General features: G+C 67.8%; 106 protein-coding genes (2 of these 106 running past the window's edge). 73 read left to right on the top strand and 33 right to left on the bottom strand.

All coding sequences use genetic code 11. The features are described 5' to 3' along the window. Window positions 1-279 carry the 5' end (the start) of an NAD-dependent epimerase/dehydratase family protein gene (locus tag DMO17_RS04540; RefSeq protein ID WP_110681118.1) on the bottom strand. Its footprint begins 711 nt before the window's first position, so 279 of the gene's 990 nt are visible here — the first part of the coding sequence; it begins with the start codon at window positions 277-279; its stop codon lies beyond the left edge, outside the window. Window positions 280-481: 202 nt separating this feature from the next. On the opposite strand from DMO17_RS04540, the gene DMO17_RS20180 reads away from it, so the two are divergent. Further along, on the top strand, window positions 482-2,437 hold the full coding sequence (locus DMO17_RS20180) for a methyl-accepting chemotaxis protein (protein ID WP_110681117.1): 1,956 nt from the start codon (window positions 482-484) through the stop codon (window positions 2,435-2,437). 121 nt (window positions 2,438-2,558) lie between these two features. Here DMO17_RS20180 and DMO17_RS04530 read toward each other — a convergent pair whose 3' ends face one another. Next, the gene (locus DMO17_RS04530; protein ID WP_110681116.1) at window positions 2,559-3,443 is read right to left on the bottom strand and encodes a LysR family transcriptional regulator ArgP; all 885 of its coding nucleotides are present in this window, start codon (window positions 3,441-3,443) and stop codon (window positions 2,559-2,561) included. Between the two features lie 95 nt (window positions 3,444-3,538). On the opposite strand from DMO17_RS04530, the gene DMO17_RS04525 reads away from it, so the two are divergent. The 4 genes from DMO17_RS04525 (at window position 3,539) to DMO17_RS04510 (ending at window position 6,212) form a co-directional block, all read left to right on the top strand. After that, window positions 3,539-3,940, top strand: coding sequence for an ACT domain-containing protein (locus DMO17_RS04525; protein ID WP_110681115.1), 402 nt, complete (start codon window positions 3,539-3,541; stop codon window positions 3,938-3,940). Window position 3,941: 1 nt separating this feature from the next. Then, complete coding sequence (locus DMO17_RS04520) at window positions 3,942-4,550, top strand: LysE/ArgO family amino acid transporter (RefSeq protein ID WP_110681114.1); 609 nt, start codon at window positions 3,942-3,944, stop codon at window positions 4,548-4,550. 58 nt (window positions 4,551-4,608) lie between these two features. Further along, window positions 4,609-5,451, top strand: coding sequence for an EamA family transporter (locus DMO17_RS04515; RefSeq protein WP_110681113.1), 843 nt, complete (start codon window positions 4,609-4,611; stop codon window positions 5,449-5,451). Between the two features lie 179 nt (window positions 5,452-5,630). Further along, window positions 5,631-6,212, top strand: coding sequence for a superoxide dismutase (locus DMO17_RS04510; RefSeq protein ID WP_110681112.1), 582 nt, complete (start codon window positions 5,631-5,633; stop codon window positions 6,210-6,212). A 63-nt stretch (window positions 6,213-6,275) separates the two neighbouring features. Here the strand turns inward: DMO17_RS04510 and DMO17_RS19690 are convergent, their stop codons facing one another. Together DMO17_RS19690 and DMO17_RS04495 are read right to left on the bottom strand one after the other, a co-directional pair. Next, window positions 6,276-6,920 (bottom strand): hypothetical protein, encoded by a 645-nt coding sequence (locus tag DMO17_RS19690; protein WP_181418732.1) that lies wholly within the window; start codon window positions 6,918-6,920, stop codon window positions 6,276-6,278. Window position 6,921: 1 nt separating this feature from the next. Continuing rightward, window positions 6,922-8,223, bottom strand: coding sequence for an ammonium transporter (locus DMO17_RS04495; protein ID WP_110681111.1), 1,302 nt, complete (start codon window positions 8,221-8,223; stop codon window positions 6,922-6,924). 246 nt (window positions 8,224-8,469) lie between these two features. On the opposite strand from DMO17_RS04495, the gene DMO17_RS04490 reads away from it, so the two are divergent. From DMO17_RS04490 to DMO17_RS04475, 4 genes are all read left to right on the top strand, one after another. Then, on the top strand, window positions 8,470-10,533 hold the full coding sequence (locus tag DMO17_RS04490) for a putative bifunctional diguanylate cyclase/phosphodiesterase (protein ID WP_110681110.1): 2,064 nt from the start codon (window positions 8,470-8,472) through the stop codon (window positions 10,531-10,533). Window positions 10,534-10,608: 75 nt separating this feature from the next. After that, window positions 10,609-11,085 carry an LEA/WHy family protein gene (locus DMO17_RS04485; protein WP_110681109.1) on the top strand — a complete coding sequence of 159 codons (477 nt, stop codon included), beginning with the start codon at window positions 10,609-10,611 and terminating at the stop codon, window positions 11,083-11,085. Window positions 11,086-11,130: 45 nt separating this feature from the next. Then, window positions 11,131-11,472: a zinc ribbon domain-containing protein YjdM gene (locus DMO17_RS04480; RefSeq protein WP_110681108.1), complete on the top strand. Its 342-nt coding sequence runs from the start codon at window positions 11,131-11,133 to the stop codon at window positions 11,470-11,472. 51 nt (window positions 11,473-11,523) lie between these two features. Further along, a complete protein-coding gene (locus tag DMO17_RS04475) occupies window positions 11,524-12,249 on the top strand; it encodes a substrate-binding periplasmic protein (RefSeq protein ID WP_110681107.1) in 726 nt (241 codons plus the stop codon). Between the two features lie 6 nt (window positions 12,250-12,255). Here DMO17_RS04475 and DMO17_RS04470 read toward each other — a convergent pair whose 3' ends face one another. Beyond that, window positions 12,256-12,969 (bottom strand): hypothetical protein, encoded by a 714-nt coding sequence (locus DMO17_RS04470; protein WP_110681106.1) that lies wholly within the window; start codon window positions 12,967-12,969, stop codon window positions 12,256-12,258. Window positions 12,970-13,093: 124 nt separating this feature from the next. On the opposite strand from DMO17_RS04470, the gene DMO17_RS04465 reads away from it, so the two are divergent. The 3 genes from DMO17_RS04465 to DMO17_RS04455 all read left to right on the top strand — a co-directional run bounded on the left by DMO17_RS04465 (window position 13,094) and on the right by DMO17_RS04455 (window position 15,201). Next, window positions 13,094-13,948, top strand: a complete 855-nt coding sequence (locus DMO17_RS04465) for an OmpA family protein (protein WP_110681105.1) — start codon at window positions 13,094-13,096, stop codon at window positions 13,946-13,948. Between the two features lie 104 nt (window positions 13,949-14,052). Then, entirely contained in the window at window positions 14,053-14,400 is a 348-nt protein-coding gene (locus DMO17_RS04460) for a virulence factor (protein WP_110681104.1), read from the top strand. Between the two features lie 216 nt (window positions 14,401-14,616). Then, window positions 14,617-15,201 (top strand): hypothetical protein, encoded by a 585-nt coding sequence (locus DMO17_RS04455; RefSeq protein WP_110681103.1) that lies wholly within the window; start codon window positions 14,617-14,619, stop codon window positions 15,199-15,201. Window positions 15,202-15,257: 56 nt separating this feature from the next. Here DMO17_RS04455 and DMO17_RS04450 read toward each other — a convergent pair whose 3' ends face one another. Then, on the bottom strand, window positions 15,258-15,695 hold the full coding sequence (locus tag DMO17_RS04450; RefSeq protein ID WP_181418731.1) for an abscisic acid-deficient protein Aba4 family protein: 438 nt from the start codon (window positions 15,693-15,695) through the stop codon (window positions 15,258-15,260). Between the two features lie 153 nt (window positions 15,696-15,848). Here DMO17_RS04450 and DMO17_RS04445 point away from each other — a divergent pair, with 153 nt between their 5' ends. Both DMO17_RS04445 and DMO17_RS19495 read left to right on the top strand, forming a co-directional pair. Further along, complete coding sequence (locus DMO17_RS04445) at window positions 15,849-16,673, top strand: NYN domain-containing protein (RefSeq protein ID WP_110681101.1); 825 nt, start codon at window positions 15,849-15,851, stop codon at window positions 16,671-16,673. A gap of 844 nt (window positions 16,674-17,517) precedes the next feature. After that, window positions 17,518-18,507 (top strand): hypothetical protein, encoded by a 990-nt coding sequence (locus DMO17_RS19495; RefSeq protein WP_220034064.1) that lies wholly within the window; start codon window positions 17,518-17,520, stop codon window positions 18,505-18,507. A gap of 350 nt (window positions 18,508-18,857) precedes the next feature. Here the strand turns inward: DMO17_RS19495 and DMO17_RS04430 are convergent, their stop codons facing one another. The 4 genes from DMO17_RS04430 to aptA form a co-directional block, all read right to left on the bottom strand. Further along, complete coding sequence (locus tag DMO17_RS04430; RefSeq protein WP_110681099.1) at window positions 18,858-19,316, bottom strand: GNAT family N-acetyltransferase; 459 nt, start codon at window positions 19,314-19,316, stop codon at window positions 18,858-18,860. Between the two features lie 133 nt (window positions 19,317-19,449). Beyond that, the gene (locus DMO17_RS04425) at window positions 19,450-20,220 is read right to left on the bottom strand and encodes a gamma-glutamyl-gamma-aminobutyrate hydrolase family protein (RefSeq protein ID WP_258371266.1); all 771 of its coding nucleotides are present in this window, start codon (window positions 20,218-20,220) and stop codon (window positions 19,450-19,452) included. 337 nt (window positions 20,221-20,557) lie between these two features. After that, a complete protein-coding gene (locus DMO17_RS04420; protein ID WP_110681097.1) occupies window positions 20,558-22,054 on the bottom strand; it encodes a CoA-acylating methylmalonate-semialdehyde dehydrogenase in 1,497 nt (498 codons plus the stop codon). A gap of 188 nt (window positions 22,055-22,242) precedes the next feature. Further along, on the bottom strand, window positions 22,243-23,589 hold the full coding sequence (gene aptA, locus DMO17_RS04415) for an omega-aminotransferase AptA (RefSeq protein ID WP_110681096.1): 1,347 nt from the start codon (window positions 23,587-23,589) through the stop codon (window positions 22,243-22,245). A gap of 109 nt (window positions 23,590-23,698) precedes the next feature. Here aptA and DMO17_RS04410 point away from each other — a divergent pair, with 109 nt between their 5' ends. From DMO17_RS04410 to DMO17_RS20175, 8 genes are all read left to right on the top strand, one after another. Then, a complete protein-coding gene (locus DMO17_RS04410) occupies window positions 23,699-24,619 on the top strand; it encodes a LysR family transcriptional regulator (protein WP_110681095.1) in 921 nt (306 codons plus the stop codon). Window positions 24,620-24,838: 219 nt separating this feature from the next. Beyond that, on the top strand, window positions 24,839-25,501 hold the full coding sequence (locus DMO17_RS04405; RefSeq protein WP_110681094.1) for a TetR/AcrR family transcriptional regulator: 663 nt from the start codon (window positions 24,839-24,841) through the stop codon (window positions 25,499-25,501). 103 nt (window positions 25,502-25,604) lie between these two features. Beyond that, window positions 25,605-26,198 (top strand): DUF4136 domain-containing protein, encoded by a 594-nt coding sequence (locus tag DMO17_RS04400; RefSeq protein ID WP_110681374.1) that lies wholly within the window; start codon window positions 25,605-25,607, stop codon window positions 26,196-26,198. A 63-nt stretch (window positions 26,199-26,261) separates the two neighbouring features. Next, window positions 26,262-26,810 (top strand): DUF4136 domain-containing protein, encoded by a 549-nt coding sequence (locus DMO17_RS04395; RefSeq protein ID WP_110681093.1) that lies wholly within the window; start codon window positions 26,262-26,264, stop codon window positions 26,808-26,810. Further along, a complete protein-coding gene (locus tag DMO17_RS04390; RefSeq protein ID WP_110681092.1) occupies window positions 26,807-27,295 on the top strand; it encodes a GNAT family N-acetyltransferase in 489 nt (162 codons plus the stop codon). The genes DMO17_RS04395 and DMO17_RS04390 overlap by 4 nt, the downstream gene beginning before the upstream one ends. A gap of 56 nt (window positions 27,296-27,351) precedes the next feature. After that, window positions 27,352-27,795 carry a DMT family transporter gene (locus DMO17_RS04385; RefSeq protein WP_110681091.1) on the top strand — a complete coding sequence of 148 codons (444 nt, stop codon included), beginning with the start codon at window positions 27,352-27,354 and terminating at the stop codon, window positions 27,793-27,795. An 84-nt stretch (window positions 27,796-27,879) separates the two neighbouring features. Continuing rightward, entirely contained in the window at window positions 27,880-29,004 is a 1,125-nt protein-coding gene (locus tag DMO17_RS04380; RefSeq protein WP_110681090.1) for a GGDEF domain-containing protein, read from the top strand. 110 nt (window positions 29,005-29,114) lie between these two features. After that, complete coding sequence (locus DMO17_RS20175) at window positions 29,115-31,073, top strand: HAMP domain-containing methyl-accepting chemotaxis protein (RefSeq protein WP_110681372.1); 1,959 nt, start codon at window positions 29,115-29,117, stop codon at window positions 31,071-31,073. 7 nt (window positions 31,074-31,080) lie between these two features. Here DMO17_RS20175 and pbpC read toward each other — a convergent pair whose 3' ends face one another. Then, window positions 31,081-33,402 (bottom strand): peptidoglycan glycosyltransferase PbpC, encoded by a 2,322-nt coding sequence (pbpC, locus tag DMO17_RS04370; protein WP_110681089.1) that lies wholly within the window; start codon window positions 33,400-33,402, stop codon window positions 31,081-31,083. Between the two features lie 80 nt (window positions 33,403-33,482). Between pbpC and DMO17_RS04365 the strand changes: the two genes are divergently transcribed. Continuing rightward, window positions 33,483-33,773, top strand: a complete 291-nt coding sequence (locus DMO17_RS04365) for a hypothetical protein (protein WP_375538001.1) — start codon at window positions 33,483-33,485, stop codon at window positions 33,771-33,773. Between the two features lie 102 nt (window positions 33,774-33,875). On the opposite strand, the gene DMO17_RS04360 is transcribed toward DMO17_RS04365, so the two are convergent. The 3 genes from DMO17_RS04360 to DMO17_RS04350 all read right to left on the bottom strand — a co-directional run bounded on the left by DMO17_RS04360 (window position 33,876) and on the right by DMO17_RS04350 (window position 39,972). Continuing rightward, a complete protein-coding gene (locus DMO17_RS04360) occupies window positions 33,876-34,403 on the bottom strand; it encodes an REP-associated tyrosine transposase (protein WP_110681087.1) in 528 nt (175 codons plus the stop codon). A 115-nt stretch (window positions 34,404-34,518) separates the two neighbouring features. Further along, complete coding sequence (locus DMO17_RS04355) at window positions 34,519-39,423, bottom strand: alpha-2-macroglobulin family protein (RefSeq protein ID WP_110681086.1); 4,905 nt, start codon at window positions 39,421-39,423, stop codon at window positions 34,519-34,521. A gap of 84 nt (window positions 39,424-39,507) precedes the next feature. Then, window positions 39,508-39,972 carry an aminoacyl-tRNA deacylase gene (locus DMO17_RS04350; RefSeq protein ID WP_110681085.1) on the bottom strand — a complete coding sequence of 155 codons (465 nt, stop codon included), beginning with the start codon at window positions 39,970-39,972 and terminating at the stop codon, window positions 39,508-39,510. 162 nt (window positions 39,973-40,134) lie between these two features. Here DMO17_RS04350 and DMO17_RS04345 point away from each other — a divergent pair, with 162 nt between their 5' ends. From DMO17_RS04345 to DMO17_RS04335, 3 genes are read left to right on the top strand one after another with little or no spacing between them, the layout of a single operon-like run. After that, window positions 40,135-41,481, top strand: a complete 1,347-nt coding sequence (locus DMO17_RS04345; protein WP_110681084.1) for an MATE family efflux transporter — start codon at window positions 40,135-40,137, stop codon at window positions 41,479-41,481. 12 nt (window positions 41,482-41,493) lie between these two features. After that, window positions 41,494-42,528: a GGDEF domain-containing protein gene (locus tag DMO17_RS04340; RefSeq protein ID WP_110681083.1), complete on the top strand. Its 1,035-nt coding sequence runs from the start codon at window positions 41,494-41,496 to the stop codon at window positions 42,526-42,528. Between the two features lie 9 nt (window positions 42,529-42,537). Continuing rightward, window positions 42,538-42,996 (top strand): DUF2214 family protein, encoded by a 459-nt coding sequence (locus DMO17_RS04335; protein WP_110681082.1) that lies wholly within the window; start codon window positions 42,538-42,540, stop codon window positions 42,994-42,996. A gap of 126 nt (window positions 42,997-43,122) precedes the next feature. Here the strand turns inward: DMO17_RS04335 and speA are convergent, their stop codons facing one another. From speA to DMO17_RS04315, 4 genes are all read right to left on the bottom strand, one after another. Next, entirely contained in the window at window positions 43,123-45,036 is a 1,914-nt protein-coding gene (speA, locus tag DMO17_RS04330) for an arginine decarboxylase (protein WP_110681081.1), read from the bottom strand. 120 nt (window positions 45,037-45,156) lie between these two features. Continuing rightward, window positions 45,157-45,528, bottom strand: a complete 372-nt coding sequence (locus DMO17_RS04325) for a translation initiation factor Sui1 (protein ID WP_110681080.1) — start codon at window positions 45,526-45,528, stop codon at window positions 45,157-45,159. Between the two features lie 252 nt (window positions 45,529-45,780). Next, window positions 45,781-46,317 carry an NUDIX hydrolase gene (locus DMO17_RS04320; RefSeq protein WP_110681079.1) on the bottom strand — a complete coding sequence of 179 codons (537 nt, stop codon included), beginning with the start codon at window positions 46,315-46,317 and terminating at the stop codon, window positions 45,781-45,783. Then, a complete protein-coding gene (locus DMO17_RS04315; RefSeq protein ID WP_110681078.1) occupies window positions 46,317-47,387 on the bottom strand; it encodes a DUF2333 family protein in 1,071 nt (356 codons plus the stop codon). The genes DMO17_RS04320 and DMO17_RS04315 overlap by 1 nt, the downstream gene beginning before the upstream one ends. 243 nt (window positions 47,388-47,630) lie before the next feature. On the opposite strand from DMO17_RS04315, the gene DMO17_RS04310 reads away from it, so the two are divergent. From DMO17_RS04310 to DMO17_RS04205, 22 genes are all read left to right on the top strand, one after another. Continuing rightward, on the top strand, window positions 47,631-49,268 hold the full coding sequence (locus tag DMO17_RS04310) for a response regulator (protein ID WP_110681077.1): 1,638 nt from the start codon (window positions 47,631-47,633) through the stop codon (window positions 49,266-49,268). 79 nt (window positions 49,269-49,347) lie between these two features. Further along, window positions 49,348-51,312 carry a methyl-accepting chemotaxis protein gene (locus tag DMO17_RS04305; protein ID WP_110681076.1) on the top strand — a complete coding sequence of 655 codons (1,965 nt, stop codon included), beginning with the start codon at window positions 49,348-49,350 and terminating at the stop codon, window positions 51,310-51,312. 107 nt (window positions 51,313-51,419) lie between these two features. Beyond that, the gene (gene dsbD / locus DMO17_RS04300) at window positions 51,420-53,219 is read left to right on the top strand and encodes a protein-disulfide reductase DsbD (RefSeq protein WP_110681075.1); all 1,800 of its coding nucleotides are present in this window, start codon (window positions 51,420-51,422) and stop codon (window positions 53,217-53,219) included. A 122-nt stretch (window positions 53,220-53,341) separates the two neighbouring features. Next, window positions 53,342-53,785, top strand: coding sequence for a type II 3-dehydroquinate dehydratase (gene aroQ / locus DMO17_RS04295; RefSeq protein ID WP_110681074.1), 444 nt, complete (start codon window positions 53,342-53,344; stop codon window positions 53,783-53,785). Window positions 53,786-53,810: 25 nt separating this feature from the next. After that, window positions 53,811-54,272 (top strand): acetyl-CoA carboxylase biotin carboxyl carrier protein, encoded by a 462-nt coding sequence (accB, locus tag DMO17_RS04290; protein ID WP_110681073.1) that lies wholly within the window; start codon window positions 53,811-53,813, stop codon window positions 54,270-54,272. Window positions 54,273-54,289: 17 nt separating this feature from the next. Next, window positions 54,290-55,645, top strand: coding sequence for an acetyl-CoA carboxylase biotin carboxylase subunit (gene accC / locus DMO17_RS04285; protein ID WP_110681072.1), 1,356 nt, complete (start codon window positions 54,290-54,292; stop codon window positions 55,643-55,645). Between the two features lie 122 nt (window positions 55,646-55,767). Next, window positions 55,768-56,649: a 50S ribosomal protein L11 methyltransferase gene (gene prmA / locus DMO17_RS04280; RefSeq protein WP_110681071.1), complete on the top strand. Its 882-nt coding sequence runs from the start codon at window positions 55,768-55,770 to the stop codon at window positions 56,647-56,649. Window positions 56,650-56,710: 61 nt separating this feature from the next. After that, window positions 56,711-58,087, top strand: coding sequence for a DUF3426 domain-containing protein (locus DMO17_RS04275; protein WP_110681070.1), 1,377 nt, complete (start codon window positions 56,711-56,713; stop codon window positions 58,085-58,087). 212 nt (window positions 58,088-58,299) lie between these two features. Then, window positions 58,300-59,298, top strand: a complete 999-nt coding sequence (gene dusB, locus DMO17_RS04270) for a tRNA dihydrouridine synthase DusB (protein ID WP_110681069.1) — start codon at window positions 58,300-58,302, stop codon at window positions 59,296-59,298. After that, window positions 59,295-59,630: a DNA-binding transcriptional regulator Fis gene (fis, locus tag DMO17_RS04265; RefSeq protein ID WP_110681068.1), complete on the top strand. Its 336-nt coding sequence runs from the start codon at window positions 59,295-59,297 to the stop codon at window positions 59,628-59,630. Before dusB ends, fis begins: the two co-directional genes overlap by 4 nt. An 83-nt stretch (window positions 59,631-59,713) precedes the next feature. Further along, entirely contained in the window at window positions 59,714-61,321 is a 1,608-nt protein-coding gene (gene purH / locus DMO17_RS04260) for a bifunctional phosphoribosylaminoimidazolecarboxamide formyltransferase/IMP cyclohydrolase (RefSeq protein WP_110681067.1), read from the top strand. 220 nt (window positions 61,322-61,541) lie between these two features. Beyond that, a complete protein-coding gene (purD, locus tag DMO17_RS04255) occupies window positions 61,542-62,831 on the top strand; it encodes a phosphoribosylamine--glycine ligase (RefSeq protein WP_110681066.1) in 1,290 nt (429 codons plus the stop codon). Window positions 62,832-62,973: 142 nt separating this feature from the next. Continuing rightward, window positions 62,974-65,739 carry a hybrid sensor histidine kinase/response regulator gene (locus DMO17_RS04250; RefSeq protein ID WP_110681065.1) on the top strand — a complete coding sequence of 922 codons (2,766 nt, stop codon included), beginning with the start codon at window positions 62,974-62,976 and terminating at the stop codon, window positions 65,737-65,739. Between the two features lie 67 nt (window positions 65,740-65,806). Beyond that, window positions 65,807-66,403: a MarC family protein gene (locus DMO17_RS04245; RefSeq protein WP_110681064.1), complete on the top strand. Its 597-nt coding sequence runs from the start codon at window positions 65,807-65,809 to the stop codon at window positions 66,401-66,403. Between the two features lie 166 nt (window positions 66,404-66,569). Then, complete coding sequence (gene atzF, locus DMO17_RS04240) at window positions 66,570-68,363, top strand: allophanate hydrolase (protein WP_110681063.1); 1,794 nt, start codon at window positions 66,570-66,572, stop codon at window positions 68,361-68,363. Window positions 68,364-68,367: 4 nt separating this feature from the next. Beyond that, on the top strand, window positions 68,368-69,138 hold the full coding sequence (locus DMO17_RS04235; RefSeq protein WP_110681062.1) for a GntR family transcriptional regulator: 771 nt from the start codon (window positions 68,368-68,370) through the stop codon (window positions 69,136-69,138). A gap of 14 nt (window positions 69,139-69,152) precedes the next feature. Next, window positions 69,153-70,418 (top strand): urea ABC transporter substrate-binding protein, encoded by a 1,266-nt coding sequence (urtA, locus tag DMO17_RS04230; protein WP_110681061.1) that lies wholly within the window; start codon window positions 69,153-69,155, stop codon window positions 70,416-70,418. A 176-nt stretch (window positions 70,419-70,594) separates the two neighbouring features. Beyond that, window positions 70,595-72,166, top strand: coding sequence for an urea ABC transporter permease subunit UrtB (gene urtB, locus DMO17_RS04225; RefSeq protein WP_110681060.1), 1,572 nt, complete (start codon window positions 70,595-70,597; stop codon window positions 72,164-72,166). After that, on the top strand, window positions 72,166-73,272 hold the full coding sequence (urtC, locus tag DMO17_RS04220) for an urea ABC transporter permease subunit UrtC (protein ID WP_110681059.1): 1,107 nt from the start codon (window positions 72,166-72,168) through the stop codon (window positions 73,270-73,272). The genes urtB and urtC overlap by 1 nt, the downstream gene beginning before the upstream one ends. After that, window positions 73,269-74,120, top strand: coding sequence for an urea ABC transporter ATP-binding protein UrtD (urtD, locus tag DMO17_RS04215; protein ID WP_110681058.1), 852 nt, complete (start codon window positions 73,269-73,271; stop codon window positions 74,118-74,120). Before urtC ends, urtD begins: the two co-directional genes overlap by 4 nt. A 152-nt stretch (window positions 74,121-74,272) precedes the next feature. Next, on the top strand, window positions 74,273-74,971 hold the full coding sequence (gene urtE, locus DMO17_RS04210) for an urea ABC transporter ATP-binding subunit UrtE (RefSeq protein WP_110681057.1): 699 nt from the start codon (window positions 74,273-74,275) through the stop codon (window positions 74,969-74,971). Window positions 74,972-75,034: 63 nt separating this feature from the next. Continuing rightward, window positions 75,035-75,454: a hypothetical protein gene (locus DMO17_RS04205; protein ID WP_110681056.1), complete on the top strand. Its 420-nt coding sequence runs from the start codon at window positions 75,035-75,037 to the stop codon at window positions 75,452-75,454. Between the two features lie 28 nt (window positions 75,455-75,482). Here DMO17_RS04205 and eutC read toward each other — a convergent pair whose 3' ends face one another. From eutC to eat, 3 genes are all read right to left on the bottom strand, one after another. Beyond that, window positions 75,483-76,307, bottom strand: coding sequence for an ethanolamine ammonia-lyase subunit EutC (eutC, locus tag DMO17_RS04200; protein WP_110681055.1), 825 nt, complete (start codon window positions 76,305-76,307; stop codon window positions 75,483-75,485). Between the two features lie 77 nt (window positions 76,308-76,384). Beyond that, window positions 76,385-77,779, bottom strand: a complete 1,395-nt coding sequence (locus DMO17_RS04195; protein ID WP_110681054.1) for an ethanolamine ammonia-lyase subunit EutB — start codon at window positions 77,777-77,779, stop codon at window positions 76,385-76,387. A gap of 49 nt (window positions 77,780-77,828) precedes the next feature. Further along, window positions 77,829-79,193, bottom strand: a complete 1,365-nt coding sequence (gene eat / locus DMO17_RS04190) for an ethanolamine permease (RefSeq protein ID WP_061903495.1) — start codon at window positions 79,191-79,193, stop codon at window positions 77,829-77,831. Window positions 79,194-79,483: 290 nt separating this feature from the next. Here eat and qhpR point away from each other — a divergent pair, with 290 nt between their 5' ends. From qhpR to ureC, 6 genes are all read left to right on the top strand, one after another. Continuing rightward, on the top strand, window positions 79,484-80,533 hold the full coding sequence (gene qhpR, locus DMO17_RS04185) for an AraC-like transcriptional regulator QhpR (protein WP_061903494.1): 1,050 nt from the start codon (window positions 79,484-79,486) through the stop codon (window positions 80,531-80,533). Between the two features lie 55 nt (window positions 80,534-80,588). Beyond that, a complete protein-coding gene (locus tag DMO17_RS04180; protein WP_110681053.1) occupies window positions 80,589-81,425 on the top strand; it encodes an urease accessory protein UreD in 837 nt (278 codons plus the stop codon). Next, entirely contained in the window at window positions 81,425-81,727 is a 303-nt protein-coding gene (gene ureA / locus DMO17_RS04175) for an urease subunit gamma (RefSeq protein WP_021701463.1), read from the top strand. Before DMO17_RS04180 ends, ureA begins: the two co-directional genes overlap by 1 nt. A gap of 69 nt (window positions 81,728-81,796) precedes the next feature. Further along, window positions 81,797-82,309, top strand: a complete 513-nt coding sequence (locus DMO17_RS04170; RefSeq protein ID WP_110681052.1) for a GNAT family N-acetyltransferase — start codon at window positions 81,797-81,799, stop codon at window positions 82,307-82,309. After that, entirely contained in the window at window positions 82,306-82,611 is a 306-nt protein-coding gene (locus tag DMO17_RS04165) for an urease subunit beta (protein WP_110681051.1), read from the top strand. The genes DMO17_RS04170 and DMO17_RS04165 overlap by 4 nt, the downstream gene beginning before the upstream one ends. A gap of 148 nt (window positions 82,612-82,759) precedes the next feature. Next, complete coding sequence (gene ureC, locus DMO17_RS04160; RefSeq protein ID WP_110681050.1) at window positions 82,760-84,460, top strand: urease subunit alpha; 1,701 nt, start codon at window positions 82,760-82,762, stop codon at window positions 84,458-84,460. Here the strand turns inward: ureC and DMO17_RS04155 are convergent. Next, window positions 84,445-85,305, bottom strand: coding sequence for a DMT family transporter (locus DMO17_RS04155; protein WP_110681049.1), 861 nt, complete (start codon window positions 85,303-85,305; stop codon window positions 84,445-84,447). The genes ureC and DMO17_RS04155 overlap by 16 nt on opposite strands. 140 nt (window positions 85,306-85,445) lie before the next feature. On the opposite strand from DMO17_RS04155, the gene DMO17_RS04150 reads away from it, so the two are divergent. Further along, window positions 85,446-85,913, top strand: coding sequence for a YMGG-like glycine zipper-containing protein (locus DMO17_RS04150; protein WP_110681048.1), 468 nt, complete (start codon window positions 85,446-85,448; stop codon window positions 85,911-85,913). Here the strand turns inward: DMO17_RS04150 and DMO17_RS04145 are convergent, their stop codons facing one another. After that, window positions 85,914-86,180 carry a DksA/TraR family C4-type zinc finger protein gene (locus DMO17_RS04145; protein WP_110681047.1) on the bottom strand — a complete coding sequence of 89 codons (267 nt, stop codon included), beginning with the start codon at window positions 86,178-86,180 and terminating at the stop codon, window positions 85,914-85,916. It abuts the gene before it with no gap. Window positions 86,181-86,284: 104 nt separating this feature from the next. Here DMO17_RS04145 and DMO17_RS04140 point away from each other — a divergent pair, with 104 nt between their 5' ends. Next, window positions 86,285-87,022, top strand: a complete 738-nt coding sequence (locus DMO17_RS04140; RefSeq protein ID WP_181418730.1) for a substrate-binding periplasmic protein — start codon at window positions 86,285-86,287, stop codon at window positions 87,020-87,022. Here DMO17_RS04140 and DMO17_RS04135 read toward each other — a convergent pair. The 4 genes from DMO17_RS04135 to DMO17_RS04125 all read right to left on the bottom strand — a co-directional run bounded on the left by DMO17_RS04135 (window position 87,012) and on the right by DMO17_RS04125 (window position 89,794). Next, the gene (locus DMO17_RS04135) at window positions 87,012-87,875 is read right to left on the bottom strand and encodes an isocitrate lyase/PEP mutase family protein (RefSeq protein WP_110681045.1); all 864 of its coding nucleotides are present in this window, start codon (window positions 87,873-87,875) and stop codon (window positions 87,012-87,014) included. The genes DMO17_RS04140 and DMO17_RS04135 overlap by 11 nt on opposite strands. A gap of 168 nt (window positions 87,876-88,043) precedes the next feature. Then, entirely contained in the window at window positions 88,044-88,190 is a 147-nt protein-coding gene (locus DMO17_RS19815; protein ID WP_258371258.1) for a hypothetical protein, read from the bottom strand. 72 nt (window positions 88,191-88,262) lie between these two features. Then, window positions 88,263-88,784, bottom strand: coding sequence for a substrate-binding periplasmic protein (locus DMO17_RS04130; protein ID WP_258371257.1), 522 nt, complete (start codon window positions 88,782-88,784; stop codon window positions 88,263-88,265). 83 nt (window positions 88,785-88,867) lie between these two features. Continuing rightward, complete coding sequence (locus DMO17_RS04125) at window positions 88,868-89,794, bottom strand: substrate-binding domain-containing protein (RefSeq protein WP_181418729.1); 927 nt, start codon at window positions 89,792-89,794, stop codon at window positions 88,868-88,870. 159 nt (window positions 89,795-89,953) lie between these two features. Here DMO17_RS04125 and DMO17_RS04120 point away from each other — a divergent pair, with 159 nt between their 5' ends. Beyond that, the gene (locus DMO17_RS04120; protein WP_110681043.1) at window positions 89,954-91,219 is read left to right on the top strand and encodes an Hsp70 family protein; all 1,266 of its coding nucleotides are present in this window, start codon (window positions 89,954-89,956) and stop codon (window positions 91,217-91,219) included. 51 nt (window positions 91,220-91,270) lie between these two features. Here the strand turns inward: DMO17_RS04120 and lptG are convergent, their stop codons facing one another. Both lptG and lptF read right to left on the bottom strand, forming a co-directional pair. Next, a complete protein-coding gene (gene lptG / locus DMO17_RS04115) occupies window positions 91,271-92,332 on the bottom strand; it encodes an LPS export ABC transporter permease LptG (protein WP_110681042.1) in 1,062 nt (353 codons plus the stop codon). Further along, on the bottom strand, window positions 92,319-93,461 hold the full coding sequence (gene lptF, locus DMO17_RS04110; RefSeq protein ID WP_110681041.1) for an LPS export ABC transporter permease LptF: 1,143 nt from the start codon (window positions 93,459-93,461) through the stop codon (window positions 92,319-92,321). Before lptF ends, lptG begins: the two co-directional genes overlap by 14 nt. Before the next feature lie 142 nt (window positions 93,462-93,603). Here lptF and DMO17_RS04105 point away from each other — a divergent pair, with 142 nt between their 5' ends. From DMO17_RS04105 to DMO17_RS04030, 16 genes are all read left to right on the top strand, one after another. Continuing rightward, the gene (locus DMO17_RS04105) at window positions 93,604-95,091 is read left to right on the top strand and encodes a leucyl aminopeptidase (protein ID WP_110681040.1); all 1,488 of its coding nucleotides are present in this window, start codon (window positions 93,604-93,606) and stop codon (window positions 95,089-95,091) included. Window positions 95,092-95,099: 8 nt separating this feature from the next. Beyond that, window positions 95,100-95,516 (top strand): DNA polymerase III subunit chi, encoded by a 417-nt coding sequence (locus tag DMO17_RS04100; protein WP_110681039.1) that lies wholly within the window; start codon window positions 95,100-95,102, stop codon window positions 95,514-95,516. A 79-nt stretch (window positions 95,517-95,595) separates the two neighbouring features. Further along, complete coding sequence (locus tag DMO17_RS04095) at window positions 95,596-96,054, top strand: DNA polymerase III subunit chi (protein ID WP_110681038.1); 459 nt, start codon at window positions 95,596-95,598, stop codon at window positions 96,052-96,054. Between the two features lie 149 nt (window positions 96,055-96,203). Continuing rightward, window positions 96,204-99,035, top strand: coding sequence for a valine--tRNA ligase (locus DMO17_RS04090; RefSeq protein ID WP_110681037.1), 2,832 nt, complete (start codon window positions 96,204-96,206; stop codon window positions 99,033-99,035). Between the two features lie 51 nt (window positions 99,036-99,086). Further along, entirely contained in the window at window positions 99,087-99,383 is a 297-nt protein-coding gene (locus DMO17_RS04085; protein WP_110681036.1) for a winged helix-turn-helix domain-containing protein, read from the top strand. Between the two features lie 166 nt (window positions 99,384-99,549). Continuing rightward, complete coding sequence (locus DMO17_RS04080; RefSeq protein WP_110681035.1) at window positions 99,550-100,500, top strand: YbgA family protein; 951 nt, start codon at window positions 99,550-99,552, stop codon at window positions 100,498-100,500. Further along, complete coding sequence (locus DMO17_RS04075; RefSeq protein ID WP_110681034.1) at window positions 100,497-101,414, top strand: MerR family transcriptional regulator; 918 nt, start codon at window positions 100,497-100,499, stop codon at window positions 101,412-101,414. Before DMO17_RS04080 ends, DMO17_RS04075 begins: the two co-directional genes overlap by 4 nt. Further along, entirely contained in the window at window positions 101,411-102,853 is a 1,443-nt protein-coding gene (phrB, locus tag DMO17_RS04070) for a deoxyribodipyrimidine photo-lyase (protein ID WP_110681033.1), read from the top strand. Before DMO17_RS04075 ends, phrB begins: the two co-directional genes overlap by 4 nt. Then, window positions 102,846-103,268: a nuclear transport factor 2 family protein gene (locus DMO17_RS04065; protein ID WP_110681032.1), complete on the top strand. Its 423-nt coding sequence runs from the start codon at window positions 102,846-102,848 to the stop codon at window positions 103,266-103,268. The genes phrB and DMO17_RS04065 overlap by 8 nt, the downstream gene beginning before the upstream one ends. Continuing rightward, window positions 103,265-104,023, top strand: coding sequence for an SDR family NAD(P)-dependent oxidoreductase (locus DMO17_RS04060; protein WP_110681031.1), 759 nt, complete (start codon window positions 103,265-103,267; stop codon window positions 104,021-104,023). Before DMO17_RS04065 ends, DMO17_RS04060 begins: the two co-directional genes overlap by 4 nt. Continuing rightward, entirely contained in the window at window positions 104,020-105,267 is a 1,248-nt protein-coding gene (locus tag DMO17_RS04055) for an NAD(P)/FAD-dependent oxidoreductase (RefSeq protein WP_110681030.1), read from the top strand. Before DMO17_RS04060 ends, DMO17_RS04055 begins: the two co-directional genes overlap by 4 nt. Further along, window positions 105,264-106,055, top strand: a complete 792-nt coding sequence (locus DMO17_RS04050; protein ID WP_110681029.1) for a DUF1365 domain-containing protein — start codon at window positions 105,264-105,266, stop codon at window positions 106,053-106,055. The genes DMO17_RS04055 and DMO17_RS04050 overlap by 4 nt, the downstream gene beginning before the upstream one ends. Beyond that, the gene (locus DMO17_RS04045; RefSeq protein ID WP_110681028.1) at window positions 106,042-107,316 is read left to right on the top strand and encodes an SAM-dependent methyltransferase; all 1,275 of its coding nucleotides are present in this window, start codon (window positions 106,042-106,044) and stop codon (window positions 107,314-107,316) included. The genes DMO17_RS04050 and DMO17_RS04045 overlap by 14 nt, the downstream gene beginning before the upstream one ends. Window positions 107,317-107,374: 58 nt before the next feature. Further along, window positions 107,375-107,902 (top strand): DUF2878 domain-containing protein, encoded by a 528-nt coding sequence (locus DMO17_RS04040; RefSeq protein ID WP_110681027.1) that lies wholly within the window; start codon window positions 107,375-107,377, stop codon window positions 107,900-107,902. A 108-nt stretch (window positions 107,903-108,010) separates the two neighbouring features. Further along, complete coding sequence (locus tag DMO17_RS04035; RefSeq protein WP_110681026.1) at window positions 108,011-108,478, top strand: outer membrane lipoprotein; 468 nt, start codon at window positions 108,011-108,013, stop codon at window positions 108,476-108,478. Window positions 108,479-108,536: 58 nt separating this feature from the next. Continuing rightward, window positions 108,537-108,842 carry a YkgJ family cysteine cluster protein gene (locus DMO17_RS04030; RefSeq protein WP_110681025.1) on the top strand — a complete coding sequence of 102 codons (306 nt, stop codon included), beginning with the start codon at window positions 108,537-108,539 and terminating at the stop codon, window positions 108,840-108,842. Between the two features lie 58 nt (window positions 108,843-108,900). Here the strand turns inward: DMO17_RS04030 and DMO17_RS04025 are convergent, their stop codons facing one another. The 4 genes from DMO17_RS04025 to DMO17_RS04010 form a co-directional block, all read right to left on the bottom strand. Continuing rightward, complete coding sequence (locus tag DMO17_RS04025) at window positions 108,901-109,662, bottom strand: amino acid ABC transporter ATP-binding protein (protein ID WP_110681024.1); 762 nt, start codon at window positions 109,660-109,662, stop codon at window positions 108,901-108,903. Window positions 109,663-109,672: 10 nt separating this feature from the next. After that, window positions 109,673-110,770, bottom strand: a complete 1,098-nt coding sequence (locus DMO17_RS04020; RefSeq protein WP_110681023.1) for an amino acid ABC transporter permease — start codon at window positions 110,768-110,770, stop codon at window positions 109,673-109,675. Between the two features lie 10 nt (window positions 110,771-110,780). Beyond that, window positions 110,781-111,965: an amino acid ABC transporter permease gene (locus DMO17_RS04015; protein WP_110681022.1), complete on the bottom strand. Its 1,185-nt coding sequence runs from the start codon at window positions 111,963-111,965 to the stop codon at window positions 110,781-110,783. A 98-nt stretch (window positions 111,966-112,063) separates the two neighbouring features. Then, a protein-coding gene (locus tag DMO17_RS04010; protein ID WP_110681021.1) for an amino acid ABC transporter substrate-binding protein crosses the window boundary here: on the bottom strand, window positions 112,064-112,889 show its 3' portion. The gene runs 203 nt beyond the window's last position; 826 of the gene's 1,029 nt are visible here — the last part of the coding sequence; its start codon lies beyond the right edge, outside the window — the gene reads right to left on this strand; its stop codon occupies window positions 112,064-112,066.

Raw genomic sequence — 112,889 nt, 5'->3', positions numbered from 1 at the left:
CTGGGTCAGCACCACGTTGCCCTGGTGGAAGTGCTGGTAGGTGCCCCAGGTACCGACCGAGCCGGCGCAGTGCACCACCATCTCCACGTCGCGGCACAGCTTGTGCGCCAGGTCCGGGTCGGCCAGGTCACCCTGGACGAACTCGGCGCCGCGCTTGGTCAGGTGCTGCACCGCCTCGGGGCGGCGCCCGTTGATGCGCACCGCCAGGCCCTGTTCCAGGGCAAAACGGGCGAAACGCCCACCGATGAAGCCGCTCGCCCCCGTTACCAGAATCTTCATTGCGCCACTCCCCCATGGTTCTTGTTGTGCTGCGACTTTAGCAGCCGGCGCGGGTTGCGCCGCTTGCCGAGGCGGCCAGAACAGCGGCCTTGCGGACCACTGCTCGATTTTTTTGACGCTTGTTAAGCAATTTGCACGCTTCTTGCAAAATTCTTGACGCTTGCAACCCTCTGTCACCCATCTACACGCGGAGTCCCGGGACATGCCGTTGCGTCTCAAGCTTGCCGTCAGTTTCCTGCTGATCGGTCTAATTCCAGTGTTGGCGATGGCCTTCACGGTCTATCGCCAGGCCAGCCAGGCCCTCCAGGAGCAGGCGCTGAACGCCCTGGAGGCCGTAGCGAATATCAAACAGCAGCAGCTGCAGGACAGCTGGCAGGCGCGCCACAACCAGCTCGGCACCCTGGCCAGCAACCTCGGCACCAGCTATGCCGGGCTGCAGGGCGCCGCCCTGGTCAGCACTGCCAACTACGACCGGCCGATCTTCGACAACTTCGCCAAGACCTACGGCTACCGCGAGCTCAAGCTGGTATCGCGCGACGGCCAGGTGCTGTTCAGCCTGCTGCGCGGCGCCGACTACCAGCAGAACCTCGGCGACCCGGCCTGGCGCGACACCCCGCTCGGCCGTGTGGTGCGCACCGGCCTGGACAGTGGCCAGGCGCATATCGGCGACCTGACGGTGAGCGCCCCCGGCGCCGAGCCCAGCCAGTTCCTCGTCGCGCCCATCCTCGACGAGGGCGAGCTGCAGCTGCTGCTGGTGCTGGAGCTGCCGCTGGCCGAGCTGAACCGGGTGATGCAGGCCCGCCAGGGCCTGGGCGAGGCCGGCGAGACCTACCTGGTCGGCGCCGACGGCCAGCTGCGCTCGGACTCCGTGCGCTTCGCCGCGCACCGGGTGGCGCGCGACGCCCAGCCCGGCACGGCCCTGCCCGGCGCCGCCATCGGCCGCGCACTGAACGGCGAGCAGGGCCGCCTGGCCGAGCCCGGCATCGACGGCCAGGCGGTGCTCAAGGCCTTCGTGCCGCTGCAACTGGACGGCCAGCGCTGGGCGCTGATCGCCGAGATGGACCAGGAGCAGGCCTTCGCCCCGGTGCGAGCACTGATGTGGCAGGTGCTCCTGCTGGTCGCCCTGACCATCGCCGGCGTGGCCGTCGCCACCTGGCTGGTCAGCCGCAGCGTGATGCGCCCGCTGGGCGGCGAGCCGCGCAGCATGGCCGAACTGGCGCGGCGCCTGGCCGCCGGCGAGCTGCGCCTGCACGGCGACGCCGCGCAGGGCGGCCTGATGCAGGCCCTGCACGAGATGGCACGGGCCTGGCGCGAGGTGGTCGAGCGCCTGCGCCAGGCCAGCCAGGCAGTGGACGCCGCCAGCGGCGACATCCTCGGCGCCGCCGGCCGCACCAGCAATAGCCTGGACCAGCAGCAGGAAGCGCTGGAGCTGGTGGTCAGCGCCGTCGACCAGATGGCCGCCACCGTGCAGGAGATCGCCAGCAGCGCCAGTCACAGCGCCGACGGCAGCGCCGCCGCGCGCGCGGCCTTCGCCACCGTGCAGGGCAGCCTGCAGCGCATGATCGGCCAACAGAACCAGCTGCTTGCCGGCCTGCGCGGCGCCGACCAGGTGGTGCAGACCCTGGCCGCCGACAGCCAGCAGATCGGCTCGGTGCTGGCGGTGATCCGCGCCATCGCCGAACAGACCAACCTGCTCGCCCTCAACGCCGCCATCGAGGCGGCGCGCGCCGGCGAGCAGGGGCGCGGCTTCGCCGTGGTCGCCGACGAGGTGCGCAACCTGGCGCAGAAGACCCGCCAGGCCACCGAGGAAATCGTCGCCATAGTCGAGGCCATCGGCCAGTCCTCCGGCGAGGCGCAGGCGCGCATGCAGGGCTCCAGCGAACAGGCGCGCGCCCTGGAGCTGGAGACCCAGGCCGTGCTCGGCAGCCTCGGCCAGCTCGACGACTCGCTGCAGGGCGTGCACGCCCTGGCCTTCCAGATCGCCGCGGCGGCCGAGCAGCAGGCGGCCACCACCCAGGAGGTCAACCAGCACATGCACCGCCTCAACGACATGACCGGCGAGAACCGCCGCACCGCCGCCCACACCCGCGACTGCGGCGAGCACCTGCGCAAGGTGGCCGGCAGCCAGGAGCAGCTGGTGGCGCAGTTCCAGCTGTAGGGCGGCAGCATGCCCTCCCCCACGTAGCCCGGATGCAATCCGGGGAATGCAGGAAGCTCCGCCCCCGGATTGCATCCGGGCTACGACCTGACCTCCCCTCTCCCCCTGGGAGAGGGGGCACCTACACCAGCCACTCGCCCACGCCACGCTCCAGATGGCGGGTCAGGCTGGCCAGCAGCTCGCCACCGTTGCGCCAGTGGTGCCAGTACAGCGGCACGTCCAGCGGCCGCTCCGGCAGCAGCTCGACCAGCTCGCCGCTGGCCAGCTGCTGGCGCACCTGCAGCTCCGGCACCATGCCCCAGCCGAGGCCGGCACAGGCCAGGCGTACGAAACCTTCCGAGGAGGGGCACAGGTGGTGGGCGAAGCCGCCGCCAACCCCGAGGCCGGCGAGGAAGCGGTGCTGCAGCTGGTCGTCGGCGCCGAACACGATGGACGGCACCCGCGCCAGCGCCGCGCCGTCGACACCCATGGCGAAATGCCGGGCAACGAAGGCCGGGCTGGCCAGCGCGCGATAGCGCATTGCCCCCAAAGGCAGGGCACGGGCACCGGCCACCGGGCGCTCGGCGGCGCACACGCAACCGGCCACCTCGCCGGCGCGCATGCGCTTGAGGCCAACGTCCTGGTCATCCACCACATGGTCCAGCAGCAGACGGTGTTCGGCGACGAATTCGCCCATCAGCGGCGCCCACCAGGTGGCCAGGCTGTCGGCATTCAGGGCGATGCGCAGGCGCTCGGCCGGCTGGTCCTCGGCCAGCGCCGGCACCTGGCCCTGCAGGTCGCGCTCCAGCAGGCGCACCTGCTGCACGTGGTTGAGCAGGCGCCGGCCGATCTCGGTGGGCGCCGGCGGCGCGGCGCGCAACAACACCGGCTGACCGACCCGCGCCTCGAGCAGCTTGATCCGCTGCGACACCGCCGACTGCGACAAACCAAGCAGCTGCGCCGCACGCTCGAAGCCACCCTGCTCCACCACCGCGGCCAGGGCGGCCAGCAACTTGTAGTCGAACATAAGATTTCCTAATGGGAGATCAGCATGATTTGTTTTTCTTATACACACGCAATCCCCAGACTGGCCAGCATCGCAACCCCAACAAGGACTCCGCCATGACCGGCGAAACCAATCTGAGCCGCCTGCTCGCCAGTCTCTCGCCACGCCTCAACCCGGGCCGCTTCGTCTTCTGCAGCGTGCCGCAGCCCACCGTGGTGCAGGTCGCCGCCGCCCTCGGCAGCTTCCGCGAGGCCGAGGGCACCACCCTGATCCTGGCCCGCGAGGAGGCCGAGCGCCTGGGCCTGACCTACGACTACCTGGCCGCCTGGATCACCCTCGAGGTGCATTCGTCGCTGGCCGCCGTCGGCCTCACCGCCGCCTTCGCCAAGGCCCTGGCCGACGAAGGCATCAGCTGCAACGTGATCGCCGGATTCCATCACGACCACCTGTTCGTCGCCGAGGCCGACGCCGAGCGCGCCCTGGCCAGGCTGCAGCGCCTGGCCGCGGAGGGCTGCTGAGATGTGGCAGAGCTACCTCAACGGCCTGCTGGTGGCCGCCGGCCTGATCATCGCCATCGGTGCGCAGAACGCCTTCGTCCTGGCCCAGAGCCTGCGCCGCGAGCATCACCTGCCGGTGGCCGCACTGTGCGTACTATGCGACGCGCTGCTGGTCGCCGCCGGCGTGTTCGGTCTGGCCGCCGTGCTGGCGCAGAGCCCGACGCTGCTGGCGGTAGCGCGCTGGGGTGGCGCCGCCTTCCTGCTCTGGCTGGGCGTGCAGGCGCTGCGCCGGGCCATCCGTCCGCAGGCGCTGCAGCAGCAGGACAGCGGCCCGCGCTCGCGCCGTGCGGTGCTGCTGGCGGCGCTGGCGGTGACCCTGCTCAACCCGCACGTCTATCTGGATACCGTGCTGCTGATCGGCTCCCTCGGCGCCCAGCAGCCGGTGCCCGGCGCCTACGCCCTGGGCGCGGCCAGCGCCTCGCTGATCTGGTTCTTCACCCTGGCCCTGGGCGCCGCCTGGCTCGCCCCCTGGCTGGCGCGCCCGGCGACCTGGCGCCTGCTCGACCTGGCGGTGGCGGCGATGATGTTCGCGGTGGCGGCGCAACTGCTGCTGCACGCACCCGGCGCATGACCGCGCCGGTGCGGCGGCGCTATGCTGCGGCGCTCTGGACGGGGAGAAGGAGCGGCGCGTGGATTCGACGGTATTTGTCCTGGTACTGGCCGCCGCCGCGCTGCATGCGGGCTGGAACGCCCTGCTGAAGATCGGCCTGGACCGCTACCTGACCGCCTCGCTGATCCAGATCGGCGCCGCCTGCGTGGCCTTGCCCGCCCTGCCTTTCTTCAACCTGCCACAGCCCGTCGCCTGGCCTTTCATCGCTTTCTCCGCGCTGCTCCACGTCGGCTACAACCTGTTCCTCGCGCGTGCCTACCAGCACGGCGACCTGTCGCAGGTCTATCCCATCGCCCGCGGCAGCTCGCCGCTGCTGGTCGCCCTGCTGGCGCTGCTGGCCGGCGACCTGCTGCAACCAGCGCAGTGGGCGGCGCTGCTGGTGCTGGTCGCCGGCATCTGGCTGATGGCCTGGCGCGGCGGCCACGCCCATGCCTCGCTCAACGGCCCGCTGCTGCTGAATGCCCTCGCCACCGCCGCCTGCATCGCCGGCTACACCCTGGCCGATGCCCTCGGCGCGCGCAGCAATGGCGATGCGATCGGCTATGCGCTGTGGCTGTTCGTGGTCAACGGCCTGGTGGCGACGCTGCTGATCACCCTGCGCAGCGGCCCGCGCATCTTCCTCCGGCTTGGCCCGCACTGGCGCGGCGGCCTGGGCGGCGGCGCCATGTCGATGCTGGCCTACAGCCTGGTGATCTGGGCCACCACCCAGGCGCCGGTGGCCATGGTCTCGGCGCTCCGCGAGAGCAGCGTGCTGTTCGCCCTGCTGATCGGCTGGCTGCTGCTCAAGGAACCGATGCCGCCCATGCGCCTGCTCGCCTGTGCCGTGATCGCCCTCGGCGTGGTCCTCCTCAAGCTCGCCTGAGGCCTGCTGGCATCGGCTTTCCCACACAGTTGCTGCGTGGATAAGGCCGGGGTCGGGTGCTATGATCCCGGCCTCGCGGCAGACTTAAAGAGTACAAACTCGTCGCCGCCCGTATTCCGGCCGCCCCGTGAACGGCCTGCGCTAGTCGCACATATCCCGACCTGATGAGGAGATAGACCATGGCTTTCGAATTGCCGCCGCTGCCGTACGAGAAGAACGCCCTCGAGCCGCACCTGTCCGCCGAGACCCTGGAGTTCCACCACGGCAAGCACCACAACGCCTACGTGGTGAACCTGAACAACCTGGTGCCGGGCACCGAGTTCGAAGGCAAGAGCCTGGAAGAGATCATCAAGACTTCCTCCGGTGGCGTGTTCAACAACGCCGCGCAGATCTGGAACCACACCTTCTACTGGAACTGCCTGTCGCCGAACGGCGGTGGCCAGCCGACCGGCGCCCTGGCTGACGCCATCAACGCCACCTGGGGTTCCTTCGACAAGTTCAAGGAAGAGTTCAGCAAGGTTTCCATCGGCACCTTCGGTTCCGGCTGGGGCTGGCTGGTGAAGAAGGCCGACGGTTCCCTGGCCCTGGCCAGCACCATCGGCGCCGGCTGCCCGCTGACCAGCGGCGACACCCCGCTGCTGACCTGCGACGTGTGGGAACACGCCTACTACATCGACTACCGCAACCTGCGTCCGAAGTACGTCGAGGCGTTCTGGAACCTGGTCAACTGGGACTTCGTGGCGAAGAACTTCGCCGCCTGAGTCGCAACCAGCGTCCACAAAAAACCCGGCCTTGCCGGGTTTTTTGCTTTCAGCGGGTGCCCCTCACAGCAGCTTCTGCGGCGGCAACGGCAGCTGCAGCAGCTCGACCCGCTGCACGGCGCGGGTCAGCGCCTGGTCGGCGGCCACCGGGCCGAGGTACTCGCACAGCCCGACATACAGCAGGTTGAGCAGCACCCGCAGGTGCTCCAGGCCCAGCGCCGTCAGCCCCAGCGAGCCGCCCTGCTCCAGCCAGCCGCGCAGGCGCAGGCGCAGCTCGGTGTCCAGCTGCATGGCGTTGAGATTGCCGGCGGCGAAGCGGCGCAGGCGCGGCACCAGCGCGGCGTCGAGCTGGGCGAACAGCGCCTGGCTCAGCGCATCGAAGGTCTGCCGCGCCAGCGCATCGGGACCGGAGACTTCCTCGGCGCCCTGCCCCGCCCCCCGGCGCCAGGCCTGCAGGCGTGGCGCCGGGTCCGGCAGCAGGTCGCCCACCGGTCCGGTCAGTGCGCCGACCAGCTCGCGGTACAGGCGCGCACGCTCCAGCTTGCGCCCGCTGCGCTGCACCACCTCGGCGAGGAACTCGTTGAGGGCGAAGGGCGGCTTGTCGGCGTACTTGGCTTCCCACAGCGACAGCAGCGGCAGCAGCTCTTCCTCGGACAGATGGCCGGCCAGCCCGGTGTAGATCGCGCGACGGCGGGTGCTCAGGCTCATCTCAGCTCCTCCGGTTCAGTTCGCTGGCATCGAAGGTCACCTGCTGGTTGAACTCCGGATAGCCCACCTCGGCGTGCTCGGAGTAATCCAGGCCGCGCTGCTCGTCCTGGGTCGGGGTGCGCAGGCCGATGGTCCTGGCGAGCACCAGATAGAGCGCCAGCGCCATCGGGAAGGCCCACAGGAAGGCCGCGCCGGCGCCGAGCAGCTGCACGCCGACGCGCTCCCAGTTGAACAGGTCGCCCTCGAAGAACAGCCCTGCCGCCACCGTGCCCCAGACCCCGCAGAAGCCGTGCACCGGCACGGCGCCGACCACGTCGTCCAGGCGCAGGCTGTCGAGCAGGCGCATGCCCAGCACCACCACCGCGCCGGCAACCAGCCCGGTGAGGATGGCGAAGCCCGGCAGCATGGTGGCGCAGCCGGCGGTGACGCCGACCAGGCCACCGAGCGAGCCGTTGATGGTGGTGGTCAGCAGGATCGGGCTGGACGTGCCGCGCAGCATCAGCAGGGCGCCGATCGCGCCGCCGGCGGCGGCCAGGTGGGTATTGAGGGCGATCAGGCCGAGGCTGTGGTTCATCGCCAGGGTGCTGCCGGCATTGAAGCCGAACCAGCCGACCCAGAGGATGAAGCCACCGAGGGTCACCAGGCCCAGGTTGTGGCCGGGAATGGCGCGCGGCGTGCCGTCGGCAGCGAAGCGCCCCAGGCGCGGGCCAAGCACCAGGATCCCGGCCAGGGCGCACCAGGCGCCGACGCTGTGAACCACGGTGGAGCCGGCGAAGTCGATGAAGCCGAGCTTGGCCAGCCAGCCCTGGCCGCCGTAGATGCCGCTCCACACCCAGCTGCCGAACACCGGGTAGATGAAGCCGCTGATCACCACCGCGCCAACCAGGTAGCCGGCGTAGCGGGTGCGCTCGGCCATGGCGCCGCTGGCGATGGTCGCCGCGGTGGCGGCGAACATCATCTGGAACAGCAGGAAGGTGAAGTCCCAAGCCTCGCCGCGATGCGGGGCGAAGTGGCTCATGCCGTACCAGCCGGTGGCGTTGGCGCCGAACATCAGGCCGAAGCCGACCAGCCAGAAGACGATGCCGCCGACGCAGCCGTCCATGTAGTTCTTCATCATCACGTTGACCGCGTTCTTGGCCCGCGACATGCCGCTCTCCAGCAGGGCGAAGCCGGCCTGCATGAAGAACACCAGGGCACTGGCCAGCACCACCCAGGCGGTATTGCGGGCCAGCTCGTCGGCAGCGCCGGCGTGCGCATGCAGCGGGAAGAACAGAACACACAGCGACAGCAGGTAGACCTTCATGGCAAATCCCCCGACACGGTGATGAACGGAGGCATCGCAACTCTCATGCCAGGCCGGATTCGGCCGAAAACCCTATTGCGGGCCGCGCCACGCACCAGCAGGGCGCCAACGGCAGGTTCCGCGCGCCAACACGGATCAGTGGCAGAAAAAAGCGCTCCGCGACGTAATGGCCCTTTGACGGCTAACGCGCATTTGCCAATACTCAGACCGGTCACAAACATCCGGCGGCGAACAAGGACAATCCATTTGAAGCTGGAACTGAAAAACAGCCTGTCGCTGAAACTGTTGCGAGTGGTCCTGCTGTCGGCGCTGGTGGTGGGCGTGGTGCTGAGCTGCGGGCAGATCGTCTTCGACATCTACAAGACCCGCCAGGCCGTGGCCAACGACGCCCAGCGCATCCTCGGCATGTTCCGCGACCCCTCGACCCAGGCCGTCTACAGCCTCGACCGCGAGATGGGCATGCAGGTCATCGAGGGCCTGTTCCAGCACGAGGCGGTGCGCTACGCCGCCATCGGCCACCCCAACGAGCCCATGCTCGCCGAGCGTTCGCGCGAGCTGACCCCCTCCACCAGCCGCTGGATCACCGACCCCATCCTCGGCCAGGAGCAGACCTTCACCACCCAGCTGGTCGGCAAGGGCCCGTACAGCGAGTACTACGGCGACCTGACCATCACCCTGGACACCGCCAGCTACGGGGCGAACTTCATCACCACCTCGGTGATCATCTTCGTCTCCGGCGTGCTGCGCGCCCTGGCCATGGCCCTGGTGCTGTACATGGTCTACCACTGGCTGCTGACCAAGCCGCTGTCGAAGATCATCGAGCACCTCACCAACATCAACCCGGACCGCCCCAGCGAGCACAAGCTGCCGATGCTGCAGGGCAACGAGAAGAACGAACTGGGGCTGTGGATCGACACCGCCAACCAGCTGCTGGAATCCATCGAGCGCAACACCCACCTGCGCCGCGAGGCGGAGAACAGCCTGCTGCGCATGTCGCAGTACGACTTCCTCACCGGCCTGCCCAACCGCCAGCAGCTGCAGCAGCAGCTCGACCAGATCCTCGACGACGCCGGCCGCCTGCAGCGCCGCGTGGCGGTGCTGTGCGTCGGCCTGGACGACTTCAAGGGCATCAACGAGCAGTTCAGCTACCAGACCGGCGACCAGCTGCTGCTGGCCCTGTCCGACCGCCTGCGCAGCCACAGCGGCCGCCTCGGCGCCCTGGCCCGCCTCGGTGGCGACCAGTTCGCCCTGGTCCAGGCCGACATCGAGCAGCCCTACGAGGCCGCCGAGCTGGCGCAGAGCATCCTCGACAGCCTGGAGGCGCCCTTCGCCCTGGAGCAGCAGGAGGTGCGCCTGCGCGCCACCATCGGCATCACCCTGTTCCCGGAAGACGGCGACAGCACCGAGAAGCTGCTGCAGAAAGCCGAACAGACCATGACCCTGGCCAAGAGCCGCTCGCGCAACCGCTACCAGTTCTACATCGCCAGCGTCGACAGCGAGATGCGGCGCCGCCGCGAGCTGGAGAAGGAACTGCGCGAGGCGCTCGGGCGCAACGAGATGCACCTGGTGTTCCAGCCGCAGGTCGACTACCGCGACCACCGCGTGGTCGGCGTCGAGGCGCTGATCCGCTGGCAGCACCCGCAGCACGGCTTCGTGCCGCCAGACCTGTTCATCCCGCTGGCCGAGCAGAACGGCACCATCATCGCCATCGGCGAATGGGTGCTCGACCAAGCCTGCCGCCAGCTGCGCGAATGGCACGACCAGGGCTTCAGCGAGCTGCGCATGGCGGTCAACCTGTCCACCGTGCAGCTGCACCACAACGAGCTGCCGCGCATGGTCAGCAACCTGCTGCAGGTCTACCGCCTGCCGCCGCGCAGCCTGGAACTGGAAGTCACCGAGACCGGCCTGATGGAAGACATCAGCACCGCCGCGCAGAACCTGCTGAGCCTGCGCCGCGCCGGCGCCCTGATCGCCATCGACGACTTCGGTACCGGCTACTCCTCGCTGAGTTACCTGAAGAGCCTGCCGCTGGACAAGATCAAGATCGACAAGAGCTTCGTCCAGGACCTGCTCGACGACGAGGACGACGCCACCATCGTTCGCGCCATCATCCAGCTCGGCAAGAGCCTGGGCATGCAGGTCATCGCCGAGGGCGTGGAGACCACCGAGCAGGAGGCCTACATCATTGCCCAGGGCTGCCACGAGGGTCAGGGCTACCTGTACAGCAAGCCGCTGCCGGCCCGCGAGCTGACCCTCTACCTCAAGCAGGCCCGCCGCCTGAGCAACGCCGGCAACCCCGCCACCCTCTGAGCCCCGCGGGTTGCCCCTGCGGGCACCGCGGCGCGTCTAGACTGCCTGCACGACCACCACTGCGAGCCCCCGCCCATGCGCGCCACCCGCCTGCTCACCTGTGTGCTGCTCGGCCTGCTCGGCGGCTGCGCCGCGCTGGCCCCGCGCGACCCGCTGCACATCGACCTGGTCGACCTGCAGCCCGAACCGGCGCAGGGCCTGGAGATGCGCTTCGCCGTGCTGCTGCGGGTGCAGAACCCCAATGACGGCGCCATCGACTTCGACGGCGTGGCCCTGCAGCTGGACGTCAACGGCCAGCCCCTGGCCAGCGGCGTCAGCGCCCAGCGCGGCCAGGTGCCACGCTATGGCGAGGTGCTGCTGCGGGTGCCGCTGAGCGTCTCGGCCTTCTCCGTTTTTCGCCAGGCCTGGGCCGCGGCCGGCTACCCGCAGGGCCGCGGCCTGCCCTACGAGCTGCGCGGCAAGCTCGGCGGCGGCCTGTTCGGCGCGGCGCGCTTCAGCGACAGCGGCACGCTGGACTGGCCGCAACCCGGAGCGGTGGGCCAAGGACGCTAAAACCCTATACAATGCGCGGCTTTTCCAGCCAACCGAGGCCCCGCCATGAGCACCCTGCCGCCCTGCCCCCAGTGCCACTCCGCATACACCTACGAGGATGGCGGCCAGCTGGTCTGCCCGGAGTGCGCCCACGAATGGTCGGCCCAGGCCGCCAGCGAGGCCGGCGATGACGCCCGGGTGATCAAGGACTCGGTGGGCAACCTGTTGCAGGACGGCGACAGCGTCACCGTGATCAAGGACCTCAAGGTCAAGGGCTCGTCGCTGGTGGTCAAGGTCGGCACCAAGGTGAAGAACATCCGCCTGTGCGACGGCGATCACGACATCGACTGCAAGATCGACGGCATCGGCGCGATGAAGCTGAAATCCGAGTTCGTGCGCAAGGTCTGAAGCGCTCGCGCTGGGCTAGGCTAAGGAGAAAGCGCCCGCTGCGGAGGCTCCATGCGCATCCTCTCGCTCGTCCTGCTGTTGCTGTGTAGCCCGCTCTGCGCCGGGGAAACCTGGCGCGTGGTCGGCGACGAACAGTTCGCTCCCTACAGCTTCGTCGCCCTGGATGACGACACCCCGCGCGGCGTGGACGTCGAGCTGGTCGAGGCGGTGATGAAGGACGCCGGCATCGCCTACCAGTTGCGCCTCTACCCCTGGGAAAGGGTCAAGCGCATGCTCGAACGCGGCGAGGCGGAAATGGCCTTCCAGTTCGCCGGCACCCCCGAGCGCATGGCCCAGTACGAACTGGTCGGCCCCCTGCGCACCGGCGCCACGGTGTTCATGACCACCGCCAAGATCGCCCTGCAGGACTGGCGCAGCCTGGACGACTTCTCGCCCTTCGTGATCGGCCAGGTGCGCGGCTACGCCTACCAGTCGGACTTCGACCAGGCCGACCTGGCCCGCGACACCAGCGCGCAGAACCCGCGCCAGCTGGTGTCCATGCTGCTGGCCGGGCGCATCGACATCATCGTCGGCGACCGCACCCAGCTGCTCTACTTCGTGCAGGAGCAGCGCGCCCAGCACAGCGTGCGCATCCTGCCCAGGCCGCTGGTGCAGATGCCACGCTACGTGGCCTTCGCCAAGGGCGACCAGGCACGCGCCGAGCGCTTCGCCAGCGCCCTGGAGCGCGTGCGGGCCAGCGGCGAGCTGGAGCGCATCCTGCACAAGTGGGAGCAGTAGCGCGCCTCACTGCACCGGCAGGAAGTTGAGGAACAGCAGGCTCTGCGCGTAGTTCACCCCCAGGCGCCGGTAGCGCTCCTCCAGCACATGGGTGAGCAGGTCCAGGCGCGCGGTCATCTTGCCGAACTCCACCGCGTAGCTGAGGTTGCTGCCCTCGTTCGACAGCAGCAGCGGGCGGCCCTGCGCGTCGCGGCGCTGGGCCAGCATCCAGGCGGCGCGCTCGATGTTGCGCGCGGCGTTGTGGATGAACTCGGCGTTGAAGGCATCGGTCAGGTAGAACTCGGTACGCCCGCCGTGGGCGGTGATCAGCATGCTGCCCAGGGCATAGACGAAGGCGCCGACCCGGTCGCCCTGGAACTCCGGGCTCAGCGCATAGCCGAGCGCCTCGATGTCGCGGCGCCCGCCGAGCTGCGGCAGCGGGCGGTTCTCCTCGATGGCCAGGTGGATCGCCCGCTCCGCCGCCGCGCGGTCGGCCAGGCCGGTCTTGCGCCACTCCTGCGGGTTGCGCTGGTACAGCTTGCTCAGCAGCCGGTAGAGGCTGTTGAGGTTGTCGCGCATGGCCAGGGTGGCCATGCGGTCGACGTCGCTCTGCAGCAGCTCGCCGGGCTTGAGCGCGTTGCTCTGGTTGACGATGCTGTCGTGGGCCAGGCGCCCGCTGCAGCCGGCCAGGCCAAGGACCAGGCAGAGCAACGCCACGCCGCCATGAACCGCCCGCTTCATCGGAACGCCCCCATTCCTTTTGCCTTGCAGTAAAGCGCAAAACCCCGGATCCGCACTGTGCGCCAGGCCGCAGCGGACAGGCTGGGCTAGAGTGAAAGAGGCCACCGGTGCGGAGGACCGCCCCATGAAGACGCCCATCCTGCAACGCCTCGTCCTCGTCTGCGCGCTGCTGGCGCCGCCGGCCCAGGCCGCCGAGGACCTGCCCGGCGCCAGGGACCACCCGCTGCTCAGCCGCTATCCCGCCTCCCACATCACCGAATACCAGCAGAACTACAACACCGTGGACTTCACCATCGACAGCCAGGACGGCGTGCCGCAACGCCGCAGCATCGAGGGCGACGCCACCCAGATCTTCTACTTCCACTACAGCGTCGACACCCAGCCCAGCCCCCTGCAGCTGCTGCGCAACTACCAGAACGCGATCAAGGCCATCGGCGGCGAGGTGATCTACGAGCGCCTGCCCGGCGAGGGCGACGGCGGCGAAACCACCCTCAAGGTGCTCACCGGCGGCAAGGAGGTCTGGGTGCGGGTCGAGCCGGGCATCTTCAGCGCGCCGACCCAGAGCTACCGGCTGGCCATAGTCGAGGTGGCCGCCATGCAGCAGCGGGTCACCGCCAGCCAGCTGCTGGACGAGCTCAACCGCAACGGCTTCGTCGCCCTGTACATCAACTTCGACAGCGGCAAGGCCGAACTCAAAGCCGACGGCCAGGCCACGGTGGCGGAAATCGCCAGCATGCTCAAAGGCGCGACGGAACTGAAACTGGCCATCGAGGGCCATACCGACGACGTCGGCCAGGCGGCGGCCAACAAGGCCCTGTCCGAGCGCCGCGCCCGGGCCGTGCTGGAAGCCCTGGTGGCCGCCGGCATCGCGCCGCAGCGCCTCTCCGCCGCCGGCTTCGGCCAGGAGCGCCCGGTCGCCGACAACCGCAGCGAGGAAGGCCGGGCGAAGAACCGCCGGGTGGAACTGGTGAAGCAGTAGGCCCAGGGGTTTACACAGGATTTACATTCCCCCGGGGAGACTATCGCCACACGCAGAGTCGAAAGCTGTAACCGGAATAGACCGGCCTAACAGGAGTTTCGACCATGCGTTCACGCATCCCCCTCATCACCGGCCTGATCGCCAGCCTGCTCTTTGCTGGCGCCCAGCAAGCCCAGGCAGCCGACAGCGGCGATGTGGCCATCGGCGTGGCGGCTGGCGCAATTCTCGGCAGCGTGCTGACGCCGCGCCAGGTCGTGGTCTATGAACAGCCGCGGGTGCACTACGCACCGCCGCCGCCCGTCTACTACCCGGCACCGGTCTACGTCGAGCGGCCGGTCTACTACAGCCCCGGCCCGGTGATCTACGTCGACGGCCCGCGTTACCACCACAAGCACTGGAAACGCCATCACCGCCACCACCACCGCCATCATGGCCACGGCCATCGCTGGTAAACCCAGGCCCCGCACATGCGGGGCCTGTCGTTTCTGCTCCCGACTGCCGAATCTGCCGCCCTCTGCTGCGGCCCCGGCAGGCGCACCAGCGACAACCCGCGCTGGCCATTTGCGATCATCGTGCCCAGCCTGTAGCCTGCAGCGCGCCCAGGGAGCGGGCGGCAGATTCGGCCGACCCTCGCGGGCCCTCCTGGCAGTCACGACAAGGAACTTCCCATGCAACGTTTCGCTTACCTGCTGGTGCTGGCGCTCGGCGCCCTGCTCACCGGCTGCAGCTTCAACCACCCGGTGGCCGAGGACTACGGCACCTACCTGGCCAACAACCAGGGCCAGAGCAACCTGCCGCGCGCCAGCGCCCCCGCCGAATACCAGACGGCGGCCAGCACCCAGGCCCACCGCTACGAATTCCGCTCCGCCACCGTGGGCTACGCCCACCTGTGGATCGTCGAGTTCGGCCAGATGCTGGACGCCACCCTGCAATCCAGCGACGTGCAGCAGGCCTTCGGCAACCTGCAGGAGGGCAGCGCGCCAAGCGCGCCGCTGCTGACCTTCGAGCTGCAGGACTACCGCTTCGAGGACTTCCGCGCCTACGTCACCCTCAAGATCAGCGTCGCCTCCGGCGGCCAGGCGCTGTTCAGCAAGGCCTACCAGGTCGAGGGGCAGAGCCAGGGCGGCAAGATGTTCTGGGGCGGCCCCTTCGCCATGAAGAACGCCATCCAGCAGTCGACCAAGCTGGCGCTGGACGACATCCTTCGCGACTTCATCGCCGACTACAACCGCCTCGACCTCGCGCAGCGCTGAGCCCGGCGCTACGCAGCCAAAAGCCCCGCACGCGCGGGGCTTTTTTCATGGCCGCCTCACAGCCCGTGCAGCAGGCCGATGGCGAGGAACAGCAGCAGGCCCAGCGGGCCGAACATCATCGCCAGCAGGTAGCAGGGCACCAGCCACAAGTGGCCGATGCCCTGCGCCGCACCCTGCTGCTGGATGTACAGGCCGGCCAGCAAGTCGAACGCCAGGATGTGAATCCACGCCGCCAGCACCGCCTTGGGGTTGCTGAACAGCGCCAGCACCCCGCGCAGGCTGAAGAAGCCGGGCTTGCCCATACTGCGCTCGCCACGGCTGGTCAGCGCCTGGAACAGGCTGACGCCGTACAGCACGCAGAGCAGCACCACGGCGACGCCGAGCACCAGGCGTGGACCGTGGCTCCAGGTGGGCAGCAGGATCAGCACGCTCCAGCCGCCCAGGGCGGCGAGACTGGCGAGCTGGAACAGGCGTTTCTGGCTGAGGGCGGGCATGGGGGATTCCTCACGGGGGTGTGGGTTCGGTTGTAGCCGAAAAGCGGCAGCGGCGGCTGCCATCAGTGAGGGGGTGAATGTCAGGGGATCAGCTATGGCGCCCGGCCAGTATTTGGCGGTATGGTCAGGACATCCACCTGCAAGGACGCATCAATGGCCAGCAAAGCGCAGACTCCCCGCCAGCAGAAGCACCTCGCCGTATTGATCGACGCGGACAACGCCTCGGCGGCCATCGTCGAGGGCCTGTTCGAGGAAATCGCCAAGTACGGGCTGGCCAGCGTCAAGCGCATCTACGGTGACTGGACCCAGCCCAACCTGGGCGGCTGGAAGCAGGTGCTGCTGGATTACTCGATCCAGCCGATGCAGCAGTTCGCCTACACCAAGGGCAAGAACGCCACCGACAGCTCGCTGATCATCGACGCCATGGACCTGCTCTACACCCGGCGTTTCGACGGCTTCTGCCTGGTCTCCAGCGACAGCGACTTCACGCGCCTGGCCGCGCGTCTGCGCGAGGAGGGGCTGGAGGTGATCGGCTTCGGCGAGCAGAAGACGCCCAAGCCGTTCGTGACCGCCTGCGACAAGTTCATCTACACCGAGTTGCTGCGTGACGATGCCGAGGTGGCGGAGGTGGAGCCTGCGGCGGCCAAGGCGGCCGGCAGCGCCACACCGGTGGCCACGAGCGAGGCCAAGCCCGCCGCAGCGGCGGCACCGGCCAAGGTGAAGCCACAGAAGGTGCCGGTGGATTTCATTGCCAAGGTGATAGACGACAACTCGGATGAGGATGGCTGGTGTGCTCTGGGCGTGCTCGGGACCAGCATCAGCAAGCTGCGTTCGGACTTCGATTCGCGCTTGTATGGCCACAAGAAGCTGAGCGATCTGATCAAGGCGCAGAGTACGCGCTTTGATCTGCAGGAGCGGGGGGCTACGGCGGCGGGTGGCAAATCGCTGTATGCGCGTAATCGCAAGCCGGGTAAGTGAGCCTTTTCATGTTGCATGTTGGCGCAGGCAGCGCATCGCTCTCGCAACGCTTTCCTCGGCTCTTGGCTACAGGTTGCGCCCTGTACGGCGCGTCACTTTCTCTTGTTTGCCCAAGAGAAAGTAACCAAAGAGAAGGGCACCCCGGCATCCGGGTCTCGCTGCGCTCGACTCCCCTCCTTCCGGTGCCGCTCCGGGGGCCGGCGTACAAGGGGCGTCCATGCCCCTTTACGCCTCTCGCCGCATCCATGCGGCTCGTCCCCCTGCGCAACACCTCCACTCGGCCTACTGACGGGGAGTTTGCGCGCATGAGGGTTTCGCGTTTCAGGCAGCTCGGAGTCGTCGGTTTGCCCACGGCCACCGGACGACCTCGCCGTAGGGTGGATAACGCTGCTTGCGGCTTATCCACCAGCAGCGCCCATGGTGGGCAACGCTTCGCGGTTGCCCACCCTACGGTTCACTCCGTGGTCGTGCCCATGCTCCGCGTGGACATGCAGCCACAGGCGCAGAGCATCCCCGGAGGGGTTCCCACACGGAGCGGGGGAACCATCAAGACAGAATCAAACGCCCCCGCCACAACATCACCACCACACCAAAAGCTCGGGCCGGGATCAGGTCCCGTCAGGAGGCTGAGTGGAATCGTTGCGTAAGGGGTTGAGCGGCATGGATGCCGCGAGAGGCGCGATGGGCCAGGGATGGCCCTTCGCGACGTGCCCCTGGAGCAACGATGGAACGAAGGGAGTCTCGCGCAGCGAGACCCGTATGTCGGGTGTGCTTTCTCTTTGGTTACTTTCTCTTTGCACAAGCAAAGAGAAAGTAACTCGCCGGGAAGGCGAAAAACGTGGTCATGTCCTCTTCCACAACCAAGAAAAAACAATCACCTTATAAAAATTCAGGTCAGATCATGAGACCAGCTAGCAAATTAGAGATGCACTTTTATCTGAAAGATGGCGCCCACTCCATGGACGCACATACCAGAAACAGATGCGAGCGAGAACTTCTAGCTATATTTCAAGAGCTGTCCAACGAATTAAGAATACCAGTAAAAATAGAGTCACAAGCGCATACCGAAGGCGGACTACGAGATTGCTGGAAATTTATTGGAGACAACGATAGGCAAATCACCCTATTAACATCAGTAGCCGCCATAGTAATCGCAACGCTTGACCTACCAGACGAAAAAGACGACCAGTTAAAAGCTCTATCCATCGAAGAAAAACAACTGATAATTCAGAAACTCAAGATCGAGGTAGAAGAAAAAGAACTTACCTTAGAACGAGCAAGGGAGGCTGCGCGCCTCTCAGGAAACACACACAAGACCAGAGTTAGAAAGTCAAACCTCTACCGAGAAATACGCGAACAAGAGAAAATACAGAAAATCGGAATCTCCACCCTGAGCGAAACAAACACCTACATTGGCGAGGAAAGAATTGTTGAACGGAGCGACTTCCATAAAGCAATATTAAATTCTTTAAACTTGCCACCCATAATCGTAGACAACGCCATAATAGAAATAATCTCTCCCGTACTGCGAGATGGACAACATAAGTGGAAGGGCATCTACGACAAAAAGACTATCAGCTTCGAGATGGCAGACAGGGAATTTAGAAGCGACGTTCTTGGAGAAAAAATAAGCTTCAAACACGGCACATTCATTGAGGCCGAACTTATCATCAGCAAAGAGCTGGATGAAGCAGGCGACATTAAGATAACCAACCACGCGGTGAAGACGGTCATTAGGAAATTTGACGGAAGCAGTACTATCGAGACATCTCAAGGGAAGCGCTATCTGGCCAACAAGAGGGCCGCCGAGAGCCAAACTGACATGTTCGATTAGCCATCCATCTCAACCAGAAATGAAAATGCCCACCTTACGAGCGGGTATTGGCTAATGACTATCTGCGTTGAGGCTTAAGCAAAAGCCTCCACCTCTCTCTTATTAGCAAGCTTCGTCACCTGATACTCCCTCGCCACCTCATGAGAAGCCCCAATCAGCGCGTTGTAATCGGCCTTCTCCCAATAGCGATACTCCGGGAACCGCTGCCCCCCACGACAAATGCTTTAGCGCCTTTCGCTGACCGTTTCAATCCGCCCGACGTCGCGCCCATCCTCGGACACCATTCCCACCTGTAGCGTTTTACCCAGGCAGCCGATGCCCGCCCCGTACAACGGGTTACCCACCCAACGCTACAACCCCCTCGCCATCAAACACTGCCTCTCCCCCCAAGCCTCAAACTCTTCCAACAACGTCCACCCCCGCCGCGCGTAATACTCGGCGCGGTCACGGGTATGCAGATACAACCGCGTATACCCCTGCTCGCGGGCGGTCTGGCAGATGTCCTCGATCAGCCGTTCGGCCAGGCCCTGACCACAGGCCTGGGGCAATACGAATACGCAGGCCAGCCAGGGACCGAGTTCCGGGCGCTGGGGCAGGTCGTCGCGGGCCAGGCCGGCGCAGCCGATGGGTTGTCCGTTCTGCAGGGCGATGCGCATCAGCCAGTCGCCGTTGTGCTGGCCGGCGGCGAACTCGGCCTGCCAGTCGGCCAGGGGCTGCTCGCTGAACTCGTAGGGAAACTGCTGGTACAGCCACTGCGCCACCAGGGCGCAGTGCTGGGGATGGTGGCGGAGCCAGTCGAAGCTGAGCATGGGGGTTCCTTGCAGGGCCGTGCCGTCGAGAGGCTGACTGTAAAGGGCCGAGGCGGGCCGTGCGAGCGCTTGGCCCAGATGCAAAAAGGCCCGTCTGCTGACGGGCCTTTTCGGTTCAGCCGAACGATGCGGTTCAGGCCTCTGCCGTCTCGCGACGCTTGGCCAGCTTGCGCGCCTGGTACTCGCGCGCGGCCTCGTGGAAGGCGCCGATCAGCGCGTTGTAATCGGCCTTCTCCCAATAGCGATACTCCGGGTGCCACTGCACGCCGACAGCAAACGCCTTGGCGCCTTTCACGCTGACGGCCTCGATCTGCCCGTCCTCGCATACCGCTTCCACCTGCAGCCCCTCGCCCAGGCGGTCAATGCCCTGGCCGTGCAGCGAATTGACGCTGATCTCGCGCTCACCGAGCAACTGGTGCAACACCCCGCCTTCGGTCAGCGCGACCTTGTGCATCGGGCCATAGGCCACGTCGTCCGGCACGCCCTTGCGCTCGCGGTGGTCGAGGCGGCCTTCCACCTCGTGCACTTCGCGGTGCAGGGTGCCGCCGTACAGCACGTTGAGTTCCTGCACGCCACGGCAGATGCCGAGGAAGGGAATGCCACGCTCGATGCAGGCACGCATCAGGCGCAGCACGGTGGCGTCGCGGGGTTTGTCGGCCAGGCCGAGGCCGGGGTGGTCGTCGCCGTAGAAGCTGGGGTGCACGTTGGACAGCGAGCCGCCGAACATGATGCCGGAGACGCTGTCGAGCACGGTGTCCATGTCCAGGTCGTCGGCGAAGGCCGGGATCATCAGCGGGAAGGCGCCGAAGCCGGTGACGGACTGGATGTATTTCTCGCCCACCAGGTGGAACCAGCCGATGTCACGGTCAGTCAGCTGCCAGCGGCACAGGGGGAGACCGATCATGGGTTTGCTCATTGCAGGGTAGTCCTCTTCCGTTAATTGAAGTGGGCTGCCCTTGGGAGAGCGGGCTTGCGGTTCACCTGAAACGTGAGTCCGCTCACCCAAGGGGTGCCGCGCCCCGATCTTTGCCGGTTCACTGCACCAGTGCCGCGCCCGCGCGGCAGGGTTTTCCCCGCTCCCACTGGTGGGAGAGGGGCTGGGGGAGAGGGCGTGGTTCGACGGCCCCTCTCCCCAACCCTCTCCCGTGAACGGGAGAGGGAGCAAAGCATGCTGCCCGGCCAAAACATCCAGCCGGACGGCACAAAAAAGGGCCGGTCCGCAGACCAGCCCTGGATGGTGCTTAACCGTTGCTCGGGAAGGCGAACTGCGCCGCCTCGTGGGAGGCGCGCTGCGGCCAGCGCTGGGTGATGGTCTTGCGCTTGGTGTAGAAGCGCACGCCGTCCGGGCCGTAGGCGTGCAGGTCGCCGAACAGCGAGCGCTTCCAGCCGCCGAAGCTGTGGTAGCTGACCGGCACCGGCAGCGGCACGTTGACGCCGACCATGCCCACTTCGATCTCGTCGCAGAACAGGCGCGCGGCCTCGCCGTCGCGGGTGAACAGGCAGGTGCCGTTGCCGTACTCGTGGTCGTTGATCAGCTGCATGGCCTGTTCCAGGCTGCCGACGCGGACGATGCACAGCACCGGGCCGAAGATTTCTTCCTGGTAGATGCTCATCTCCGGGGTGACGCGGTCGAACAGGGTGCCGCCGACGAAGAAGCCGGCTTCGCAGCCCGGTACGCTCAGGCTGCGGCCGTCGACCACCAGCTGGGCGCCCTGGGCCACGCCGGCGTCGATGTAGCCCTTGACCTTGTCGCGCGCGGCGCCGGTGACCAGCGGGCCCATGTCGAGGCCGCAGGAGGTGCCGGCACCGATCTTCAGCGCCTGGATCTTCGGCACCAGTTTTTCCACCAGGGCGTCGGCCACGTGGTCGCCCACCGCCACCACCACGGAGATGGCCATGCAGCGCTCGCCGCAGGAGCCGTAGGCCGCGCCCATCAGGGCGTTGACGGTGTTGTCGAGGTCGGCGTCCGGCAGCACCACGGCGTGGTTCTTGGCGCCGCCCAGGGCCTGTACGCGCTTACCGCGACGGTTGGCCTCGGTGTAGATGTACTCGGCGATCGGCGTCGAGCCGACGAAGCTGATGGCCTTGACCTCGGGGGCCTCGATCAGCGCGTCCACCGCTTCCTTGTCGCCGTTGATCACGTTGAGCACGCCGCGCGGCAGGCCGGCTTCGTGCAGCAGCTGGGCGATGAACAGGGTGGAGCTGGGGTCGCGCTCGGACGGCTTGAGGATGAAGCAGTTGCCGCAGACGATGGCCAGCGGGTACATCCACAGCGGCACCATGGCCGGGAAGTTGAACGGGGTAATGCCGGCGACCACGCCCAGCGGCTGGAAGTCGCTCCAGCTGTCGATGTTCGGGCCGACGTTGCGGTTGTATTCGCCCTTGAGCAGCTCCGGGGCGCCACAGGCGTACTCGACGTTCTCGATGCCGCGCTGCAGTTCGCCAACGGCGTCTTCCAGGGTCTTACCGTGCTCTTCGCTGATCAGCGCGGCAATCTTGTCCTTGTTGGCTTCCAGCAGCTGCTTGAAGCGGAACATGACCTGGGCACGCTTGGCCGGCGGGGTGTTGCGCCAGGCCGGGAAGGCGGCCTTGGCGGAGTCGATGGCAGCCTGGATGGTGCCACGGTCGGCCAGTTCGACCTGGCGCACGGGCTCGCCGATGGACGGGTTGAAGACCGGCGCGGTGCGCTGGCCGCTCAGAACGATGTCGCCGTTGATCAGGTGGGCGATGGTGCTCATGGGGTTATCTCTCGTGTCTTAACTTGTCTGGGACGGTGGTAGTCGCTGTACGGACTGCCACCCTACTGAGTTCTGGTCCCCTCTCCCGTTTACGGGAGAGGGTTAGGGAGAGGGGCTTTGGCTTTTATGCTGCCAACCACCCTCTCCCCCGGCCCCTCTCCCATGAATGGGAGAGGGGAGGTAAAGCGTCAATCCAGCTTGTTCAGCACATCGCCGACGGCGTTGAACAGGGCGTCCAGCTGCTCGGGCTGGGTATTGAAGGTCGGGCCGAACTGCAGGGTGTCGCCACCAAAGCGCACGTAGAAGCCGGCGTTCCACAGCTTGATGCCGGCCTCGAACGGGCGGATCACCGCGTCGCCGTCGCGCGGGGCCAGCTGGATGGCGCCGGCCAGGCCGCAGTTGCGGATGTCGATCACGTGCTTGCTGCCCTTGAGACTGTGCAGCTTCTCCTCGAACACCGGCGCCAGGGCGGCGGACTGTTCGATCAGGTGGTCACGCTTGAGCAGCTCCAGGGTGGCCAGGCCGGCGGCGCAGGCGACCGGGTGGCCGGAGTAGGTGTAGCCGTGGCCGAACTCGACCATGTGCTCCGGGGTGGCCTGCTGCATGAAGGTGTCGTAGATCTCCTTGCTGGCGATCACCGCGCCCAGCGGGATGGCACCGTTGGTGACCTGCTTGGCGGTATTCATGATGTCCGGGGTGACGCCGAAGTACTCGGCACCGGTCCATTTGCCCATACGGCCGTAGGCGGTGATCACTTCGTCGAAGATCAGCAGAATGTTGTGCTGGGTGCAGATTTCGCGCAGGCGCTGCAGGTAGCCCTGCGGCGGCACGATGACGCCGGCCGAGCCGGACATCGGCTCGACGATCACGGCAGCGATGTTGGAAGCGTCGTGCAGTTCGATCAGCTTGAGCAGCTCGTTGGCCAGCTCCACGCCGCCGGTCTCGGCCATGCCCTTGGTGTAGGCCAGGTGCGGCTGCAGGGTGTGCGGCAGGTGGTCGGCGTCCATCATCTGGCCGAACATCTTGCGGTTGCCGCCGATGCCGCCGAGGCTGGTGCCGGCGATGTTGACGCCGTGGTAGCCACGGGCGCGGCCGATGAACTTGGTCTTGCTCGGCTGGCCCTTCAGGCGCCAGTAGGCGCGCGCCATCTTCACCGAGGTGTCGGCGCACTCGGAGCCGGAGTCGGTGTAGAACACGTGGTCGAGGCCGGCCGGGGTCAGCTCGGCGATCTGCTCGGCCAGGCGGAAGGACAGCGGATGGCCGTACTGGAAGCCCGGCGCGTAGTCGAGGGTGCCGAGCTGCTTGGCCACGACCTCCTGGATTTCCTTGCGGTTGTGGCCGGCGCCACAGGTCCACAGGCCGGACAGGCTGTCGAACACGCGGCGGCCCTTGTCGTCGATGAAGTGGTTGCCGTCGGCACCGACGATCAGGCGCGGGTCGCGCTTGAAGTTGCGGTTGGCGGAGAACGGCATCCAGTGGGCATCCAGCTTGAGCTGGCTGGCCAGGGACGGGGTGGCAGTCTGCGGCATGTTCATCGTGGCTCTCCAGAGCGGCACTGTGGTCTTGTTGCCAGAGAAGGTGCCACGGGCATAAAGTCACGAAAATCCAAATATTCGCACTTTAAGTTCAGCCCGGACTAAACATATGAGCAGCCGCCGTTCCGACCCCCTGGCCCAGGTCAGCGACTTCGATATCCGCCTGCTGCGCCTGTTCCGCAGCGTGGTCGAGTGCGGCGGTTTCTCCGCCGCCGAGAGCGTGCTGGGCATCGGCCGCTCGGCGATCAGCCAGCAGATGAGCGACCTCGAGCAGCGCCTGGGCCTGCGCCTGTGCCAGCGCGGCCGCGCCGGCTTCGCCCTGACCGAGGAGGGCCGCGAGGTGTACCAGTCGTCGCTGCAGCTGTTCGGCGCACTGGAGAGCTTCCGCAACAACGTCAACGGCCTGCACCGCGAGCTGCGCGGCGAGCTGCACATCGGCCTGACCGACAACCTGGTCACCGTGCCGCACATGCGCATCACCCACGCGTTGGCGCGGCTCAAGGAGCTGGGCCCGGACGTGCGCATCCAGATCCGCATGACGCCGCCCTCGGAGGTGGAACAGGGCGTGCTGGACGGCAGCCTGCACGTCGGCGTGGTGCCGCAGAGCCACAGCCTGTCCGGCCTGGAGTACCAGCCGCTGTATGGCGAGCGCTCGCTGCTGTACTGCGCGGTGGGCCATCCCCTCTTCTATGTGGACGACGGCCAGCTGTCCGACACCCGCCTCAACGCCCAGGACGCCATCGCCCCGACCTTCCGCCTGCCGCCGGACGTGCAGGCGCGCTACCAGGTGCTCAACTGCACGGCCAGCGCCTCGGACCGCGAGGGCATGGCCTTCCTCATCCTCACCGGGCGCTACATCGGCTACCTGCCGGACCACTATGCCCAGCAGTGGGTGCAGCAGGGCCGCCTGCGCGTGCTCAAGCCGGCCAGCCGCTTCTACGACCTGACCCTGGCCTCGGTGACGCGCAAGGGGCGGCGCCCGCAGCTGGTGCTGGAGACCTTCCTGGAGGCACTGGCGAAGACCGGCTGAGCAAGCTGGAACGCCCGTGCCATCAGGCTTTTCGCCATTTTTCCAGCGAGCCAGACTGCGCCTTTTCGACGTTTTTCTGACACCCAATAGGGGGTTTTACCGAGCTGACGGGCAGCTTCGTCTGAACAACACACGTTTTTGACGCCCGAGGGTTGTTTCGTGACCCGCGCTGGGGTATCAGTTCGCACACAAAACCGATCATCAGTACGGACCCCTCAGATGTCAGCTGTTTCCTCCCCTGCTCCCAGCGCCGGCAAACCCGCCGGACGCATCCGCCAGAAGAACGAAAAAGCCATCATCGCCGCCGCCGAGGTGGAGTTCGCCCGCCACGGCTACAAGGGCACCAGCATGAACAGCATCGCCCAGGCGGTGGGGCTGCCCAAGGCCAACCTGCACTACTACTTCAGCAGCAAGCTGGGCCTGTACATCGCCGTACTGAACAACATCCTCGACCAGTGGGACGCCACCTTCAGCAGCCTGAGCGCAGACGACGACCCGGCCCAGGCGCTGTCGCGCTACATCCGCGCCAAGATCGAGTACTCGCGCACCCAGCCGCTGGCCTCGCGCATCTTCGCCATGGAAGTGATCAGCGGCGGCCAGTACCTGACCGCCCACTACAACCAGGACTACCGCGAGTGGTTCCGCCAGCGCGCCGGGGTGTTCCAGGCCTGGATCGACGCCGGCAAGATGGACCCGATCGACCCGGTGCACCTGATCTTCCTGCTCTGGGGCAGCACCCAGCACTACGCCGACTTCGCCAGCCAGATCTGCCTGTTCACCGGCAAGAACAGCCTGAAGAAGGCTGACTTCGAGGAAGCCGCCGACAACCTCGAGCGCATCATCCTCAAGGGCTGCGGCCTCACCCCGCCGGCCCGCGGCTGACCTCGCCGGCCCGGCGCGCGACGGCGCGCCGGGCGGCCGCCCTCCCCCACGCCCGCCATCCGCGCTACCCTGAGGAGACTTCGCCATGCTCCCGGACCCGCGCATGAAAGCCCTGCTCCCGCCGGCCCTGGCCCTGCTGCTCGCCGCCTGCCAGAGCCCCAACCCCTACCGCGCCGAAGGCCAGCCGCTGCCGCCGGCACCGCCCGAGGCGGCCAGCCATATCGACCGCAGCGCCTACCCGGCCGCGCCGCGCGACTACGCGCGCTACCGCAACTGGACCTGGCGCGAGCCGCCGGCCGGCAGCGCCTGGGCCGATGGCGCGCTGCTGGCCGAGGTGGTGGGCGCCGGCCTCGACCAGCGCGGCCTGCGCCCGGCCCGTGCCGGTAAGGCCGCCGACCTGCAGGTCGGTGCCAGCCTGCACCTGGAGCGGCGCCAGTACCAGGTGCGCGACGACTACGGCAGCTACTACGGCCACGGCCCCTACGGCGACCACTACGGCCTGTACGGCAGCGTGCCGCTGGTACGCACCTACGAGGTGGAGGTGGCGGTAGTGCGCATCGACCTGTACGACGGCGCCAGTGGCCAGCCGCTGTGGAGCGGCGGCGCCGAGGCACGCAGCGAAGGCAGCCAGGGCGAGCGCGCCGAGGCCCTGCGCCGCGCGGTGGAAGATGCCCTCGGCGCCTACCCGCCGAACTGAAACGGCGCTTGCCGAACGCCGCCGCCTGGGGTTCGATAGGGGTTCTGCCCCGGAGGTTGCACCATGTTCGCCCGCCTGCTCCTGCTGCCCGCCCTGCTGCTCCTGGCCGCCTGCCAGACGGCCCGGGTCGAGCGCGACTACGACCAGCACCGTGATTTCGCCGCCTACCGCAGCTGGACCTGGCAGGAGCCGGCCCTGCAGTACCGCCCGGACGACCCACGCATCCGCAGCGACCTCACCGAGCAGCGCCTGCGCCAGGCCATCGCCGAGCAGCTCGAGCAGCGCGGCCTGCGCCCGGCCCAGGCCGGCGCTATGGCGGACCTCAAGGTACAGGCCTGGCTGATCGTCGAGCAGCGCCAGGACCAGGTCAGCACCCATTACGGCGGCCACTGGGGCGATCCCTGGGGCGGCCCGGTGCACACCGAGACGCGCACCCTGGACTACCGCGTGAGCACCCTGCAGATCGACCTGCTCGACGGCCGCGATGGCAAGCTGGTCTGGCGTGGCAGCGCCGAACAGGTGCTGCGTCCGGCGCCGGAGAGCCCAGCCGAGCGCGAGGCGGCCCTGCGTGCCAGGGTGGCCGAGATCATCGGCCAGTATCCGCCGCAATGAACGACCGCCTGCTCGGCCATCGCCCGGCCACCGACGCCGACCTCGATCAGGTGGTGCAGTTCGTGCGCAACGCCGACGAGCTGTTCTTCGCCTTCCCCCGCGCCCACTGGCCGCTGACCCGCGAACAGCTGGCCGCTGCCTGCGCCGAACGCCAGGCCAGCACCCTGGCCCTGCTCGACGGCCGCCCGGCCGGCTTCGCCAACTTCTACCAGAGCGTCGCCGGCGACTACTGCGCCCTGGGCAACCTGATGATCGCGCCCTGGGCGCGCGGCCAGGGCGTGGCCCAGTACCTGGTCGGAGTGATGGAGCAGCTGGCCCGGCGCGACTTTGCCGCCCGCGAACTGCGGGTTTCCTGCTTCAACGACAACAGCGCCGGCCTGCTGCTCTATGCCGGCCTGGGCTATCGCCTGACGGGCCTGGTCGAGCGTCAGCGCGGCCAGCGCCGGGTGGCCCTGGCGCAGTTCGCCAAGCCCCTGCAAAGCTGACCGAAGGGACAGCAAAAAGGCATAATGCCGCCCCCACGATTTGCCCGGAGACCTCCATGCCCAACTGGTGGCTACTCGCCCTGCCCCTGCTCGCCGGCGCCATCATGCCGCTGCAGGCCGGCATCAACGGCCAACTGGCCAAGCATCTGTCCAGCGTCATGGCCGCCGCCCTGGTGTCCTTCCTGGTCGGCACCGCCGCGCTGCTGATCATCGTCCTGGCGCAGCGCGAGGTCTCCGGCCTGGCCGCGTTCAAGGGGCTGAACTGGTGGCACTGGAGCGGCGGCCTGCTCGGCGCCTTCTTCATCGTCACCGCGGCCTTCGCCGGGCCGCGCATCGGCGCCCTGCTGTTCACCGTGCTGGTGCTGGCCGGCCAGCTGGGCATGGCCCTGCTGCTCGACCACAACGGCTGGGCGGGCTTTCGCGAGGCGCCCATCACCCTGGGCAAGATCGCCGGCCTGGCGCTGATCATCGGCGGGGTCTGGATGATCCGCCGCGGCTGAACAGGAGGCCAGGCGACGGAGTGCTGGCACTTTGCCGCGAGTCGACGTTATGCTGACGATCAGCCGATTTTGTGATCACAGCGCATGGCTCCCGACGCACGCCCTCATCTCTCCGCCCACTTCGCCCTCTGGCGCGAAAGCCAGGACATGCGCGTGCGCACCCGCCTCGGCGGCATCTTCTACCTGCTGGCCTGGCTGCTGACCTGGGGCTTCAGCAGCACCCCGGCGGACATGACCCTGTTCGGCTCGCTCGGCGCCGCCCTGTTCGCCCTGCTGCTGGCCCTGCGCTGGCTGCACCGGCTGCCCAGCCAGGACAACGCGACCAGCCTCGGCCAGTGGATCGACCGTCACTGGCTGCTGATCCATGCCACCTGCCTGAGCTGGGGCCTGGCCCACGCCTGGGCCCTGTGGCACCCGCAGTTCGAGCCGTCGCGGCTGATCGCCACCCTCAGCACCGTGGCCTTCAGCACCGCCATGGCCTTCAACTTCCCCATGCGCAAGCAGCGCTGCGTGGCCGCCATCTTCCTGATCTACCTGCCCGGCCTGGTCGTGCTGGCGCTGCACTGGGCGACCCAGGAGGCCCTGCTGGTGACCCTGGCCTTCTACCTGGCCTACCTGCTGCTGGCCCTCAACCGCAGCCACCGCGAGTACCACGCGACCCTCGACCTGGAACAGCAGCTGCTCGACCAGCGCGAGCGCTACGAGCAGCTCAGCCGTACCGACAGCCTGACCCAGCTGGGCAACCGCCTGCAGTTCAACAGCCTGTTCCCGGCCATGGTCGCCGGCGCCCGGCGCCAGGGCACTCCGCTGTCGCTGGTGCTGCTGGACATCGACTTCTTCAAGCGCATCAACGACCAGTACGGCCACAGCAGCGGCGACGCCTGCCTGAGCGCCTTCGCCGAGCGCATGCGCCAGGTGTTCCGCCGCGACAGCGACGCCCTGCTGCGCCTGGGTGGCGAGGAATTCGGCGTGCTGATGCCGGGCACCGCACTGGAGCAGGCCCGCGAGCTGGCCGAACAGTTCCGCCGCGAACTCGCCGCCGACGGCTTCGAGCTGCAGGGCCAGAGCCTGCCGCTGACCACCAGCCTCGGCGTCGGCTGCCTGGAGCCCGGCGACGACAGCGCCGAATCCTTCTTCAAGCGGGTCGATGATGCGCTGTACCGGGCCAAGGCCGAGGGACGTGACAGGTTGGTTCTAGCGGCCCCCTGATTCTTGTACAAAAGTTATACAAACACGCTAGCAATACTCTGCGACAACTGTACAATCCTCTGACGCCATTAATTTGCCATCATCCGGCTCAGTTGGTTTCAGAGGAATACATCGTGCTCAAGACCCTCCTGCTCGACCTCAGCGTCCGCAAGAAGCTCCTATGCGGGTTCGGCCTGGTGCTGCTGATCACCCTGGGCGTAGCCCTGACCAGCCAGAGGGCGCTGGAAAGCACCCTGTGGCGCTTCGACGTGTTGCTGCGGGTCAACCAGATCGACAGCACCCTGGCCCATGCCCGCCAGGACGAGAAGAACTTCATCCTGCGCGGCGATGACAAGTACCTGCGCGAGGCGCTCAAGGCCATCGACGAGATCGACCGTCTGGTGGACGAGAGCCTGGCGGTGATGAGCCGCCCGGAAACCATCGCGCTGATGCAGGCGATCCGCACCGAGGCGACCGCCTACCGCCAGCAGCTGCAGGCCCTGGAACGCGCCAGTTCCGGTAATCGTGAAGCACAGGCCGCCATGGAGAAGGCCGCCCGTGAGGCCCTGGTGCAGTTCGACGAGCTGGAGCAGCGCCTGAACCAGGTCGCCGTCGAGCAGATCCGCCAGAGCGGCGACGAGAACAGCATCCGCACCCTGGAATTCGCCAACCAGGCCAGCACCCTGGCCCGGCAGATGCTCGACGCCCGGCGCCACGAGAAGAACTTCATCATCAGCGGCGCGGCCGAACATGCCCAGCGCCTGCAGAGCCAGTTCGACGGCCTGCAGCAGCTCGGCCAGGAACTGCGCGCCCAGCTGGACGACCCGGCCGCGCGTGCCGACATCGATGCCGCCCTGCAGCAGCTCGACGCCTACCGCGGCGACTTCGAGCGCCTGCGTCAGGCCGTGGCGCAGCGCGATAGCAGCGAAAGCGACATGACCGAGCGCGCCCGCCTGGTCGCCAAGGCCTCGGCCGACTCCCTGGCCCTGCAGATGAAGACACTCGAGGAGGAAGCCAGCCAGGCCGAAGCCCTGCTGCTGAGCGCCAGCGTGATCGCCTTCATCATCGGCCTGGCCTGTGCCCTGCTGATCACCCAGCTGATCGTGCGCCCCCTGCAGCAGGTGGTCGGCCTGGCGCGCAAGGTGGCCGAGGGCGACCTGTCGGAGAACATCGAGACGAGCCGGGGCGACGAGCTGGGCCAGCTGATGCAGGCCATGCAGGCCATGACCGAGAGCCTGCGCAACCTGCTGACCCGCCTGAGCAGCGGCATCGAGCAGCTGGCCACGGCGGCGGAGGAAATGTCCGCGGTGACCGAGCAGACCAGCGCCGGGGTCGCGCAGCAGCGCATGGAGACCGAACAGGTGGCCACGGCGATGAACGAGATGACCGCCACCGTGCAGGATGTCGCGCGCAACGCCGAGGCCGCCGCCGGTTCCGCCGAGCAGGCCGACTACCAGGCGGCCCAGGGCAGCCACACCGTGCAGCAGGCCATCGCCCGCATCGAGAACCTGGCGCAGAGCATCGAGCAGTCGGCCGGCTCCATCGAGCGCCTGAAGCAGGACAGCAACAACATCGGCACCGTGCTCGACGTGATCAAGAGCATTGCCGAGCAGACCAACCTGCTGGCGCTCAATGCGGCCATCGAGGCGGCCCGCGCCGGCGAGGCCGGACGCGGCTTCGCCGTGGTGGCCGACGAGGTACGCGCGCTGGCACGTCGCACCCAGGAATCGACCGCCGAGATCGAGGGCCTGATCAGCACCCTGCAGAGCGGTGCCGAAGGCGCGGTGCAGACCATGGGCCAGAGCCGCGAGCAGGCCGGCGACACCGTGACCGCCGCCCGCCAGGCCGGCGAGGCGCTGCAGGCGATCAACCTGGCGGTGTCGAATATCCAGCAGATGAACCAGCAGATCGCCACCGCCGCAGAACAGCAGAGCTCGGTGGCCGAGGAGATCAACCGCAGCGTGTCCAGCATCCGCGACGTGGCCGAGCAGTCGGCCGCGGCCACCGAGGAAACCTCGGCCGCCAGCGTCGACCTGGCGCGCCTGGGTGGCGAGCTGCAGACCCTGGTCAACCGTTTCAAGCTGGCCTGAGGCGAGCTCAGTCGTCGACGCGGAACTCCACCCGCGCCGTCGCCCCGCTCTGGTCGAGCAGGCTGAGCTGGTAGAGCCCGGTCGCCTCGAGCTTCTGCTCGAGGCTCTCGCCCGGCTGGCTCTCGCCCAGCGGCGCGCCATTGAGGAACCACCAGCGCGTGCCGCTGCCGCCCAGGGCCGAGAGGCTCAGGCGCAGCGGCCCGGCATTGCCGGCCGGGCGGCGCAGGCGGTCACCCTCGCGCACCCCGACGATGGACAGCGGCGCCGCCGGTGGCGGCAGTGCGGGCGGACAGCTGGGGGAGATCGCCGGCAGGCGCGCGGCGCGCCGCTCGCGGCGCGGCAGCCAGGGCTCCAGCGGCGCCGGCCACAGGGCCACCTGCACCTCCCACGCGCCGGCGCAACCGGCCGCCACCTGCCGGCCCTGTGCATCCAGCCAGAGCCGCTGGCTTAGGCCGAGGCCCAGTGGCTGGTCGAGCGCCTGCAGGGTCGGCGGCACGGTGCCGTCTAGGGTCCAGGCGAAGCGCTGGCGCCGGCAGTTGGGGTCGTCGCGCGGCAACTCCTGGCCCAGCGGCCAGCAGATGGCGGCCACGCCGATGCTCGCTGGCACCTCCTGCGGCGGCGGCACCAGGCCACGCTGGCGGTCGCGGTTGACCAGCAGATCGTGCACCTGCAACAGCAGCGGCGCCGCCGAGGCCAGGCCGAACTGGCCGGGCACCGGGGTGCCGTCCGGGCGGCCGATCCACACCCCGATCAGCTGGCGCGGGCCGACACCGATGGCCCAGGCGTCGCGAAAGCCGTAGCTGGTACCGGTCTTCCAGGCCAATACGGGGCGCTGCACCAGCTCGGCGCGCGGGTCGCGGTCCGGCCGCGCCTGCCCGGCGAGGATGCGCCGCACCACCCAGGCCGCGCCGGGCGAGAGCAGGCGCCGCTCGTGCAGGAGGTCCTGCGGCTGCAGGCGTGGCCGGGCGGCCACCCCGCCACGGGCGAAGGCGCTGTAGCCGGCCAGCAGTTCCTCCAGGCGGCTGCCGGCGCCGCCGAGGATCAGCGCGAGGTTCGGCTCGGCGCCGGCCGGCAGCGCCAGCGGCACGCCGGCGCCGCGCAGCTCGCCGGCGAAGCGCTTGGGCCCGTAGGCCTCCAGCAGCTGCACGGCGGGCAGGTTGAGCGAGGTGGCCAGCGCCTCGCTGGCCGACACCGGGCCGATGAAGCCGGCGGCGAAGTTGCCCGGCCGGTAGTCACCGTAGCGCCGCGGCACGTCCTGCAGCAGCGACTCGGAGTGGATCAGCCCGGCGTCCATGGCCAGGCCGTAGAGGAAGGGCTTGAGGGTGGAGCCGGGCGAGCGCTGGGCGCGGATCATGTCGACATGGCCGTAGCGCTTGTCGTCGCCGACATCCAGCGAGCCGAGGTAGGCGCGCACCGCCATGCTCTCGCTGTCGACCACCAGGATGGCCGCCGAGGTGCGTTCCGGCAGGCGCGCGCGCCAGCCCAGCAGCAGGTCTTCCAGGCGCCGCTGCAGGTTGGCGTCGATGGTGGTGCGGATCAGCGGCGGGCTGCCCGCTCCGTTCAGCCGCCGCGCCAGCAGCGGCGCCAGGTTGGGCTCCTGGCGCGGCGCCAGCAGCACCGGTTCCTGCAGCGCCTCGTGCACCGCCGCCTGCGGCCATACACCGAAGGCATCCAGGCGGCGCAGCACCTTGTCGCGCGCGGCTTGGGCCCGCTCGGGGTGGCGGTCCGGGCGCAGCCGGCTGGGTGCCTGCGGCAGCACGGCGAGCAGCGCCGCCTCGGCGCGGGTCAGCTGGCTCGGCGGCTTGCCCAGATAGGCCCAGCTGGCCGCCGCCACCCCCTGCAGGGTGCCGCCGAAGGGCGCGCGGTTGAGGTAGAGGGCGAGGATCTCGTCCTTGGACAGGTGCCACTCCAGCTGCAGGGTGCGCCACAGCTGCTTGAACTTGCCGCCGAGGCTGCGCTGATGCGGGTCGAGCAGGCGCGCCACCTGCATCGACAGGGTGCTGCCGCCGGACACCACGCGCCCGCCGCTGAGGTTCTGCCAGGCAGCACGGGCCAGGGCCAGCGGGTTGACCCCGGGATGGGCATGGAACCAGCGGTCCTCGTAGGTCAGCAGCGCCTCGAGGTAGTAAGGCGAGACTTCGTCCGTGGCCACCGGGTAGCGCCATACGCCTTCGGCATCGGCGAAGCGCCACAGCGGCGTGCCGTCCTCGGCCAGCACCACGCGGGCCAGGCCGTCCTCCGGCAAGGGCAGCGGGAACAGGCGGTCGGCCAGCCACAGCAGGGCCAGCGGCAGGATCAGCAGCACCAGCCTGCGCCGCCAGCGCTTCATCGCCGGCCCTCGCTGCGCGAGGGGCATCGGCTATGGCATGCTGCGCGGCAACCCTTACCGGCCCTGCGGATATTCATACCTTGATCCAAGACTTCTTCGAATGGCTGGGCCATGCCCTCGGCACCCTGATCCGTTTCATCGTCGACGCCCTCAGCGGCTTCTTCGGCCTGTTCGCCGACATCGGCCGCAGCTTCCTCGACGGCCTGGCCAGCGCACTGGGCACCGACGTCGACCTGCTCAGCATCGTCGCCATGGTCTGCGGCCTGTTGCTGCTCTACGCCGCCGTCCGCGCCGGCCTGCGCAAGGCCTTCGTGCGCATGGTGGTCTATGGGTTGCTGGGGTTGTGGTTGTTGAGTTTGATCGTGAGTTGAATTGCGCTCAAGGCACCCGTAGCCCGGATGAAATCCGGGGAAGCAGGCAACTCCGCTCCCGGATTGCATCCGGGCTACGGCCTCGGTAATCCGTGCAGGAACTCACTCTCCGGCGCGGGCTATCAGTCCGTCACCGTTCCCACACCAATCAACCGGCAATAATCCCCGCGCCACATAGCGATGAAAACTGGAGAACGGCCAGTCGCATACCCGACTGACCAAGCCATGCTTGAGCGGATTGGAATGGATGTAATCCACATGCACGGCGAAATCCACCTCATCACGTATCAAGTGCTCCCAAAAACGGCGCTGCCAGACATTTGCCTCGCCTTGCTCGTTAAGCGCCACCGGAAAACCCTTGTCGCGTAGAGCTCGAACGAATAACGATTTGAGTCGGCGAACTCTGCAGGAAAAATCGGCATCACCCTTAGGCAACTGCATCATCAGATGCAAGTGATCGGGCAATACCACCGTTGCAGGTATCTGAAACGGCCGCTCGCAAATGGTCTGCCTTATTGCATCGCGAAGTTCATCGCTATGCCGTACCAAACAGTCCTGGGTTCGATCCTGCAGAGCCAGCGTCAGAAAATAACAAGCACCCTCGATCCGGGCACGCCGGTAATTGACCATCGACCAGACCTCCTTGTCCGGTGTTCTTCAGAGTTCATCCTCGGCCGTAGCCCGGATGCAATCCGGGAACCAGGCGGCTCCGTCCCCGGATTACATCCGGGCTACGCAGACCCATTCAGCGCTCCCTCACCACCAGTTGCGCCGGCGCCGCCCCCACCGCGTTCCACGCCGGGCGGTACATCGACTCGACCTGAGGCGGCGGTACCCGGTAGCTGCCGGGGGTGACGGCGCGGGCCAGGTACAGCATATGGGTGGTGTCGTAGCCATTGACGTCGACGGCGGCGACGAAGCGGTCGTCGCGGAACTCCTGGTGCTTGATCGCAGCGTTCTGCATCGCCTTCTGCCACTCCTTCACCGCGCTGCTGGCGTCGTCCAGGCTGGCAGCGCTCTGCGCCAGGTTCTGGTTTTCCAACTCCAGGCCGGCCGGCAGCAGGTCCACCACCAGGGCGTCGGGCACCCGCTCCTCGGCGCGCACCGCCAGGTGCACCAGCACCAGCTGGCCGCTGGCCAGGTTGCCGAGGTCCAGCGGGCGGCCGTCGAGGCCGTAGAAGCCGCGCTCGATGCTGAGGTTGTTGCCGCGCGCCGCCGGCGCCTGGGTCGGGTAGCCGGAGATGGTCAGCTGCTGGTAGAGCTTGTCGGCGAAGCCGGTGCTCAGGCTCAGCGGCTCGCTCAGGCTGGCGCCGTCCAGTTTGACCGCCGGCTGCGCGTTGCTCAGCTCGCGCACCTGGCCGCCGGCTTCGAGCACGGCGTTCCAGCTCTTTTCCGGGGTCTTGATCAGGCCGCGGCCGGCGAGGAACAGGGCATTGCGCTCCTGGGTCGACAGGTAGTCCTGCACGGCGCGCTCTTCGGCCAGGGCGAACAGCAGCTGGTCGCGGCTGCCGCCGGCCAGGTCGTGCTCCTCCAGCAGGGCGTAGATCAGCGCCTGGTCGCGCAGCGGGCTGCCGTAGTCGGCCAGCCACTCCTGACGCTGGCGACCGAGGCCCAGGCCGAGCGCCAGGGCCTCGTCGGCGCGCGGCTTGTCGCCCATCTTCTGCAGGGCCACGGCCAGCTGCACCAGTGGCAGGCCGGACTTGGCGTCGCCGCGGCGGTCGTACAGCGCACGCAGGCTGCCCAGCGGCGCCTGCTGACTGCGCGCCAGCACCAGGCCGGCGTAGGCCTGCACGGCGAAGCGGGTGTGGTCGAGGTTGTCGCTGTAGCCGGCGTCGACCAGCTGGCGATCCTGCAGGTAGCGCAGCAGGCGCTGGCTGGCCTTCTCCAGGGCCTCCGGCGGCACGGCGAAGCCCTGCTCGCGGGCGCGCAGGAGGAAGTCGGTGACGTAGGCGGTCAGCCAGTACTCTTCCTCGCTATCCGAGCCCCACAGGCCGAAGCTGCCGTTGTAGCGCTGCATGCCGAGCAGGCGCTCGATGCCGATCTCGATGGAGCGGCGCCGCTGCTCGTCCGGCTCACCCTCCAGGCCGAGCTTCTGCAGCGTCGCCGCGTCGGCGTAGAGCGAGGGGTACAGGCCGCTGGTGGTCTGCTCCAGGCAGCCATAGGGGTAGGCCCTGAGCGCCTGGATCTGCTCGGCCAGGTTCAGCGGCGGGCGACTGGAGACGCTGAGCAGCGCCTCGCGCCCGGCCGGCTCGAAGGCCGCCAGGGTGCCGGCCGGCAGCTGCCAGCTGTCGCCCTGCAGCACGCTGCGCAGGTGCCGCTGCTGCGCCGGCCAGGCCGAACGCACGCCGATGCGCCACTCGCGGGCGAAGGCCGGCAGGTTCTCGCCCGGCAGGCTCAGGCCGTTGACCCTGACCCGCACGATGCCGGCGCCATAGCCGCCGGCGGCGCGCACCGGGATGCGCAGGGTGGTGCGCTGGGCCTGCTCGAGCTGCAGCGGCGCGCTGTAGCCGGCGGGGGTCTCGACCAGGCTCAGCTGGCCCTCGGCCTCGACTTGCACGTCGAGCTGCTGCGTGGCGCCGGACAGGTTGGTCAGGTCCAGGGCCAGGCTGGTCTGGTCGCCACCGGCGAGGAAGCGCGGTGCCGACAGCTCGGCCACCAGCGGCGCGGCCACCACCGTCTTGCCCTCGCCCATGCCGTAGCGCTCGTCGGTCCAGGCCTGGGCCATCAGGCGCAGTTCGCCGTTGAAGTCGGGGATGTCCAGGCTGACGTCGCCTTCGCCCTGGGCGTTCAGTTCGATCGGCACGCTCTGCAGCGCGACTATGGTGACGCTGGTGTCCGGACGCTTGCCGCCCTTGGCCAGCGCCGCGTCGCCACCGAAGGCCAGCTTGGCCAGGCGACCCTGGCCGGCCTCGATCAGCTGGCCGTAGACGTCGAGCTGGTCGACGCCGTAGGCCTTGCGGCCGAACAGCTCGGCGAAGGGATCGGGGGTCTGGTATTCGGTGATGTTGAGGATGCCGACATCCACCGCCGCCACCAGCACGTTGACCTTCTGCGCCGGGCTGCCGTCAGCATTCTTGGCCTGCACCCTGACCTTCAGCGGCTGCTGCGGGCGCATCTTTTCCGGCGCCGTCAGGTTGACCTGCAGCTGACGCGGCGCGCGGTCGAACGGCAGGTGCAGCAGGCCCACGGCACGCTTGGGCGTGGCGCCGGCCTGGCGCTCGCCGGGGCGGATGACCAGGGCGCTGACGTACAGGTCATGGCGCGCCCACTCCTCGGCCAGCGGGATGTCGAAGCTCTTGCCCTCGGCCGGCACCTCGATCTCCTGCCACCACAGCGGACCGTCGCTGGACTCGACCATCAGGTAGCCGCTGCCGGCGGCCGGCGGGGTGACGGTGACCGTGGCGGTGTCGCCGGCGCCGTAGGCCGGTTTGTCCAGCGCCAGCTTGACCTGGTCCGGGCGCACCGCACCGCCCTCGGTGTTGTCCTGCCAGGAGTAGCCGGCCCAGAAGCGCAGGCTGCTGGTGAGGCCGGTCTGGGGGTCGGTCACCTCGACGCGATAGGGGCCCCACTCCACCGGGAAGCTGACCTTGGCGGTGCCGCCGGCGGCGACCTGGATGCTCTCCTCGCCGAGGTTGAGGAACTTCTCGTTGTAGTGGTAGTTCCAGCCCTCGCTCTCCGAGAAGCTCCAGTAGTAGTCGCGGCGCTCGCGGATCAGGCGCACCTGCAGGTTGTCGCTGGCCAGCTTGTTGCCGGCCGGGTCGGCCAGCAGGATCTCGAACTCGGCCAGGCCGTCGCCGTCCACGCTGTCGCCGTCGTACAGGCCGCGCAGGCCCGGCAGGCGCTCGGCCGGCCACACCGGCTGCACCAGGCGGCGGGTGATCGGGCGGCCGCCGGATTCCTGCAGGCTGGCCTGGAGGATCAGTTGCAGCGGCGACTTGGCCTCGGCCCAGCGGTTCTCCACGCCGACCGTGGCCTTGCCCTGGGCGTCCAGGGTGGTCTCCTCCAGCTCCAGGTCCTGGCTCAGCTCCTCCTCGGTGACCGAGCCGAACTGGTAGCCCGGCAGCGCCGCCACCGCCTCGCGCAGCGGACGCACGTAGACCTGGCCGGTGAGGCGGTTGCCGGCGGCCGGCGCACCGTAGAGGTAGCGCCCCTCGACCTGAAAGCGCGCCTCGTCGCTCGGCGCGATGGGCGTCTCGCTGCCCTTCAGCTCCAGGGCCAGGCGCTCGGGGAGGAAGTCCTCGACCAGGAATTCGTAGACCTGGCGACGACCGCCGCCGAAGTCGAACAGCAGCTGCCAGCGTCCGGTCGGCGCCTCGCCGGCCAGTTGCAGTTTGTATTGGTAGAGGCCGCCCGCGCCGGGCTCCCAGACGAACTTGCGGCTGACCTGCTCGTCCGGCCGGCGCACTTCCACGTTGACCGGCTGCGGCTGCACCGCGCGGCCGTCGGCATCGCGCAGCAGGGCGTTGAGCAGCACCAGCTCGCCGGGGCGATACAGGTCGCGCGGGCCGAACACGAAGAACTGCAGCGGGTTGGCCAGCGGGCCGGTGATGTCGAACTCGGCCAGGTCAAGGGCCGGGCTGCCGAGGTTGAGCAGGCTGGTCTGCTCGCCCTGGCGGGCCAGCACCAGGGTGGCCTTGTCCGGCAATGGCAGCTCGGCATGGCCGCTGTCGTCGGTCTCGGCGCTGGCCAGCACCTGGCCCTTGTCGCCGAGCAGTTCGACTTGCACGCCCTCCAGCGCCTTGCCGCCTTCCAGGGCCTGGGCGAAGGCGTCCAGGCGGCCGTGGTAGCGGTGCACCGACAGGCCGATGTCGCTCAAGGTGAACAGGGTCGCCGGCTGCGAATAGTTGTAGGTACCGGCCTGGCGCATCACCGCCAGGTACACGCCGGGCTGCTTGAACGGCTCCAGGCCGGCGATCGGCAACAGCAGGGTCTCGCGGGTGTTGCGCGCCGGATTGAGGTCGAAGCGCCCGCCATAGACCAGCTCGGCCATCGGCAGCAGCTCGCGCGACTGCCAGGTGTCGAGGTTGGCGTTGCGCCCCCACTGGGCGAGGAAGCTGGGCAGGGCCTCCTGCTTGATGCGGAAGAACTCGACGTTGACCTTGTCGACGTTCAGCGCGATCACCGGCAGGCCCTCGGCCAGGCGGGTCGGCAGCAGCGAGCCACGGCTGGCGAAGCCGACCGTGGGCTGCAGGTCGCGGGTGTCGAGGGTGGCACTGTACTCGGCGGCCAGTTCGCTGCCGTTGATCGCACGCAGGCCGGGGTCGACCGACAGCACCAGGCTGCGCCGCGGTTCCAGGTGGCGCAGGCGCAGCTCCATCAGGTTGTCCGACAGCTCCCAGGCGCCGTCGACCTTGCCGCTCTTCTTGTCGACCAGGTGCAGCTTGCTGGCGAAGTCCTGGTCCGGGTCCAGCGGCACGCTGAAGCTCACCGACAGGGTGCTGGCGCCGTCCAGCTGTATTTCCGAGGCATCGGCCACGCTCAGCTCGCGGCCGGCGTAGCGCTTGGCCAGTGCCGCCTGGTCCACCGCCGGCCGCGCCGCATCCTGCGTGGCGGCGGGGCTGGTGGCGGGCGCCGGGGTATCGGGGGTGGAGGAATCGCAGGCGCTCAGCAGCGCGAGCGCGACGGCCAGAAACAATCCTTTGCAATGCATGGCAGACTCTCGGAAGAGTGAGGTGGGAAGCTCAGCACTATAGCCGAGCCGACCACCACCTTCGAGGAACCGCCACGCAGTTCGCTACTGGCTCAGCTCACAGAGCTGGGCATTCGGCGCCAGGCGGAAGAAGTCCTCGATCGGCAGACGCACCAGGCTCTCGTGGTCACCGGCCTCCAGATAGATGTCGGCCTGTCGCGCCAGCGCCGGGTCGATCAGCATGCCCATACCGTAGGCTTCGCCGATGGCCGGGATGGCGCCGCGTTCGCAGTCCTTGAACAGGCTGCCGAGGTTCTGCTCGCGGGTCAGCTGCCAGCGCCAGGGGCCCTTGTGCACCTTGTTCAGGTCGAGCAGGCGGTTGGCCGGCAGCACGGCCATCAGGTAGTGGCCACGGCGGTCGTCGAGTACCACCGACTTGGCCATGCGCTCGGCCGGGATGCGCGCCTTGCGCGCCGACTCCAGGCTGGTGGCGGAATGATCGTGTTCGACCAGATCGTAATGACAGTCGGCCCGCTTCAGGCTGCGGGCCAGGGTTTCGGCCATGCGCATGCTGCACCTCCTCGGCCGCGACCTGCTGCGGCCCTCCGTTGCTTGCAGTCTAGCCGGCGCGGCGCGGGCCCGGCCTTGCACTTGCGACTATCCGAGGCAGTGCGTTAGATGGCTTTGCGCTATGCCTACGCGCCTATAATCGGCCTTTTGCCGGAATCGCCCATGCCCGCACTGCTCGCCGCCTGGCGCCATGCCCCGACCCACAGGCGGGTCTGGGCGCTGGCCGCGCCGATGATCCTGTCCAACCTCTCGGTGCCCCTGGTGGCGCTGGTGGATACGGCGGTGATCGGCCATTTGCCGCACGCCCACCAGCTCGGTGCGGTGGCCGTGGGCGGCAGCCTGTACGCCATGCTGGTGGGGGTGTTCGGCATCCTGCGCATGAGCGCCACCGGGTTCGCCGCCCAGGCGGTGGGCCGCGGCGACGGCGCCGCGCTGCGCCAGGTGCTGCTGCAGAGCCTGGCCCTGGCCGGGCTGATCGCCCTGCTGGTCGGCCTGCTGGCCATCCCCCTGAGCGACCTGGCGCTGCAGCTGATGCGCCCCTCGGCGCAGCTCGACGCGCTGACCCGCGCCTTTTTCCACGAGCGCCTGCTGGGCCTGCCGGCGACTCTGGCGGTGGCCGCGCTGATCGGCTGGCTGCTCGGTACGCAGAGCGCGCGCGGGGCACTGGCGGTGATGCTGACCACCAACCTGCTCAACGTCGCCCTCAACCTGTGGTTCGTCCTCGGCCTGGACTGGGGCGTGCTCGGCTCGGCGCGCGCCTCGGTGCTGGCCGAATGGTGCGGTGCCCTGCTCGGCCTGTTCCTCGCCTGGCGCACCCTCGAGCGCCACCCCGGGCGGATCGACCGTGCGGCGCTGCGCCAGTGGCACAGCTGGCGCGCGCTGCTGGCGGTGAACCGCGACATCCTGATCCGCACCCTGGCCCTGCACCTGGTGTTCTTCCTCATCACCGTGCAGGGCACCCGCCTGGGCGACGCCACGGTGGCGGCCAACGCCCTGCTGCTCAACGGCCTGCTGCTCGCCGCCTTTGCCCTCGACGGCCTGGCCCACGCGGTGGAGGCGCTGTGCGGCCATGCCATCGGCGCGCGCGACCGCCTGGCGCTGCGCCGCGCCCTGGTGGTGGCCGGCGGCTGGTCGCTGCTCGGCAGCCTGCTGTTCGCCCTGCTGTTCCTGCTCGGCGGCCGGCTGTTCGTCGAGCTGCAGAGCGACATCGCCGCCGTGCGCGCGGTGGCCTACCAGTACCTGCCCTACCTGGCCGCCCTGCCGCTGGTGGCGGTGTGGAGCTACCTGCTCGACGGCCTGTTCATCGGCGCCACCCGAGCCCGCGAGATGCGCAATGCCATGCTGGTCAGCGTGGCCCTGGGCCTGGCCCTCGGCTGGCTGCTGCGCGACCTGGGCAACCACGGCCTGTGGCTGGCGCTCCTATGCTTTATGCTGATGCGTGGGCTCAGCCTGGCCGTTCTCGGCTGGCGCCTGCACCGGCAAGATGCCTGGCTGGCCCCCCTACACTGAGCGGAGATGGATATGCTGCCTGCCCCCTGCCCTGCCGATGAACACCTGCGCCAGCGCGCCCTGGACGACCTGGAGCTGGTCGATACACCTGCCGAGATATACCTCGACACCCTGGTACGCCTGACCCGCGAGCTGTTCGGGGTAGAGACCGTGCTGGTCAGCCTGATCGACCACGACCGCCAGTGGTTCAAGGCACGTATCGGCCTGGAGCTGACCGAGACCCCGCGCGACATCTCCTTCTGCGGCCACGCCGTGGCCCAGCGCAGTCCGCTGGTGGTGGAGGATGCGCGGCAGGACCCGCGCTTCGCCGACAATCCGGTGGTCACCGGACCGCCCTTCATCCGCTTCTACGCCGGCCAGCCGCTGTTCCACGATAACCAGCCGATCGGCACCCTGTGCATGCTGAATCCCCAGCCGCGCGGGCTGAGCCAGCAGGAGCGCTTGCGCCTGCGCGACCTGGCCACCCTGGCCGAGGGCTACCTGCAGCTGCGCAGCATGGGCCAGCAGGCCCAGCAGCTGCGCCAGGCGGTCAACCGCGAGCAGCGCAAAGCATTGATCGACGCCCTGACCCAACTGTGGAACCGTGCCGCCCTCGACCAGTTCTTCGCCCGCGAACAGGCCAGTGCCCTGGCCGCCGGCCTGAGCCTGGGCGCCATCTACATCGACCTCGACCATTTCAAGCAGGTCAACGACCAGTTCGGCCATGCCGGTGGCGACCAGGTGCTGTGGCAGAGCGCCCGGCGCATGGCCGCGGCGCTACGCCCGAACGATCTGCTGGTGCGCCTGGGCGGCGAGGAGTTCGTCGCCCTGGTGGCGGTACATGACGAGCACGAGCTGAGTCTGATCGCCGAGCGCGTGCGCCATACCATCGCCGACCAGCCGATGAGCATCGGCGCGCTCCAGCACCCGATGACCACCAGCCTGGGCACCGCCCTGGCCTGCCCGGGCGAGCTGCAGGCCGAACTGCTGGAGCGCGCCGACCGCGCCCTCTACCAGGCCAAGCAACAGGGCCGCAACCGTACGGTCCATGCCGATCCCACCACCTGAGGAGCCCCCATGGCCGACGCCATCGCCGCCAGCCTGCACTACCTGTCGATCTTCGTGCTGTTCGCCCTGCTCACCAGCGAGCACGTGCTGTTCAAGGCCGAACTGGACGCCGCCACCGCCCGCCGCCTGCAACGCATCGACATCGCCTACGGCATCAGCGCCGGCCTGGTGCTGGCCACCGGCCTGGTGCGGGTGCTGTGGTACGGCAAGGGTCTGGACTACTACCTGCACAACGGGCTGTTCCACGCCAAGGTCGGCCTGTTCCTGCTGATCGGCCTGCTGTCGATCGTGCCGACCCTGACCTTCTTCGGCTGGCGCAACGAGCTGCTGGCCGGCAAGGCGCCGAGCATCAGCCCGGCCACGGCCCGGCGCACCCTGTGGGTGATCCGCATCGAGCTGCTCCTGCTGCTCTGCCTGCCCTTCCTGGCCAGCCTGATGGCGCGTGGGGTCGGTTACTCCGGCGGCTAGCACTTACCCCATGTAGCCCGGATGCAATCCGGGGGCGCCTGTCCCGGATTGCATCCGGGCTACCGTGCAGAGAAAAGCCCGGCGAATGCCGGGCTTTTTCGTTCACGCGCAGGAGCTGCCGCTGGCTCAGGTCGCCAGGTAGGACGAACGGGTGAGGCCCAGGCGCAGTGCATCCAGGTACTGGGCCCGCTCGTTGGCGGTGAGCTTGGCGCCGGCCACCTTGTCGCGGTAGTAGGTCATCAGTTCCTCGGGCGACAGGTGCACGTAGCGCAGCATGTCCTCGATGGTGTCGTGGGTCTCGATACCGGTGTGGAACACGCTGCCGTCCGGGCGCTGGTAGATATTCACCGAGTCGGTGTCGCCGAACAGGTTGTGCATGTCGCCGAGGATCTCCTGGTAGGCGCCGACCAGGAACACGCCGAGCACGTAGTCCTCGCCCTCGCGCACCTCGTGCACCGGCAGGCTGGTCTCGATCGACTGCTCGTCGACGTACTGCTTGATCTTGCCGTCCGAGTCGCAGGTCAGGTCCTGCAGCACGGCGCGGCGCAGCGGCTCCTCGTCCAGGCGGGTCAGCGGCAGGATCGGCAGGATCTGGCCGATGGCCCAGGTGTCCGGCAGGCTCTGGAACACCGAGAAGTTGCAGATGTACTTGTCCGCCAGCTTGTCGTTGAGCTCGTCGAGCACCGCGCGGTGCGAACGCTGGCGCGCCTTGAGCTGGTTGTGCAGGCGCCGGCAGATGGCGAAGTAGCACTGCTCGGCCAGGGCCTTCTGCGCCAGGTTGAGCTTGCCGGCGGAATACTGCGCGGCCACTTCCTCGATGTAGTGGGTGGCGCGCCAGTAGGTCTCGGCGACCATCTCCGGATCGCTGTCCTCGAGCAGCTCGATCAGCACCTGCAGCACTTCCGGCTGCTCGACGCTGGCGTCGATGCGCGGCACCTCGTCGTTGTGCCGCTCCACGTCGGTGACCTGCACCACCAGCACGGCGTGGTGCGCGGTCATCGCCCGGCCGCTCTCGGAGAAGATGTGCGGATGGGGAATGTCCTGGCGGTCGCAGAACTCCTTGAGCATGTCGACCACGGTGGCGGCGTAGTCCTCCATGTCGTAGTTGATCGAGCTGGCGTTGCGCGAGTGGGTGCCGTCGTAGTCCACGCCGAGGCCGCCGCCGACGTCGATGTGGTCCACCGGCAGGCCGAGGGCACGCAGCTCGCCGTAGTAGCGGATGGCCTCGCGGAAGCCCTTGCGGTAGTCGGCGATGTTGGCGATCTGCGAGCCCATGTGGAAGTGCAGCAGGCGGATACCCTGATCCAGCTTGGCCTGCTTGAGACGCTCGACCACGGCGAGGATCTGCGCGGCGGACAGGCCGAACTTGGACTTCTCGCCGCCGGTGTCGGCCCACTTCGAGGAGGCCAGCGAGGACAGGCGCACGCGCAGGCCGACCTGCGGGGTGACCTTGATCCTGGCCGCCTCCTCGATGACGAACTGCACCTCGGATTCCTTCTCGATCACGATGAACACGTTGTGGCCGAGCTTCTGCCCCATCAGCGCCAGGCGGATGAACTCGCGGTCCTTGTAGCCGTTGCAGACGATGGTGCCGCCCTTCGGCGCCAGCGCCAGCACGGCCATCAGCTCGGGCTTGGAGCCGGCCTCCAGGCCGATGGAGACGTCCTGGGTGGCGATGATGTTCTCCACCACCGCTTCCTGCTGGTTGACCTTGATCGGGTACAGGGCGGTGTAGCGGCTGCCGTACTCGAGGCGCTCGATGGCGGCGTCGAAGGCGCTGGTCAGCTGGCGCACGCGCGACTGCAGGATGTCCGGGAAACGCACCAGCAGCGGCAGCGACAGGCCGCTCTCACGCAGGCCGTCGAGCTGGGCGTAGAGGTCGATCGGCGCGCTGTCCGGGCCGTTGGGACGCACCTCGACACGGCCGGCGTCGTTGATCGAGAAGAAGCCGGCGCCCCAGTGGCGAATGCCATACACGCTGCGGCTGTCCGCGACTGTCCATTGGCTGCCATCGTCTTTGCGGGTGCGTCTTGCGGCCATCGAGGTCTCCTGTTGGCGAGGGAAAAGTGCCGCCCATGGGCAGCCTGGTATAGAGCATGGATGTGACGATTGCCGGTGCCTGCAGCGCACCGCTCTCGGGGAAGTTTAGGAAACCCCGGCTCAGCCGCCGGATTTCTTGGCCTTGAAGCCGCGCTTGGCCAGCTCTTCGAGGAGCAGCTCGACCATGTCGCCCTGGATCTCGATGACGCCGTCCTTGAGCCCGCCGCCGCAGCCGCAACGCTTCTTCAGGGCGCTGGCCAGCTCCTTCAGCTCGGCTTCGGCCAGCGGCACGCCGGTAACGGTGGTAACGGTCTTGCCGCCACGGCCCTTGGTCTCGCGGCGCACGCGGGCGATGCCGTCGCCTTCGGGAATCCGGCTCTGCTTGCAGATGCAGGCGGCCACGGGCTGGCCACAGTCGGGGCAGTGCCGACCGGCATCGGTGGAATAGACGAGACCGCCCAGGGCGGAGAACGACGAAGCTTTCTTGACCACCGGCTTTTCCTCGTAGGGGTCAGGATAGCGACTGGCCGGCAGGCAACCGACCGCGAAGCCCCACTCAGGCAGGGGCAGCGCAACCAGGCATGGCGCCTGGCTTGGAAAGGTGGCGCAGTGTAAGGGCAAAAGGCCGGGATGCTAAGTGCGAAATTGCGCCATTGATCGACGGATTGGCGACCTCGTGCGGCATCGCGCACGCCGCGCACGGAAATACTGCACAAAACCAGGCCCGGCGCGGGCCGCGGCGGCTCAGGCCCGGGCGGCCAGGTACAGCCGCAAGGCCTGCAGCGAGTCCGGGCAGTAGGGCTTGCCCAGCGCCTCCTCCAGCGCCTGCTGCGGGGCGATGAAGCGTGCCTCCAGCACCTCCTCCGGCTGCAGGCGCAGCGGCGCGTCGGAGACGGCCGCATACACCGCGCACCACAGGCGATTGCCCGGCACATCGAAGAAGAAGCGCCCGTGCTCGTGCAGGGCCACGCCGGCGATACCCAGCTCCTCGTGCAGCTCGCGGGCGGCGGACTCGGCATAGCTCTCGCCTTCACCGACCATGCCGCCGGCCGCCACATCCCAGTAGCCGGGGTAGATCGCCTTGCTCAGGGTACGCCGGTGCACACACAGCAGGCCCGCGGAATTGAACAGCAGGATGAAGGTGCCGCGCCCGATCAGCCCGCGTTCGCGCAGCTCGGCACGTGGCAGGCCGCCGAGCAGGTTGTCCTGCTCGTCGACCCAGGCGATGCGCTCGGCGTCGGAGGCGGCCCGGTGCGCCGCCTCGCGCGCGCTGATGGCCATCAGCCCTGGCTCAGCAGGGTGCGCAGGTCGATGATCGCGGCGTTGGCGCGGGAGATGTAGTTGGCCATCACCAGCGAATGGTTGGCCAGCACCCCGTAGCCGCTGCCGTTGAGCACCATCGGGCTCCACAGCGGCTCCTGGGCCGCCTCCAGCTCGCGGATGATCTGCCGCACGCTGACGGTGGCGTTCTTCTTCGCCAGCACGTCGGCGAAGTCCACCTCGATGGCGCGCAGGATGTGCGACAGCGCCCAGGCCTGGCCACGGGCCTCGTAGAACACGTTGTCGATCTGCAGCCAGGGGGTCTTCACCTCCTCCTCGCGCACCGGCAGGCTCTCGCCCACGGGCGCGGCCTGGCCCTCGCCCACGTCGGTGTTCAGGCGTACCCGGCCGACGCTGGCGGACAGGCGCTGGGACAGCGAACCGAGGCGGGTGGCGACGTCGCCCAGCCAGTTGTTGAGGTTGTCGGCACGGGTATAGAACTGCGCCTTGGGCTGGCCCGGGTCAGCCAGGGCGGCCAGGTAGCGGTCCAGCGACTTGATGCCCTCGGCGTACTCGGCCTCGGAGGCCGGCAGGGCCCAGGACTTGTTGTCGAAGTTGAAGCGCGGCTCGGCCTTGGCCAGGTTGGGGTCCTCGGTGGACTGCGACTGCGAGCGGGCGAAGTCCTTGCGCAGCGCTCGCGACAGGTCGCGCACCTGCACCAGCACGCCGTATTCCCAGGCCGGCATGTTGTCCAGCCACAGGCCGGGCGGGGCGATGTCGTTGGACAGGTAGCCGCCGGGCTTGCTCAGCAGGGTCTCGGACACCTGCTTGAGGGTCTCCACCGTGGTGTAGCCGCTGACCAGCTTGCGCTGGGCCTGCTCGGCCGCGGCCTGGGCATGCTGCTGCACCGGGAACAGCTCAGGCTCCTGGCTCCAGTACCAGCCGACCAGCAGGGCGGCGAGCAGGTAGAGGCCGAGCAGGCTGCCCAGCGTCTTGCCCAGCCAGCCACCGCGTGCGTAGCTGCGCACGCCATCAACCGAGTCTCCGAGGTTGTCACGCAGCTCGCCCGCGCGATTCTTCCAGTCCAGCATGATCTTGGTCCTTAGCTTGCACCCGTCGTCCGCTCTTGCTGCGGCCGATTCCTCGACAGCACTATAAGTGAAGCTCGGATCGGAAGCAGTGTCGGAATGGTCTCATAGGTTGTACATGCGGCTGATTCGGCCAAATGCTGGAAAACCGGCGCCAGATGATCGATGGTTGTCGTACAGATAATAACCAGTGGTAGCATGACGCCATCACGCCGCACTCGAGGCCTGCACCAGCCAGATGCCCTTATGACCGAGCACGAAGACCCCAGTCGCGACCGCCTCAAGCAGCACTTCGCCAAGCGCGTGATCCATCAGGCCCGCCAGGTGCTGGAAGTATGGCAGCGCCTGCAGCAGCAGGAGTGGGATGCCGGCGTGATGGCCGAGATGGTCGAGGCCAACCTGGGCCTGCTGCGCTACGCCGAGCGCTTCGAGCAGGACGTGCATATCCAGCTGGCCAGCGCCATCGGCCACTGTCTGGATGCCGTGGAAGCGAATCGCGGCCGCCTCACCAGCCCGCTGATCACCGAGATCAACCAGCTGATGCAGCGCCTGTCGCGTACCGGCCTGCGCCATGGCGACCAATACGAGCAGACCTTTCTGCCGCCGCTGCGCAAGCCGGTGTACCTGGCCCTGCAGGACCGCGAGCGCGCCGAGCGCCTGGCCCAGCAGCTGGAATTCTTCGGCCTCAGTGCCCAGGCCCTGGACAGCGCCCCGGCCTTCCGCGCGGCCATGGCCGAGCGCCATCCGGCCGCCATCCTGATGGAAGTGGACTTCGCCGGCCCCGGTCTCGGCCTGACCCTGGCCGACGAGGCCCAGCAGGGCCTGGAGCAGAAACTGCCACTGCTGTTCTTCAGCCATCAGGACGTCGACACCCCGACCCGCCTGGCCGCAGTACGCGCCGGCGGCCAGGAGTTCTTCACCGGTACCCTGGACGCCTCCAGCCTGATCGAGCGCATCGAGATCCTCACCAACGTGGTCCACTACGACCCCTACAAGGTGCTGATCGTCGACGACTCGCGGGCCCAGGCCACCCACACCGAGCGCGTGCTGAACAGCGCCGGCATCGTCACCCGCACCCTCACCGAGCCGATCCAGGCCATGGCCGAGCTGGCCGAGTTCCAGCCCGACCTGATCATCCTCGACATGTACATGCCCGAGTGCAACGGCACCGAACTGGCCAAGGTGATCCGCCACAACGACCGCTATGTCAGCGTGCCGATCATCTACCTGTCCGCCGAGGACGACCTGGACAAGCAGCTCGATGCCATGAGCGAGGGCGGCGACGACTTCCTGACCAAGCCGATCAAGCCGCGCCACCTGATCGCCACCGTGCGCAACCGCGCGGCCCGCGCACGCAATCTCAAGGCACGCATGGTGCGTGACAGCCTCACCGGGCTGTACAACCACACCCACACCCTGCAGCTGCTGGAGGATGCGCGCTTCCGCGCCCGCCGCGACGGCCAGCCGCTGACCTTCGCCATGCTCGACATCGACCATTTCAAGAAGGTCAACGACACCTACGGCCACCCCATGGGCGACCGGGTGATCAAGAGCCTGGCGCTGTTCCTCAAGCAGCGCCTGCGCAAGACCGACTACATCGGCCGCTACGGCGGCGAGGAGTTCGCCGTGGTGCTGCCGGACACCGACGCCGTCACCGCGGCCAAGGTGCTCGACGAGATCCGCCGGCGCTTCGCCGAGATCCACTACCCGGCACAGCCCCGGGACCTGTCCTGCACCTTCAGCTGCGGCATCGCCGAACTGGCCGAGGGCATGGACTGCAACACCCTGTCCAAGCAGGCCGACGAGGCGCTCTACGTGGCCAAGCGCGGCGGGCGCAACCGGGTGGAGATCCACCGGGTGGCGCTCCACCGCGACGAAGCGTGATCCGCGTCACGCCGTCATAAAGCCGTAACCAAACCGCAATAACCTGCGGGGCATCGCCTAGGTCGTTTTCCGGTGCCCCATGCGTCTCAAGCAGCTCACCAATCTCTCCACCGCCCTCCTCGTCACCGCCTGCGTCGCCCTCGGCGCCACTCTGTGGTGGTCGGAGCGGGCGCTGGAGCAGCCCTACCTGCTGATGCAGCGCTACCTCAACCTGTCCCAGCAGTTCCAGCACCAGGTCGCCGGCAACGTGCAGGCCTACCTGGGCAGCGGCGATGCCCTGCGCCACAGCCAGGCCAGCCAGGCCATCGCCGAACTGGAGGCCCAGCTGGAGGTCCTGCCCGGCGCATTGGCCGACGACCTGCGCCCCAGCCTGGCCGAGCTGAGCACCTTCATCGCCGGCGACCTGCTGGCCGCCGGCAAGCTGGCCGGCGACCCGCAGGGCCTGCTGCTACAGGCCGAGCGCGAGATCGGCGGGGCCCTCGATCAGCTGCAGAAATACGCCGCGGACAGCGCCAGCCCGACGGCTGCGACCTACCAGCCGCCGCTGTTTCGCGCCGCCCAGCACCTGGCGCGCCTGGCCCATGCGCGTGGCAAGCTGGTAAGCAGCGGGCGCAGCGAGCTGGCGGCGGATGTCGAGCGCGAGCTGCAGGCCCTGGCCCAGCTGGCCAGCGCCCTGGATGCCCTGCCGCTGCTGGGCGTGACCGCCAGCGCCGACTCGGCCGCCAGCAGCTTCGCCGACCTGCTCGGCCTCGACAGCGGCGCCGAACAGCAGCAGGCCGAAGACCAGGGCATCGCCCTCAAGCGCGACCTGGCCAGCCTGATCAAGCGCTACCCGGCCGAGCTGGCTCGCACCCGCGCCCTGATCGAGCAGCGCAGCGCGCTGGCTACCGCCAGTGCGGCCAAGGTGGCGCAGCTGCAGCAGGCATTGGCCGCGCTGGAGCCGGCGGTGCGCGCCGAGCACGGACGCATTCAGGGCGAGGTGCGCCTGATCCAGGGCCTGGCGATCGGCCTGATCCTGCTCATCGCCCTGCTCCTGGACCAGATCCAGCGGCGCATGAGCCATGTCCTGACGCGCCTGGCCCCGGCCCTGTCGACCTGGGCGGCCGGCGATTTCGCCGCCGACATCCAGCTGCAGGCGCGTACCCGCGAGATGCGCGATATCGAGGACTCGCTCAACCGCCTGCGCCGCTACCTGGTCGAGCTGGTCGGCACCATCCACCAGCACGCCGGCGAGGTGGCCGGCAGCAGCCGCACCCTGGCCGAGCTGAGCCAGGGCCTGCACGGCGGCGCCGAGCGCCAGCTGGCCGATACCGCACAGATCCGCGACGCCCTGGGCGAGCTGGAGCACACCATCGCCAGCGTCGCCGCCGACGCCAGCCAGGCCGCCGAGGCCAGTCGCGCCGCCAGCCGTGCCGTGGAACAGGGCCAGCGGGTGATCGAGCAGAGCCTCACCGGCCTGCATGCGCTGGTCGGCGAGGTACAGGGCAACGCCCAGTCCATCGAACAGCTGGCCGCCGAGACCGCCACCATCGGCTCGGTACTGACGGTGATCCGTGGCGTGGCCGAGCAGACCAACCTGCTCGCCCTCAACGCCGCCATCGAGGCGGCGCGCGCCGGCGAGATGGGCCGCGGCTTCGCCGTGGTGGCCGAGGAAGTGCGCTCGCTGGCCCAGCGCACCAGCGGCGCCACCGAGGAAATCCAGCAGCTGATCGCCCGCCTGCAGCAGGCCGCCCAGCAGTCGGTGGCGGCCATGCGCGCCCAGGTCGAGCACGCCGAGGCCACCGCCGGCCAGGCCGAGCAGGCCGATGGCGCGCTGGACGAGGTGGTCGGCGCCATCCGCACCATCGCCAGCATGGCCGAGCGCATCGCCGAGGCCACCGCCCAGCAGGGCGGCGCGGCCAGCGAGATCCGCGACCGCAGCGAGCGCATCCACAGCCTCGGCGGCGACAACCTCAGCCGCATCGGCGAGGGCCGCGCCCAGGGCGAGCAGCTGCTGCAGCTGGGTGGCCAGCTGCACACGGCGGTGCAGGCCTTCCGCGTCTAGCCGCACGTCGGCCGGCAATATCCGCTGACACCCTGCGCCCACGGGTCGCCTGTGGCCGGGCGGACGACTTGGGTATGATGCCGGCACCTCTTTCGTGCGAGTCCGTCATGCGCCGTCTGTTGCCCCTGTTCCTGCTGCTGTTCACCCTGCCCGCGCTGGCCGGCCTGTTCGAGGACCCGGCGCCACGCGGCATCATCGACGACGCCCCGCTGAACAACAGCGGCGATTTCCTGCCGGTGCGCGAGGCCTTCCGCCTGAGCCTGGTGGAAAGCGGCGAGCAGTCGGTCAAGCTGCGTTTCGTCAATGCCGAGGGCTACTACCTCTACAAGCACCGTTTCAGCTTCCGCATCGAGCCCAGCGACCTGGCCAGGGGCGAGGCCGTGCTGCCGGCCGGCGAGCCCAAGCATGACGAGTACTTCGGCGACGTCGAGGTGTACTACGGCATCACCGACATCACGCTGCCGATCGACAACCCCATCGGCCTGCCCTTCACCATCCATGTCGGCTACCAGGGCTGCGCCGACAAGGGCCTGTGCTACCCGCCGGAGAGCGAGCGCATCGAGGTCGATGGCCAGGGTGCGGCACAACCCGCCGCCCCCGGCGCCACCCCGGCGCCGGCCAACGCGCCGAGCGGCTGGACCTGGAAGGAACTGGCGCTGTTCTTCCTCGGCGGCCTGGCCCTGACCTTCACCCCCTGCGTGCTGCCGATGCTGCCGATCCTCACCGGCGTGGTCCTGCGTGGCCAGCCCGGCGGCGCGCGCAGCCTGGTGCTGGCGCTGGCCTATGTGCTGCCGATGGCACTGAGCTTCGCCATTCTCGGCGCGCTGATGGGCCTGTTCGGCGCCGAGCTCAACCTGCAGGCGCGCCTGCAGTCGCCCTGGGTGCTGGTGCCCTTCGCCATCTTCTTCGCCCTGTTCGGCGCCGCCAGCCTGGGCTTCCTCGAACTGCGCCTGCCGGCCGCCATCGACGCCCCGCTGCAGCGCCTGAGTCAGCGCCTGCACGGCGGCACCATCTTCAGCGCCGCCGCCCTCGGCGTGCTCTCCAGCCTGCTGGTATCGCCCTGCGTCTCGGCGCCGCTGGCCGGCGCCCTGCTGTATATCAGCAGCAGCGGCGACGCCCTCGGCGGCGGCCTCAAGCTGCTCGCCCTGGGCCTGGGCATGGGCGCGCCACTGGTGCTGTTCGCCGTCGGCGGCGGCGCCCTGCTGCCGAAGTCCGGCCCCTGGATGGTCACCGTGCGCAACGCCTTCGGCGCCCTACTGATGGCGGTGGCCGTGTGGCTGCTGGAACGCGTGGTGCCCGCACCGGTCGCCCTGGCCCTGTGGGGCCTGCTGGCTGCCGGCATCGCCCTATGGCTGGGCGTGCTGGAGCTGACGCCCAAGACCCATCACCAGAAACTCGCCCAGCTACTCGGCCTGCCGCTGCTGGTCTACGCGGTGGTCGCCTGGGTCGGTGCCCTGCAGGGCGAGGGCGACCCGCTGCGCCCGCTGGGTCGCGCCGAGGCCGCCGTCGTCGCCACGGCGGGTGCGCCCGCGCACGGCGAGTGGCAGACCGTCACCACCCCGGCCGAGCTGGACGCCGCCCTGGCCGCGGCCAAGGCCGCCGGCCAGCCGCTGCTGCTGGACTGGTACGCCGACTGGTGCATCAGCTGCAAGGTGATCGAGCGCGAAGTGCTCACCGCCCCGGCGGTCACCGCGCAGCTGGGCGGCTACCGGCTGATCCGTTTCGACATCACCGAGAGCCGCGAGGACCAGCGCGCCCTGCTCGACCGTTACCAGCTGTTCGGCCCGCCGGCGATCCTGTTCTTCGGCGAAAAGGGTGACGAATGGGCCGATCTGCGTGTCGTAGGTGAAATCAGTGCCGCCGACTTCGCCGAACGCCTGACCCGCGCCGCCGCTCGCCAGAACTGACGACGTCATATTTCTGCCGCAAATTTCGGCCATCGTGCCGACTACTCCCGGCAACTGGACAGCCTGCGGCGCTTTCGGCATAGTCCCGGCCAATCCACGGTCAGAACAACAAGGAAGCGCCCATGGCCACCCTCCTGGTGCTGCACGGCCCCAACCTCAACCTGCTGGGCACCCGCGAGCCCGACAAGTACGGCTCCACCACCCTGGCGCAGATCAACCAGGACCTGGAGCAGCGCGCCCGCGCCGGCGGCCATCACCTGCTGTACCTGCAGAGCAACGCCGAGTACGAGCTGATCGAGCGCATTCATGCGGCGAAAGGTGAAGGAGTCGACTTCATCCTCATCAATCCGGCGGCTTTCACCCATACCAGCGTCGCATTACGTGACGCGTTGCTGGCGGTGAGCATCCCATTCATCGAAGTGCACCTGTCCAACGTGCACAAGCGCGAACCCTTCCGCCATCACTCCTACTTTTCCGACGTAGCGGTGGGAGTGATCTGCGGCCTTGGCGCCAGCGGTTATCGACTGGCCCTGGAGGCCGCCCTGGAACAATTAGAACGCCCCTGACCTCACCCTTGGGAGTTGAAAAGCTATGGATATCCGTAAAGTCAAGAAACTGATCGAGCTGCTGGAAGAGTCCGGTATCGACGAGCTGGAAATCCGCGAAGGCGAAGAGTCCGTGCGCATCAGCCGGCACAGCAACAAGGCCATGGCCGCCCAGCCGGTGTATGCCGCCGCGCCGGCCCCGGTCGCCGCACCGGCCGCACCGGTCGCCGCCGCCCCCGTCGCCGAAGCCGCGCCGGCTGCTGCCAAGCTGAACGGCCACGTGGTGCGCTCGCCGATGGTCGGCACCTTCTACCGCGCCGCCTCGCCGACCTCCGCCAACTTCGCCGAAGTCGGCCAGACCGTGAAGAAGGGCGACATCCTCTGCATCGTCGAAGCCATGAAGATGATGAACCACATCGAGGCCGAGGCCAGCGGCGTGATCGAGTCGATCCTCGTCGAGAACGGCCAGCCGGTTGAGTACGACCAGCCCCTGTTCACCATCGTTTGATGCGCGGGGAACCTGCGATGCAGAAGCTGGAGAAAGTCCTGATCGCCAACCGTGGCGAAATCGCCCTGCGCATCCTGCGCGCTTGCAAGGAGCTGGGCATCAAGACGGTGGCCGTGCACTCCACCGCCGACCGCGAACTGATGCACCTGGGCCTGGCCGACGAGTCGGTATGCATCGGCCCGGCGCCGGGCGCGCAGTCCTACCTGAACATCCCGGCGATCATCAGTGCCGCCGAAGTCACCGGCGCCACCGCCATCCACCCGGGCTACGGCTTCCTCGCCGAGAACGCCGATTTCGCCGAGCGCGTGGAGAAGTCCGGCTTCGCCTTCATCGGCCCGACCGCCGACGTGATCCGCCTGATGGGCGACAAGGTCTCGGCCAAGGAAGCCATGATCAAGTCCGGCGTGCCGGTGGTACCGGGCTCCGACGGCCCGCTGCCGGAAGACGAGGAAGAAGCCCTGCGCATCGCCCGCGAAGTGGGCTACCCGGTGATCATCAAGGCCGCTGGCGGCGGGGGTGGTCGCGGCATGCGCGTGGTGCACAAGGAAGAAGACCTGATCAAGTCGGCCAAGCTGACCCGCACCGAGGCCGGCGCCGCCTTCGGCAACCCGATGGTCTACCTGGAGAAGTTCCTCGGCAACCCGCGCCACGTGGAAGTCCAGGTACTGTCCGACGGCCAGGGCAACGCCATCCACCTGTACGACCGCGACTGCTCGCTGCAGCGCCGTCACCAGAAGGTGCTGGAAGAGGCCCCAGCCCCGCTGATCGACGAGAAGGCCCGCGCCGAAGTGCTCAAGCGCTGCGTCGATGCCTGCATCGAGATCGGCTACCGCGGCGCCGGCACCTTCGAGTTCCTCTATGAAGACGGTCGTTTCTACTTCATCGAGATGAACACCCGCGTGCAGGTCGAACACCCGGTCACCGAGATGGTCACCGGCATCGACATCGTCAAGGAAATGCTCAGCATCGCCGCCGGCAACAAGCTGTCGATCAAGCAGGAAGACGTGAAGATCCTCGGCCACGCCCTGGAATGCCGGATCAACGCCGAAGACCCGGACAACTTCATGCCCTGCCCCGGCAAGGTCAAGCACTTCCACGCCCCGGGCGGCAACGGCATCCGCGTCGACTCGCACCTGTACAGCGGCTACTCGGTACCGCCGAACTACGACTCGCTGATCGGCAAGCTGATCAGCTACGGTCGCACCCGCGACGAAGCCATGGCGCGCATGCGCAACGCCCTGGACGAGATCGTGGTCGACGGCATCAAGACCAACATCCCGCTGCACCGCGACCTGACCCGCGACAAGGGCTTCCTCAAGGGGGGCGTGAACATTCACTACCTCGAGAAGAAGCTGGGCATGGATAAGCACTGATTATCCTGCCGTGAGCAAGGGCCGCCCTCGGGCGGCCCTTGTCGTTTCAGCGCCTGAACTGGCGGGGCGCCGCCCCCTCAAGTAAGCTGCGCGCCCACGCAACACCGCCCATGAGGTTCGCCATGCCCTGGTTACAAGTCCGTCTCGCCATCACCCCGCAGCAGGCGGAGACCTACGAGGACGCCCTGCTCGGCGTCGGCGCCGTGTCGGTAACCTTCATGGACGCAGAGGACCAGCCGATCTTCGAGCCGGACCTGGGCACCACCCCGCTGTGGTCCAACACCCATCTGCTGGCCCTGTTCGAGGCCGACACCGACCCGGCCAATCTGATCGCGCACCTCGAACTGCTTACCGGCGCCCCGCTGCCCGAACACCAGATCGAGCACATCGAGGACCAGGACTGGGAGCGCAGCTGGATGGACAACTTCCAGCCGATGCGTTTCGGCCAGCGTCTGTGGATAGTGCCGAGCTGGCACGCCGCACCGCAGCCGGAGGCGGTCAACCTGCTGCTCGACCCGGGCCTGGCCTTCGGCACCGGCACCCACCCGACCACCGCGCTGTGCCTGGAATGGCTGGACGGCCAGGACCTCACCGGCTGCACCGTGCTCGACTTCGGCTGCGGCTCCGGCATCCTGGCCATCGCCGCCCTGCTGCTCGGCGCGTCCCAGGCACTCGGCACCGACATCGACCCGCAGGCCCTGGAGGCCTCGCGCGACAATGCCTCGCGCAACGGCATCGACCCGGCGCGCTTCCCGGTCTACCTGCCCGCCGACCTGCCGCAGCAGCCGGCCGAGGTGGTGGTGGCCAATATCCTCGCCGGCCCGCTGGTATCCCTGGCCCCGCAGATCACCGCCCTGGTCAAGGCCGGCGGCCGCCTGGCGCTGTCCGGCATCCTCGCCGAGCAGGCCGAGGAAGTGCGCGCCGCCTACGCGGGCGCCTTCGACCTGGATCCGACCGCGATCAAGGACGGCTGGGTCCGCATCAGCGGCGTCAAACGCGCCTAGAGCTTGTCTACCCAGGCCCCGGCTTGGGTAAACTAGCGCCCTGTTTCGCACGGACCGCCGCATGACCGACAGTTTCGTCACCCAGTGCCCCCATTGCCGTACCAGTTTCCGCATCAGTCGCGCCCAGTTGGGCGCGGCCCATGGTGCGGTGCGCTGCGGGGCCTGCATGCGCGTGTTCAATGCCGCCCAGCAGCTGCTGGTGGACCAGAATCGGGCCAGCAAACCAGCTACGTCATCGCCCGCAGCGACTCCCGCACCGGCAGCGACGAAACCGGCCGCCCCCGCACCCACCGCCGCGACGCCACACCCTGCGCCCGCCCCGGCGCCTGTAGCACCACCGCCCGCCGCACCCGCGCCGGCCGTCGCCACGCCAGCGGTGCCGGTCAAGCCCAGCCAGCCAGCGGCGCCCGAGAAGAAGTCCATCGACACCCTGTGGATTCACGACGACCTGGATCTGGACAACCTCGACCTGGACGAGGAGCTGGCCAAGCTGGAAGAGCAGGAGATGCAGCTGTCCCGCGAGTTCCTGGCCGTGGACAGCGCGCCCAAGCCGGCCGAAAGCCTGCTGCGCGGCGAGGACGAGGACAAGCGCCACGACGAGAGCTGGGCCGAATCGCTGATCAAGGACGAGCCGCCGCGCACACCGGCGCCTGCGAGTCCCGTGCGCCCGCGGGCCGAGCCCGAGACGCCGCGCGCGACCGAGCCACAGCCGGCGGCCCGCAGCAAACCGCTCGAGGAAGCGCCGCCGGAGCGTGAGGAGCCGGAGCTGGGCAACCTGTCCGCCGCCGACGAGGACGAGCCCGAGGAAATCGCCGACGGCGACTATGGCATCGCCGCCGAACCGGTGGTCTCGGCGCCATCCAAACCGGCTCGCAGCGAGCCGGCGCTGCGCGATGACAGCCTGCTGGCACTCAGCGACGATCCGCTGCAACTGGACTGGCGACAGCCCAGAAAGCCCTGGGGCCGCTGGATCGGCTGGAGCCTGCTGAACCTCATCGCCGCCGGCGCCCTGGCCACCCAGTACGTGGTCTACCACTTCGAGGAACTGGCCCGCCAGGACCAGTACCGCCCCTGGTTCGAGACGCTCTGCCCGGAGATCGGCTGCAGCCTGCCGTCCAAGGTCGACATCACGCAGATCCGCAGCACCAACCTGGTGGTGCGCAGCCACCCGCAGTACATGGACGCACTGATGGTCGATGCCATCCTCTACAACCGCGCCCAGTTCGCCCAGCCCTTCCCGCTGCTGGAGCTGCGCTTCGCCGACCTCAACGGCCAGCTGATCGCCAGCAGCCGCTTCCGCCCCAGCGAGTACCTCAGCGGCGAGCTGGCCGGCCAGGACGAGATGCCGCCGCAGACGCCGATCCACATCTCCCTGGAGATCAAGGATCCGGGCGCCAAGGCGGTCAATTACAGCCTCAGCTTCCACTCTCCCGAATAGGCCGCAAGCGCCGGATTCCCGGCGCTTGCGGCACTTCTCCTAGCCAAAGGCGATAACCCGATGGCTGCTCATAATTTGTTCAAAACAGCCTTTATCCGGTCATCGAGAGCGGGTATCATGCCCTCCCTTTTTCGCACTCCCCCGATCGCCGTTTCGCTCCCTGGCAGGCTACGCCATTGCCCGAAACGACCTTCGAGACAACAGGGATGACCATGTCGGTGGTACGCATCGGCCCTTACACACTGCCCAACCAGCTGATCCTCGCCCCCATGGCGGGCGTCACCGATCAGCCGTTCCGGCAGCTGTGCCGGCGCCTCGGCGCCGGGATGGTGGTCTCCGAGATGGTCACCAGCGACGTGCGCCTGTGGAACAGCCGCAAGTCCAGCCTGCGCATGATCCATGCCGGTGATCCCGAGCCGCGCTCGGTACAGATTGCCGGCGGCGATCCCGAGATGCTGGCCGAAGCCGCCCGCCGCAACGTCGAGCTGGGCGCGCAGATCATCGACATCAACATGGGTTGCCCGGCCAAGAAGGTCTGCAACAAGGCCGCCGGCTCGGCGCTGATGAAAGATGAGGAACTGGTGACGGCGATCCTCAATGCAGTGGTCAGCGCCGTCGAGGTGCCGGTCACCCTGAAGATCCGCACCGGCTGGGACCGCGCCAACAAGAACGGCGTCACCGTGGCCAAGATCGCCGAACAGGCCGGCATCGCCGCCCTGGCCGTGCACGGCCGCACCCGCGCCGACCTGTACACCGGCGAGGCCGAGTACGACACCATTGCCGCCATCAAGCAGGCGGTATCCATTCCGGTGTTCGCCAATGGCGACATCGATTCGCCGCACAAGGCCCGCACCGTGCTCGACGCCACCGGCGCCGATGCTCTGCTGATCGGCCGTGCGGCGCAGGGACGACCGTGGATCTTCCGCGAAATCGCCCACTTCCTGGCAACCGGCAAGGAGCTGCCGGCGCCGACCCTCTACGAAGTAGAACGCATCCTGCTGGAGCACCTGGCCGCGCTGCACGCCTTCTATGGCGAAGTGATGGGCGTGCGCATCGCCCGCAAGCATGTCGGCTGGTACCTGGCAACCCTGCCCGGCGCTCGCGAGTTCCGCGCCGGGTTCAATCGTCTGGAAAGTACGGACGCGCAGTGCACCGCCGTTCGGCAGTTCTTCGCCGAGCAGAACAACAAAGGAGAAGGGGTGGCCGCATGACGAGGATGACCGAGCCTTTTTTTGAGCAATCAGTTTTTGATGGGGCAGTACCCGTGAGCGACAACGCCAACCTGAAGCAGCACCTGAACACGCCGTTCGAGCAGGGCCAGACCCTGCGCGACAGCGTCGAGAAGGCCCTGCGCAACTACTTCGCCCACCTCGAGGGGGCCGAAGTGACCGACGTCTACAACCTGGTACTGACCGAGGTCGAGGCACCGCTGCTGGAGACCGTGATGAACCATGTCAAGGGCAACCAGACCAAGGCCTCCGAGCTGCTCGGTCTGAACCGCGGCACCCTGCGCAAGAAGCTCAAGCAATACGATCTGCTGTAAGCAGCGAATCCTGGAAAAGGGCGGCCCGCAAGCTGAAAGGGTCGCCCTTTTTTACTGAACCCCAAGCTCCGATGGACTTTGCAATGACCGACCAGACCACCCGCCTCCCCGTTCGCCGTGCCCTGATCAGCGTCTCCGACAAGACCGGCATCCTCGAGTTCGCCCGCGAGCTCGTCGCCCTGGGCGTCGAAATCCTCTCCACCGGCGGCACCTACAAGCTGCTCAAGGACAACGGCGTCGCGGCCGTGGAAGTGGCCGACTACACCGGCTTCCCGGAGATGATGGACGGTCGCGTCAAGACCCTGCACCCGAAGATCCACGGCGGCATCCTCGGCCGTCGCGCCCTCGACGGCGCGGTGATGGAAGAGCACGGCATCCAGCCGATCGACCTGGTCGCGGTCAACCTCTACCCCTTCGCCGCCACCGTGGCCAAGCCGGGCTGTGACCTGGCCGATGCCATCGAGAACATCGATATCGGCGGCCCGACCATGGTCCGCTCGGCCGCGAAGAACCACAAAGATGTGGCCATCGTGGTCAATGCCAGCGATTACGCCGGCATCGTGGAAAGCCTGAAAGCCGGCGGCCTGAGCTACGCCCAGCGCTTCGATCTGGCACTGAAGGCCTTCGAGCACACCGCTGCCTACGACGGCATGATTGCCAACTACCTGGGCACCATCGATCAGAGCCGCGACACTCTCTCCACCGAAGGCCGCGGCGCTTTCCCGCGCACCTTCAACAGCCAGTTCATCAAGGCCCAGGAGATGCGCTACGGCGAGAACCCGCACCAGAGCGCGGCCTTCTATGTCGAGGCCACCCCGGGCGAAGCCAGCGTGTCCACCGCCAAGCAGCTGCAGGGCAAGGAACTGTCGTTCAACAACGTGGCCGACACCGACGCCGCGCTGGAATGCGTGAAGAGCTTCGTCAAGCCGGCCTGCGTCATCGTCAAGCACGCCAACCCCTGCGGCGTTTCCGTGGTCCCGGAAGACGAAGGCGGCATCCGCAAGGCCTATGACTTGGCCTACGCCACCGACAGCGAATCCGCCTTCGGCGGCATCATCGCCTTCAACCGCGAGCTGGATGGCGAGACCGCCAAGGCCATCGTCGAGCGCCAGTTCGTCGAAGTGATCATCGCCCCGAAAGTCTCCGCCGAGGCCCGCGCTGTGGTCGCCGCCAAGGCCAACGTGCGCTTGCTGGAGTGCGGCGAGTGGTCGGCCGAACGTGCCGCCGGCTGGGACTTCAAGCGCGTCAACGGCGGCCTGCTGGTACAGAGCCGTGACATCGGCATGATCGCCGCCAGCGACCTGAAAGTCGTGACCAAGCGCGCGCCGAGCGAGCAGGAAGTACACGACCTGATCTTCGCCTGGAAAGTGGCCAAGTTCGTCAAATCCAACGCCATCGTCTATGCCAAGAACCGCCAGACCGTCGGCGTCGGCGCCGGCCAGATGAGCCGCGTCAACTCCGCGCGTATCGCCGCCATCAAGGCCGAGCATGCCGGCCTGGAAGTCAAAGGCGCAGTGATGGCCTCGGACGCCTTTTTCCCCTTCCGCGACGGCATCGACAACGCCGCCAAGGCCGGCATCACCGCGGTGATCCAGCCGGGTGGTTCGATGCGCGACCAGGAAGTGATCGATGCCGCCGACGAAGCCGGGATCGCCATGGTGTTCACCGGCATGCGCCACTTCCGCCACTAACCCTGGCACGGCCGCGCTGAAGCGCCCGTCTGCGTTGTTGGAGGCCGATTCGCCGATGCTCATTGCCACTAGGCAACTGCGCTCGTCGAACCGACCTCCGCCTAGCAGCCAGACGCTCCATCACGGCCCGATAGAGCGCTAGAAGCAAGATTTTCGTAGGGTGGACAGCCGAAGCTGTCCACCGAACGGGCAACCGGCCCGCCTCCACAAGGAGAGAGACATGAACGTACTGATCATCGGCAGCGGCGGCCGCGAGCACGCCCTGGCCTGGAAAGTGGCGCAGGACAAGCGCGTCGAGAAGGTCTTCGTCGCCCCAGGCAACGCTGGCACCGCCACCGAGGCCAAGTGCGAGAACGTGGCCATCGACGTGCTGGCCATCGAGCAGTTGGCCGATTTCGCCGAGAAGAACGTGCAGCTGACCATAGTCGGCCCGGAAGCGCCGCTGGTGAAGGGCGTGGTCGACCTGTTCCGTTCGCGCGGCCTGGACATCTTCGGCCCCACCGCCGCCGCTGCCCAGCTGGAAGGCTCCAAGGCCTTCACCAAGGACTTCCTGGCCCGCCACCAGATTCCCACCGCCGACTACCAGAACTTCACCGAAGTCGAGCCGGCCCTGGCCTACCTGCGTGAGAAAGGCGCACCGATCGTGGTCAAGGCCGACGGCCTGGCTGCCGGTAAAGGCGTGATCGTCGCCATGACCCTGGCCGAAGCCGAGGAAGCCGTGCGCGACATGCTCAGCGGCAACGCCTTCGGCGACGCCGGCGCCCGCGTGGTGATCGAGGAATTCCTCGACGGCGAAGAAGCCTCCTTCATCGTCATGGTCGACGGCGAGCACGTGCTGCCGATGGCCACCAGCCAGGACCACAAGCGCGTCGGCGACGGCGACATCGGCCCGAACACCGGCGGCATGGGCGCCTACTCGCCGGCTCCGGTGGTCACTCCGGACGTGCACCAGCGCGTGATGGACGAAGTGATCTACCCGACCGTGCGCGGCATGGCCAGCGAAGGCAACGTCTACACCGGCTTCCTCTACGCCGGCCTGATGATCGACAAGAGCGGCGCGCCCAAGGTCATCGAGTTCAACTGCCGCTTCGGCGACCCGGAGACCCAGCCGGTCATGCTGCGCCTGGAATCTTCCCTCGTGCTGCTGGTCGAGGCCGCCCTGGCCAAGGCGCTGGACAAGGTCGAGGCGACCTGGGACCCGCGTCCGACCGTGGGCGTGGTGATCGCCGCCGGTGGCTATCCGGGCGACTACGCCAAGGGTGACGTGATCGAGGGCCTGGACGCCGCCGCCAAGATCGACGGCAAGGTGTTCCACGCCGGTACCGCGCTGAAGGACGGCCAGGTCGTCACCGCCGGCGGCCGCGTGCTGTGCGCCACCGCCATCGGCCCGAGCGTGTCGTCCGCCCAGCAGCAGGCCTACCGCCTGGCCGAGCAGATCCGCTGGAACGGCAGTTTCTACCGCAAGGACATCGGTTACCGCGCCATCGCCCGCGAGCAGGGCGAGAAGTGACAGCCGGCAGCCGGTCCGCACTATTGCGACCGGCCGCAAGGTAAAGATGCGGTAAAACCCTCATTAAGGCAGCCTAGATGGCTGCCTTTTGTCCATAAGCCCTAGCTATAATCCGGAGATCACTCACCGAAGGGACTCTGCCGTGCGCCGGCTCTGGATCGCCACAGGACTTCTCGTCAGCCTGCTCCTGGGGCTGTCGGCCTCGGCTGCGCCCAATACCACCGGAGACAGCTGGTCGATCCTGCTGGACAAGTCGGCCGAGCTGACGTTCACCGAGGTCCAGGCCCAGCGCTCGCGCTTCCAGCCGCTGGACCGCCTGGCCTTCACCCTCCCCGCCTCGCCCCAGGCCATCTGGCTGAAAGTCGATACCCGCGCCCTGTCCAGCCCGCACTGGCTGTGGCTGTTCGCCCCGCGCGTGCAGCATCTGGACTTCTACCTGGTCAAGGACGGTGAGCTGGAACAGCAGCTGCGCACCGGCGAGGCCCTGACCCTGAGCTCGCGGCCACTGCCCTCACGGGCCTACCTGTTCAGCCTGCCCAACGACGACCAGCCGCGCACCGCCTACCTGCGCATGACCTCCAACCATGCCCTGATGATGTGGTTCAAGGTCATCGACGAACCCGAGCTGGTGGCCCAGGAAAAACCTGCCTATCTGTTCGGCGCGCTGCTCGGCGGCCTGCTGCTGCTGGCGCTGTTCAACCTGCTGCGCATGGCCTATTCGCCCACCGCCAGCAACCTGTGGCTGGCCGGCATGCACGTCGCCCTGGCCGTCTGCGCCACCGCCAACATCGGCCTGCTGGCCGTGCTGCTGCCGGAGCAGAGCTACAACCAGTCGCTGATCGCCGACCTGGCGGCCCTGGCCGCCGCCCTGTGCATCCTCGGCTACACCCGTTTCTTCTTCAGTAACAGCCAGGCCGTGCGCAGCCCGCTGCGCCATGTCCTGCACGGTGAATTCGCCCTGATCGCCGTCGCCGCGGCCATGATCGGTTTCACCGGTCTGTTCTGGCACAGCTGGCTGGTCTACGGCCTGGTGGTGCTGGTGGCCCTGACCGTACCGGCCATCGCCCTGGTGCACTGGCGTGGCGGCTACCGTCCGGCACGCCTGGTGTTCGCCGGCGTGGCGATCTTCGACCTGGGCTTCGCCGTGCTCGGCCCGGTGCTGTTCGGCTTCGACCAGCTCAACCCCGGCTGGCTGGTGCTCAGCCTGTTCAGCGTGGCCATGGTCGCCGGCCTGGTGCTGAGCATCGCGCTGTCCGAGCGGCAGCGGCAGATCCAGCGCGAGACCCTGTTCCAGAGCACCCGCGAGGCCGCCAGCAGCGCCGAGCTGAAGGCCAAGGCCGAGTTCCTGGCGAAGATAAGCCACGAGATCCGCACCCCCATGAACGGCGTGCTGGGCATGACCGAGCTGCTGCTCGGCACCCCGCTGTCGGCCAAGCAGCGCGACTATGTGCAGACCATCCACAGCTCCGGCAACGAGCTGCTCACCCTGATCAACGAGATCCTCGACATCTCCAAGCTGGAATCCGGGCAGATCGAGCTGGACGACGTGCAGTTCGACCTCAATGCGCTGATCGACGACTGCCTGGACATCTTCCGCGCCAAGGCTGAGCAGCAGAAGGTCGAGCTGATCAGCTTCACCCAGCCGCAGGTACCCAGGGTGATCAGCGGCGACCCCACACGCCTGCGCCAGACCCTGCTGAGCCTGCTGGACAACGCCTTCCGCCAGACCGACGAGGGCGAAGTCCTGCTGGTGGTGGCCCTGGATACCGAAGGCAAGACCCCGCGCCTGCGCATCGCCGTGCAGGACAGCGGCCGCCCGCTGGAGGCCGAGGAGCGCGACGCCCTGCTCAACAGCCAGCTGCACAGCAGCGACTTCCTCTCCAGCAGCAAGCTCGGCGGCCGCCTCGGCCTGATCATCGCCCGCCAGCTGGTGCGCCTGATGGACGGCGAGTTCGGCGTGCAGAGCGGCGGCAGCGCCGGCAGTACCCTGTGGCTGACCCTGCCGCTCGACCCGCAGCGCCTGGAGCAGCCCACCGCCGACCTCGACGGCCCGCTGCAGGGCGCGCGCCTGCTGGTGGTGGACGACAACGAGACCTGTCGCAAGGTGCTGGTGCAGCAGTGCACGGCCTGGGGCCTGCAGGTCAGCGCGGTGGCTTCCGGCAAGGAGGCCCTGGCCCTGCTGCGCACCAAGGCGCACCTGCGCGAGTTCTTCGACGCCGTGCTGCTGGACCAGGAAATGCCCGGCATGACCGGCATGCAGCTGGCCGCCAAGATCAAGGAAGACCCCAACCTCAACCACGACATCCTGCTGATCATGCTCACCGGCATCAGCAACGCGCCGAGCAAGATCATCGCGCGCAACGCCGGGATCAAGCGCATCCTGGCCAAGCCGGTGGCCGGCTATACGCTGAAGACCACCCTGGCCGACGAACTGGCCCAGCGCCAGGCCGGTATTCCCCGGCTGCAGCCGGCCGAGAGTGGCCCGCTGCAGGTGCCGGAGGATTTCCGCATCCTGGTGGCCGAGGACAACAGCATCTCCACCAAGGTCATCCGCGGCATGCTGAGCAAGCTCAACCTGCAGCCGGACACCGCCAGCAACGGCGAGGAGGCCCTGCGCGCCATGCAGGAACGCCAGTACGACCTGGTGCTGATGGACTGCGAGATGCCGGTGCTCGATGGCTTCTCCGCCACCGAGCGCCTGCGCGAATGGGAGCAGCGCGAGCAGCGCGGCCGCACTCCGGTGGTGGCACTGACCGCGCACATCCTCGCCGAACACAAGGAGCGCGCGCGCCAGGTCGGCATGGACGGGCACATGTCCAAGCCGGTGGAAATGTCGCAGCTGCGCGAGCTGATCGCCCACTGGGTCGGCGAGCGCGAACGCCGCCAGCGTGACGCCCTGCCCTCCTGAACCCGGGTAGCGGCCTCCGGCCGTCGCCCTCTATGCTGTGCTGCACTTCCACTGGCGAGCCGTCCCCATGCTGTCCTTGCTGTTCACCATTTACCTGAAGATGCTGGTTCTCTACAGCCCGTTCTTCGTGCTGTCCTGCTTCATCGGCCTGACGCCGGGCTACAGCACCAGGGAGCGCAAGCGGCTGGCCTGGAAGGTGGCGCTGGGCACCCTGATCTCCAGCGTGCTGCTGTACCTGTTCGGCCAGACCATCTTCGAGATCTTCGGCATCACCGCCGATGCCTTCCGCATCGGCGCCGGCTCGGTGCTGTTCATCTCGGCGCTGGGCATGGCCCAGGGCAAGTCGGCAGTGCAGGCCGACAACGTCAACCAGGACGTCACCATAGTGCCGCTGACCATCCCGCTCACCGTGGGCCCCGGCACCATCGGTGCGCTGCTGGTGATGGGCATCAGCCAGCCGGAATGGGACGACAAGCTGATCGCCATCGCCGCCATCGCCATTGCCAGCGTCACGGTAGGCCTGGTGCTCTATCTGTCCGACAAGGTCGAGCGCCTGCTCGGCCAGCAGGGCCTGCAGATCCTCAGCCGGCTGATGGGCCTGTTCGTCTGCGCCCTGGCCGCGCAGATCATCTTCACCGGGGTCAAGGGCTACCTGGCCCCCTGAGCGCCCGCACGCACCAGCGCCGGGCGCGCGGCCCCCAAAGAGGGCAACCGCGACTCCCATGCGCGCCATCAACCACGATAAAAATCATATAAATCAGTCAGTTAACAGACTGGCATAGCTTCTGCTTTGCGGATACCAACTTGGATACAAGAAGGAATCCGCAGCAATGTCGCACAGCACCCGCGGCTGGACCCTGACCGACTGGCAACAGGCCTATCGCAACCAGCACCTGCAACCGGCCGTGCTGGCCGAGCTGCTGGCCGAACTGAGCGACAGCGATCCCGCCTGGATCAGCCTGGCCTCTGCGCAGCAGCTGCAGGCCCAGCTCGAGCAGCTGGCCGAGCGTCTGGCCGCCGCCGGCGACCTGGCCAAGCTGCCGCTGTACGGCGTGCCCTTCGCCATCAAGGACAATATCGACGTCGCCGGCTGGCCAACCACCGCCGCCTGCCCCGAGTTCGCCTACACCGCCGCGGCCGACGCCTGCGTAGTCGCCCGCCTGCGCGCCGCCGGCGCCATCGTCATCGGCAAGACCAACCTCGACCAGTTCGCCACCGGCCTGGTCGGCACCCGCTCGCCCTATGGCGCGGTGCCCAACAGCTTCGATCCGGATTACGTCAGCGGCGGCTCCAGCTCCGGCTCGGCCAGTGTGGTGGCGCGCGGCCTGGTGCCCTTCGCCCTGGGTACCGACACCGCCGGCTCCGGCCGCGTGCCGGCCGGCTTCAACAATATCGTCGGGCTCAAGCCGACTAAGGGCTGGCTGTCGACCCGCGGTCTGGTACCGGCCTGCCGTACCCTGGACTGCATCTCGGTGTTCGCCCTGACCGTGGCCGATGCCCAGGCCGTGGCCAACATCGCCGGCGGCTTCGATACCGCCGATCCCTACAGTAGGGAAAACCCCAACAGCGCCAAGGTCGGCATGCCGGCCCGGCCGCGTCTGGCCGTACCGACCGCCCCTGAGTTCTTCGGCGACGTGCAAAACCAGGCCGTGTTCGAGCAGGCCCTGGGCCAGCTGCGTGAGCTGGGCGCCGAGCTGGTGGCGATCGACTTCGCGCCCTTCCGCGAACTGGCCGAACAGCTTTATTACGGGTCCTGGGTCGCCGAACGCACGGTGGCGGTCGAGGGCGTCGACCCCGCGCATATCAACCCGGTGGTACGCGGCATAGTGGCGGGCGGCGAGAAATACAGCGCCTGCGACGCCTACAAGGCCGAGTACATCCGCGCCGAGCTGAGCCGCAGGATCAACGAGGCCCTGGCCGACTTCGACGCCCTGGTGGTGCCGACCTCGCCGACCATTCGCACCCTGGCCGAGATGCAGGCCGAACCGGTGCTGTTCAACAGCCAGTTCGGCACCTACACCAACTTCACCAACCTCGCCGACCTCTGCGCCCTGGCCGTGCCCGCGGGCTTGCGCGCCGACGGCTTGCCGGCCGGCATCACCCTGCTCGCCCCGGCCTGGCACGACCAGGCGCTGGCCGCCCTCGGCCGGCGCTGGCAAGACTTCCTCGCCCTGCCGTTGGGCGCCACCGGCCGCGCACTTTCCCCCCAGGGCACGCCAGCCCAGGCACCGGGCAGCGTGCGGGTAGCCGTGGTCGGCGCGCACCTCACTGGCATGCCGCTGAACTTCCAGCTCACCAGCCGCGACGCGGTGCTGGTCGAGCAGACCACCAGTTCTGCCCATTACCGCCTCTACGCCCTGCCCGGCACCGTGCCGCCCAAGCCGGGCCTGGCGCGGGTTGCCGAGGATGGCGCGCAGATCATCGTCGAGCTGTGGGACGTGCCGCAGGCGCGCTTCGGCGAATTCGTCGCCGAGATCCCGCCGCCGCTGGGCATCGGCAACCTGCAGCTGGCCGACGGGCGCTGGGTCAAGGGCTTCATCTGCGAACCCTATGCGCTGGAGGGCGCGCGTGACATCACCGGCTTCGGCGGCTGGCGCGCCTTCATCGCCAGCCAGCAGGGCTGAGTCCATGCCCCGACGCGGCGCACCGCCGAGCCTGGCCGATGCCATCTACCGGCAGCTGAAGGAGGACATCTTCGAGTTCCGCCTGCTGCCGGGCGATCGCTTCAGCGAGGGCGAGGTGGCCGCGCGCATGGCCGCCAGCCGCACGCCGGTGCGCCAGGCGCTGTACCGCCTGCAGCGCGAGGGCCAGGTACAGGTGCAGTTTCGCAGCGGCTGGCAGGTCAGCCCGCTGGACTTCGCGCGCTTCGAGGAACTCTATGACCTGCGCATCGTGCTGGAACTGGAGGCGGTGCGCCGCCTGTGCCAGCGCCCCGAAGTCGAGCCGGGTCCCGCCCTGCAGCAGCTCGGTCGCACCTGGCTGGTGCAACCCGAGCAGCGCCTGCACGACGGCAAGGCGGTTTCCCTGCTCGACGAGCAGTTCCACTGCCTGCTGGTCCAGGCCGGCGGCAATCGCGAGATGGCCCGCGTGCACCAGGAAGTCACCGAGCAGATCCGCATTCTAAGGCGCCTGGACTTCACCCAGCGGCCACGGATTACCGCCACCTACGACGAACACGGACGAATTCTTGGCGCGATCCTCGCGCGCCGTTGCGAAGAGGCACAGCTATTGCTCAGGACCCATATCGAAGAGAGCAAGGCGGAAGTGCGCAAGATCACCCTGCACATGCTGCACAGCGCCCGACAGAAGGCGCCGGCGGCGCGGGGGGGACGCGATGACCTTGGTTCCACTGCCACAACAGATAACAACAACCCAGCAGTTCAACACTCAAGTTCGTGAATGGAGATCGCACTATGCAACGTCGCAGCCTGATCAAGGCCTTCACCCTTTCCGCTTCCATCGCCGCCATGGGCATGACCTGGACCGTGCAGGCCGCCGAGACCATCAAGGTCGGCATCCTCCACTCGCTGTCCGGCACCATGGCCATCTCCGAAACTTCGCTGAAAGACATGGCGTTGATGACCATCGACGAGATCAACGCGAAGGGCGGTGTGAACGGCAAGCAACTCGAACCGGTGGTGGTCGACCCGGCCTCCAACTGGCCGCTGTTCGCCGAGAAGGCGCGCCAGCTGCTGACCCAGGACAAGGTCGACGTGGTCTTCGGCTGCTGGACCTCGGTATCGCGCAAGTCCGTGCTGCCGGTGTTCGAGGAACTCAACGGCCTACTGTTCTATCCGGTGCAGTACGAGGGCGAGGAGATGTCGCCGAACGTGTTCTACACCGGCGCGGCGCCAAACCAGCAGGCCATCCCGGCGGTTGAATACCTGATGAGCGAGGACGGCGGCGAGGCCAAGCGCTTCTTCCTGCTGGGTACCGACTACGTCTACCCGCGCACCACCAACAAGATCCTGCGCGCCTTCCTGCACAGCAAGGGCGTGGCCGACAAGGACATCGAAGAGGTCTACACCCCCTTCGGTCATAGCGACTATCAAACCATCGTCGCCAACATCAAGAAGTTCTCCGCCGGCGGCAAGACCGCGGTGATCTCCACCGTCAACGGCGACTCCAACGTGCCGTTCTACAAGGAACTGGCCAATCAGGGCATCGAAGCCACCGACATCCCGGTGGTGGCCTTCTCGGTCGGCGAGGAAGAACTGCGCGGCATCGACACCAAGCCGCTGGTCGGCCAGCTGGCCGCCTGGAACTACTTCCAGTCCGTGGATAACCCGGTCAACACCGAGTTCGTCGACAAGTGGAAGGCCTACGCCAAGGCCAAGAACCTGCCGAACTATCAGACCGCGGTGACCAACGACCCCATGGAAGCCACCTACGTCGGCATCAACATGTGGGCCCAGGCCGTGGAAAAAGCCGGCACCACCGAGGTGGACAAGGTGCGCGAAGCCCTGGCCGGCCAGACCTTCGCCGCGCCGAGCGGCTACACCCTGACCATGGACAAGACCAACCACCACCTGCACAAGCCGGTGATGATCGGCGAAGTCCAGGAAGACGGTCAGTTCTCCATCGTCTGGCAGACCGAGGGCCCGCTGCGCGCGCAGCCGTGGAGCCCCTTCATCCCCGGCAACGACAAGAAGCCGGACTACGCGGTGAAGTCCAACTGAGCCCTAAGTAGTCCGCTAGGCCGTTCCCGGATTGCCCCTGGGCTGCGGCCTGCCTCCCCTCTCCTGCTTGCGGGAGAGGGGCCGGGGGAGAGGGCTCGCCAGACACCCCCCTTCTCCCTAACCCTCCCCAATCAATGGGAGAGGGAATATTCCGGCGTACCCCAAGGATCCTTCGTATGCCCACTGCCCTTTACCGAATCCTGCTGTCACTGGCGCTGCTGCTGCCGTTGACCAGCCATGCCGGCGACGCCAATGATTTTGTCGCCGCCAACCCGGCCAAGCAAGCCAAGCTCCTCGAGAGCTGGGCCGCACAGCCCGATCCCGCCCGCCAGCCGCTGCTCGATGCCCTGCAGCAGGGCCGCGTCGGCGTCGATGCCAGCAAGACCGCCTTCTATGAGGTCGATGGCAGCTGGCAAGCCGCCGAAACGGCGGTAGCTGCCGACGGCACGCCGAAGAAGCTGCGCCTGAACAACCGTCTGCGCGGCCTGCTGGCCAACGCCCAGGCCAGCCAGCAACTGCTCGCCACGGAGCCGGCCACGCGCCTGGCCGCCGCCCAGCAGCTGCAGAAGAGCGCCAAGCCGGCGCAGCTGGAACTGCTCAACGCCCGTGTCGCCGGCGAACAGGACGACGGCGTGCGCGCCGCCCTGGCCCTGGCCCTGGCCAACCTGCAACTGGTCGACCCCGACCCAGCCGTGCGCCTGAGCGCCGTGCGCCTGCTCGGCGAGAGCGGCGATCCGCTGGCCCGCACCCGCCTGGAAGGCCTGCTGGCCGAGGGCGTGGAAACCGACGCAGCGGTACGCACCGCCGCCGAAACCAGCCTGGCCCAGGTCAAGCGCCGCCTGCTGGTTGGCGAGCTGCTTGGCCAGGCCTTCAGTGGCCTGAGCCTCGGCTCGATCCTGCTGCTCGCCGCCCTGGGTCTGGCCATCACCTTCGGCCTGCTCGGCGTGATCAATATGGCCCACGGCGAGATGCTGATGCTCGGCGCCTACACCACCTATATGGTGCAGCTGGGCTTCCAGCGCCTGGCCCCGGAATACCTCGCCCTCTACCCGCTGGCCGCCCTGCCGGTGGCCTTCTTCGTCACCGCAGCCATCGGCATGGCCCTGGAACGCACGGTGATCCGTCACCTCTACGGCCGCCCGCTGGAAACCCTGCTGGCCACCTGGGGCATCAGCCTGATCCTGATCCAGGCGGTGCGAGTGATCTTCGGCGCGCAGAACGTCGAGGTCGCCAACCCCGGCTGGCTGTCCGGCGGCGTGCAGGTGCTGCCCAACCTGGTACTGCCCTACAGCCGCCTGGTGATCATCGGCTTCGCCCTGTTCGTGGTGGCGCTGACCTGGCTGCTGCTGAACAAGACCCGCCTCGGCCTCAACGTCCGCGCCGTGACGCAGAACCGCAATATGGCGGCCTGCTGCGGCGTGCCGACCGGGCGAGTGGACATGCTGGCCTTCGGCTTGGGCTCGGGGATTGCCGGCCTTGGTGGCGTGGCCCTGTCGCAGATCGGCAACGTCGGCCCGGACCTGGGCCAGAGCTACATCATCGACTCCTTCCTGGTGGTGGTGCTCGGCGGCGTCGGCCAGCTGGCCGGCAGCGTCATGGCCGCCTTCGGCTTAGGCATCGCCAACAAGCTGCTGGAGCCGCAGATCGGCGCCGTGCTCGGCAAGATCCTGATCCTCGCGCTGATCATTCTGTTCATCCAGAAACGTCCGCAGGGGTTGTTCGCATTGAAAGGACGGGTGATCGACTGATGAATCAAGCACTCAATCCCACGCCTGTTAACAAGAGCCTGCTGGCCCGCGCCACGGCGCAACTGGGACCGCAGGCGTCCCTCGCCGTCGGCCTGCTGGTACTGGCTGTGCTGCTGGCCATGCCGCTGCTGCATCTGCTACCGGCGGACCATGCCCTGCACGTCTCGGCCTACGGCCTGACCCTGGTAGGCAAGATCCTCTGCTACGCCATAGTGGCGTTGGCGCTGGACCTGGTCTGGGGCTACGCCGGCCTGCTGTCGCTGGGCCACGGCCTGTTCTTCGCCCTCGGCGGCTATGCCATGGGCATGTACCTGATGCGTCAAAGCGCGGGGGATGGCTTGCCCGCCTTTATGAGCTTCCTCGCCTGGAGCGAGCTGCCCTGGTACTGGTACGGCACCAGCAACTTCCTCTGGGCCCTGTGCCTGGTGGTGCTGGCGCCCGGCCTGCTGGCCCTGGTGTTCGGCTTCTTCGCCTTCCGCTCGCGGATCAAGGGCGTGTATTTCTCGATCATGACCCAGGCACTGACCTTCGCCGGCATGCTGCTGTTCTTCCGTAATGAAACGGGGTTTGGCGGCAATAACGGCTTCACCAATTTCAGGACGATTCTGGGCTTCGATATCACCGCGCCGGGCACCCGCGCCTTCCTGTTCTTCTGCACCGTGCTGCTGCTGGTCGGCAGCCTGGCGCTGGGCTTCGCCCTGGCGCGCAGCAAGTTCGGCCGGGTGCTCACCGCCCTACGCGACGCGGAGAACCGCCTGATGTTCTGCGGCTATGACCCGCGCGGCTACAAGCTTTTTATCTGGGTGCTCTCCGCCGTGCTGTGCGGCCTGGCCGGCGCGCTGTACGTGCCGCAGGTGGGCATCATCAACCCCAGCGAGATGTCGCCGACCAACTCCATCGAGGCCGCCATCTGGGTCGCCCTCGGCGGCCGCGGCACCCTTATCGGCCCGCTGCTCGGCGCCGGCCTGGTCAACGGCATGAAGAGCTGGTTCACCGTGGCCTTCCCCGAGTACTGGCTGTTCGCCCTGGGCGCGCTGTTTATCGTCATCACCCTGTTCCTGCCCAAAGGGGTCATAGGACTGCTGCGCAAGGAGAAGGACCAATGAGAGCCGCTCCGGTACCCGAATTCATGCTCGAACCCGCCTTCGACCCGGCCGGCAGTGGCCGCGATGCGGTCGGCCTCGGCAGCGCCGCGGCCAAGGGCCTGGATGTGCGCCACGGCACCATCCTCACCCTGGAAGGCATCAACGTCAGCTTCGACGGCTTCCGCGCCATCACCGACCTCAACCTGTACATCGGCGTCGGCGAACTGCGCTGCATCATCGGCCCCAACGGCGCCGGCAAGACCACCATGATGGACGTGATCACCGGCAAGACCCGCCCGGACAACGGCCACGCCTACTTCGGCGAGACGCTGGACCTGACCCAGATGAGCGAGGTCGAGATCGCCCAGGCCGGCATCGGCCGCAAGTTCCAGAAACCCACGGTGTTCGAGGCGCTCAGCGTGTTCGAGAATCTGGAACTGGCGCTGAAGACCGACAAGTCGGTATGGGCCAGCCTGCGCGCCCGCCTCTCCGGCGCGCAGAAAGACCGTATCGAGGAAGTGCTCAGCACCATCCGCCTTGAGGGCTCGCGGCATCACCCGGCCGGGCTGCTGTCGCACGGCCAGAAGCAGTTCCTGGAAATCGGCATGCTGCTGGTCCAGGACCCGCAACTGCTGCTGCTCGATGAGCCGGTGGCCGGCATGACCGACGCCGAAACCGAGTTCACCGCCGAGCTGTTCAAGTCACTGGCACGCAAGCACTCGCTGATGGTGGTCGAGCACGATATGGGCTTCGTCGGCACCATCGCCGACCACGTCACCGTGCTGCACCAGGGCAGCGTGCTGGCCGAGGGCTCACTGGAAGAAGTGCAGGCCAATGAACGGGTGATCGAGGTCTACCTCGGTCGCTGAACAACCACCCTCTCCCTAACCCTCTCCCATAAATGGGAGAGGGAACTTGCGCGGAGCCAAGGTCCGGCACTGCGCGCTTGCTCCCCTCTCCCGCCGGCGGGAGAGGGGCGGGGGAGAGGGAAGCAGACAAGTAGGACTCAAGAGGCGAGCACATGCTAGAAGTCCAACAACTCCACCAGTACTACGGCGGCAGCCATATCCTGCGCGGCCTGAGCTTCGAGGCGAAGATCGGCGAAGTCACCTGCCTGCTCGGGCGTAACGGCGTAGGCAAGACCACCCTGCTGAAATGCCTGATGGGCCTGATCCCGGCCAAGGAAGGCAGCATCAACTGGGAAGGCCAGACCATCAACGGCCACAAGCCGCACCAACGCGTACACGCCGGCATCGCCTATGTGCCGCAGGGCAGGGAAATCTTCCCCAGGCTTACGGTCGAGGAAAACCTGCTGATGGGCCTGTCGCGTTTCGGCGCCAGCGAGGCCAAGACCGTCCCCGAGTTCATCTACGAGCTGTTCCCGGTGCTGCGCGAGATGAAGCAGCGCCGTGGCGGCGACCTCTCCGGCGGCCAGCAGCAACAGCTGGCCATCGGCCGCGCGCTGGCCAGCCAGCCGCGCCTGCTGATCCTCGACGAACCCACCGAAGGTATCCAGCCCTCGGTGATCAAGGAGATCGGCGTGGTCATCAGAAAACTCGCCGAGCGCGGCGATATGGCCATCCTGCTGGTCGAGCAGTTCTACGACTTCGCCGCCGAGCTGGCCGACCAGTACCTGGTGATGAGCCGCGGCGAGATCGTCCAGCAGGGCCGTGGCGAGACCATGGAGGCCGATGGCGTGCGCGGGTTGGTGGCGATCTGAAGGAAACGCCCGACTCGTCCTCTGAGCATAATCAGCGCCTCTTCCCGCTGGATGCTGGCATCGATGATCACACTGCGCCACCTGCTGCTGCCCCTCTGCGCCCTGTTGGGTTGCGCAATGGTCATCTATGGCGGCAGCCTGCCGGACTATTGGGCACGTCGCTCCATGCCCGAGGACATGGAACCGGCCTACCCGGTGCAGTGGGTGCTGCTGTTCTGCGTCATCGTGCTGGCCGAGTGCGGCTTGCTGCTGGCCGTGCTGCGGCCCCGGTCGTATCGCCGCTCCTGGGGCCGAGCCTGGTGCGCCACCCTGCTGGCAATACCACTGGCGCTGTTCTGGCTAACCGGCGTGCTGCATTCGCCGCCGCACTATGGCCTGCACCTGCAGTGGTGGCTGCTGGTGTGCGCCGCCCTGCTGGTATTGAGCCTGTACTCCAGCATCGCCGCCTGGCTGCACAAGCGCGCCGAGCGGGCCGCCGGGTAGAAACCTCGTACTGCGTTTCCCCCGCGCGCTACTGCAACGAATCCACCAGAAAATTCAGCCGCGCCGGCTGCTCACCTTCCAGGCCTGGCAGCTCGGCCTCGTCTTTGAGGCTTACCCCGGACAGCTTGCGCCGGCAGGCCTCGCGCATCAGGTACAGCAGCTTGTGTGCGGCCACACCGTAGCTCATGCCCTCCAGGCGCACGTTGGAGATGCAGTTGCGGAAGGCGTCGGTCAGGCCGACCCTGGGCGCGTAGGTGAAATACAGGCCGAGACTGTCCGGCGAGCTCAGCCCCGGACGCTCGCCGATCAGGATCACCACCATCTTCGCGCCGAGCAGCTCGGCCACCTCGTCGGCCACCGCCACCCGCCCCTGGCGCACCATGCAAAGTGGCGCCAGCGACCAGCCATCGCCGCTCATCTGCTCGCGCAGGCGGGCGAGGAAAGGCGCGGCATGTCGCTCGATGGCCAAAGCCGACAGGCCATCGGCGATGACAATGGCCAGGTCGTAGCCCTGCGGGTGCTCGGCGCGGTGGTCGCGCAGGCGCTGCGCCGAAGCAGCGTCCAGGCGTCGCCCCAGGTCCGGGCGCTGCAGGTAGGTATGCCGGTCGCTGGCCGCGCTATGCAGCTGCAGCACCGGCAGCCCCTGGCTGACCAGGCCCTCGGCCAGCGCCTCGGCATGCAACGGCAGGTGCACGGCGTCGCGCGCCTGGGCATGGGCGAACTGGAAATCCAGCTGCGCCGCCGTGGGCAGGCTGGTACCGGCACGTCCCAAAGCAATGCGCGCCGGAGTCAGGCGGCGCAGTTCCTGCCAGGGGTTGTCGATGGCACCGCTCAGTGGCTTGTCGTCTTTCACCGCTTGTTTCCTTGTGTCGCTCCCGCAGGTTGCACCCGCCCTATGACGTGTAGGGCGGGTGCAACCCGCGAGCTGTTCTAGCCCAGTTGCGCCAGTGCCTGGCGGAAGGCCGGCGGCAAGCCGCCGCCGAGGCGTACCTGGCCGTCGCGCTGGGAGAGGATTTCCATGCGTTCCAGCCACGCCTCGAACTCCGGCGCGGGCTTGAGGCCAAGCACCTGGCGCGCGTAGAGCGCGTCGTGGAACGAGGTGGTCTGGTAGTTGAGCATCACGTCGTCGGAGCCGGGGATGCCCATGATGAAGTTGATGCCGGCCGTGCCGAGCAGGGTCAGCAGGGTGTCCATGTCGTCCTGGTCCGCCTCGGCGTGGTTGGTGTAGCAGATGTCGCAACCCATCGGCACGCCCAGCAGCTTGCCGCAGAAGTGGTCTTCCAGCCCGGCGCGGATGATCTGCTTGCCGTTGTACAGGTACTCCGGACCGATAAAGCCGACCACGGTATTGACCAGGAACGGCTTGTAGTGGCGTGCCACCGCATAGGCGCGCACCTCGCAGGTCTGCTGGTCGACGCCGTGGTGGGCGTTGGCCGACAGCGCGCTACCCTGGCCGGTCTCGAAATACATCAGGTTGTCGCCCAGGGTGCCGCGCTGCTGCGACAGCCCGGCCTCGTAACCCTCCTGCAGCACCTGCAGGGTGATGCCGAAGCCGGCGTTGGCCGCCTCGGTGCCGGCGATGGACTGGAACACCAAGTCCACCGGCGCGCCGCGCTCGATGGCGGCGATGGAGCTGGTGACGTGGGTCAGCACGCAGGCCTGGGTAGGAATCTCGTAACGCTGGATGATCGCATCGAGCATCTTCAGCAGGTCGGTCAGCGCGCCCAGGCTATCGGTGGCCGGGTTGATGCCGAACATGGCGTCGCCGTTGCCGTAGAGCAGGCCGTCGAGAATGCTGGCGGCGATGCCGGACGGATCGTCGGTCGGATGGTTGGGCTGCAGGCGCGTCGACATGCGTCCGCGCAGGCCCATGGTGTTGCGAAAACGGGTGACCACGCGAATCTTCTGCGCCACCAGGATCAGGTCCTGCACGCGCATGATCTTCGACACCGCCGCCGCCATTTCCGGCGTCAGCCCCGGCGCCAGGGCGCGCAGGCTGGCCTCGTCGGCGTGCTCGCCGAGCAACCAGTCGCGGAAACCGCCGACGGTGAGGTGGGCGACCGGGGCGAAGGCCGCCGCGTCGTGGCTGTCGATGATCAACCGGGTGATCTCGTCGTCTTCGTAGGGAATCAGTGCCTCGTCGAGGAAGTGCCGCAACGGGATATTGGCCAACGCCATCTGCGCGGCGACGCGCTCGGCATCGCTGCTGGCGGCCACGCCGGCCAGGTAGTCACCGGAGCGCGCCGGCCCGGCCTTGGCCATGACCTCGCGCAGGCTGTCGAAGCGCCAGGTCTGGTGGCCGACGGTATGGCTGAAACTGGCCATCGTTCTCTCCTGAAACAAAAGCCCGCCGTTGCCGGCGGGCGCATCGCGCTTAGGGTTGCAGCAGGGCGTCGGCCGGCACGGCGTCGCGCTGGGCGCCGGTCAGCAGGAAGTAGACCATGCCGATGCTCATCAGACCGAGGAACAGCAGCGCGATGGTGCCGTTGAACCAGATCATCGCCGCCAGGCACACCAGCGCCAGGCCCAGGGCAATGCCCGGCACCAGCGGATAACCCGGGGCCTTGAAGGTGCGCTCCAGGTTCGGCTCGGTCTTACGCAGCCGGAACAGGCTGAGCATGCTCATGATGTACATGACGATGGCGCCGAACACGCTCATGGTGATCATCGCCGCGGTCAGGCTCATGCCCTGCAGGTTGATCAGGCCGTCGCTGAAGATCGCGCCGATGCCCACCAGGCCGCCGGCGATGATGGCGCGGTGCGGGGTGTGGAAGCGCGACAGCTTGGCCAGGGCCGGCGGCAGGTAGCCGGCGCGAGCCAGGGCGAAGAACTGCCGGGAGTAGCCGAGGATGATGCCGTGGAAGCTGGCGACCAGGCCGAACAGGCCGATCCACACCAGCATGTGCAGCCAGCCGGAGTTCTCACCGACCACCGCCTTCATCGCCTGCGGCAGCGGATCGTTGATGCCGGACAGGGCTTTCCAGTCGCCCACGCCACCGGCCATCACCATCACGCCCAGGGCCAGGAAAACCAGGGTCAGGATGCCGCCGACATAGGCACGCGGGATGGTGCGTTTCGGGTCCTTGGCTTCCTCGGCGGCCATGGCCGCGCCCTCGATGGCGAGGAAGAACCAGATGGCGAACGGGATGGCGGCGAAGATCCCGGCAATTGCCGGCAAGCCGAACACGTTGCTGCCGGCCCAGCCATCGATCACGAAGTTGCTGAAGCTGAAGCCCGGCGCCACCACGCCCATGAACACCAGCAGCTCGACCACCGCCAGCACGGTGACCACCAGCTCGAAGGTGGCGGCGATGCTGACACCGAGGATATTGAGGGTCATGAAAATGATGTACGCCCCTACCGCCGCCAGCTTCGGATCGAGCCCGGGGAACTGCACGTTGAGGTAGGCGCCAATGGCCATGGCGATGGCCGGCGGGGCGAAGACGAATTCGATCAGGGTGGCCATGCCGGCGATCATTCCGCCGGCGGGGCCGAAGGCGCGGCGGCTGTAGGCGAAGGGCCCACCGGCGTGCGGGATGGCGGTGGTCAGTTCGGTGAAACTGAAGATGAAGCAGCTGTACATCGCCGCCACCATCAGCGTGGTGACCAGAAAGCCGAGCGTGCCTGCCACGCCCCAGCCATAGCTCCAGCCGAAATACTCCCCGGAAATCACCAGACCCACGGCGATGCCCCAGAGGTGCAGGGTGCCGAGCGTCGGTTTGAGTGTCGTTGTTGTCATTGCCAGTTCCTCGATGTGGGCGTCGAACGCCAGGCGAGGATATCCAGCCTGCCCCGGCCGAGACTTGACCTTGCAAAGTCCGCGCACAGCTGCAGAGTCAAGTCGCTCAGGAGGGCGCAAAGCCTTCTGCCACGGGCCTTTGCGCCATGTCGGTGCATAGCAGTGCAGCGCCGCCCCAAGGCGATGCAAACATCGCCTGAGCGAGCACGCCGAGACTTATGCCCGCGTGCCCCGGGGACGGGGCACGACTATTGCTAAATATCTGGCAACACTGTCGTGGCAGGTCGCCCATGTCCCTGAACTTCGCCCACCCACTGGCCAGCGCCGACTCGCCGAGCAACCTCGGCGTGCTGTCGGCGGCTGCCTGCGGCCTGGACGCGTTCATCGCCCAGCAGGGCGGCGATGTGGACCGGGTGTTCGGCATCGCCGGCATCGACCCGGACCTGCTGCTGCACCCGACCCTCAGCCTCAGCCTGAACAACTACTGCAAGGTGCTGGAGGAGGCGGCCAGCCAGTCCGGCTGCGACAACTTCGGTCTGCGCTACGGCCAGCAGTTCCTGCCGCGCGCCCTCGGCCTGCTCGGCTATGTCGGGCTCTGTTCGCACAGCCTGGAGCAGGCCCTGCAGAATTTCGCCCGCGCCTTTCCCTACCACCAGCACGACACCCTGATCCGCCTGGTGGACATCGGCGAGTGCTACCGCTTCGACTACCAGGTGCATCACCCGGCCATCCTCGATCGCCGCCAGGATGCCGAGCTGACCATGGGCATGGCCCTGAACCTGGTGCGTCATGCGCTGGGGCCGGACTGGGCACCGCGCGCCGTGCTGTTCGAACATGCCAGGCCGGAGGGCTGGCGCGAGCACCAGACGGTATTCGACGCCCCCGTGCTGTTCGACCAGCCGTGCAATGCCCTGCTGATTCCCAAGCGCGACATTGCCGGCAAGCTGATGCCCGAGCGCGACCCGGTGCTGCTGATGCTGGTGCAGGACGCCATCGTCCGCCTTGGCGGCCAGCAATCGCCCCAGTGCCTGGTCGACCAGGCCCGCGGCCTGGTACGCGACGCCCTGCCGCTGGGCGAACCCTCGCTGGAACGGGTCGCCGCCGGCCTCGGCCTGACCCCGGCCGCCCTGCAACGGCGCCTGCGCGAACAGAACCTGAGTTTTTCCGCGCTGATCGACCAGGTGCGCCGCGAGCTGGCCCTGCACTACCTGCGCCGGCGACTGCCGGTCAGCGAGCTGGCGCCGCTGCTCGGCTACTCCGAGACCAGCGCCTTCTCCCGCGCCTTCCGCCGCTGGTTCGACGCCAGCCCGCGGCAATGGCTGCAGATGAGCACGGCCTGAGCCCATGCCGCCACGCTACACTGCCGCCTCACCCAATTCGGCTGGATGCCCCTGAATGACGGTTGCCCAACCTGCCCTGTTCACCCCCGCCTGGCACGCCGAACTGGAATTGGCCTACGCCCGCCAGCAGGACTGGACGCGCCCGGTGCTGCGCCGCCATCTGGGCCCGCTGCGGGTGCAGAAACACCTGCACGCCGAAGGCCCCGAGGTGTGCCAGCACATCATCGTGCACCCGCCCGGCGGCATTGCCGGCGGCGACAGCCTGGATATCGCCGTGGACGTCGGCGAGCGGGCCTGGACCCAGCTCACCAGCCCCGGCGCGGCCAAGTGGTACCGCGCCGCTGGCAGCGCGCGCCAGTGCGTGACGCTGCGCGTGCGATCCGGAGCCACCCTGGAATGGCTGCCGCAGGAAACCATCGTCTACGCCGGCGCCCAGGCCGAGCTGAGCACCCGCATCGAGCTGGAAGGCGACGCCCGCCTGTTCTACTGGGACATGGTCGCCCTCGGCCGCCCCGCCGCCGGCGAGCGCTTCGAAGCCGGGCATTTTCAGGCCGCGCTGGATATCCGTCGCGATGGCCAGCGGCTGTGGCATGAGCGCCAGCGCGTGGTCGGTGGCGACGGCCTGCTCGACTCACCCATCGGCCTGGACGGCCACCCGGTGTTCGCCACCCTGCTGGCCAGCGGCGAGATCGATGCCGAGCTGCTGGAGCGCTGCCGCGAACTGGGCGGTCCGGTACGCGGCGACCTGACCCAATTGCCGGGCCTGCTGGTGGCCCGCTGCCTGGCCGGCGAGGCGCTGCACGCGCGCGCCTGGCTGATCGAACTCTGGCGCCTGTTGCGCCCTGCCCTGCTCGGCCGCGCGGCCGTGCCCCCGCGAATCTGGAGTACCTGATGGATCTTTCGCCCCGCGAGAAGGACAAGCTGCTGATCTTCACCGCCGGCCTGGTGGCCGAGCGGCGCCTGGCCCGCGGCCTCAAGCTCAACTACCCGGAGGCCATGGCGCTGATCTCCGCCGCCCTGCTGGAAGGCGCCCGCGACGGCCGCACGGTGGCCGAGCTGATGCACTACGGCACCACCCTGCTGAGCCGCGAGCAGGTGATGGAAGGCGTGCCGGAGATGATTCCGGAGATCCAGATCGAAGCCACCTTCCCCGACGGCACCAAGCTTGTAACCGTCCACCAGCCGATTGCGTAGATACCGTAGGGCGGGTGCAACCCGCGCGCCCCGTTCGCGGGTTTCACCCGCCCTACACGAGGAACCAAGATGATTATTCGCGACGCCACCGAAACCGACCTGCCGGCCCTGCGCGACATCTTCAACGACGCGGTGCTAAACACCACCGCGATCTGGATGGACAACGTGGTCGACCTGGCCAACCGCCAGGCCTGGTTCGCCGCCCGCGCCCAGCAGGGCTACCCGATCCTGGTAGCCGAGAGCCCGACAGGCGAGGTGGTCGGCTACGCCTCGTTCGGCGATTGGCGCCCGTTCGACGGCTTCTGCCACACGGTCGAGCATTCGGTATACATCCGCGCCGACCAGCGCGGCAAAGGCCTCGGCCCGCTGCTGCTGGCCGCGTTGATCGAGCGCGCCAAGGCCTGCGACAAGCACGTGATGGTTGCCGCCATCGAGAGTGGAAACGCCGCCTCGATCGGCCTGCACCAGCGCCTCGGCTTCGCCATCACCGGGCAGATGCCCCAGGTGGGTCGCAAGTTCGGGCGTTGGCTGGACCTGACCTTCATGCAACTGATCCTTACCCCGGAGCGCAGCGCACCATGATCCCCGGCGAATACCAAATCCAGGACGGCGAGATCGAACTCAACGCCGGCCGTCGCACCCTCAGGCTAAGCGTGGCCAACAGCGGCGACCGGCCGATCCAGGTCGGCTCGCACTACCACTTCTTCGAGACCAACGACGCCCTCGCCTTCGACCGCGCCAGCGCGCGGGGCATGCGCCTGAATATTCCGGCCGGCACCGCGGTGCGCTTCGAGCCGGGGCAGAGCCGCGAGGTCGAGCTGGTGGAACTGGCCGGCGCACGCCGGGTGTTCGGCTTCGCCGGCCGCGTGATGGGCGACCTGTAATACCTCCCCTCTCCTGCTTGCGGGAGAGGGGCCGGGGGAGAGGGCGAGCAGACCAAGCCCCTCTCCCTGGCCCTCTCCCATCAATGGGAGAGGGAACTGTTCGAGCACCTGTGCTGCACGAGAGCGGACAACCGACAAGGAACATGTGATGAAGATCAGCCGCCAAGCCTACGCCGACATGTTCGGCCCCACCGTCGGCGACAAGGTGCGCCTGGCCGACACCAACCTGTGGATCGAAGTGGAGAAGGACTTCACCAGCTACGGCGAGGAAGTGAAGTTCGGCGGCGGCAAGGTGATCCGCGATGGCATGGGCCAGGGCCAGCTGTGCGCCGCCGACGTGGTCGATACGCTGATCACCAACGCGCTGATCATCGACCACTGGGGCATCGTCAAGGCCGACGTCGGCCTCAAGGACGGGCGCATCCACGCCATCGGCAAGGCCGGCAACCCGGATATCCAGCCCGACGTGACCATCGCCATTGGCGCCGGTACCGAGGTAATCGCCGGCGAGGGCATGATCCTCACCGCCGGCGGCATCGACACCCATATCCACTTCATCTGCCCGCAGCAGATCGAAGAGGCGCTGATGAGCGGCGTCACCACCATGATCGGTGGCGGCACCGGGCCGGCCACCGGCACCAACGCCACCACCTGCACCTCCGGGCCCTGGCACATGGCGCGAATGCTGCAGGCCGCCGACGCCTTCCCGATGAACCTGGGCTTCACCGGCAAGGGCAATGCCTCGCTGCCAGAGCCCTTGATCGAGCAGGTGAAAGCAGGCGCCATCGGCCTCAAGCTGCACGAGGACTGGGGCACCACCCCAGCGGCCATCGACAACTGCCTATCGGTCGCCGATGAATACGACGTGCAGGTGGCGATACACACCGACACACTGAACGAGTCCGGCTTCGTCGAGACCACACTGGGCGCGTTCAAGGGCCGCACCATCCACACCTACCACACCGAAGGCGCCGGCGGCGGCCATGCGCCGGACATCATCAAGGCCTGTGGATTCCCGAATGTGCTGCCCAGCTCGACCAACCCGACCCGGCCGTTCACCCGCAACACCATCGACGAACACCTGGACATGCTGATGGTCTGCCACCACCTCGACCCGAGCATCGCCGAGGACGTGGCCTTTGCCGAAAGCCGCATCCGCCGCGAGACCATCGCCGCCGAGGATATCCTGCATGACCTCGGCGCCTTCTCCATGATCAGCTCCGACAGCCAGGCCATGGGCCGCGTCGGCGAGGTGATCACCCGCACCTGGCAGACCGCCGACAAGATGAAGCAGCAGCGCGGCCCGCTGGCCGAGGACGCGCCGGGCAACGACAACTTCCGCGCCAAGCGCTACATCGCCAAATACACCATCAACCCGGCGATCACCCACGGTATCAGCCACGAGGTGGGCTCGGTGGAAGTGGGCAAGTGGGCCGACCTGGTGCTCTGGCGCCCGGCCTTCTTCGGCGTGAAGCCGACGCTGATCCTCAAGGGCGGGGCGATCGCCGCCAGCCTGATGGGCGACGCCAACGCCTCCATCCCCACGCCGCAGCCAGTGCACTACCGGCCGATGTTCGCCAGCTACGCCGGCAGCCGCCATGCCACCAGCATTACCTTTATCAGCCAGGCGGCCTTCGACGCCGGCGTGCCCGAGCAGCTGGGGCTGAAGAAGAAGATTGGTGTGGTCAGGGGCTGCCGCGAGGTGCAGAAGACCGACCTGATCCACAACGGCTACCTGCCGAGCATCGAGGTCGATCCGCAGAACTACCAGGTCAAGGCCGACGGCCAGCTGCTCTGGTGCGAACCGGCCGAGGTACTGCCAATGGCGCAGCGCTACTTCCTGTTCTGACTCCAGACCAGCGCGGCGCCGCTGAGCATGATCACCGCCATGCCGAGCACGGCCCAGGCATCCGGCAGGTGGTCGAACACCAGGGCGCCGATCAGGGTGGCGATCAGGATCTGTCCATAGGTGAAAGGGGCCAGGCTGGCGGCGCTGCCGTAGCGGTAGGCATGCGTGAGCAGCATGTGGCCACTCATCGCCAGCGCCCCGAGCGCGGCCATCAGCAGCAGGTCGTGCCACTGCGGCAGCTGCCAGGTCCAGGGCAACAACAGGCCGGCTCCCAGGGTGCCGACCAGCGCAGTGATGAAATTGCTGGTGGCCGGGTGATCGCTCGCGCTGAGCCGGCGGGTCAGCAGCTGGTACAGGCCGAAGCAGAACGCCGCTCCCAGCGGCAACAGGCTGGCCGGCGTGAACAGCTCGCCGCCGGGACGCACGATCAGCAGCACGCCGAGCAGGCCGCCGCCCACCGCCAGCCACACGCCGCGGCTGACCCGCTCCTTCAGCCACAGCACCGAGAGCGCCACCACCACCAGCGGCGCCAGGAAGATCACCGCCGTCGCTTCGCCCAGCGGGATATAGCGCAGGCCACCGTAGAACAGCAGGGTTACGCCCACCAGGCTCAGCCCCCGCGCCAGCTGCAGCAGCGGGCGGCGGGTACGCACCAGGTCCAGGCCCATACGCGGGGCGAACACCAGCAGCATGAGCAGGCTCTGCGCCAAGTAGCGCAGGCACACCACCAGCAACAGCGGATAGGAAAGGGTCAGGGTCTTGGCCAGGGCATCCTGGCTGGACAGCAGCAGGCCGGCCGCGAGGATCAGCGCGATACCCAGGCCGGGGCGGGAATGCTCGTGCAAGTTGAGAACAGCCTAATAATAAGGTGGCTAACAATTCTGCCAAAGCACGTCAATCGCGACCAGCACCAGCCGTCCGCTGCGCCGCCGATGCCCGCATCCGCAACTAGAGTGATTGAACCGTTGCGCTCAAGGAGATCGCCATGTCCAGGTCACCCCACCTCACCCTGCTCGCCTGCTCCTTGCTGGCAACCACCATGGCCGGCGCCGAGACGCTGATCCCGCTCAACGGCCAGACCCAGCAGCAGATCCAGAACGATATCGCCGCCTGCCAGAGCCAGGCCGCCGGCAGCACCTCCTCGTCGTCGGACTCGTCCCGCGGTGGCGAGCGCCTGCGCGGCGCCGCGGTGGGTGCAGCGGCGGGGGCGGCCGCCGCCGAGGTGCGCGGCCAGCGCCACGACGAGGTCTACGACCGCATCGACGACGATGTGAAGCAGCAATACCGGCAGAACCAGGCGCGCGAGGCAGCCGCCGCCGGCGTGGTGGTCGGCGGTTCGCGCCAGCGCCGCGAGCGGCGCGCGGACAGGCGCAGCGAGCAGGCCGCGCAGAGCGGCTCCAGCCAGGTCTATATCAACTGCATGAGCGCCCGCGGCTACTCGCTCAGCCCCTGATCAGCGCAGCTGGCTGTCCTTGCTGCCACGCCGGTTGTAGCCGCTGAACGCCGCCTGCTCCTGGTCGTGGGCCGTCTGGCAGTTCACGCACAGGCGCACGCCAGGCACCGCCTGGCGGCGCGCCTCGGGGATGGGGGCATCGCATTCCGCGCAGTGGCTCAGGCTCTCGCCACGCGGCAGCTGGCTGCGCGCGCGAGCGATGGCGTCCTCGATGCTGCTGTCGATCTGTTCCTGCACCGCGCCGTCGTTGGTCCAGCCTCCGGCCATGGGTACCTCCGGCAATGAGCTCTCGCTTCCAGATATGCGCCCAGCCTGTCGGCAATGCAAGCACCGCTGGCTATGCTTGCGGCAACAGCCGCGGAAGCCCATCGATGCCTTGCCTACGCCTGCTGGCGATTCTCCTGCTCAGTTGCAGCGTCCTGTCCGCCAGGGCGCAGACGCTGATCGCCATCGACAACGCCAATCCCCCCTTCATGTACCAGCAGGATGGCCAGCCCCGGGGGCTCTACCCGCTCCTGCTGCAGGCGGTGTTCGCCCGCCTCGGCGAACCGCTGGCGATCCAGGCCATGCCCTGGAAGCGCGCCCTGCTCAGGGGCGCCGCCGGTGAACTGGGCATTGGCGGCATCTACAAGAACGCCGAGCGGCTCAGGGTGTTCGACTACTCCGCGCCGATCTTCGAGGAGCGCCTGCTGCTCTACGTGCAACGCGAGCGAGCCTTCGACTTCCGCGGCATCGCGGACCTGCACGGTAAGCGCGTCGGGGTGATTCGCGGCTGGAGCTACACGGAGGAGTTCGATCAGGCCGCACGCACCGGGCAGATCGAGACCCAGGAAGGCAGCGCGGACGAAGCCAACCTGCGCAAGCTGGCCTCCGGCCGGCTGGACGCGGTGATCGCCATCGAGCTGGCCGGCCAGCGCCTGCTGGCCCTGCCGGGGCTGGAGCAACTGGTCGCCCTGCCGCGGCCGCTGAGCATCAACCCCACCTACCTGGTATTCGCCAAGCAGGCCGGCCAGGGCGCGCTGCTGCAGCGCTTCGACCAGGCCCTGAAGGACATGCGCCGGGACGGCTCGCTGCAGCGCCTGATCGAGCAGGAGATCGCTACTCCTTGACGTTCATGTACTCGCGGGCCCAGACGATGTAGTCCTCGGGCTGGGTGTACTTGTGCGTCAGCTCGGTGGCGTTGTGATCGCTGGCGGGGATGCCGCGCTGCTCGCGCAGGCAGTCGTAGGTGGCCTTGATCGCGGCGAAGTAGGCGGCGTGGCCGTCCACCACGATGCGCACGCCGAGGCTGGCCAGGCGTGCGTCGTCGCGCAGCGAGGGGTTGCCATAGCTGACCAGCATCAGCGGCACGCTGAGGTGCTGCGCGATCGCCTCCAGGTGCTCGAAGTCGCCCACCCCGACCATGCAGATCGCGTCAGCGCCGGCCTCCTGATAGGCGACGGTACGGCGGATCACCTCGTCGACCTCGAGTACCCCGGCGTGGGTACGGGCGATGATCGCCAGGTCCGGGTCGACCCGCGCTTCCAGTGCCGCGCGGATCTTGCCGACGCCTTCGTCGATGCCGATCAGGTCGGTGGACTTGCGACCGAACTGGGCCGGCAGCAAGGTGTCCTCGAGGGTCAGCGCGGCGATGCCGGCGCGCTCCAGCTCGACCACCGTGCGCATCACGTTGAGCGCGTTGCCGTAGCCGTGGTCGGCGTCGGCGATCACCGGCAGGCGTGCCACCCGGCCGATGCGGGTGGCCTGCTCGACGAACTCGCTGAGGCTGATCAGGGCGAAGTCCGGCGCGGCCAGAACTTGTAGTGAAGCTACAGAACCGCCCAGGATACCGACCTCGAATCCGAGGTCGGCGGCAATCCGGGCGGACATCGGGTCGAACACCGATGCCGTGTGGTAGCAGGCATCCGAGGCCAGAAGCGCACGGAACTGGGCGCGGAGATCATGGTGTGAGGCTATTGGCATGGAAGGCATTCTGCAGGTCGTTCTCGGTTATCCCGGCGAATTATGTAGCAAAACTACAAAACTCGTCATGTAGTAAAACTACATATACACCCATCCGCCTTGCACTCCGCTTTCAGCGACGGATGGCGCCGCAACATTTTCACCCGCGCACCTCGCTGTCCCTGCCGCTCAATGCAACCTGGCCGAGGGTAACCAGCGGCGCAGGATGGCCTCCAGGCTGCCGTCGCGGCGCATGCCATCGAGCTCGCGCCGCCAGCGCTCGACCAACGCTGGCGCGGTCTGCGGCGAGAAGGCGATGTAGTAGTCGGATTGCATGAAGGCCAGGTGCCCCTGCACCTCTTCCGGGGTCAGCCCGCCAGTGGCCAGCTCCTCGCGCAGGGTCAGGTCCTAGGTGGCGATCAGCTTGACCCGGCCGTGCTTGAGCATGGTCACCATCTGCCGGGAGCTGGGCACGCCGTACAGGTTGGTGAAGCCCATGCGCTGCAGGGTCTCGTAGCTGTACCACTGTTTGGGCAGGGCCAGGGTGCCGGCGCGGGCCGCGTCCTCCAGGCTGTCGATGCGCAAGTTGCTGCTCTTCAGCGAGTAGAAGCGCGTCGCCCCCTGCAGGATCGGCCCGACCCACTGGAACAGCGCCTCGCGCTCGGTGGTGCGCACCACCGCGAACAGGCCGGTATCGGCCTCGCTCTTGGCCAGGGAGTAGGCGCGGGTCCAGGGCAGCAGCTCGATACTGGCCTGGCTGCCGGTGCGCCGGAGCAGTTCGCGCACCACTTCCACCGAGTAGCCGTCGGGCTGGCCATCGCGCAGGAAGCTGGTGGGCGGGGCCTGCTCGGTCAGCAGGCGCAGCTCGGCCACCGCCAGCAGCGGCCACAGAACGCAGCAGAATATCCAGACCCGCACCGATGCACGCATCCGCACCGCCCTCCCATGGCTTCAGCCTAGTCCAGCAGCGCTCGCGCGCCGCCAGCGGGAGCGCTGTTCGTCGGCTTGGCCGGCTAGTCCGCCAGGGGCAGCAGGTGGCGAATGGCGGGGTCGTCCAGACGCTGAGCATCCACGTAGAGCGCCGCCAGCGGCTCGTGGCGCGGGCCGGGCCTGGCGCCACGCAAATACTGGTGGGCCGCCCACACGCTGCGATAGCCCATTTCCCAGGGCTGCTGCAGCAGCAGGGCGGCCAGCTCACCACGGCGCAGGGCCTCGACCAGCAGAGGGTCGGCATCGAAACCTATATGCACCAACTGCCCGCTGCGCCCGGCGCGGCGCAGTACCGCCAGGGCACTCTGGGTGGTGCGCTCGTTGACCGTGAAGAGGCCGTCCAGGGTCTCCAGCACTTGCAGATCGGCCGCGCTGGGCATGTAGTCGTGCACCGGCAGGCGTGCCTCCAGCGCCACGTCCAGGCCGGCCTCGCGCGCCCCCTGAATGAAACCGGCGCTGCGCTCGGCCACCGAACTGGCCTGGGAGTCGGGACGCAGCACGCCGACCCGACTGCGCCCCCGCAGCAGCCGCGCCATCTGCCGAGCGGCCAGCAGACCGGCCTGGTGGTTGTCGGTCACCACGGCGCCTATCACCTCGTCACCGCCCAGGTCACGATCGATATAAAGCACGGCGATGCCCTGGTCCTTCAGCTGGCGCATGCGTTCGGCGACAGCCGCGCCGCTGGGCGCGACTATCAGCGCGCGACAGCCGTGCGCGAGCATGCGTTCGACGATGCGCAATTGCGCCTGGGGATCGGTTTCCTTGCTCGGCCCGCGAAAATACAGCTGCAGCCCGGTCTCCTGGGCTGCCTGCCGGGCGCCCTGCTCGACACCGTGCCAGAAGGCCGCGCCACCGGCGCCGGACACCAGGCTGACGCAATCGGCACGGGCCGCGACGCCCAGCGAGCAGAGCAAGGCAAAGCCCAGACAGGACGAAAGGGGCAAACGCATCAGATGACTCCCGGTCGACATGGCAGGCCCGTCTGACTACCACTTAGGCCGCCCATTCTGAGCCTAGCACTTGGCCATCACTCCAGCCGACGATTGCCCGCGCACGCGCCCGGGTACTCGCATAGAATGCGCGGCCGTTTTTTCCGGAACCGCCGCGCCATGAACCATCCGCTCCCCGCCAACGCCCTGGGCATCGACTTCGGCACCTCCAACTCCACCGTCGGCTGGTGGCGGCCGGACCTGGAGCCGCTGCTGGAGCTGGAGGACGGCAAGATCACCCTGCCCTCGGTGATCTTCTTCAACACCGAGGAGCGCCGCCCGGTCTACGGCCGCCGGGCCCTGGCCGAATACCTCGATGGCTACGAGGGGCGCCTGATGCGCTCGCTGAAGAGCCTGCTCGGCTCCAAGCTGCTGAAGAGCGAGACCACCGTGCTGGGCAGCGCCCTGCCGTTTCGCGACCTGCTCGGCTTCTTCATCGGCGAACTGAAGAAGCGCGCCGAGGCCCAGGCCGGCCGCGAGTTCGAGCAGGTGGTGCTGGGCCGCCCGGTGTTCTTCGTCGACGACGACCCGCTCGCCGACGCCGAGGCCGCCAACACCCTGCAGGCGGTGGCGCACAAGCTCGGCTTCAAGGAGGTGTCCTTCCAGTTCGAGCCGATCGCCGCGGCCTTCGACTACGAACGCAGCATCACCCGCGAGGAACTGGTGCTGATCGTCGACATCGGCGGTGGTACCTCGGACTTCTCCCTGGTGCGCCTGGCGCCGCAGCGCCGCGAGCTGAGCGAGCGCCAGGACGACATCCTGGCCACCGGCGGCGTGCATATCGGCGGCACCGACTTCGACAAGCAGCTGAGCCTGGACGGGGTGATGCCGCTGTTCGGCTATGGCAGCCGGATGAAGAGCGACGCGCTGATGCCGACCAGCCACCACCTCAACCTGGCCACCTGGCACACCATCAATGCGGTGTATGCGCAGAAGGCCCAGCTGGCGCTGAAGAACATGCGCTACGACATCGTCGACCCGACCGGTGTCGATCGCCTGCTGCGCCTCACCGAACAGCGCGCCGGCCACTGGCTGGCCATGCAGGTGGAGGACGCGAAGATCAGCCTGACCGAGCGGGACGAGCACCTGATCGACCTGGCACGTGTCGAGGATGGCCTGGTCGCCATGCTCGACCGGCCGCTGTTCGACCAGGCCATCGACGGCCTGCTGCAACGCATCCGCACCGGGGTCGACGAGCTGCTCAGAAGCGCCGGCGTGGATCATGCCGCAGTCGATACCATCTTCTTCACCGGCGGCTCCAGCGCCGTGCCGGCCCTGCGCCAGAGCGTCGCCGCCCTGCTGCCCAACGCCCGCGCCACCGAGGGCAACAGCTTCGGCAGCATCGGCAGCGGCCTGGCCATCGAGGCGCGCCGGCGCTACGGCTGAGGCGCAAACAAAAAGGCCGGGCAATGCCCGGCCTTTTCCTGCCTGCGGGGGTCAGGCCGCGCGCCTGAGCAGCACCACCCCGGCCAGGGCGCAGATCGCCGCCGGCACCGCCACCGCCAGCAGCGGCGCGAAGCCGAACACCAGACTGGACGGCCCCAGCAGGTCCTGGGCGATGCGGAACACGAAGCCCACCAGCACGCCGGTGAACACACGCTGGCCGAGGGTCACCGAACGCAGCGGGCCGAAGATGAAGGAAATCGCCATCAGCACCAGCGCCGCGGTCACCAGCGGCTGCAGCACCTTGGTCCAGAACGCCAGCCAGTAGTTGCCGTTGTTCAGGCCCTGCTCGCCGAGATAGTGGATGTAGCGCCACAGCCCGCTGATCGACAGGGCATCGGGCTCCAGCACCACGGTGCCGAGCAGCTCGGGCTTGAGCTCGACGTCCCAGCGTTCGCTGGCAGCCTTGAGCACTTCGGTGCTGCGCTCGCGGAAGTGGGTGGTCTGCACCTCTTCCAGCAGCCAGTGGTCGCCCTGGTACTGGGCACGGCGGGCGAAGCTGGCGGACAGCAGCTTGCGCTCGCCATCGAACTGGTAGCGGGTCACGCCGAGCAGCTTGCCACCCGGCTGCACGGCGTTGATGTGCACGTACTCCTGGCCCTGGCGATGCCACAGGCCGCGCTTGGAGCTCTGCGCCTCGCCGCCACCCTGGGCCAGCGAGCGATGGGCCTGGGCCTGGCTCTCGCTCCAGGGCGCCAGGTATTCACCGACCAGCAGGCCGACCAGCATCAGCACCAGCATGGGCTTCATCACCGCCCAGACGATGCGCCCGACCGACACGCCGGCGGCGCGCATGATGGTCAGCTCGCTGCTGCTGGCCAGGCTGCCGAGGCCGATCAGGCAGCCGATCAGCGCCGCCATCGGCAGCATCTCGTAGGCACGCCGCGGCAGGGTCAGCAGTACGTAGACCAGTGCTTCCAGGGTGCCGTAGTTGTCGCCGACGTCGCCCAGTTCGTCGATGAAGGCGAACAGCAGGGCCAGCCCGACGATGATGCCGAGCACCGCCAGGATGGCGAAGAACACACTGCTGCCGATGTAACGATCAAGCCTGCCCATGGGCCATCTCCTTGGCTGCGCGGCGACTGGCCAGCTTGAGTTGCAGGGGCTGCCAGCCAACCAGGCCGAGGCCGATCAGCAGGAACAGCGCGTGGACCCACCACAGGCCCAGCTCCAGGGGAATCTTGCCCTTGTCCAGCTGGCCACGGGCACCGATCAGCAGCGCCAGGTAGGCCATGTACAGGAGGATCGCCGGCAGCAGCTTGAGGAAGCGGCCCTGGCGCGGATTGACGCGGGCCAGCGGCACCGCCAGCAGGGTGACGACGAACACCAGCAGCGGGATGGACAGGCGCCACTGCAGCTCGGCCTGGTGGCGCGGCTCGTCGCTGCCGAGCAGCTCGCGGGTCGGAATCGCCTCGCGCTCGCCGATCTCGCCACTGACTTCCGGCTTGGGCAGAAGCACGCCATAGGTGTCGTACTTGATCGCCCGGTAGTCGGCGCGGCCGGGGTTGCCGTCGTAGCGGTAGCCGTTCTCCAGGATCAGGTAGCGGCTGCCATCTTCCTGGATCACCTGACGGCCCTGCTCAGCCACCAGCAGGGTGATGCCGCCGGCGCGGCTCTTGCCCTGGTCGGCGCGACCTTGGTCGGCACGCTTCTCGGTGATGAACACCCCGGCCAGCTGGGCGCGGTCGTCGGACAGGCCCTCGGTGTAGGTCACCCGCGAGCCATCCTTCATGGCCTGGAAGCGGCCGGGAACCAGGGTGTCGAATTCGGTCAGGGCATCCTGCTGCTGGAGGATGCGCGCCACCTCGGCCACGCCCTGCGGCGCCAGGCCCAGGCTCAGCCAGGCCACCAGAGCGGCGACCACGGCGGCCGGCGCCATGCTGTAGCCGAGCAGGCGGCGGTTGCTCATGCCGGTGGCGGACAGCACGGTCATCTCGCTGTCCAGATAGAGCCGGCCGTAGGCCAGCAGGATGCCAAGGAACAGGCCCAGCGGCAGGATCAGCTGGAGGAAACCGGGAATCCGGTAGCCCATGATCAGGAACAGCACGCCCGGGTCCAGCACTCCCTGTGCGGCCTGGGCAAGGTACTTGATGAAACGCCCGCTCATGATGATCACCAGCAGCACGGCACTCACCGCGCCGAGGGTGACCAGCACCTCACGGGAAAGGTAACGGAAGACGATCAAACCGGACGCTCCAGGGTTGTCAGGCTCAGGCGGCAACGCTCACACTAGCCGCACTCGGTTGCACGGCCCGCCACGGCGGACCTCGAAAAAATAGCCGGCATTATCCTGCAAACCCGACTCTTTGTCTTGGGGACAGCTCACCATGGAATTCCTCGTCAAAAGCACCCGTCCGGAAACCCTGAAGACCGCCACCCTAGTCGTCGCCCTCGGCGAAGGCCGCAAGCTCGGCGTCGCCGCCAAGGCCGTGGACGACGCCAGCGGTGGCGCCATCTCGACCCTGCTCAAACGCGGCGACATCGCCGGCAAGCAGGGCCAGACCCTGCTGCTGCACAGCCTGCCGGGCCTCAAGGCCGAGCGCGTGCTGCTACTCGGCAGCGGCAAGGGCGAACTCTCCGACCGCCAGTTCCGCAAATTGGTTGCAGCCGCCCATGGCGTGCTGAAGAACCTCGGTGGCAGCGACGCGGTGCTGGCCCTCGGCGAGCTCAAGGTCAAGGGCCGCGATGCCTACGGCAAGGCCCGTCTGCTGGTGGAAACCCTGGCCGATGGCGGCTACGTGTTCGACCAGTTCAAGAGCAAGAAGGCCGAGCCGAAGGCACTGAAGAAGATCACCCTGATCGCCGACAAGGCCGAGCTGGCCGACGTCGAGCGCGGCAGCCTGCACGCCCGCGCCATCGCCACCGGCATGGCCTTCACCAAGGACCTCGGCAACCTGCCGCCGAACCTCTGCCACCCCAGCCACCTGGCCGAGGAGGCCAAGGCCCTGGCCAAGGCGCACAAGAACCTCAAGGTCGACATCCTCGACGAGAAGAAGCTCAAGGAACTGGGCGCCGGCGCCTTCCTCGCCGTGGCCCAAGGCAGCGAGCAACCGCCGCGGATGATCGTGCTCCACTACCAGGGCGGCAAGAAGGACGACAAACCCTTCGCCCTGGTCGGCAAGGGCATCACCTTCGACACCGGCGGCATCAGCATCAAGCCGGCCGCCGGCATGGACGAGATGAAATACGACATGTGCGGCGCCGCCAGCGTGCTCGGCACCCTGCGCGCCGTGCTGGAGCTGCAACTGCCGATCAACCTGGTATGCCTGCTGGCCTGCGCCGAGAACATGCCCAGCGGCCGCGCCACCCGCCCGGGTGACATCGTCACCACCATGAGCGGGCAGACCGTGGAGATCCTCAACACCGACGCCGAAGGCCGCCTGGTGCTGTGCGACACCCTGACCTACGCCGAGCGCTTCAAGCCGCAGGCGGTGATCGACATCGCCACCCTCACCGGCGCCTGCGTGGTCGCCCTGGGCGCCAACGTCTCCGGCCTGATGGGCAACAACGAGGCGCTGGTCAAGCAGATCCTCAAGGCCGGCGAGCACGCCGACGACCGCGCCTGGCAGCTGCCGCTGTACGACGAGTACCAGGAGCAGCTGGACAGCCCGTTCGCCGACATCGCCAACATCGGCGGGCCGAAGGCCGGCACCATCACTGCCGGCTGCTTCCTGTCGCGCTTCGCCAAGAGCTACCACTGGGCGCACCTGGACATCGCCGGCACCGCCTGGGTCAGCGGCGGCAAGGACAAGGGCGCCACCGGCCGCCCGGTGCCCCTGCTGACCCAGTACCTGCTCGACCGCGCCAAGGCCTGACCCGGCCCATGCGCGTCGAGTTCTACGTGCTCTCCTCCGCCACGCCGGAAGGCCGCCTGCGCGCGGCCTGCCAGCTGGCCGCCAAGGCCTGGAAGGCCGGCCTGCCGGTGTTCCTGCGCGGCGCCGACCAGGCGCAGTGCGAGGAACTGGACCGCCTGCTGTGGAGCTTCCGCCCGGAATCCTTCATCCCCCACAACCTGCACGAGCAAGACGCGCAGGCGCCGGTGGTGATCGGCCTGGACCAGGAGCCGGCACAGGCAGGCGGCGTGCTGCTCAACCTGCACCCGCAGCTGTCGCCGCACCTGGCCCGTTTCACCCGGGTGATCGAGATCGTCAACCAGGAGCCGGCGCTGCTGGCCCAGTGCCGCGAGAACTTCCGCCAGTACCGCCAGCTCGGCCACGAGCCGCAGCGGGTCGAGCTGTGAAATGCAGCGCATTCTCGAAATAGCCCGCCGCACAGCGTAGAATCGGCCTCCTCGGCCACCTCCCCCTCCCGCGACGCCCATGGACAGCTCCCAACCGCCCAAACCCGCCCATCTGCTGGACGACCTCGAGGCCATCCGCCAGCTGCTGGAGAAGGAGCAGCTGGAGCCGCCCCTGCTGACCGAAACCCTCGACGACGACCTGCAGATCCCCCTGCTCTCGGAAATCATCGAGCCCGGCCCCGGGCCGACCACCGCTCCCGCCACCGCCGCGCCGGTAACCAGCGTGCCGCTGTCCTACCCGGTGCAGCCGGCCGTGGCGGCACCCGCCGCGCCCCAGGCCGCCAGCGTGGCGCCGCAGGTGACCGCTCGCGTGGTGCAGAGCCAGCTGCTGCAGAACCGCCTGGACGCCGAGCTGCGTGCCGCCGCCCAGCTGATCCTGCAGGACGTGATCGACGACTTCGTGCCGCAGATCGAGGCCGAGCTCAAGCGCCGCCTGGATGCCCGCCTGGACCGCCTGCTCAAGCAGCCCAAGCCCTGAGTTGCCCACACTCGCCAGCCCGGCAGGCGAACTGAGGCCCCGCGGCTAGCGCCGGGCCACGCCAACCGGCGGCCAGTGGCCCGCGGGTGGCGCCAGCCGTTATACTCGGCGGCTTTCCCGCTCAGTTGCCAATACGGTCCCGCCGACTCATGGACAAGACCTACCAGCCCCACGCCATCGAAACTTCCTGGTACCAGACCTGGGAGCAGAACAACTATTTCGCCCCGCAAGGTTCCGGCGAGCCCTACACCATCATGATCCCGCCGCCGAACGTCACCGGCAGCCTGCACATGGGCCACGGCTTCAACAACTCGATCATGGACTGCCTGATCCGCTTCCGCCGCATGCAGGGCCGCAACACCCTGTGGCAGCCGGGCACCGACCACGCGGGCATCGCCACCCAGATGGTGGTCGAGCGCCAGCTGGCCGCCGATGGCATCGGTCGCCACGACCTGGGCCGCGAGAAGTTCCTGGAGAAGGTCTGGGAGTGGAAGGAACAGTCCGGCGGCACCATCACCCGGCAGATCCGTCGCCTGGGCAGCTCGGTGGACTGGTCGCGCGAGCGCTTCACCATGGACGAGGGCCTCTCCGAAGCGGTGAAGGAAGCCTTCGTGCGCCTGCACCAGGACGGCCTGATCTACCGCGGCAAGCGCCTGGTCAACTGGGACACCAAGTTCCACACCGCCATCTCCGACCTCGAAGTGGAAAACCACGACGAGAAGGGCCACCTGTGGAACCTGCGCTACCCGCTGGCCGACGGCAAGAAAACCGCCGAGGGCCTGGACTACCTGATCGTCGCCACCACCCGCCCGGAAACCATGCTCGGCGACTCCGCCGTGGCCGTGCACCCGGAAGACGAGCGCTACAAGGCGCTGATCGGCAGCTACATCGAACTGCCGCTGGTGGGCCGGCGCATCCCGATCATCGCCGACGACTACTGCGACCCCGAGTTCGGCACCGGCTGCGTGAAGATCACCCCGGCCCACGACTTCAACGACTATGAAGTCGGCAAGCGCCACAACCTGCCGCTGATCAACATCTTCGACAAGGACGCCCAGGTGCTCGCCAAGGCCCAGGTGTTCAACATCGACGGCAGCGTCAATGCCGAGATCGACGGCAGCCTGCCGGCCGAATACGCCGGCCTCGACCGCTTCGTCGCGCGCAAGCAGATCGTTGCTGCCTTCGAAGCCGCCGGCCTGCTGGAGAAGATCGAAGACCACGCCCTGAAAGTGCCGAAGGGCGACCGTTCCGGCACCGTGATCGAGCCGTGGCTGACCGACCAGTGGTACGTCTCCACCAAGCCGCTGGCGGAAAAAGCCATCGCCGTGGTCGAGAGCGGCGAGATCCAGTTCGTGCCCAAGCAGTACGAGAACATGTACTTCAGCTGGATGCGCGACATCCAGGACTGGTGCATCAGCCGCCAGCTCTGGTGGGGCCACCGCATCCCGGCCTGGTACGACGAGGCCGGCAACGTCTATGTCGGCCGCGACGAGGCGGAAGTGCGCGCCAAGCACAACCTCGGTGACATCGCCCTGCGCCAGGACGAAGACGTGCTGGACACCTGGTTCAGCTCCGGCCTGTGGACCTTCTCCACCCTCGGCTGGCCACAGCAGACCGATTTCCTCAAGACCTTCCACCCGACCGACGTACTGGTCACCGGCTTCGACATCATCTTCTTCTGGGTCGCCCGGATGATCATGCTGTCCACCCACCTGACCGGGCAGATCCCGTTCAAGACCGTGTACGTGCACGGCCTGGTGCGTGACGGCCAGGGCCAAAAGATGTCCAAGTCCAAGGGCAACGTGCTCGACCCGCTGGACATCGTCGACGGCATCGACCTCGAAGCCCTGGTGGCCAAGCGCACCAGCGGCATGATGCAGCCCAAGCTGGCCGAGAAGATCGCCAAGCAGACCCGCGCCGAGTTCCCCGAGGGCATCGCCGCTTACGGCACCGACGCCCTGCGCTTCACCAACCTGGCGCTGGCCTCCACCGGCCGCGACATCAAGTTCGACATGGGCCGCGTCGAGGGCTACCGCAACTTCTGCAACAAGCTGTGGAATGCCGCCAACTTCGTTATCGAGAACACCGATGGCCAGGACACCGGTGTCAACGACGAGCCGGTCGACCTGTCGCCGGTGGACCGCTGGATCATCTCCGCCCTGCAGCGCTGCGAGCAGGACGTGACCCGCCACCTCGATGCCTTCCGTTTCGACATGGCGGCACAAGCCTTGTACGAGCTCATCTGGGACGAGTACTGCGCCTGGTACCTGGAGCTGGTCAAGCCGGTGCTGTGGGACGAGAACGCGCCGATCGAGCGCCAGCGCGGCACCCGCCGCACCCTGGTGCGTGTGCTGGAAGTGATCCTGCGCCTGGCCCACCCCTTCATGCCCTTCATCACCGAAGAAATCTGGCAGCGGATCAAGGCCCAGGCCGGCAAGGACGGCGCCACCATCATGCTGCAGGCCTGGCCGGTGGCCAACGAGAGCCGCATCGACGCGGCCGCCGAAGGCGACATCGAGTGGGTCAAGCAGCTGATGCTCGGCGTGCGGCAGATCCGTGGCGAGATGAAGATCTCCATGGCCAAGCGCATCGACATCATCGTGCAGAACGCGGGCGCCGAAGACCTGCGCCGCCTGGCCGACTTCGAGCCGCTGCTGAGCAAGCTGGCCAAGCTGGAGTCGGTGCGCGTGCTGGAAGCCTCCGAGGAAGCGCCGATGTCCGCCACCGCCCTGGTCGGCGAGATGCAGGTGCTGGTGCCGATGGCCGGCCTGATCGACAAGGACGCCGAACTGGCGCGCCTGGACAAGGAAATCCAGCGCCTGCAGGGCGAAGTCCAGCGGGTCGGCGGCAAGCTGGCCAACGAGGGCTTCGTCGCCAAGGCCCCAGCCGAGGTGCTCGACAAGGAGCGCGCCAAGCTGGCAGAGGCCGAACAGGCACTGGCCAAGCTGGTCGAGCAGCGCGAGAAGATCGCCAAGCTGTAACCCCCGACAAGGCCCGCCATCGCGGGCCTTGTGCTGTCTGCAGGAGCCCGCATGGAAGTCAGCAAGACCCGCACCAGCTTCTACCGCCGCCTCTACGTCGCCTGGCTGATCGACAGCGGCACGGCCACCAGCGTGCCGGCGCTGATGGCCGCCACCGGCATGCCACGGCGCACCGCCCAGGACACCCTGGCGGCGCTGGCCGAGCTGGATATCCGCTGCGACTTCGTGCAGCACGACGGCGAGCGCAACAACGCCGGCCATTACCGCATCGCCGACTGGGGACCGATCGACCGCGCCTGGGTCGCCGCCCATCTGCCGCAGATCCGCCTGCTGCTCGACTACCCCTGACCCCCGCCGTCCAGGCACCGCCAGCAGGGCGGCGGCCCCTGCACGCCTGGCGAAACACCTCGATACGAAAACTGTACAAATAATTTGACTTGTACAAGTTAATTCCTAAGATAGGAATATCTGTACAAACAGCAAAACCTGTACAAGTTTACGAACGGGAGGAGCCATGACGAGCAAGCTCAAGCTGGGCATCAGCGCCTGCCTGCTGGGGGCCGAGGTACGCTACAACGGCGGCCACAAGGAATCGCGCCTGTGCAGCCGGGTGCTGGCCGAGCATTTCGACTTCGTCCCGCTGTGCCCGGAAGTAGCCATCGGCCTGGGCACCCCGCGCGAGCCCATCCGCCTGGTCGGCGACCCGCAGGCGCCGCGCGCCCTCGGCACGGTCAACCGCGAGCGCGACGTGACCCAGGCCCTGCACGACTACGGAACGCGCATGGCCGGCGAGCTGGACGACATCAGCGGCTACATCTTCATGCACAAGTCGCCTTCCTGCGGCATGGAGCGGGTCAAGGTCTACCAGGACAACGGCTACCCGGCCGACGGCGGCGCCAGCGGCATCTTCGCCGCCGCCTTCACCCGCCTGCGCCCGGACCTGCCGGTGGAAGAAGACGGTCGGCTCAACGACCCGGTGCTGCGCGAGAACTTCCTCACCCGCGTGTTCGCCTACGCCGAGTGGCAGCGCCTGCTGCACGCCGGCCTGACGCGCAAGGCGATCCTCGACTTCCACGCCCGCTACAAGTACCAGCTGATGGCCAATAATCCGCTGCAGTACAAGGCCCTCGGCCGCCTGCTCGCCGACCTGGGCAGGCACGACCCGCAGGAGTTCGGCCCGCGCTACTTCAGCCAGCTGATGGCGGCGCTGAAGAAGTGCGCCACTCGCGGCACCCACAGCAACGTGCTGCAGCACCTCTCCGGCTACCTCAAGCAGGCCCTGAGCAGCGAGGAGAAGGAAGAGATGCAGCAGCTGATCACCCAGTACCGCAGCGGCATCATTCCCCTAGTGGTACCGCTGACCCTGCTCAAGCACCATTTCCGCCGTCATCCGGACCGCTACGTGGCGCGCCAGGCCTACCTGCAGCCGCACCCAGAAAACCTCAGCCTGCGCAACGCCCTATGAGCACGGCCGGCGACGACTACCAGGCCGCCCTCGCCCAGGGCTACCTGCCGATCCGCGAAGTGGCGCGCAGCACCGGGGTCAACCCGGTCACCCTGCGCGCCTGGGAGCGCCGCTACGGGCTGATCGTGCCGCACCGCACACCCAAGGGCCACCGCCTGTACTCGCAGGATCACGTGGTGCGCATCCAGGCCATCCTCACCTGGCTGGCGCGCGGCGTCGCGGTCGGCCAGGTCAAGGAGCTGCTGGAACAGCGCCCGCTGGCGCCACACAGCGGCGCCAGCCCCTGGGACGCCCTGCGCCAGGAGCTGCTGCAGAGCATCGAGCAGCAGGCCGAGCGCGCGCTGGACGAACAGTTCAACCGCGCCCTGGCCCTCTACCCGCCGCGCACCCTGTGCCAGCAACTGCTGCTGCCGCTGCTGGCCGACCTGCAGCAGCGCTGGCAGGGCGCACCGTTCGGCGCCCAGCTGGAGCGGGTGTTCTTCCATTCCTGGCTGCGCAGCAAGCTCGGCGCCCGCCTCTACCACAGCAATCGCCAGCAGGGCGGTGCGCCGCTGCTGCTGGTCAACCTCTCCAGCCTGCCGCTGGAGCCCGAGCTGTGGCTGTGCGCCTGGCTGGCCAGCAGCGCCGGCTGCCCGGTGGAGGTGTTCGACTGGCCCATGCCGCTGGGCGAGCTGGCCCTGGCCTGCGAACGCATCGCCCCGCGTGCCCTGCTGCTGTACTCCAGCCACAGCCTCGACGCGCAGCTGCTGCAACGCGAGCTGCCGCGCCTCAACAGTCATTTCCCGGCGCCGCTGCTGCTGGCCGGCCCGGCGGCGCGCATCCATGCCGACGAGGTGCGCACACTGCCCGGCCTGCACCTGGCCGACGACCCGCTGAGCGCGGAACAGCTGCTGAAGCAGCAGGAGTTGTTGTGAAACATCAATTGATCTGGCTGCGCAGCGACCTGCGCGTACAGGACAACAGCGCGCTCGCCGCCGCCATGGCCGCCGGCCCGACCCTGGCCGTCTACCTGATCAGCCCCGAACAGTGGCGCGAGCATGATGATGCACCGGCCAAGGTGGACTTCTGGCTGCGCAACCTGGCCGAGCTGCAGCAGCAACTGGCCCGCCTCAACGTGCCGCTGCTGGTGCGCCAGGCACCACACTGGCGCGACGCCCCCGAGGTGCTCGCCGCCCTGTGCCGCAACCACGATGTCGGCACCGTCTGGGTCAACGAGGAATACGGCATCCACGAGAGCCGCCGCGACCAGGCCGTGGCCAGGGCGCTGCAGCCCCTGGGCGTGGCCTTCCGGGCGTGCCTCGACCAGCTGTTCTTCCGCCCCGGCAGCGTGCTGACCCAGGCCGGCAACTATTTCCAGGTCTACAGCCAGTTCCGCAAGGCCTGTTACCGCCTGCTGCACAGCGCCCTGCCGGCCCTGGTGGCGGTGCCGCAGGCGCAGGCGCCCCTGGCGATTGCCGGTGATCCGCTGCCGCCGGCAGTGGACGGCTTCGCCACGCCTACGCCGGCCCTGCGCGAGTTCTGGCCAGCCGGCGAAGATGCTGCGCTGCGGCGCCTGGCCGACTTCGCCGAGCAGCGCATGGCCTGGTACCAGGAGCAGCGCGACTTCCCCGCCATCGACGGCACCAGCCAGCTGTCACCCTACCTCGCCGCCGGCGTGATCTCGCCGCGCCAGTGCCTGCATGCCGCCCTGCGCAGCAACCAGGGCGAGTTCGACAGCGGCAACCCGGGCGTCGTCAGCTGGATCAACGAACTGCTCTGGCGCGAGTTCTACAAGCACATCCTGGTCGGCTACCCACGGGTATCGCGGCACCGCGCCTTCCGCCCGGAGACCGAGGCCGTGCCATGGCGCGATGCGCCCGGGGACCTGGAAGCCTGGCAGCAGGGCCGCACCGGCATTCCCATCGTCGATGCCGCCATGCGCCAGCTGCTGGCCACCGGCTGGATGCACAACCGCCTGCGCATGGTGGTGGCGATGTTCTTCACCAAGAACCTGCTGCTCGACTGGCGCCTGGGCGAACGCTTCTTCATGCAGCATCTGATCGACGGCGACCTGGCCGCCAACAACGGCGGCTGGCAGTGGAGCGCCTCCACCGGCACCGACGCGGCGCCCTACTTCCGCATCTTCAACCCAATCAGCCAGTCGCAGAAATTCGACCCGGATGGCCGTTTCATCCGCACCTGGGTGCCGGAGCTGGCCGGGCTGAACAAGCGCGACATCCATGATCCGTCGGCAATGGGCGGCTTGTTCGGCGTCGCCGACTACCCGCGCCCGATCGTCGACCTGGCGCGCTCGCGCGAGCGCGCCCTGCAGGCCTTCAAGAACCTGCCGGCGCTGGAGGTGGCCGATGTCTGAGTTCCTGCGCCGCTTCGCCACCGAGTTCGCCGCGCTCGACGCCAGCAACCTGCAGCGCCTGGGCCAGCTGTACAGCGACGACGTGCTGTTCCGCGACCCGCTGCACGAGGTGCGCGGACTGCCGGCGCTGCAGCGCTACTTCGCCGAGCTGTATGCCAATGTCGGCCGCCTCGAGTTCGACTTCCACGGCTTCGACCAGGTCGTCGACGGCGAAGGCTACCTGCGCTGGACCATGCACTTCCGCCACCCGCGCCTGCGTGGCGGCGCGCGCATCAGCGTGGACGGCTGCTCGCACCTGCTGTGGTGGGACAAGGTCTACCAGCACCGCGACTATTTCGACGCCGGTGCCATGCTCTACGAACACCTGCCGCTGATGGGCGGCGTCATCGCCTGGCTGAAAAGGAGGTTGGCATGAGCAGACGCATCTGGTTGACCGGCGCCAGCAGTGGCATCGGCGCCGCCCTGGCCGAAGTCCTGCTGCAACAGGGGCATCGCCTGGCCCTCAGCGCGCGCAATGCCAGTGCCCTGCAGGTCCTGGCCGAGCGCTATCCCGGCCAGGTGCTGCAGGCGCCCGGCGACCTGACCGACCCCGAGCAGGTGCGTGCCATTGGCCGGCGCATCAGCGAGCACTGGGGCGCGCTGGACCAGGCCATCCTCAACGCCGGCACCTGCGAGTACGTGGAGGTCAGCGCCTTCGAGGCGGCCATGGTCGAGCGGGTGATGCGCGCCAACCTGTTCTCCGCCGCCCTTTGCGTGGAAGCCGCCCTGCCGCTGCTGCGCCGCGGCGAGCACCCGCACCTGGTGGCGGTGTCCAGCTCGGTGACCTTCCTGCCGCTGCCGCGCGCCGAAGCCTATGGCGCGTCCAAGGCCGCCATGCGCTACCTGTTCGAGGCGCTGCGCGTCGACCTGGCCGCCGAAGGCATCGCCGTCACCCTGGTCAGCCCCGGCTTCGTCGACACCCCGCTGACACAGAAGAACGACTTCCCCATGCCCATGCGCTGGCCAGTGGAGAAGGCCGCGCGGCACATCGCCACGAAACTGCAGCGGCGGCCTTACGAAATCGCCTTCCCCGGCCCCTTCATCGCCATCCTGCTGCTGCTCGCGCACCTGCCCAAGGGCCTGCAGCTGGCCATCGGCAAACGACTCTCCCGCACGGAATCGCACTCATGAAAATCGCCATCGTCGGCAGCGGCATCGCCGGCCTGACCAGCGCCTACCTGCTCAACCGCAAGCACGAGATCAGCCTGTTCGAGGCCGGCGACTGGATCGGCGGTCACACCCACACGGTGGATGTCGAGGTGCAAGGCCAGCGTTTTGCCATCGACACCGGCTTCATCGTGTTCAACGACTGGACCTACCCCAACTTCATCCGCCTGCTGGACCAGCTCGGCGTGGCCTCGCAGCCCACCGAGATGAGCTTCTCGGTGCACGACCCGATCAGCGGCAGCGAGTACAACGGCAACAACCTCAACAGCCTCTTCGCCCAGCGCAGCAACCTGCTGCGCCCGGCCTTCTGGGGCATGCTGCGCGACATCCTGCGCTTCAACCGCGAGGCGCTGTTCGACCTCGCCGAACAGCACATCCCGGCCGACATGACCCTCGGCGCCTACCTGGACTCGCGCGGCTACGGCCAGCGCTTCATCGATCACTACATAGTGCCGATGGGCGCGGCGATCTGGTCCATGTCGCTGGCCGACATGCTGGCCTTTCCCCTGCAGTTCTTCGTGCGCTTCTTCAAGAACCACGGCCTGCTGTCGGTCAGCGATCGCCCGCAATGGCGGGTGATCTGCGGCGGTTCGCGCAGCTACGTGGCGCCGCTGACCGCCAGCTTCGCCGAACGCATCCGCCTGAACTGCCCGGTGCAGCGCGTGGAGCGCGACGACGCCGGCGTGCTGCTGCACAGCCCGGCCGGCGTCGAGCGCTTCGACAAGGTGATCTTCGCCTGCCACAGCGACCAGGCCCTGGCCCTGCTGGCGCAGCCCAGCGAGGCCGAGCAGCAGATCCTCGGCGCCCTGCGCTATGCCGACAACGACGTGGTGCTGCACACCGACACACGCCTGCTGCCGCAGCGCCGCCTGGCCTGGGCCAGCTGGAACTACCGCCTCGGCGGTCCGGTCGACCAGCCGGCGGCGGTGACCTACAACATGAACATCCTGCAGGGCATCCGCAGCGACACCACCTTCTGCGTCAGCCTCAACCAGACCGCGGCCATCGACCCGTCCAAGATTCTCGGCCGCTACCGCTACGCCCACCCGCAGTACAGCCTGGCCGGCATCGCCGCGCAGGCGCGCTGGGAAGAGCTGTGCGGCGTGCAGCACACCTACTACTGCGGCGCCTACTGGGCCAACGGCTTCCACGAGGACGGCGTGACCAGCGCGCTGCGCGTGGCCCGCGCCTTCGGGGAAGAACTGTGAACAGCGCCCTGTACCAGGGCTGGGTCGGGCACCGCCGGCATCTGCCGCGCGGCCATGCCTTCCGCTACCGCATGGGCATGCTCTACCTCGACCTGGCCGAGCAGGATGCCGTACTCGCCCTGTCGCCGCTGGCCGGGCGCTCGCGCTGGGCGCCCTTCGCCTTCCGCGAGAGCGATTTCCTGCCGCAGCTCACCGGCCGCGGCATGCGCCTGGCCGACGCCGTGCGCCAGCGCGTCGGCGAGGCCCTGGGCCAGGCGCCGCGCGGGCGCATCTGCCTGCTGAGCCAGCCGCGCAGCTGGGGCCTGGCCTTCAACCCGGCCAGCTTCTTCTACTGCTTCGACGAGCAGGAGCGCCTGCAGGCGATCCTCTGCGAGGTCAGCAACACGCCCTGGCGCGAGCGCTACCACTACGTGCTGCCGGCCAACGCCGAGGGCGAGTCGCGCCACCGTGTGGCCAAGAGCTTCCATGTCTCGCCCTTCCTGCCGCGCGAACTGGAATACCGCATGCGCTACTCGCCCCCCGGCGAACGCCTGCACATCCACATGGAGGACTGGCAGGGCGCGGACAAGCTGTTCGAAGCCGGCCTCGGCCTGAGCCGCACCCCGCTCAGCCGCGCCAGCCTGCACCGCCACCTGCTGGCCTTCCCCTGGATGACCGCCAAGACCCTGCTCGGCATCTACTGGCAGGCCCTGCGCCTGCTGCTCAAACGCACCCCGATCTTTTCCCATCGTGCCGCGGACGGTGAATACCGCACCGCCCATCTGGAGCCCCGCCATGAAGAGTCCTGACCTTACTTCCGCGAAAACCAGCGTGCGCGCCGGCAATGGCGTCGGCGCCGGCCTGCTCAAGCGCGCCGTGCTGCGCCAACTCGGCCAGCTGCGCCACGGCCAGCTGGCAATCGTCGAGGACGGCGAACGGCAGACCTTCGGCCAGGCCGGCGCACCGCTGCACGCGGAAATCCACGTGCAGGACGCCGCCGTCTGGGCCATGGTCGCCGGCAACGGCTCGATCGGCGCCGGCGAGGCCTACATCCACGGTTACTGGACCACCCCGGACCTGACCGCGGTGATCCGCGTGTTCGTCAGCAACCTCGACGTGCTGGACGGCATGGAGCGCGGCCTGGCCAGGCTCGGCCGGCCGCTGCTGCAGGGCCTGCACTGGCTCAACCGCAACACCCGCAAGGGCTCGCGCAAGAACATCGCCGCCCACTACGACCTCGGCAACGCGCTGTTCGAGCAGTTCCTCGACCCCACCATGATGTACTCGGCGGCCATGTTCGGCAGCGAGCAGGACAGCCTGGAACAGGCCCAGCTGAACAAGCTAGAACGCATCTGCCAGAAGCTCGACCTCCAGGCCGACGACCACCTGCTGGAGATCGGCACCGGCTGGGGCAGTATGGCCATCTATGCGGCCAGCCACTACGGCTGCCGGGTGACCACCACCACCCTGTCGCGCGAACAGTACGACTACACCCGCCAGCGCATCGAGCAGCTGGGCCTGCAGGAGCGCATCACCCTGCTGCTGGAGGATTACCGCGACCTGCAGGGCCAGTACGACAAGCTGGTGTCGATCGAGATGATCGAGGCGGTCGGCCATCGCTTCCTGCCCACCTACTTCAAGCAGTGCGCGCGCCTGCTCAAGGACGACGGGCTGATGCTGCTGCAGGCCATCACCATCCGCGACCAGCGCTACGAGCAGGCGCGCAAGTCGGTGGACTTCATCCAGCGCTACATCTTCCCCGGCGGCGCCCTGCCCTCGGTGAACAAGATGCTGGAGATCGTCAGCCGCGACACCGACCTCAACCTGCACCACATGGAGGACTTTGGCCTGCACTACGCGCGCACCCTGCGCCTGTGGCACGACAACCTGCGCCGCGCCCGCCACCGCCTGGAGCAGCTCGGCTACGACGACTACTTCTATCGGCTGTGGGAGTTCTACCTGTGCTACTGCGAGGGCGGCTTCCTCGAACGCACCATCGGCACCGCCCAGTTGCTGCTGGCCAAGGAAGGCTCGCGCCCGGCGCCGCTGCTGGGAAATTTCGGCGCCTGAGGCCCGCCCCTGGCGGGGATCGGGCTATCCTCGCCGTCTCCAACCATTCGAGAACGCCATGCAGCTGACCGCGCCCCGCTCGCTGATCCTCAATGCCCTGCTGTTCCAGGCCGGCTGGTTCGCCTGTGTGTTCGGCGCCACCCACCCCTGGCTGCTGGCCCTGGCCCTGGCCTGCCTGGCCGCACACTTCGTCTGGGTCGCCAGCTGGCGCGCCGAAGGCCGCCTGGTGGCCAGCGTAGCGCTGTTCGGCAGTGCGCTGGATACCTTCCTGCTCAACCTCGGCGTGTTCGACTTCGCCGGCGACAGCCGCCTGCTGCCGCCCTGGCTGGCCCTGCTGTGGGCGCTGTTCGCCACCAGCCTCAACCACAGCCTGGCCTGGAGCGCCCGCCCCTGGTGGCTGGGCAGCCTGCTCGGGGCCATCGCCGGGCCGCTGTCCTACCTGGGCGGCGCCAAGCTGGCCGGCGTCGGCCTGCCGCTGGGGCTGTGGCCGACCCTGCTGCTGCTCGCGGCGATCTGGGCCGGGGTGATGGTGGTGGTACATGGCTTTGCCGGGATGTACCGGGCGCGCGCCGCGCAGTTCGGCTGAACAGCGGCAGCACACTCGTTCAGCTCTCGTTCAGCCAGGGTTCAGCCGGCGTTCAGCGACCTCCTCGTAACCTGTAGCCATCTTGAAGATGTCCACGAGGACCTAGCCATGCAACGCTTCCCGACCCTGCTGCTGACTGCCACCCTGAGCGCCGCCCTGCTGCTGGGCGGCTGTGCCTCCAACCTCAATGGCTCCAGCTACTCGCGGGACGATGCCCGCGCCGTGCAGACGGTGCGCCTGGGCACCGTCGAGTCCCTGCGCCCGGTGCAGATCGAGGGCACCCGCACGCCGATCGGCGCGCTGGCCGGTGCCGCGGTCGGCGGTATCGCCGGCAGCGGCATCGGTGGCGGACGCGGCAGCACCATCGCCACCGTGCTCGGCGGCGTCGCCGGCGGCATGGCCGGGGCCGCGGCGGAGGAAGGCCTGACCCGCCGCCAGGGCGTGGAGATCACCGTGCGCGAGGACGACGGCAGCCTGCGCGCCTATGTGCAGGAGGTCGACCCGGCCCAGCCGTTGCGCCTCGGCGACCGGGTGCGTATCACCACGGTCAACGGCGCCAGCCGGGTGGTGCTGTGACAGGGCAGCGGTCGGCCGGGCAAGCGCGCGGGGACGCCCTGCCGTAGACTGCGCGGCCATGAACAGCATTCCCCATCTGCAACTTCCCGCCAGCGACCTCAGCTGCAGCAACTGCGCGGCCTGCTGCTGCCAACTGGAAGTCATGCTGATCAGCGACACCGGCGTGCCAGAGCGCTTCATCGCCACCGACGCCTGGGGCGGCGAGGTGATGCGCCGCCTGGACGACGGCTGGTGCGCGGCGCTGGATCGCGACAACATGCGCTGCACCATCTACGAGGTGCGCCCGCTGATCTGCCGCGAGTTCGAGATGGGCTCGGCCGAGTGCCAGGACGAGCGCCGGGGGATGTCCACCATCTACCGCTGAAGTCGTCCACCGACAAAAAAGGGAGCCCTGCGGCTCCCTTGTTCGTTGCGGCTGCGCCTCAGTGCAGGATCTGCCCGAGGAACAGCTTGGTGCGCTCGTTCTGCGGGTTGTCGAAGAAGGCGTTGGGCTCGTTCTGCTCGACGATCTCGCCACGGTCCATGAAGATCACCCGGTTCGCCACGGTGCGGGCGAAGCCCATCTCGTGGGTCACGCAGAGCATGGTCATGCCGTCCTCGGCCAGGCCGATCATGGTGTCCAGCACCTCCTTGACCATTTCCGGGTCGAGCGCCGAGGTTGGCTCGTCGAACAGCATGATCTTCGGCTTCATGCACAGCGCGCGGGCGATGGCCACGCGCTGCTGCTGACCGCCGGAGAGCTGGCCCGGGTACTTGTGCGCCTGCTCGGGGATACGCACGCGCTCAAGGAAGTGCATGGCGACCTCCTCGGCCTTGCGCTTGGGCATCTTGCGCACCCACATCGGTGCCAGGGTGCAGTTCTGCAGCACGGTCAGGTGCGGGAACAGGTTGAAGTGCTGGAACACCATGCCCACCTCGCTGCGCACCGCCTCGATGTGCTTGAGGTCGTGGGTCAGCTCGGTGCCGTCGACCACGATGCGGCCCTGCTGGTGTTCCTCCAGGCGGTTGATGCAGCGGATGGTGGTGGACTTGCCCGAGCCGGACGGTCCGCACAGCACGATGCGCTCGCCCTGCTGCACGTCGAGGTTGATGTCCTTGAGCACATGGAACTGGCCGTACCACTTGTTCACGCCCTGCAGCTGAATGATCGGCTCGGCCGCGGCTTGTTTCTTCACTTCGGTCATGGTCTGACTCCTAACGCTTGTGGCCGGTGTCCAGCTTGCGCTCCAGGCGCATGGAGTAGCGGGACATGCCGAAACAGAAAATCCAGAACACCAGGGCAGCGAACACGTAGCCCTCGGTGGCCATGCCCAGCCAGGCCGGATCGGTGGTCGCCTGCTTGATGCTGTTGAGCAGGTCGAACAGGCCGATGATGATCACCAGGCTGGTGTCCTTGAACAGGGCGATGAAGGTGTTGACGATGCCCGGGATCACCAGCTTGAGCGCCTGCGGCAGGATCACCAGGCCCATCATCCGCCAGTAGCCCAGGCCCATGGCCGCGGCCGCCTCGTACTGGCCCTTGGGGATGGCCTGCAGGCCGCCGCGCACCACCTCGGCGATGTAGGCGGACTGGAACAGGATCACCCCGATCAGCGCACGCAGCAGCTTGTCGAAGGACAGCCCCTCGGGCAGGAACAGCGGCAGCATCACCGAGGACATGAACAGCACGGTGATCAGCGGCACGCCGCGCCAGAACTCGATGAAGGTGACGCAGATCACCCGGATCGCCGGCATGTTCGAGCGGCGTCCAAGGGCCAGCAGGATGCCCAGCGGCAGCGCACCGGCAATGCCGACGGCGGCGATCACCAGAGTCAGCATCAGGCCGCCCCACTGGCTGGTCTCCACCTCGGTCAGGCCGAAGAAGCCGCCGTGCAGCAGCCAGAAGGCCAGCGGCGGGTAGATGACCAGGAACGCCAAGCCATACAGGGCCTTGCGCGGCATCATGGGGACGAACAGCGGCGCCGAGCCGATCACCACCAGCCACACGGTCAGGTCCACGCGCCAGCGCAGTTCTTCCGGGTAGAAGCCGTACATGAACTGGTCGAAGCGCTCGCGGATGAACACCCAGCAGGCGCCCTCGCCGCTACAGTCGGCGCGGCTGGTGCCGCTCCAGTCGGCCTGGAACAGCGCCCACTGCAACAGCGGCGGCACTATGAGCCAGACCAGGTAGATGGCCAGCAGGGTCAGCAGGGTGTTGAACCAGTTGGAAAACAGGTTGGCCCGCAGCCAGCCGATCACGCCCACGCTCATGCGCGGCGGCGGCAGACTGGGACGGAATTGATGGACTTCCATGCGCTTCTCCTTACCGCTCGATCAGCGCGATGCGCTTGTTGTACCAGTTCATCAGGATGGAAATGCTGATGCTGATGGCCAGGTACACGCTCATGGTGATGGCGATGACCTCGATGGCCTGACCGGTCTGGTTGAGGGTGGTACCGGCGAACAGCGAGACCATGTCCGGGTAGCCGATACCGGCCGCCAGCGACGAGTTCTTGGTGATGTTCAGGTACTGGCTGGTCAGCGGCGGGATGATCACCCGCAGGGCCTGCGGAATGATCACCAGACGCAGGGTCTTGCCGGCCGGCAGGCCCAGCGAGCGCGCCGCCTCGGTCTGGCCATGACTGACCGCCTGGATGCCGGAGCGTACGTTCTCGGCGATGAAGGCGGCGGTGTAGATGGTCAGCGCCAGGGTCAACGCCATCAACTCGGGGATCAGCACCCAGCCGCCGGTGAAGTTGAAGCCCTTGAGTTCGGGCAGCGTCCAGTGGAAGGGATCGCCGAACACCAGCATGGCCAGCGCCGGCAGGCCGAACAGCAGCACCAGGCTGCTGATCAGGGTCGGGAAGGTCTGCCCGGATGCCTCGAAACGCTGCCGCGCCCAGCGGGCGAGGAAGAAGATCGCCACCAGCGCCACGACCAGGGCGATAAGGAAGGGCCAGAAGCCCTCGGCGATGGCCGGCGACGGCATGTTCAGGCCGCGGTTGCTGAGGAAGAAGGTGTCGTTGATGCTCAGGCTCTGCCGCGGACCGGGCAGCGGCAGGAACACCGCGAAGTACCAGAAGAAGATCTGCAGCAGCGGCGGGATGTTGCGGAAGGTCTCGATATAGACGGTGGCCAGCTTGCTGATCAACCAGTTGGGCGACAGCCGCGCCACGCCGAGGATGAAACCGAGGATGGTCGCCAGCACGATGCCGATCGCCGACACCAGCAGGGTGTTGAGCAGACCGATGACGAAGACGCGCCCGTAGGTGTCGCTCTCGGTGTAGTCGATCAGGTGCTGGGAGATGCCGAAGCCGGCGCTGTTGTCGAGGAAGCCGAAGCCGGACAGGATGCCGCGCTGGGCCAGGTTGCTCTGGGTGTTGTGGAACAGGTACCAGCCGACGGCCACCACGGCGACCACGGCGATGATCTGGAACAGCCAGGCGCGCACCTGCGGATCGGTCCAGACCGATGAGCGCGGGCGCGAGGGAATGGGGGGATTTTGCATAACGGCCCTCATGGAAGCTCCGCGCCCCGAATCGGCGGCGCGGAGTTCATGGAATCAGGAACACCATCGCCCCGCGACTGGGGGCGACGGCATGGCGGTCAACGCACCGGCGGCGCGTACTGCAGACCACCCTTGTTCCACAGGGCATTGAGACCACGTTCGATCTTCAGCTCGCTGCCGGCACCGACGTTGCGATCGAAGATTTCACCGTAGTTGCCGACTTGCTTGATGATCTGCACGGCCCAGTCCTTCGGCAGTTTCAGATCCTTGCCGAAGTCACCCTCGGCGCCCAGCAGGCGGGCGATGTCGGGGTTCTTGGTGGACTTGGCCATTTCTTCCACGTTGGCGGAAGTCACGCCCAGTTCCTCGGCGTTGAGCTGGGCGTACAGGCTCCAGCGCACGATGTCGAACCACTCCTCGTCACCCTGGCGCACGGCCGGGCCGAGCGGCTCCTTGGAGATCACTTCCGGCAGCACCACATAGTCGTCCGGCGCAGCCAGCTTGATGCGCTGGGCATACAGTTGCGACTGGTCGGAGGTCAGCACGTCGCAACGGCCGGACTCCAGCGACTTGGCGCTCTCGTCGGAGGTGTCGTAGGTGATGGGGGTGTACTTCAGGCCATTGGCGCGGAAGTAGTCGGCCAGGTTCAGCTCGGTGGTGGTACCGGCCTGGATGCACACGGTAGCGCCGTCCAGCTCCTTGGCGCTGGAAACGCCGAGCTTCTTGTTCACCAGGAAGCCCTGACCGTCGTAGTAGGTCACGCCGGTGAAGTTCAGGCCCATGGCCGCGTCGCGCGAGCTGGTCCAGGTGGTGTTGCGCGACAGCATGTCGACTTCGCCGGATTGCAGCGCGGTGAAGCGCTCCTTGGCGGTCAGCGGGCTGTACTTGACCTTGGAGGCGTCGCCGAACACGGCAGCGGCCACG

The organism is Aquipseudomonas alcaligenes, from assembly GCF_003205495.1.
In the GTDB taxonomy this organism is placed as follows: domain Bacteria; phylum Pseudomonadota; class Gammaproteobacteria; order Pseudomonadales; family Pseudomonadaceae; genus Aquipseudomonas; species Aquipseudomonas alcaligenes_B.
This window is presented reverse-complemented; position numbering and strand designations above follow the sequence as displayed.

Excerpts from the sequence above, each read along its gene's own strand:
- DMO17_RS04145 (WP_110681047.1), bottom strand. The coding sequence starts at position 86,180 with ATGGCCGGAGGCTGGACCAACGACGGCGCGGTGCAGGAACAGATCGAC.
- DMO17_RS04385 (WP_110681091.1), top strand. The coding sequence starts at position 27,352 with ATGCCCAACTGGTGGCTACTCGCCCTGCCCCTGCTCGCCGGCGCCATC.
- pbpC (WP_110681089.1), bottom strand. The coding sequence starts at position 33,402 with ATGAAGCGCTGGCGGCGCAGGCTGGTGCTGCTGATCCTGCCGCTGGCC.
- lptG (WP_110681042.1), bottom strand. The coding sequence starts at position 92,332 with ATGGGCAGGCTTGATCGTTACATCGGCAGCAGTGTGTTCTTCGCCATC.
- DMO17_RS04390 (WP_110681092.1), top strand. The coding sequence starts at position 26,807 with ATGAACGACCGCCTGCTCGGCCATCGCCCGGCCACCGACGCCGACCTC.
- DMO17_RS04205 (WP_110681056.1), top strand. The coding sequence starts at position 75,035 with ATGATCACACTGCGCCACCTGCTGCTGCCCCTCTGCGCCCTGTTGGGT.
- DMO17_RS04065 (WP_110681032.1), top strand. The coding sequence starts at position 102,846 with ATGTCTGAGTTCCTGCGCCGCTTCGCCACCGAGTTCGCCGCGCTCGAC.
- DMO17_RS19495 (WP_220034064.1), top strand. The coding sequence starts at position 17,518 with ATGTCCTCTTCCACAACCAAGAAAAAACAATCACCTTATAAAAATTCA.
- DMO17_RS04445 (WP_110681101.1), top strand. The coding sequence starts at position 15,849 with ATGGCCAGCAAAGCGCAGACTCCCCGCCAGCAGAAGCACCTCGCCGTA.
- dsbD (WP_110681075.1), top strand. The coding sequence starts at position 51,420 with ATGCGCCGTCTGTTGCCCCTGTTCCTGCTGCTGTTCACCCTGCCCGCG.
- DMO17_RS04355 (WP_110681086.1), bottom strand. The coding sequence starts at position 39,423 with ATGCATTGCAAAGGATTGTTTCTGGCCGTCGCGCTCGCGCTGCTGAGC.
- DMO17_RS04520 (WP_110681114.1), top strand. The coding sequence starts at position 3,942 with ATGTGGCAGAGCTACCTCAACGGCCTGCTGGTGGCCGCCGGCCTGATC.
- DMO17_RS04090 (WP_110681037.1), top strand. The coding sequence starts at position 96,204 with ATGGACAAGACCTACCAGCCCCACGCCATCGAAACTTCCTGGTACCAG.
- urtD (WP_110681058.1), top strand. The coding sequence starts at position 73,269 with ATGAGAGCCGCTCCGGTACCCGAATTCATGCTCGAACCCGCCTTCGAC.
- urtC (WP_110681059.1), top strand. The coding sequence starts at position 72,166 with ATGAATCAAGCACTCAATCCCACGCCTGTTAACAAGAGCCTGCTGGCC.
- DMO17_RS04275 (WP_110681070.1), top strand. The coding sequence starts at position 56,711 with ATGACCGACAGTTTCGTCACCCAGTGCCCCCATTGCCGTACCAGTTTC.
- DMO17_RS04045 (WP_110681028.1), top strand. The coding sequence starts at position 106,042 with ATGAAGAGTCCTGACCTTACTTCCGCGAAAACCAGCGTGCGCGCCGGC.
- DMO17_RS04485 (WP_110681109.1), top strand. The coding sequence starts at position 10,609 with ATGCGCGCCACCCGCCTGCTCACCTGTGTGCTGCTCGGCCTGCTCGGC.
- DMO17_RS04495 (WP_110681111.1), bottom strand. The coding sequence starts at position 8,223 with ATGAAGGTCTACCTGCTGTCGCTGTGTGTTCTGTTCTTCCCGCTGCAT.
- accB (WP_110681073.1), top strand. The coding sequence starts at position 53,811 with ATGGATATCCGTAAAGTCAAGAAACTGATCGAGCTGCTGGAAGAGTCC.
- DMO17_RS04400 (WP_110681374.1), top strand. The coding sequence starts at position 25,605 with ATGAAAGCCCTGCTCCCGCCGGCCCTGGCCCTGCTGCTCGCCGCCTGC.
- DMO17_RS04405 (WP_110681094.1), top strand. The coding sequence starts at position 24,839 with ATGTCAGCTGTTTCCTCCCCTGCTCCCAGCGCCGGCAAACCCGCCGGA.
- DMO17_RS04395 (WP_110681093.1), top strand. The coding sequence starts at position 26,262 with ATGTTCGCCCGCCTGCTCCTGCTGCCCGCCCTGCTGCTCCTGGCCGCC.
- fis (WP_110681068.1), top strand. The coding sequence starts at position 59,295 with ATGACGAGGATGACCGAGCCTTTTTTTGAGCAATCAGTTTTTGATGGG.
- DMO17_RS04060 (WP_110681031.1), top strand. The coding sequence starts at position 103,265 with ATGAGCAGACGCATCTGGTTGACCGGCGCCAGCAGTGGCATCGGCGCC.
- DMO17_RS04055 (WP_110681030.1), top strand. The coding sequence starts at position 104,020 with ATGAAAATCGCCATCGTCGGCAGCGGCATCGCCGGCCTGACCAGCGCC.
- DMO17_RS19815 (WP_258371258.1), bottom strand. The coding sequence starts at position 88,190 with ATGCAATCCGACTACTACATCGCCTTCTCGCCGCAGACCGCGCCAGCG.
- DMO17_RS04340 (WP_110681083.1), top strand. The coding sequence starts at position 41,494 with ATGCTGCCTGCCCCCTGCCCTGCCGATGAACACCTGCGCCAGCGCGCC.
- prmA (WP_110681071.1), top strand. The coding sequence starts at position 55,768 with ATGCCCTGGTTACAAGTCCGTCTCGCCATCACCCCGCAGCAGGCGGAG.
- DMO17_RS04035 (WP_110681026.1), top strand. The coding sequence starts at position 108,011 with ATGCAACGCTTCCCGACCCTGCTGCTGACTGCCACCCTGAGCGCCGCC.
- DMO17_RS04420 (WP_110681097.1), bottom strand. The coding sequence starts at position 22,054 with ATGAGCACCATCGCCCACCTGATCAACGGCGACATCGTTCTGAGCGGC.
- DMO17_RS04320 (WP_110681079.1), bottom strand. The coding sequence starts at position 46,317 with ATGGCCATCAGCGCGCGCGAGGCGGCGCACCGGGCCGCCTCCGACGCC.
- atzF (WP_110681063.1), top strand. The coding sequence starts at position 66,570 with ATGTCGCACAGCACCCGCGGCTGGACCCTGACCGACTGGCAACAGGCC.
- DMO17_RS04095 (WP_110681038.1), top strand. The coding sequence starts at position 95,596 with ATGGACAGCTCCCAACCGCCCAAACCCGCCCATCTGCTGGACGACCTC.
- eat (WP_061903495.1), bottom strand. The coding sequence starts at position 79,193 with ATGACAACAACGACACTCAAACCGACGCTCGGCACCCTGCACCTCTGG.
- urtA (WP_110681061.1), top strand. The coding sequence starts at position 69,153 with ATGCAACGTCGCAGCCTGATCAAGGCCTTCACCCTTTCCGCTTCCATC.
- aptA (WP_110681096.1), bottom strand. The coding sequence starts at position 23,589 with ATGAACATGCCGCAGACTGCCACCCCGTCCCTGGCCAGCCAGCTCAAG.
- DMO17_RS04530 (WP_110681116.1), bottom strand. The coding sequence starts at position 3,443 with ATGTTCGACTACAAGTTGCTGGCCGCCCTGGCCGCGGTGGTGGAGCAG.
- DMO17_RS04020 (WP_110681023.1), bottom strand. The coding sequence starts at position 110,770 with ATGGAAGTCCATCAATTCCGTCCCAGTCTGCCGCCGCCGCGCATGAGC.
- DMO17_RS04085 (WP_110681036.1), top strand. The coding sequence starts at position 99,087 with ATGGAAGTCAGCAAGACCCGCACCAGCTTCTACCGCCGCCTCTACGTC.
- DMO17_RS20180 (WP_110681117.1), top strand. The coding sequence starts at position 482 with ATGCCGTTGCGTCTCAAGCTTGCCGTCAGTTTCCTGCTGATCGGTCTA.
- ureC (WP_110681050.1), top strand. The coding sequence starts at position 82,760 with ATGAAGATCAGCCGCCAAGCCTACGCCGACATGTTCGGCCCCACCGTC.
- DMO17_RS04135 (WP_110681045.1), bottom strand. The coding sequence starts at position 87,875 with ATGCCAATAGCCTCACACCATGATCTCCGCGCCCAGTTCCGTGCGCTT.
- DMO17_RS04465 (WP_110681105.1), top strand. The coding sequence starts at position 13,094 with ATGAAGACGCCCATCCTGCAACGCCTCGTCCTCGTCTGCGCGCTGCTG.
- DMO17_RS04030 (WP_110681025.1), top strand. The coding sequence starts at position 108,537 with ATGAACAGCATTCCCCATCTGCAACTTCCCGCCAGCGACCTCAGCTGC.
- DMO17_RS04025 (WP_110681024.1), bottom strand. The coding sequence starts at position 109,662 with ATGACCGAAGTGAAGAAACAAGCCGCGGCCGAGCCGATCATTCAGCTG.
- DMO17_RS04105 (WP_110681040.1), top strand. The coding sequence starts at position 93,604 with ATGGAATTCCTCGTCAAAAGCACCCGTCCGGAAACCCTGAAGACCGCC.
- DMO17_RS04075 (WP_110681034.1), top strand. The coding sequence starts at position 100,497 with ATGAGCACGGCCGGCGACGACTACCAGGCCGCCCTCGCCCAGGGCTAC.
- DMO17_RS04350 (WP_110681085.1), bottom strand. The coding sequence starts at position 39,972 with ATGCGCATGGCCGAAACCCTGGCCCGCAGCCTGAAGCGGGCCGACTGT.
- DMO17_RS04305 (WP_110681076.1), top strand. The coding sequence starts at position 49,348 with ATGCGTCTCAAGCAGCTCACCAATCTCTCCACCGCCCTCCTCGTCACC.
- DMO17_RS04450 (WP_181418731.1), bottom strand. The coding sequence starts at position 15,695 with ATGCCCGCCCTCAGCCAGAAACGCCTGTTCCAGCTCGCCAGTCTCGCC.
- DMO17_RS04345 (WP_110681084.1), top strand. The coding sequence starts at position 40,135 with ATGCCCGCACTGCTCGCCGCCTGGCGCCATGCCCCGACCCACAGGCGG.
- DMO17_RS04310 (WP_110681077.1), top strand. The coding sequence starts at position 47,631 with ATGACCGAGCACGAAGACCCCAGTCGCGACCGCCTCAAGCAGCACTTC.
- DMO17_RS04125 (WP_181418729.1), bottom strand. The coding sequence starts at position 89,794 with ATGCGTTTGCCCCTTTCGTCCTGTCTGGGCTTTGCCTTGCTCTGCTCG.
- accC (WP_110681072.1), top strand. The coding sequence starts at position 54,290 with ATGCAGAAGCTGGAGAAAGTCCTGATCGCCAACCGTGGCGAAATCGCC.
- DMO17_RS04510 (WP_110681112.1), top strand. The coding sequence starts at position 5,631 with ATGGCTTTCGAATTGCCGCCGCTGCCGTACGAGAAGAACGCCCTCGAG.
- DMO17_RS04315 (WP_110681078.1), bottom strand. The coding sequence starts at position 47,387 with ATGCTGGACTGGAAGAATCGCGCGGGCGAGCTGCGTGACAACCTCGGA.
- DMO17_RS04170 (WP_110681052.1), top strand. The coding sequence starts at position 81,797 with ATGATTATTCGCGACGCCACCGAAACCGACCTGCCGGCCCTGCGCGAC.
- DMO17_RS04180 (WP_110681053.1), top strand. The coding sequence starts at position 80,589 with ATGACGGTTGCCCAACCTGCCCTGTTCACCCCCGCCTGGCACGCCGAA.
- DMO17_RS04140 (WP_181418730.1), top strand. The coding sequence starts at position 86,285 with ATGCCTTGCCTACGCCTGCTGGCGATTCTCCTGCTCAGTTGCAGCGTC.
- DMO17_RS04380 (WP_110681090.1), top strand. The coding sequence starts at position 27,880 with ATGGCTCCCGACGCACGCCCTCATCTCTCCGCCCACTTCGCCCTCTGG.
- dusB (WP_110681069.1), top strand. The coding sequence starts at position 58,300 with ATGTCGGTGGTACGCATCGGCCCTTACACACTGCCCAACCAGCTGATC.
- DMO17_RS04100 (WP_110681039.1), top strand. The coding sequence starts at position 95,100 with ATGCGCGTCGAGTTCTACGTGCTCTCCTCCGCCACGCCGGAAGGCCGC.
- DMO17_RS04480 (WP_110681108.1), top strand. The coding sequence starts at position 11,131 with ATGAGCACCCTGCCGCCCTGCCCCCAGTGCCACTCCGCATACACCTAC.
- DMO17_RS04165 (WP_110681051.1), top strand. The coding sequence starts at position 82,306 with ATGATCCCCGGCGAATACCAAATCCAGGACGGCGAGATCGAACTCAAC.
- DMO17_RS04425 (WP_258371266.1), bottom strand. The coding sequence starts at position 20,220 with ATGATCGGTCTCCCCCTGTGCCGCTGGCAGCTGACTGACCGTGACATC.
- DMO17_RS04335 (WP_110681082.1), top strand. The coding sequence starts at position 42,538 with ATGGCCGACGCCATCGCCGCCAGCCTGCACTACCTGTCGATCTTCGTG.
- DMO17_RS04430 (WP_110681099.1), bottom strand. The coding sequence starts at position 19,316 with ATGCTCAGCTTCGACTGGCTCCGCCACCATCCCCAGCACTGCGCCCTG.
- DMO17_RS04475 (WP_110681107.1), top strand. The coding sequence starts at position 11,524 with ATGCGCATCCTCTCGCTCGTCCTGCTGTTGCTGTGTAGCCCGCTCTGC.
- DMO17_RS04235 (WP_110681062.1), top strand. The coding sequence starts at position 68,368 with ATGCCCCGACGCGGCGCACCGCCGAGCCTGGCCGATGCCATCTACCGG.
- DMO17_RS04410 (WP_110681095.1), top strand. The coding sequence starts at position 23,699 with ATGAGCAGCCGCCGTTCCGACCCCCTGGCCCAGGTCAGCGACTTCGAT.
- DMO17_RS04245 (WP_110681064.1), top strand. The coding sequence starts at position 65,807 with ATGCTGTCCTTGCTGTTCACCATTTACCTGAAGATGCTGGTTCTCTAC.
- DMO17_RS04360 (WP_110681087.1), bottom strand. The coding sequence starts at position 34,403 with ATGGTCAATTACCGGCGTGCCCGGATCGAGGGTGCTTGTTATTTTCTG.
- urtE (WP_110681057.1), top strand. The coding sequence starts at position 74,273 with ATGCTAGAAGTCCAACAACTCCACCAGTACTACGGCGGCAGCCATATC.
- DMO17_RS04460 (WP_110681104.1), top strand. The coding sequence starts at position 14,053 with ATGCGTTCACGCATCCCCCTCATCACCGGCCTGATCGCCAGCCTGCTC.
- DMO17_RS04130 (WP_258371257.1), bottom strand. The coding sequence starts at position 88,784 with ATGCGTGCATCGGTGCGGGTCTGGATATTCTGCTGCGTTCTGTGGCCG.
- DMO17_RS04525 (WP_110681115.1), top strand. The coding sequence starts at position 3,539 with ATGACCGGCGAAACCAATCTGAGCCGCCTGCTCGCCAGTCTCTCGCCA.
- DMO17_RS04195 (WP_110681054.1), bottom strand. The coding sequence starts at position 77,779 with ATGGCCAGTTTCAGCCATACCGTCGGCCACCAGACCTGGCGCTTCGAC.
- speA (WP_110681081.1), bottom strand. The coding sequence starts at position 45,036 with ATGGCCGCAAGACGCACCCGCAAAGACGATGGCAGCCAATGGACAGTC.
- DMO17_RS04015 (WP_110681022.1), bottom strand. The coding sequence starts at position 111,965 with ATGCAAAATCCCCCCATTCCCTCGCGCCCGCGCTCATCGGTCTGGACC.
- DMO17_RS04080 (WP_110681035.1), top strand. The coding sequence starts at position 99,550 with ATGACGAGCAAGCTCAAGCTGGGCATCAGCGCCTGCCTGCTGGGGGCC.
- DMO17_RS19690 (WP_181418732.1), bottom strand. The coding sequence starts at position 6,920 with ATGAGCCTGAGCACCCGCCGTCGCGCGATCTACACCGGGCTGGCCGGC.
- purD (WP_110681066.1), top strand. The coding sequence starts at position 61,542 with ATGAACGTACTGATCATCGGCAGCGGCGGCCGCGAGCACGCCCTGGCC.
- qhpR (WP_061903494.1), top strand. The coding sequence starts at position 79,484 with ATGTCCCTGAACTTCGCCCACCCACTGGCCAGCGCCGACTCGCCGAGC.
- DMO17_RS04470 (WP_110681106.1), bottom strand. The coding sequence starts at position 12,969 with ATGAAGCGGGCGGTTCATGGCGGCGTGGCGTTGCTCTGCCTGGTCCTT.
- ureA (WP_021701463.1), top strand. The coding sequence starts at position 81,425 with ATGGATCTTTCGCCCCGCGAGAAGGACAAGCTGCTGATCTTCACCGCC.
- urtB (WP_110681060.1), top strand. The coding sequence starts at position 70,595 with ATGCCCACTGCCCTTTACCGAATCCTGCTGTCACTGGCGCTGCTGCTG.
- DMO17_RS04120 (WP_110681043.1), top strand. The coding sequence starts at position 89,954 with ATGAACCATCCGCTCCCCGCCAACGCCCTGGGCATCGACTTCGGCACC.
- aroQ (WP_110681074.1), top strand. The coding sequence starts at position 53,342 with ATGGCCACCCTCCTGGTGCTGCACGGCCCCAACCTCAACCTGCTGGGC.
- DMO17_RS04040 (WP_110681027.1), top strand. The coding sequence starts at position 107,375 with ATGCAGCTGACCGCGCCCCGCTCGCTGATCCTCAATGCCCTGCTGTTC.
- DMO17_RS04150 (WP_110681048.1), top strand. The coding sequence starts at position 85,446 with ATGTCCAGGTCACCCCACCTCACCCTGCTCGCCTGCTCCTTGCTGGCA.
- purH (WP_110681067.1), top strand. The coding sequence starts at position 59,714 with ATGACCGACCAGACCACCCGCCTCCCCGTTCGCCGTGCCCTGATCAGC.
- DMO17_RS04455 (WP_110681103.1), top strand. The coding sequence starts at position 14,617 with ATGCAACGTTTCGCTTACCTGCTGGTGCTGGCGCTCGGCGCCCTGCTC.